Origin of the sequence: Bradyrhizobium sp. in8p8, assembly GCF_000426845.1 — a bacterium.
GTDB lineage: Bacteria > Pseudomonadota > Alphaproteobacteria > Rhizobiales > Xanthobacteraceae > Bradyrhizobium > Bradyrhizobium japonicum_C.
In genome coordinates this window covers 285168-384725 of sequence record NZ_AUGD01000006.1, presented here as the reverse complement: position 1 = coordinate 384725, position 99558 = coordinate 285168, and the positions used below count along the sequence as shown (strand labels likewise).

The 99558-nt window shown below is 64.4% G+C and carries 83 protein-coding genes and 2 pseudogenes (1 of these 85 cut by a window edge); 50 read left to right on the top strand and 35 right to left on the bottom strand.

Features of this window, described 5'->3' with window-relative positions:
• Positions 1-117: 117 nt before the first annotated feature.
• Positions 118-474 (bottom strand): hypothetical protein, encoded by a 357-nt coding sequence (locus tag K408_RS38170; protein WP_196232379.1) that lies wholly within the window; start codon positions 472-474, stop codon positions 118-120.
• Between K408_RS38170 and K408_RS0118370 the strand changes: the two genes are divergently transcribed.
• From K408_RS0118370 to K408_RS0118360, 3 genes are all read left to right on the top strand, one after another.
• A complete protein-coding gene (locus tag K408_RS0118370; protein ID WP_024339676.1) occupies positions 392-2080 on the top strand; it encodes a methyl-accepting chemotaxis protein in 1689 nt (562 codons plus the stop codon). The genes K408_RS38170 and K408_RS0118370 overlap by 83 nt on opposite strands.
• 233 nt (positions 2081-2313) lie before the next feature.
• On the top strand, positions 2314-4008 hold the full coding sequence (locus K408_RS0118365; protein ID WP_024339677.1) for a methyl-accepting chemotaxis protein: 1695 nt from the start codon (positions 2314-2316) through the stop codon (positions 4006-4008).
• A gap of 239 nt (positions 4009-4247) precedes the next feature.
• A complete protein-coding gene (locus tag K408_RS0118360) occupies positions 4248-6344 on the top strand; it encodes a methyl-accepting chemotaxis protein (protein WP_024339678.1) in 2097 nt (698 codons plus the stop codon).
• Positions 6345-6473: 129 nt separating this feature from the next.
• Here K408_RS0118360 and K408_RS0118355 read toward each other — a convergent pair whose 3' ends face one another.
• Both K408_RS0118355 and K408_RS0118350 read right to left on the bottom strand, forming a co-directional pair.
• On the bottom strand, positions 6474-7982 hold the full coding sequence (locus tag K408_RS0118355) for an acetyl-CoA acetyltransferase (RefSeq protein ID WP_024339679.1): 1509 nt from the start codon (positions 7980-7982) through the stop codon (positions 6474-6476).
• A gap of 141 nt (positions 7983-8123) precedes the next feature.
• Positions 8124-9257, bottom strand: a complete 1134-nt coding sequence (locus K408_RS0118350) for a nitronate monooxygenase (RefSeq protein WP_024339680.1) — start codon at positions 9255-9257, stop codon at positions 8124-8126.
• 372 nt (positions 9258-9629) lie between these two features.
• Between K408_RS0118350 and yghU the strand changes: the two genes are divergently transcribed.
• Positions 9630-10505, top strand: a complete 876-nt coding sequence (gene yghU / locus K408_RS0118345; RefSeq protein ID WP_024339681.1) for a glutathione-dependent disulfide-bond oxidoreductase — start codon at positions 9630-9632, stop codon at positions 10503-10505.
• 148 nt (positions 10506-10653) lie between these two features.
• Here the strand turns inward: yghU and K408_RS44110 are convergent, their stop codons facing one another.
• The 5 genes from K408_RS44110 to K408_RS0118320 all read right to left on the bottom strand — a co-directional run bounded on the left by K408_RS44110 (position 10654) and on the right by K408_RS0118320 (position 14976).
• A complete protein-coding gene (locus K408_RS44110; protein WP_024339682.1) occupies positions 10654-11379 on the bottom strand; it encodes an N-acetyltransferase in 726 nt (241 codons plus the stop codon).
• Between the two features lie 21 nt (positions 11380-11400).
• Positions 11401-12018, bottom strand: coding sequence for a flavin reductase family protein (locus K408_RS0118335; protein ID WP_024339683.1), 618 nt, complete (start codon positions 12016-12018; stop codon positions 11401-11403).
• Positions 12019-12132: 114 nt separating this feature from the next.
• The gene (locus K408_RS0118330; protein WP_024339684.1) at positions 12133-13410 is read right to left on the bottom strand and encodes an acyl-CoA dehydrogenase family protein; all 1278 of its coding nucleotides are present in this window, start codon (positions 13408-13410) and stop codon (positions 12133-12135) included.
• A gap of 297 nt (positions 13411-13707) precedes the next feature.
• On the bottom strand, positions 13708-14088 hold the full coding sequence (locus K408_RS0118325; RefSeq protein WP_024339685.1) for a VOC family protein: 381 nt from the start codon (positions 14086-14088) through the stop codon (positions 13708-13710).
• Positions 14089-14196: 108 nt separating this feature from the next.
• Positions 14197-14976, bottom strand: coding sequence for an SDR family NAD(P)-dependent oxidoreductase (locus K408_RS0118320; protein ID WP_024339686.1), 780 nt, complete (start codon positions 14974-14976; stop codon positions 14197-14199).
• A gap of 167 nt (positions 14977-15143) precedes the next feature.
• Here K408_RS0118320 and K408_RS0118315 point away from each other — a divergent pair, with 167 nt between their 5' ends.
• The 3 genes from K408_RS0118315 to K408_RS0118305 are packed head-to-tail and all read left to right on the top strand — an operon-like array spanning position 15144 to position 17296.
• Positions 15144-15932 carry an enoyl-CoA hydratase/isomerase gene (locus K408_RS0118315; RefSeq protein WP_024339687.1) on the top strand — a complete coding sequence of 263 codons (789 nt, stop codon included), beginning with the start codon at positions 15144-15146 and terminating at the stop codon, positions 15930-15932.
• The gene (locus K408_RS0118310; RefSeq protein ID WP_024339688.1) at positions 15929-16915 is read left to right on the top strand and encodes a phosphotransferase family protein; all 987 of its coding nucleotides are present in this window, start codon (positions 15929-15931) and stop codon (positions 16913-16915) included. Before K408_RS0118315 ends, K408_RS0118310 begins: the two co-directional genes overlap by 4 nt.
• Positions 16916-16918: 3 nt before the next feature.
• Complete coding sequence (locus tag K408_RS0118305) at positions 16919-17296, top strand: DUF6285 domain-containing protein (RefSeq protein ID WP_024339689.1); 378 nt, start codon at positions 16919-16921, stop codon at positions 17294-17296.
• Between the two features lie 147 nt (positions 17297-17443).
• Here K408_RS0118305 and K408_RS0118300 read toward each other — a convergent pair whose 3' ends face one another.
• Positions 17444-18223, bottom strand: a complete 780-nt coding sequence (locus K408_RS0118300; protein WP_024339690.1) for an enoyl-CoA hydratase-related protein — start codon at positions 18221-18223, stop codon at positions 17444-17446.
• Between the two features lie 211 nt (positions 18224-18434).
• Between K408_RS0118300 and K408_RS0118295 the strand changes: the two genes are divergently transcribed.
• A complete protein-coding gene (locus tag K408_RS0118295; RefSeq protein ID WP_024339691.1) occupies positions 18435-19709 on the top strand; it encodes an acyl-CoA dehydrogenase family protein in 1275 nt (424 codons plus the stop codon).
• A 168-nt stretch (positions 19710-19877) separates the two neighbouring features.
• Here the strand turns inward: K408_RS0118295 and K408_RS0118290 are convergent, their stop codons facing one another.
• Both K408_RS0118290 and K408_RS0118285 read right to left on the bottom strand, forming a co-directional pair.
• Positions 19878-21455 carry a fatty acid--CoA ligase gene (locus K408_RS0118290; RefSeq protein ID WP_024339692.1) on the bottom strand — a complete coding sequence of 526 codons (1578 nt, stop codon included), beginning with the start codon at positions 21453-21455 and terminating at the stop codon, positions 19878-19880.
• Positions 21456-21613: 158 nt separating this feature from the next.
• Positions 21614-22486: an SDR family oxidoreductase gene (locus K408_RS0118285; RefSeq protein ID WP_024339693.1), complete on the bottom strand. Its 873-nt coding sequence runs from the start codon at positions 22484-22486 to the stop codon at positions 21614-21616.
• A gap of 106 nt (positions 22487-22592) precedes the next feature.
• On the opposite strand from K408_RS0118285, the gene K408_RS0118280 reads away from it, so the two are divergent.
• The 5 genes from K408_RS0118280 (at position 22593) to ppc (ending at position 29427) form a co-directional block, all read left to right on the top strand.
• Positions 22593-23402 carry a crotonase/enoyl-CoA hydratase family protein gene (locus tag K408_RS0118280; RefSeq protein WP_024339694.1) on the top strand — a complete coding sequence of 270 codons (810 nt, stop codon included), beginning with the start codon at positions 22593-22595 and terminating at the stop codon, positions 23400-23402.
• Between the two features lie 134 nt (positions 23403-23536).
• Positions 23537-25081 (top strand): acyl-CoA synthetase, encoded by a 1545-nt coding sequence (locus tag K408_RS0118275; RefSeq protein WP_024339695.1) that lies wholly within the window; start codon positions 23537-23539, stop codon positions 25079-25081.
• A 110-nt stretch (positions 25082-25191) separates the two neighbouring features.
• Positions 25192-25986: an enoyl-CoA hydratase/isomerase family protein gene (locus K408_RS0118270; RefSeq protein WP_024339696.1), complete on the top strand. Its 795-nt coding sequence runs from the start codon at positions 25192-25194 to the stop codon at positions 25984-25986.
• 110 nt (positions 25987-26096) lie between these two features.
• Entirely contained in the window at positions 26097-26501 is a 405-nt protein-coding gene (locus K408_RS0118265; RefSeq protein WP_024339697.1) for a YccF domain-containing protein, read from the top strand.
• A gap of 127 nt (positions 26502-26628) precedes the next feature.
• Positions 26629-29427, top strand: coding sequence for a phosphoenolpyruvate carboxylase (gene ppc, locus K408_RS0118260; RefSeq protein ID WP_024339698.1), 2799 nt, complete (start codon positions 26629-26631; stop codon positions 29425-29427).
• Between the two features lie 69 nt (positions 29428-29496).
• On the opposite strand, the gene K408_RS0118255 is transcribed toward ppc, so the two are convergent.
• The 4 genes from K408_RS0118255 to K408_RS0118240 form a co-directional block, all read right to left on the bottom strand.
• Entirely contained in the window at positions 29497-30609 is a 1113-nt protein-coding gene (locus tag K408_RS0118255) for an SMP-30/gluconolactonase/LRE family protein (RefSeq protein WP_024339699.1), read from the bottom strand.
• Positions 30610-30735: 126 nt separating this feature from the next.
• Entirely contained in the window at positions 30736-31650 is a 915-nt protein-coding gene (locus tag K408_RS0118250) for an SDR family NAD(P)-dependent oxidoreductase (RefSeq protein ID WP_024339700.1), read from the bottom strand.
• Between the two features lie 136 nt (positions 31651-31786).
• Entirely contained in the window at positions 31787-32926 is a 1140-nt protein-coding gene (locus tag K408_RS0118245; RefSeq protein WP_024339701.1) for a thiolase C-terminal domain-containing protein, read from the bottom strand.
• A 3-nt stretch (positions 32927-32929) separates the two neighbouring features.
• The gene (locus K408_RS0118240; RefSeq protein WP_024339702.1) at positions 32930-33343 is read right to left on the bottom strand and encodes a Zn-ribbon domain-containing OB-fold protein; all 414 of its coding nucleotides are present in this window, start codon (positions 33341-33343) and stop codon (positions 32930-32932) included.
• Positions 33344-33521: 178 nt separating this feature from the next.
• Here K408_RS0118240 and K408_RS0118235 point away from each other — a divergent pair, with 178 nt between their 5' ends.
• The 5 genes from K408_RS0118235 to K408_RS0118215 all read left to right on the top strand — a co-directional run bounded on the left by K408_RS0118235 (position 33522) and on the right by K408_RS0118215 (position 38536).
• Complete coding sequence (locus K408_RS0118235; protein ID WP_024339703.1) at positions 33522-34871, top strand: amidase; 1350 nt, start codon at positions 33522-33524, stop codon at positions 34869-34871.
• Complete coding sequence (locus K408_RS0118230; protein ID WP_024339704.1) at positions 34864-35550, top strand: DUF2848 domain-containing protein; 687 nt, start codon at positions 34864-34866, stop codon at positions 35548-35550. Before K408_RS0118235 ends, K408_RS0118230 begins: the two co-directional genes overlap by 8 nt.
• Positions 35551-35831: 281 nt before the next feature.
• Positions 35832-36578 (top strand): 2OG-Fe(II) oxygenase, encoded by a 747-nt coding sequence (locus K408_RS0118225; protein ID WP_024339705.1) that lies wholly within the window; start codon positions 35832-35834, stop codon positions 36576-36578.
• Positions 36579-36587: 9 nt separating this feature from the next.
• On the top strand, positions 36588-37241 hold the full coding sequence (gene alkB, locus K408_RS0118220; RefSeq protein WP_024339706.1) for a DNA oxidative demethylase AlkB: 654 nt from the start codon (positions 36588-36590) through the stop codon (positions 37239-37241).
• 53 nt (positions 37242-37294) lie between these two features.
• Complete coding sequence (locus K408_RS0118215) at positions 37295-38536, top strand: MFS transporter (protein WP_024339707.1); 1242 nt, start codon at positions 37295-37297, stop codon at positions 38534-38536.
• Here the strand turns inward: K408_RS0118215 and K408_RS0118210 are convergent.
• From K408_RS0118210 to hpaH, 6 genes are all read right to left on the bottom strand, one after another.
• Positions 38514-40142 carry a thiamine pyrophosphate-dependent enzyme gene (locus K408_RS0118210; protein WP_024339708.1) on the bottom strand — a complete coding sequence of 543 codons (1629 nt, stop codon included), beginning with the start codon at positions 40140-40142 and terminating at the stop codon, positions 38514-38516. The genes K408_RS0118215 and K408_RS0118210 overlap by 23 nt on opposite strands.
• A gap of 25 nt (positions 40143-40167) precedes the next feature.
• Positions 40168-41037, bottom strand: coding sequence for a fumarylacetoacetate hydrolase family protein (locus K408_RS0118205; protein WP_024339709.1), 870 nt, complete (start codon positions 41035-41037; stop codon positions 40168-40170).
• The gene (gene hpaD / locus K408_RS0118200; RefSeq protein ID WP_024339710.1) at positions 41037-42020 is read right to left on the bottom strand and encodes a 3,4-dihydroxyphenylacetate 2,3-dioxygenase; all 984 of its coding nucleotides are present in this window, start codon (positions 42018-42020) and stop codon (positions 41037-41039) included. The genes K408_RS0118205 and hpaD overlap by 1 nt, the downstream gene beginning before the upstream one ends.
• Positions 42021-42142: 122 nt before the next feature.
• Complete coding sequence (hpaE, locus tag K408_RS0118195) at positions 42143-43681, bottom strand: 5-carboxymethyl-2-hydroxymuconate semialdehyde dehydrogenase (protein ID WP_024339711.1); 1539 nt, start codon at positions 43679-43681, stop codon at positions 42143-42145.
• Complete coding sequence (locus K408_RS0118190) at positions 43674-44072, bottom strand: 5-carboxymethyl-2-hydroxymuconate Delta-isomerase (RefSeq protein ID WP_024339712.1); 399 nt, start codon at positions 44070-44072, stop codon at positions 43674-43676. The genes hpaE and K408_RS0118190 overlap by 8 nt, the downstream gene beginning before the upstream one ends.
• 30 nt (positions 44073-44102) lie before the next feature.
• Positions 44103-44909 (bottom strand): 2-oxo-hept-4-ene-1,7-dioate hydratase, encoded by an 807-nt coding sequence (hpaH, locus tag K408_RS0118185; RefSeq protein WP_024339713.1) that lies wholly within the window; start codon positions 44907-44909, stop codon positions 44103-44105.
• Positions 44910-45019: 110 nt separating this feature from the next.
• Here hpaH and hpaR point away from each other — a divergent pair, with 110 nt between their 5' ends.
• The 12 genes from hpaR (at position 45020) to K408_RS0118125 (ending at position 59462) form a co-directional block, all read left to right on the top strand.
• Positions 45020-45538, top strand: coding sequence for a homoprotocatechuate degradation operon regulator HpaR (gene hpaR / locus K408_RS0118180; RefSeq protein WP_024339714.1), 519 nt, complete (start codon positions 45020-45022; stop codon positions 45536-45538).
• 114 nt (positions 45539-45652) lie between these two features.
• A complete protein-coding gene (locus K408_RS0118175) occupies positions 45653-46429 on the top strand; it encodes an HpcH/HpaI aldolase family protein (protein WP_024339715.1) in 777 nt (258 codons plus the stop codon).
• 92 nt (positions 46430-46521) lie between these two features.
• Complete coding sequence (locus K408_RS0118170) at positions 46522-48045, top strand: UxaA family hydrolase (protein ID WP_024339716.1); 1524 nt, start codon at positions 46522-46524, stop codon at positions 48043-48045.
• A 244-nt stretch (positions 48046-48289) separates the two neighbouring features.
• On the top strand, positions 48290-48808 hold the full coding sequence (locus K408_RS0118165; protein ID WP_024339717.1) for a PAS domain-containing protein: 519 nt from the start codon (positions 48290-48292) through the stop codon (positions 48806-48808).
• Positions 48786-50090, top strand: coding sequence for a methyl-accepting chemotaxis protein (locus tag K408_RS0118160; RefSeq protein WP_024339718.1), 1305 nt, complete (start codon positions 48786-48788; stop codon positions 50088-50090). Before K408_RS0118165 ends, K408_RS0118160 begins: the two co-directional genes overlap by 23 nt.
• Before the next feature lie 177 nt (positions 50091-50267).
• A complete protein-coding gene (locus K408_RS0118155; protein WP_024339719.1) occupies positions 50268-53537 on the top strand; it encodes a transglutaminase family protein in 3270 nt (1089 codons plus the stop codon).
• A gap of 27 nt (positions 53538-53564) precedes the next feature.
• A complete protein-coding gene (locus K408_RS0118150; protein ID WP_024339720.1) occupies positions 53565-56090 on the top strand; it encodes a circularly permuted type 2 ATP-grasp protein in 2526 nt (841 codons plus the stop codon).
• Positions 56087-56965 (top strand): transglutaminase family protein, encoded by an 879-nt coding sequence (locus K408_RS0118145; protein ID WP_024339721.1) that lies wholly within the window; start codon positions 56087-56089, stop codon positions 56963-56965. The genes K408_RS0118150 and K408_RS0118145 overlap by 4 nt, the downstream gene beginning before the upstream one ends.
• Before the next feature lie 179 nt (positions 56966-57144).
• Positions 57145-57957: a nickel-binding protein gene (locus tag K408_RS0118140; protein ID WP_024339722.1), complete on the top strand. Its 813-nt coding sequence runs from the start codon at positions 57145-57147 to the stop codon at positions 57955-57957.
• Between the two features lie 219 nt (positions 57958-58176).
• A complete protein-coding gene (locus K408_RS38165; RefSeq protein ID WP_244490948.1) occupies positions 58177-58443 on the top strand; it encodes a hypothetical protein in 267 nt (88 codons plus the stop codon).
• 422 nt (positions 58444-58865) lie between these two features.
• On the top strand, positions 58866-59198 hold the full coding sequence (locus K408_RS0118130; protein WP_024339723.1) for a hypothetical protein: 333 nt from the start codon (positions 58866-58868) through the stop codon (positions 59196-59198).
• Between the two features lie 21 nt (positions 59199-59219).
• The gene (locus K408_RS0118125; RefSeq protein ID WP_024339724.1) at positions 59220-59462 is read left to right on the top strand and encodes a hypothetical protein; all 243 of its coding nucleotides are present in this window, start codon (positions 59220-59222) and stop codon (positions 59460-59462) included.
• Positions 59463-59627: 165 nt separating this feature from the next.
• Here the strand turns inward: K408_RS0118125 and K408_RS0118120 are convergent, their stop codons facing one another.
• From K408_RS0118120 to K408_RS0118100, 5 genes are all read right to left on the bottom strand, one after another.
• Entirely contained in the window at positions 59628-60452 is an 825-nt protein-coding gene (locus K408_RS0118120; protein ID WP_024339725.1) for a phosphodiesterase, read from the bottom strand.
• Positions 60453-60519: 67 nt separating this feature from the next.
• Positions 60520-61800: an ABC transporter substrate-binding protein gene (locus K408_RS0118115; protein WP_024339726.1), complete on the bottom strand. Its 1281-nt coding sequence runs from the start codon at positions 61798-61800 to the stop codon at positions 60520-60522.
• 26 nt (positions 61801-61826) lie between these two features.
• The gene (locus tag K408_RS0118110) at positions 61827-62663 is read right to left on the bottom strand and encodes a carbohydrate ABC transporter permease (protein WP_024339727.1); all 837 of its coding nucleotides are present in this window, start codon (positions 62661-62663) and stop codon (positions 61827-61829) included.
• Complete coding sequence (locus K408_RS0118105) at positions 62660-63607, bottom strand: carbohydrate ABC transporter permease (RefSeq protein WP_024339728.1); 948 nt, start codon at positions 63605-63607, stop codon at positions 62660-62662. The genes K408_RS0118110 and K408_RS0118105 overlap by 4 nt, the downstream gene beginning before the upstream one ends.
• Positions 63600-64751 carry an ABC transporter ATP-binding protein gene (locus tag K408_RS0118100; protein WP_024339729.1) on the bottom strand — a complete coding sequence of 384 codons (1152 nt, stop codon included), beginning with the start codon at positions 64749-64751 and terminating at the stop codon, positions 63600-63602. Before K408_RS0118100 ends, K408_RS0118105 begins: the two co-directional genes overlap by 8 nt.
• A gap of 150 nt (positions 64752-64901) precedes the next feature.
• On the opposite strand from K408_RS0118100, the gene K408_RS0118095 reads away from it, so the two are divergent.
• From K408_RS0118095 to K408_RS43420, 8 genes and pseudogenes are all read left to right on the top strand, one after another.
• Positions 64902-65801 (top strand): LysR family transcriptional regulator, encoded by a 900-nt coding sequence (locus tag K408_RS0118095; RefSeq protein ID WP_024339730.1) that lies wholly within the window; start codon positions 64902-64904, stop codon positions 65799-65801.
• 210 nt (positions 65802-66011) lie between these two features.
• Positions 66012-66839 (top strand): HD domain-containing protein, encoded by an 828-nt coding sequence (locus tag K408_RS0118090; protein WP_024339731.1) that lies wholly within the window; start codon positions 66012-66014, stop codon positions 66837-66839.
• Positions 66840-66946: 107 nt separating this feature from the next.
• On the top strand, positions 66947-67837 hold the full coding sequence (locus K408_RS0118085) for an alpha/beta fold hydrolase (RefSeq protein ID WP_024339732.1): 891 nt from the start codon (positions 66947-66949) through the stop codon (positions 67835-67837).
• Between the two features lie 119 nt (positions 67838-67956).
• Positions 67957-68583: pseudogene (folE, locus tag K408_RS38160) on the top strand (GTP cyclohydrolase I FolE).
• A 188-nt stretch (positions 68584-68771) separates the two neighbouring features.
• Positions 68772-69383, top strand: coding sequence for an HdeD family acid-resistance protein (locus tag K408_RS0118075; RefSeq protein ID WP_024339733.1), 612 nt, complete (start codon positions 68772-68774; stop codon positions 69381-69383).
• 81 nt (positions 69384-69464) lie between these two features.
• Positions 69465-70676, top strand: a complete 1212-nt coding sequence (locus tag K408_RS0118070; RefSeq protein WP_024339734.1) for an ABC transporter substrate-binding protein — start codon at positions 69465-69467, stop codon at positions 70674-70676.
• A 57-nt stretch (positions 70677-70733) separates the two neighbouring features.
• Positions 70734-71948 carry an acyl-CoA dehydrogenase family protein gene (locus K408_RS0118065; protein ID WP_024339735.1) on the top strand — a complete coding sequence of 405 codons (1215 nt, stop codon included), beginning with the start codon at positions 70734-70736 and terminating at the stop codon, positions 71946-71948.
• A gap of 464 nt (positions 71949-72412) precedes the next feature.
• A pseudogene (locus K408_RS43420) lies at positions 72413-73432 on the top strand (SDR family NAD(P)-dependent oxidoreductase).
• A gap of 80 nt (positions 73433-73512) precedes the next feature.
• On the opposite strand, the gene K408_RS0118055 reads toward K408_RS43420, so the two are convergent.
• From K408_RS0118055 to K408_RS0118045, 3 genes are all read right to left on the bottom strand, one after another.
• Positions 73513-73752 (bottom strand): thioredoxin family protein, encoded by a 240-nt coding sequence (locus tag K408_RS0118055; RefSeq protein ID WP_024339736.1) that lies wholly within the window; start codon positions 73750-73752, stop codon positions 73513-73515.
• Positions 73753-73783: 31 nt separating this feature from the next.
• Positions 73784-75229 carry a permease gene (locus K408_RS0118050; RefSeq protein ID WP_024339737.1) on the bottom strand — a complete coding sequence of 482 codons (1446 nt, stop codon included), beginning with the start codon at positions 75227-75229 and terminating at the stop codon, positions 73784-73786.
• Between the two features lie 453 nt (positions 75230-75682).
• Positions 75683-77422, bottom strand: coding sequence for a methyl-accepting chemotaxis protein (locus tag K408_RS0118045; protein ID WP_024339738.1), 1740 nt, complete (start codon positions 77420-77422; stop codon positions 75683-75685).
• Positions 77423-77731: 309 nt separating this feature from the next.
• On the opposite strand from K408_RS0118045, the gene K408_RS0118035 reads away from it, so the two are divergent.
• The 4 genes from K408_RS0118035 (at position 77732) to K408_RS0118020 (ending at position 84209) form a co-directional block, all read left to right on the top strand.
• Positions 77732-79114, top strand: coding sequence for an ethanolamine ammonia-lyase subunit EutB (locus K408_RS0118035; RefSeq protein ID WP_024339739.1), 1383 nt, complete (start codon positions 77732-77734; stop codon positions 79112-79114).
• A gap of 143 nt (positions 79115-79257) precedes the next feature.
• The gene (locus tag K408_RS0118030; protein ID WP_024339740.1) at positions 79258-80844 is read left to right on the top strand and encodes a B12-binding domain-containing radical SAM protein; all 1587 of its coding nucleotides are present in this window, start codon (positions 79258-79260) and stop codon (positions 80842-80844) included.
• Between the two features lie 6 nt (positions 80845-80850).
• A complete protein-coding gene (gene eutC, locus K408_RS0118025) occupies positions 80851-81636 on the top strand; it encodes an ethanolamine ammonia-lyase subunit EutC (RefSeq protein ID WP_024339741.1) in 786 nt (261 codons plus the stop codon).
• Between the two features lie 206 nt (positions 81637-81842).
• On the top strand, positions 81843-84209 hold the full coding sequence (locus tag K408_RS0118020; protein WP_024339742.1) for an efflux RND transporter permease subunit: 2367 nt from the start codon (positions 81843-81845) through the stop codon (positions 84207-84209).
• 31 nt (positions 84210-84240) lie between these two features.
• Here the strand turns inward: K408_RS0118020 and K408_RS42780 are convergent, their stop codons facing one another.
• Both K408_RS42780 and K408_RS0118010 read right to left on the bottom strand, forming a co-directional pair.
• On the bottom strand, positions 84241-84420 hold the full coding sequence (locus tag K408_RS42780; protein WP_024339743.1) for a hypothetical protein: 180 nt from the start codon (positions 84418-84420) through the stop codon (positions 84241-84243).
• 217 nt (positions 84421-84637) lie between these two features.
• A complete protein-coding gene (locus tag K408_RS0118010) occupies positions 84638-85135 on the bottom strand; it encodes a hypothetical protein (protein ID WP_024339744.1) in 498 nt (165 codons plus the stop codon).
• Positions 85136-85593: 458 nt separating this feature from the next.
• On the opposite strand from K408_RS0118010, the gene K408_RS0118005 reads away from it, so the two are divergent.
• From K408_RS0118005 to K408_RS0117980, 6 genes are all read left to right on the top strand, one after another.
• Entirely contained in the window at positions 85594-85827 is a 234-nt protein-coding gene (locus K408_RS0118005) for a cysteine rich repeat-containing protein (RefSeq protein ID WP_024339745.1), read from the top strand.
• Between the two features lie 187 nt (positions 85828-86014).
• Positions 86015-86899, top strand: a complete 885-nt coding sequence (gene hpnC / locus K408_RS0118000) for a squalene synthase HpnC (RefSeq protein ID WP_024339746.1) — start codon at positions 86015-86017, stop codon at positions 86897-86899.
• On the top strand, positions 86889-87728 hold the full coding sequence (hpnD, locus tag K408_RS0117995; protein WP_024339747.1) for a presqualene diphosphate synthase HpnD: 840 nt from the start codon (positions 86889-86891) through the stop codon (positions 87726-87728). Before hpnC ends, hpnD begins: the two co-directional genes overlap by 11 nt.
• Complete coding sequence (gene hpnE / locus K408_RS0117990; protein WP_024339748.1) at positions 87728-88984, top strand: hydroxysqualene dehydroxylase HpnE; 1257 nt, start codon at positions 87728-87730, stop codon at positions 88982-88984. Before hpnD ends, hpnE begins: the two co-directional genes overlap by 1 nt.
• 64 nt (positions 88985-89048) lie before the next feature.
• Complete coding sequence (shc, locus tag K408_RS0117985; protein ID WP_024339749.1) at positions 89049-91031, top strand: squalene--hopene cyclase; 1983 nt, start codon at positions 89049-89051, stop codon at positions 91029-91031.
• Positions 91028-91777: a phosphorylase gene (locus tag K408_RS0117980; RefSeq protein ID WP_024339750.1), complete on the top strand. Its 750-nt coding sequence runs from the start codon at positions 91028-91030 to the stop codon at positions 91775-91777. The genes shc and K408_RS0117980 overlap by 4 nt, the downstream gene beginning before the upstream one ends.
• A gap of 102 nt (positions 91778-91879) precedes the next feature.
• Here the strand turns inward: K408_RS0117980 and hpnH are convergent, their stop codons facing one another.
• Both hpnH and ispH read right to left on the bottom strand, forming a co-directional pair.
• A complete protein-coding gene (gene hpnH, locus K408_RS0117975) occupies positions 91880-93040 on the bottom strand; it encodes an adenosyl-hopene transferase HpnH (protein WP_024339751.1) in 1161 nt (386 codons plus the stop codon).
• A gap of 35 nt (positions 93041-93075) precedes the next feature.
• Complete coding sequence (ispH, locus tag K408_RS0117970; protein WP_024339752.1) at positions 93076-94002, bottom strand: 4-hydroxy-3-methylbut-2-enyl diphosphate reductase; 927 nt, start codon at positions 94000-94002, stop codon at positions 93076-93078.
• 468 nt (positions 94003-94470) lie between these two features.
• Between ispH and hpnN the strand changes: the two genes are divergently transcribed.
• The gene (gene hpnN, locus K408_RS0117965; RefSeq protein WP_024339753.1) at positions 94471-97059 is read left to right on the top strand and encodes a hopanoid transporter HpnN; all 2589 of its coding nucleotides are present in this window, start codon (positions 94471-94473) and stop codon (positions 97057-97059) included.
• Here the strand turns inward: hpnN and K408_RS0117960 are convergent.
• Complete coding sequence (locus K408_RS0117960) at positions 97027-97683, bottom strand: DUF2147 domain-containing protein (RefSeq protein WP_024339754.1); 657 nt, start codon at positions 97681-97683, stop codon at positions 97027-97029. The genes hpnN and K408_RS0117960 overlap by 33 nt on opposite strands.
• A 141-nt stretch (positions 97684-97824) precedes the next feature.
• On the opposite strand from K408_RS0117960, the gene hpnO reads away from it, so the two are divergent.
• Positions 97825-99216: an aminobacteriohopanetriol synthase HpnO gene (gene hpnO / locus K408_RS0117955; protein WP_024339755.1), complete on the top strand. Its 1392-nt coding sequence runs from the start codon at positions 97825-97827 to the stop codon at positions 99214-99216.
• A 52-nt stretch (positions 99217-99268) separates the two neighbouring features.
• Here hpnO and K408_RS0117950 read toward each other — a convergent pair whose 3' ends face one another.
• Positions 99269-99558: the 3' portion of an alpha/beta fold hydrolase gene (locus tag K408_RS0117950; RefSeq protein WP_024339756.1), read on the bottom strand. It continues 598 nt past the right edge of the window; only the last 290 of its 888 coding nucleotides appear in the window; its start codon lies off the right edge, out of view; its stop codon occupies positions 99269-99271.

The following is a 99558-nucleotide window of genomic DNA, read 5'->3' as shown; positions in this document are numbered from 1 at the left end:
TCCTCGCAGGTGCTGTCGGCGGCGCAGATGCTGTCGAACGATTCCGGACGGTTGAAGAACGAGGTCAGCAAGTTCCTCGCCAACGTCCGCGCGGCCTAATCGGTCAGAACTCTGCGGCTACAAGAGCGGCGCCGCCTGTTCGGCGCCGCTCACGGCTTGGCACGGGCTGCATATCGGCCCGAGGCCGCGTCCGAGCGGCTCATCTTCCATTTTCCGATAGGCCGGCAAGAATGCGGCGCGCTGGTCCGCATCACCTCCGTAGGACTGCGGAGTATGGCTAATGTTTTCATCATACATCGTGCGCATAAAAACAGGGCCGAACTTCGTGCGCAACTCGGGGAATTGTGCGCTCGATGAGCAATAGGTGCGCCGGCAAGCTTGGGGGTATCTGATGTCCTGGATCAATAATTTGCGCATTTCCATCAAGGTTTCTGCGGTGTTCGTCGCGATCTGCCTGATCGTCGCCGGCAGCACCGGGGCGATCTACCATTCCCTGAGCGTAATGAATTCGACGTCGAGAATGACAGTTCATACCTACGAGGTGCTCGAGCAGCTTTCCGGCCTTGTCGCCGCTATGGTCAACCAGGAAACCGGTGTTCGCGGCTATCTCGTCTCGGGCGATGCCGGCTTTCTGGCCCCCTATGAGGCCGGGCAGAAGCAGTTTCAGGCGGCGGCGGCCAAGGTCGGCAGCCTGACCTCGGACAACGCGGCGCAACAGAAGCGGCTTGAGCAAGTCAAGGCATTCGCCAGCGACTGGGCGACCAGCATCGCGCAGCGCGAAATCGCACTGATGAAGGATCCGGCAACTCAGGCGAAGGCCCGCGAACTCGAAGCATCCGGCGCCGGCAAGAAAGCGATGGATGGCTTGCGCGCGGTGGTGCAGGAGATGGACAAGGAAGAACGATCGCTGTTGTCGGTGCGGGCCGAGGCTGCCAACGCTGCTTCCGGCAACGCAACACTGTCCATGTTGATCGGAGGCCTCGTCACGCTGCTGCTGTCGCTTGCGGGCGCCTTCGGCGTGGCCTTCGCGGTCACTCGCCCCATCCAGCACATCACGACCGAGATGGAGATTCTTGCGAGGGGCGACACGTCCGTGGTGGTGTCGGGCACAGAACGCAAGGACGAGATCGGCGCAATGGCCCAGGCCGTTCAGGTCTTCAAGACCAATGCGATCGAGGTCGAGCGGCTGAAGGCGGAACAGGCTGAAACCGAGCGTCGCAATGTCGAGCAGCGCAAACGTGACATGATCAGGCTTGCGGATGACTTTGAGAGCGCGGTCGGCGAGATCATCGGAACGGTGTCCTCTGCTTCGACACAGCTGGAGGCGTCCGCCACCACCCTCACGGGAACAGCCGAGCGCTCCCAGAAACTGGCGACCACGGTTGCCGGAGCTTCGGAGGAAGCCTCGACCAACGTGCAATCGGTAGCCTCGGCGACGGAAGAGATGGCGTCCTCGGTCGGCGAGATCAGCCGCCAGGTCCAAGAGTCCGCGCGGATGGCCGGCGATGCCGTCGGCCAGGCCCGCGCCACCACCGAGCGTGTCAGCGAGCTCTCCAAGGCCGCCGCTCGCATCGGCGACGTCGTCGAGCTGATCAACACCATCGCCGGCCAGACCAACTTGCTGGCGCTGAATGCGACCATCGAAGCCGCACGTGCCGGTGAAGCCGGTCGTGGCTTTGCAGTGGTGGCGTCCGAGGTGAAGGCGCTGGCCGAGCAGACCGCAAAGGCTACCGGTGAGATCGGCCAGCAGATCTCCGGCATCCAGGCGGCGACCAATGAATCGGTTGGAGCGATCAAGGAGATCTCCTCGACCATCGAGCGCCTGTCGGAGATCTCGTCGGCCATTGCCGCTGCGGTGGAAGAGCAGGGCGCCGCGACCCAGGAGATCGCCCGCAACGTGCAGCAGGCCGCGCAAGGCACCCAGCAGGTGTCCTCCAACATCACCGACGTGCAGCGCGGCGCGACCGAGACCGGCACGGCCTCCTCGCAGGTGCTGTCGGCGGCCCAGATGCTGTCGAACGATTCGAGCCGCTTGAAGAACGAAGTTAGCAGGTTCCTGACCAACGTCCGCGCGGCGTAGACCGCTCGAGAAATGAATTAAATGGCGAGCGGCGCACAATGCGCCGCTCGTTGCGTTTGGCGGAGGTAGAAACTCCCGGAGCGGTAGAATACCGAGTGCCCACCGTGTTGTTACGGGCGGCCGGTTTCACCGATGGTTAAATCGCATTTATGACAATGTGAGTGAGGGCGGATTCGTGCGGGAGACGATCTCGTTGGAGTTTTTCATTTTGATCCAGTTTCCGGGGTAGAACGATGCGCAAGAATTTTCCTATCACCGAGATCGAATATCCGGTCAGCGACGAGACGTTGATCGTCTCGCGGACCGACCTCAAGGGCAAGCTCACCTACTTCAACGAGGATTTCGTTGCCGCCGCCGGCTTCACGTCGGCGGAACTCATGGGCCAGCCGCACAACATCGTCCGCCACCCCGACATGCCGCCGGAGGCGTTCGACAATCTCTGGGACACGCTGAAGGCGGGCAAGCCCTGGCTTGGCGCCGTAAAGAACCGTCGCAAGAACGGCGACTTCTACTGGGTGCTGGCGACGGCCTCTCCGATCCGTGAGAACGGGCAGGTCAAGGGCTACACCTCGATCCGCACCAAGCTGCCGGCCGACCAGCGCAGGCTCGCGGAAGAGGTCTACGCCGCGATCCGCGAGAAGAAGCCGCATGGCTATCGTATCGACGCCGGCATCATCCGCCGACGCTCGTGGCTTGATCGGTTCAGCATCTTCACCGGGACGCTGAAGGCGCGGTTGGTCACGACGATGGCGCTCCAGGCGCTGTTCATGCTGGCGCTCGGCATCGGCGGCGCGCTCTCCACCGGCGGTTCGGTCAGCCTGATGCTGGCGTCTCTGGCTGTCTTCGGTGCCGCCATCGTCGGCTTTGCCGGCCTTGCAACGATGCATGCGATCCGCGGCCCGATGCAGCAGCTCAACGACACTTTGCTCAACCTCGTGCAGGACAAGCTCGACAATCGCATCGTGATCGAGCGCGACGACGAGATCGGGGAGGCGCTGCGCAACCTCCAGACCGTGCAAACCATTATCCGCTTCAGCCGCGACGAGGTGCAGGCAGTGCAGCGCCGAGCCGAAAGACAGCGCAAAGCCGACATGACGAAGCTTGCTGACGGCTTCGAGGCCGCGATCGGCGAAATCGTCGAGACCGTGTCCTCAGCCGCAACCGAGCTCGAGGCCTCGGCCTCGACGCTGTCCTCGACTGCGGGCCGGGCGCAGCAATTGGCGACGGCGGTCGCAGCCGGCTCGGAGGAAGCGTCGACCAATGTCCATTCGGTGGCTTCGGCCGCCGAGGAGATGTCCTCCTCGGTGCGCGAGATCGGCCGGCAGGTGCAGGATTCCTCCCGCATCGCCAGCGAGGCCGTCAGCCAGGCACAAGCCACCACGGACCGTGTCAGCGAATTATCTCGGGCCGCTTCGCGGATCGGCGACGTCGTCGAGCTTATCAATGCGATTGCGGGCCAGACCAACCTGCTGGCGCTCAATGCCACCATCGAGGCGGCGCGGGCGGGTGAGGCCGGTCGCGGATTCGCGGTGGTGGCGTCCGAGGTCAAGGCGCTTGCCGAGCAAACGGCCAAAGCCACCGGCGAGATCGGGCAGCAGATCGGCGGCATTCAGGCGGCGACGCAGGATTCCGTCAATGCCATCGGCGAGATCAGCGGCACCATCGCCCGCTTGTCCGAGATCGCTTCGGCAATCGCCGCGGCCGTGGAGCAGCAGGGCGCGGCTACGCAAGAGATCGCCCGCAACGTGCAGCAGGCGGCCAACGGCACCCAGCAGGTCTCGTCCAACGTCGGCGACGTACAGCGCGGCGCCTCCGAAACCGGATCGGCGTCCTCGCAGGTACTTTCCGCGGCGCAGATGCTGTCTCGCGACTCCAACCGCCTCAAGCTCGAGGTCGGCAAGTTCCTCAACTCGGTCCGTGCCGCCTAGCGGCACCTCATTCGCATCGCGCGACGGCGGTCGGAGTTGCTCCGATCGTTTCGCCCGTTGCGGGTTGCTCGGCACAGGGTGGGCAACCATTCGATAATCATACGGTCCGATACAGCGCGTGTCCCGATGAAGTTTGTGACGAACTTTGATGTGAGACAATCCAGCGTTGTCGGAAGCGGTTATTGGTTGCGCGGAATCGTCCTTGTTTCGGGACAGTGCTCACAAGAGGGAAGCGAGCCGTGCACGCGCGAATTGGAACGATCCTGCCTCTGATTGTCTCGGCGCTCGCCCTGATGGGCGTGGCCGCCACCGGTTTTGCGGCGCTTGGCGCCTATCGCGACCGACAGGAGGCGCACGCTTTTGTCGAGCTCAATGCCATCTCGCAACAACTGCTGCACAGTGCCGGACAATGGGCCCTGGAACGGGGGATGACCAACGCGGCGCTGAACGCGCCGGAGACCATCACCGCAGACCGCCGCGCCGAGATTGACAGGATCCGCGCAGATTCCGATCGCGCGTTCCGCGATGCCGCTCAGCGCCTGCGCAGCCTGCCTGTGATGAAATCCGCCGAGTCCCGCGTTGCGGAGGCAGAACGCGTACTTCAGGGCATCGACAGCCTGCGTCGCAAGGTCGATGCGGATCTGACCAGGCAAAAGGCCGAGCGTGATCCTGCCGTCCTCGGCGCGATCGTTCCGGCCATGACCGAGCTGATCGAGATCGCCGCCAATCGGCTGCGCCTCACTCTGGAGACATTGACCGATTCGCCATCGCCGGCGATGACCCGGCTCGTAGGGCTTCGCCACCTCACCGCTGAGATGGCCGAAAATGCCGGCCGGGAGCGGGCCTTTCTCGCGGGCTTGATCAGCGGCCGTACGAAGCTCACCGCAGATGGCATCGGCCAGATATCCGGCCTCCGCGGTCATGTCGATCTAGCCTGGACGACCATCTCGCCTGTCGCCCAACGCGCCGATGTTTCGGTCGGCCTCGGCCGGGCCATCAAGGACGTCGAACAGAAATACTTTGACAGCTACGGTTCGCTGCGCACGGACGTGATCCGGGACGGCAACGCGGGCGAATACAAGATCTCGAGCAACGATTACTTCGCGGGAGCGACCAGCGGCATCAACGCGATTCTGCAGCTTGGTGAGGCTATCGCCGCGGACGCTGATCGGGAAGCCGCCGGGCTTGCCTCAAGAAGCACCTCTCATCTGGTGGTCAGCGGCGGGGTTCTCCTTGCGAGCATTGCTCTTGCACTGCTCAGCTTCTGGGTCGCGTTCTCGCGGATCTTGCGGCCGCTGTCCGCATTGACCACTGCGATGGGCGAGCTTGCCGCGGGCAATTTCTCCATCGTTCTACCCGGCCTTGGTCGCAAGGACGAGATCGGCGACATGGCGCATGCCGTCGAGGCGTTCAAGGTCAAGGCTGAAGAGAAGGCGCGCCTGGAGGTCGACGAAAAGGTCAGGCAGGACCAGATTGCCGCTGAGCAGCGCAAAGCTGACATGCACAGGCTCGCCGGCGCGTTCGAGGCCGCCATCGGCGAGATCGTCGACACGGTGTCATCGGCCTCGACGGAGCTCGAAGCTTCGGCCGGCACGCTGAACACCACTGCCGAGCGCGCCCAGGAGCTGGCGGTCGTGGTTGCATCGGCATCGGACGAAGCGTCCTCCAACGTGCAATCCGTCGCATCGGCGACCGAGCAGCTTTCGTCCTCCGTCAACGAGATCAGCCGGCGAGTGCAGGATCAGGCCCGGATGGCCAACGAAGCCGTCGGACAGGCCGGCCAGACCAACGACAGGATCGGCGAGTTGTCGAAGGCCGCCGCCAGAATTGGCGATGTCATCGAACTGATCGATCAGATTGCAGGGCAGACCAACCTCCTGGCTCTGAACGCCACCATCGAGGCCGCGCGGGCGGGCGAGGCGGGCCGCGGCTTCGCGGTGGTCGCTTCCGAGGTCAAGGCGCTGGCCGAGCAGACGGCCAAAGCCACCGGCGAGATCTCCCAGCACATCACCGGCATTCAAGCGGCCACTCAGGACTCGGTCAGTGCCATCCGGGAAATCGGCGGCTCCATTGCCGGCCTGTCGGAGATTGCCTCGGCGATCGCCGCAGCCGTCGAAGAGCAGGGCGCCGCAACCCAGGAGATCGCGCGCAACGTGCAACTGGCGGCGCAGGGAACGCAGCAGGTGACCGCCAATGTCGGCGACGTCCAGCGCGGCGCCACGGAGACCGGTTCGGCGTCGTCGCAGGTGCTGTCGGCGGCGCAGACGCTGTCACGCGACTCCAACCGCCTCAAGCTCGAAGTCGGCAAGTTCCTGGAGACAGTCCGCGCCGCCTGACATGCCTGCCGCATGGCTGCGATGTCGATCCGCAGCGCGATAGCAGGGAAGTGAATGCCGGTTAGCCGCCGTCGTCAACTCGGGCCAGGCCATGTCGCGCGCGCATCGCGTCCGGGACGCGAGAGCTGGCTACGCTACCCGCCACTCCGGTACGCCGTCGGCGGCCATCGCGATATCCCCGAGCGACCCCACCGGCGTGCGCTCCATGTCGAGCAGATGCTCCAGCGTCGCACTATCGCTCGCCGGAATCCGCGCCAGCGTGCGCCGGTCGTCGGTCGTGCGCAGCATCACCACGCCGTGCTCGACATCGCCGCCGCGGCCGTAGAGCACGGTGAAGCTCTCGACCTTGCCTTTTCCCGTGGCCTCCGTCACAAACTCGGGCACGGCGTGCTTGTTGCGGTCCGCCTCCGCTTGCACGCTCGTCTCCTGAGCCAGCGCCTCGCGCGGCGGGGTTTTCGATACCACCAGCGCGTGGTGCTTGGTGACGAAGCCGCCCTGGCCGTAGAGCAGGCCGAGCTTTGCGCCGTCGCGGACACGCCGCACCATCGCGCAGGCCGCGTGCGTCATGTAGGTGTTGAGCGGCGCGCCGAAGAAGGTGAGGCCGCCGGTCACGGTCGGCTGCACGTCGGCGCCTAAGCCCAGCGTCCGCCGCGCCATCTTGGGCACGCAGGGGAAACAGCTGTAGAGCTCGATCGCATCGAACTTCCTGCCGTTTCCGCCTACGAGGTCCATCACGGCCTTCAGCACCGCGTTCTGCGGGTGGCTCTCGTAAAACTGGTCGCGCAGGAGATAGTCGCGCGGCTCCTCAGCCGAGGCGCCGCCGAGCGGGTAGACCAGCTTGTCCTCGGCAATCCCGGCTGCCCGCGCCCTGGCAAGGCTCGTGAGCAGCAGCGCGCCGCCCATGTTGACGCTGGGGTTTGCCACCATGAGCTTGTTGTAGGGCCAGGCGATCAGGCGGTTTTCGGCGGTCGGCGTCGTGATCTCTTCAGGTGCATAACGCCGTTTGAGCCAGGCATTCGGATTCTGTGCGGCCGCTTCGGAATAGCGCGACCACAGCGTCCCCGACTCCGTCATCGCCTCGCGCGGCGTCTGGCCCCAATGTGCAGAGGAGGCCGCCTCATAGAACGGATAGACCGTCACGGGCCGGAACACGCCGAGTTCCACCGCGAGCGGTTTCTGGAACGCCGCGCCGCGCTTGGGCTCCTCGACGTCGTGCGCAAACGGGGTCCATGGCAGTTTGACGCCCGCGCGCTCCGCCTTGGTGGCAGTTGACTGCGCTTCCGCGCCGCAGACCGCCGCCACTGTGCACTCCCCGCGCGCGATGCGCTTTGCCGCCTCGTGGATGTAGCGGATCGGGCTCTCTCCGCCGACGGGGCCGTAATAGCAATGCGCGGGCGAGATGCCGAGCCGCTGCGCCAGAAGTTTTTCCGGATCGCGATAGCGCCAGCTCAGGAAGTTCACCACGTCGAGCGACTGGACGTCGCCGAGCAGGCTTGCGCCGGCGTCCTGCTCGGCGCGCCGCAGGGCCTGCTCGAGCAGATCGAGTGGCTCGAGGCCGTCGGCGATCTCCTTGGGACGGTCGACGATCTCGCCGACGCCGACGATGACGGGTATACGGTCAGGGGAAACAGTCGTCATTGTTTTTGCTTCTTCACTCTCTCAGACATCTCCGACCTCATCCTGAGGAGCCTGCGAAGCAGGCGCCTCGAAGGATCGGCCGCGGGTTCTCATGGTTCGAGACAGCGCCTGCGCGCCTCGTCATCATGAGGGTCTACACCATTACTCCGCCACCAGCGCATTCATGTGCTCGACGGCTTCGGCGAACTCTTCCTTGAACTCCTGCACCACCGCGCCCGCCGATTTCACGCTGTCGATCAGACCGACGCCCTGGCCGACGAAATAGCTGACGAGATCGCGCGCTTTGGCGTTGCCACTGGCGGCAGCTCGGTCGATCGAACTGAAAGCGTCGCGGCTGATGATGCTTTGCAACGGCATCGGCAGCGCCCCGGGGCTGTCGGGAGCGCGGTCCCAGGCATCGGTCCAGACCGAGCGGAGCTGCCGAGCCGGCTTGCCGGTGCGGCCCTTCGAGCGCACCGCATCGCGCGACGACGCGGTGATCATCTTTTCGCGAAAGATTTCCGTGGTCTCGGCCTCGACGGTCGCAAGCCAAACCGAGCCGGTCCAGGCGCCGGCCGCGCCCATCGCCATGCAGGCCGCCATCTGCCGCCCCGTCATGATGCCGCCGGCGGCGAGCACCGGCACGTCGCGGATGGGCTTGATCGCTTTGATCACCTCGGGCACCAGCACCATGGTCGAGACTTCGCCGCAATGGCCGCCGGCCTCGGTGCCCTGCACCACGAGAATATCGACACCGGCCGCAACCTGACGCAGTGCGTGCTCCTTGGCACCGACCAGCGCCGCAACGGGGACGCCGTGCTTCTTGCCCATCTCGATCATCGCCTTCGGCGGCACGCCCAGCGCATTGGCAATCAGGCGGATCGGGTGATTGAAGGAGACCTCGAGCAGCCGAAGCGCAGTTTTCGCATCAAACGGCTGCGGCTGGTCGGCTGCGACCTCCGTGGTGGTGAGCTCGATGTCGTATTTCTTCAGGAGATCGCGCGTGTAGTTGCGATGCTCCTGCGGCACGCGCGTTTCCAGGCTCTTCCAGGTGACGTCCTTCTCGCCCGCAGTCGAGATGTTCTCGGGAATCAGGACATCGATGCCATAGGGCTTGCCATCGACGTGATCGTCGATCCACTTCAACTCGCGTTCGAGCGTGTCAGGCGTGTGCACGGTCGCGCCGAGCACGCCGAAGCCGCCGGCGCGACTGACGGCCGCGACGACATCGCGGCAATGGCTGAAGGCGAGCAGCGGGAATTCAATGCCCAGCATGTCGCAGATCGGCGATTTCATGACTCTCTCCCGGCGCCTTCGCGTCTCGTACTCTCGCTCGCGAAGCAAAGCGACGCTAGCCGATCGTCACTCACGATGACATGCCGAATTGGGCAAGGCATCTTGTGTGTAGGCGTCGCGCTCTTCCCGCAGGGCCGCTGCGACCCGCCACTCCGGGGCTCGCGTCAGCGAGAACCCGGAATCGATTTTGCAGAGCATTCTGGCGGCGCGATGGATTCCGGGCTCGCCCTGCGGGGGCCCCGGAATGACGGGGAGCGAGCTTGCCATGACGAAACGGTGAGATGCCACGGCCGGCAATGCGTCTCGGAGGGCTTGCCATCGGCCAATCGCGGTCTAATTAATGCAGGCGCATCTTTCCGCCGGAGCCCCCGCATGACCGACGCCCCTGCCTACGTGCCGCCCAAAGTCTGGACCTGGAACAAGGAGAACGGCGGGCAGTTCGCCAGCATCAACCGCCCGATCGCCGGCCCAACCCACGAGAGGGAGCTGCCGGTCGGCAGGCATCCGCTTCAGCTCTATTCGCTGGCGACCCCGAACGGGGTGAAGGTCACGGTGATGTTGGAGGAGCTCCTGGCGCTTGGTCACGAGGGAGCCGAATACGATGCCTGGCTGATCAAGATCGGCAATGGTGACCAGTTCGGCAGCGGCTTCGTCGACATCAATCCGAACTCGAAAATCCCGGCACTGATGGATCGGTCCGGTCGGGAGCCGATCCGGGTGTTCGAGTCCGGCTCGATCCTGCTCTACCTCGCCGAGAAGTTCGGCGCCTTCCTGCCGAAAGACATCAACGCCCGCACCGAGACCATGTCCTGGCTGTTCTGGCAGATGGGCAGCGCTCCCTATCTCGGCGGCGGCTTCGGCCACTTCTACGCCTACGCACCGTTCAAGATAGAATACGCCATCGATCGCTTCGCGATGGAGGTCAAGCGCCAGCTCGACGTGCTCGACCGGCGCCTCGCCGATAACGAGTATCTCGCGGGCAAGGAGTACACAATCGCGGACATGGCGGTGTGGCCGTGGTATGGCGCACTCGCCAAGGGACTGGTCTATGGCGCCGGGGAATTCCTGTCGGTCCAGGACTACAAGAACGTGCAGCGCTGGACCGACGAGATCGCCAAGCGCCCAGCCGTGAAGCGCGGCCGCATGGTCAACCGCGTCTCCGGCGATCCCGCCAGCCAGCTCCACGAACGTCATGATGCCAGCGATTTCGAGACGAAGACGCAGGATAAGATCGCGCCGGCGACCTAGGAGACTTTCGACGTCATGGCCGGGCTGAACACTTGTGCCGGCCATCCATGTCCTTTGTGGCCGCTACGAAGAGCGTGGACGGCCCCGACAACCCCGGGCATGACGATCCTTGTCAGGCGACGCTGAGCCCGAAGCATGGCCTCGCGCCTCAATCCGGCAGCATCTCTCCGGACCCGCCGAGCTCCGCCGGCAGGTCGGCATATTTCGGCAAGCCGTCCCTGACCGACACCATCTTGCTCGCGTAGTTCGCGTGCAGGGTCGGCCGGTGCTGGTATCCCTTGAGCAGGTTGGCGTAGACGTCGATCAGCCGCATCCGCGGATGCTCGGTCATGACATGGCCGCCGCAGCGTTTGCAGAACTTTCGATAGGAATGCTCGGTCTTGTTGAACGTTCCGAGCTCTGCCTCGCCCTTGGTGATGCGCACATCGTCCGACTTCCACAGGCTGAAAGCATTGATTGGAGCGGCCGACCACGCTTGGCAGTCGGCGCAATGGCAATAGCCTGCAAATATCGGTTTGCCGGTGGCCTCGACCTCGACGGCTCCACAGAAGCAGCCGGCGCGATAGCTCGCCTGCGGTTCGGCCTGCGCATCGCCGTCATCCGCCAGGAGGTCGTTATAGCCGGGATCCTTGCGCATGAAATTGCGGATGAAATCGCATTCGACCGAAAGCTTACGCCCTTGCGCTCGCACCGCGTCCAGTGTGGCGCGGCCGAGCTTTGAGCCGATGCCGCGGCCGCCGAGCTCCGGCGGCACTTCGGTGTGCACGAGGGTGATCGCACCGTCGCTCTTCCGGTAAGTCACGAAGGCGACAGGCCCGTCGACGTCGAGCTCGAACCGGTTGCGTTCTTCGTTGTCTCGAAAGGCTTCCGGCATCGTCTCGCTCCTTTTCTGCGGCTATTTGCTCTTCACGCCCTCCGCCGCCGGAAACGCCACGCGGTCGTCCGTGCGGCAGTAGCGGTCGGCGAACATGCGGCCGATCGGATGATAGCGGTCCATATGCACCCGCATCGCCTCGGGATCCCAGAGTTCGTCGCGGATGTGAAAGTGGATGCCTTCACCCATGATCAGGCGACGATCGTCGTTCACGTCGATCAGCTTCCAGAGCTTGCACTCCATGGCCCAGGGTGTGTCGGCCAGCCGGGGCACGGCAATTTTCGTCGAGGGCGCGAGCTTCAGGCCGAGATAGTCCGGCTCGCCGATCTCAGGCGGAAAGTCGCCGCTGGACTCGTGCATCGCCCGCGCCAGCGGCTCGTCGGCAATGTTGACCACGAATTGGCCGGTTCGCTGGATGTTGAGAAACGTATCCTTGTCCTCGCCGTTCGGCTTGCGGTTGGCCGCGAACATGCAGAGCGGCGGATCTTCGCAGAAGGCGTTGAAGAAGCTGAATGGTGCAGCGTTGACGACGCCGGTCGGTCCGAGTGTGGTCACCCACGCGATCGGACGCGGCAGAATGAAGGAGGTCAGCACCTTGTAACGCTCGCGTGGCGTCAGGTCGCTGGCGGCGTATTCCATGCTAGCTCCGGGGCAAGCCGTCATTGCCGGGTTTGGGCCCGGCAATCCATCAATCCTGAAGCAATGTTCCATTCGATGGATGCGCGGGTCAAGCCCGCGCATCACGCGTTGAGATCAAGCCATGCTCAGCTCGTGCCGGCCGACCACCATCCAGTGCACCTCGTCCGGACCGTCGGCGAAGCGCAGGTGACGCACATCCTGGTACATCTCCGCTAGCGGGGTCCAGTGCGAGATGCCCGTGGCACCGTGCATCTGGATCGCCTGGTCGATGATCTTGCAGGCGCGCTCCGGCACCATGGCTTTTACCATCGAGACCCAGACGCGGGCCTCCTTGTTGCCGAGCACGTCCATGGCCTTGGCGGCCTTCAGCACCATCAGCCGCATCGCTTCGATCTCGCAGCGCGCCTGCGCGATGATCTGCATGTTGCCGCCCAGATGAGCGATCTTCTTGCCGAAGGCCTCGCGGGTGAGGCCACGCTGCACCATCAGGTCTAGCGCCTTTTCGGCCTTGCCGATGGTGCGCATGCAGTGATGGATACGGCCGGGTCCGAGGCGCAGCTGCGAGATCTCGAAGCCGCGGCCTTCGCCGAGCAGGATATTCTCCTTGGGCACGCGCACATTGTTGAAGCGCATATGCATGTGGCCCCGCGGCGCGTGATCCTGGCCGAACACGTACATCGGTCCGAGCACCTCGACGCCGGGCGTGTCGCGCGGCACCAGGATCTGCGACTGCTGCTTGCTCGGCGCCGCGTCCGGATTGGTCTTCACCATCACGATGAGGATTTTGCAGCGGGGATCGCCGACGCCGGAGATGTAATACTTCTCGCCGTTGATGACCCATTCGTCGCCGACGAGCTTGGCCGTGGTCGAGATGTTCTTGGCGTCGGAGGAGGCGACATTCGGCTCGGTCATGACGTAGGCCGAGCGGATCTCGCCGTTGAGCAGTGGCTTCAGCCACTTCTCCTTCTGCTCTTTGGTGCCGACGCGCTCCAGCACCTCCATGTTGCCGGTGTCGGGCGCCGAGCAGTTCATCGTCTCGGACGCCAGCGGGCTCTTGCCGAGCTCGGCGGCGATATAGGCGTAGTCGAGATTCTTCAGGCCCTGACCGGTCTCGTCGTCGGGCAGGAAGAAGTTCCAGAGGCCTTCCTGCTTGGCCTTGTTCTTCGCCTTCTCCAGCACCTCGAGCTGCTTTGGCGTGAAGCTCCAGCGATCCTCCTTGCCTTCGCCGGCCTTGGCAAACTCGATCGACATCGGCTCGACGGTGTCGCGGATGAACTTCTTGACGTGGTCATAGAGCGGCCTGACCTGATCCGACATGCGGAGGTCGTTGAGGTCGTCGCCGGGATTGAGGGTGTAGTTGGTGGTGCGGGGAATGTAGGTGTGTTTTGTCATTGTTCCTCCCGTATCGCTGAGATCATGCTGGACGCGAGAATAGTCGCAGCGCGGCCAAAGCGCGAGCGCGCATTTTCACGCGCAGGCATGCCATGCGATGGAATTCGCGAATGCGTTTGAAATGTTGTTTGAACGCCGACTGAGGGAGGCGGCAGGCGCCCGCCTCCCACGTCGCTGTCATCGCCCGATTCAATCGGGCGATACAGTATCCCAGAGGCGACAGTGATGAACGAGAGGGCCGCGGCGCACTGTATGCTCCGGTCCAGGCCGGGGCATACAGCTGTGGGTGTGGCTAGATCAAGCAGGCATCCGGTGCATCGCGCAGATCTTGTTGCCGTCGAGGTCGCGCAGGTAAGCCAGATAGAGCTTGCCGCCAGGGCCCTGGCGCACGCCGGGCGGATCTTCGATCGATGTCCCACCTGCTGCGACACCGGCTGCGTGCCATTGGTCGACCTGCTCCGGCGAGTTGCAGGCAAAGCCGATCGTGCCGCCGTTCGCGCAGGTCGCCGGCTCGCCGTTGATCGGCTTCGACACCGAGAAAACGCCGGTCTTGGTGATGTAGAAGATGCGATGGCCGTCCACTTTCGCCGGTCGCACCTCGAGCGTGCCGAGCAGCTTGTCGTAGAACGCCTTTGCCTTGTCGAGGTCGTTGGTGCCGATCATGACGTGCGAGAACATTTGCCCATTCCCTTTGTAGCCCGGATGGAGCGAAGCGAAATCCGGGTCTGTTTGTTCTTGGCAGTCCCGGACTACGCTTCGCTCCATCCGGGTTACGAACGCGAGAGATCAAAAAGCCGTGTAGCCGCCGTCGATCACGAACGTATCCGCCGTGTGATAGGACGACGCCTTGCTCATCAGATACACGGCGATGCCGCCGAAATCGGATGCTTCGCCGAAGCGGCGCATCGGAATCCGCGGCATGACGTTGGCGACAAACTTGTCGTTGGCCATGAGTCCCGCGGTCATGTCACTCTTGATCCAGCCCGGCAGGATCGCATTTGCGGTGACACCGTAGCGCGCCAGCTCGACGCCGAGCGCGCGCACCAGGGCGTTGATGGCGGCCTTGGTCGCGGCATAATGCTCGTTGCGCGCGGTGCCGAAGATCGAGGCAAGGCTGGAGGTCGCGACGAGCCGGCCGAAGGGATCGCCGGCATTGGCGCGATCCGTCATGTGCTTGGCCGCAGCCTGGAAGGCATGGAACACGCCGTCGAGATTGGTCGCGAACATCGTGCGCCATTCTTCCTCGGTTCGCTCGATGAATGAGCGCCGGCCGCCGCCGCCGATGCCGGCATTGGCGAAGCAGCCGTCGATCCGGTCGAACGTGTCGAGCGTCGCCTTCATCGCGGCATTGACCGAGGCCGGGTCGGTGACGTCGCAAACGCGGGTGTCGACCTTGCCGGGAAGACCGGCCAGGCTCGCGGCCGCAGCCTTGTTCTTGTCCGCATTGCGGCCCCAGATCGACACGTTGCAGCCTTGGGCCGCGAGCGCCTGCGCGATGCCGAGGCCGATGCCGCCATTGCCGCCGGTGATCACGGCGACGCGGCCGGAGAGGTCGAAAAGGTTCATGGCGCGTTTCCTGTAGTTCGTGTGGCGCGTATCAGCCGCTGCGCACAAGATTGCTTGCTATGCTGCGATCACCATGGACAAGACCGCGCCAAAAATCAAATATGCGCCCCAGCAAAAGTAATTCCGGTCTGCGAAACTGTCGCAGGCCGCAACTGACGAGGGAAGCCATGCAGTTCAAACACGTCACGCTCGATTTCGATGGCGCCGTCGCGATCCTCAAGCTCGACCATCAGGAGGTGATGAACGCGGTTTCCGTCGACATGTTGAGCGGTCTTTCCGAGGCGCTCGATGCGATCGAGGAGAAGAAGGACGAGGTGCGCTGCGTGGTGCTGACCGGCGCGGGGCGGGCGTTCTGCACGGGAGCGAACCTCCAGGGCCGCAACAACCAGTCGAAGAAGACCAAGGCCGGCCTGACGCTGGAGACCGGCTTCCACCCCTTCCTGCGCCGTATTCGCAACCTGCACTGCCCGATCGTCACCGCGGTGAACGGCCCGGCGGCCGGCGCCGGCATGAGCTTCGCGTTGCTCGGCGACATGATCCTGTGCGCGCGCTCGTCGTATTTCCTGCAGGCGTTCCGCCGCATCGGTCTCGTGCCGGACTGCGGCTCGACCTGGCTCCTGCCGCGCCTCATCGGTCGAGCGCGCTCGATCGAGCTGTCGCTGATGGGCGAGCGCCTCCCGGCCGAGAAGGCCCTGGAATGGGGCCTGGTCAACCGCGTCTATGACGACGGCGTGCTGATGGAAGAGGCGATGAAGCTGGCGCGCGAACTCGCCAGCGGCCCGACGGTCGCGCTCTCTCTGATCCGCAAGCTGTATTGGGACAGCCCGGAAAATTCCTTCGAGGATCAGCTCAATCTCGAGTTCCAGTGCCAGCTCCGAGCCGGCGATACCCAGGACTTCCGTGAAGGCGTCGGCGCATTCCTGGAGAAGCGGCCCGCGCAGTTCAAAGGCAAATGATCGAAGCGGAGCTCTCGCGCAGCGTTAGGCGCTGGTGCCCGGGCGCGACTGGCGTCACCGGCGCAGCAAAGCTGTCGGGCGGCGCCAGCCAGGAGACTTGGCGCTTTGACATCCTGCACCCCAATGGGCCGATCGGTGCCATCCTGCGTCGTTCGCCCAAAGGCTACGGAGCGGCTCCAACGCGCGCGGCCGGTCTGGGTGCCGAAGCACAGCTGATGCAGCTGGCCTATGAGGGCGGCGTGCCGTCGCCGCGCGTGATGCACGTGCTCACGCCGGAGGACGATCTCGGCACCGGCTTCATCATGCAGCGGGTCGAGGGCGAGACCATCGCGCGCAAGATCCTGCGCGACGACGAATACGCGGCGGCGCGCCCGATTCTGGCGCGGCAGATCGGCGGTATTCTCGCTGGTCTCCATCGACTGCCGAAGGACAAGCTGCCCGAGCTGCGCAGCCGTGGCGCGACCCAGGAAATCTCCGAATTCGAGCGCGACTACCGCAGCCTGGACTGGCCCAAGCCGGTGTTCGAGCTGGCGCTGCGTTGGCTGCGTGACCACGACCCGGGCCCATCAGCCGAGACCACGCTGGTGCACGGCGATTTCCGCAACGGCAATCTGATCATCGGCGCCGACGGCGTCCGTGCCGTGCTCGACTGGGAGCTCGCCCATCTCGGCGATCCCATGGAGGATCTCGGCTGGGTCTGCGTCAATTCCTGGCGTTTCGGCGAGATCGACAAGCCCGTCGGCGGCTTTGGCTCGCGCGAGGAACTGTTCGCCGGCTACGAGGCCGCCGGCCGCAAAGTCGATGTAGCGCGCGTCAAATTCTGGGAAGTGATGGGCACGCTGCGCTGGGGCATCATGTGCGGCGGCATGATGCAGCGCTTTCGCGAGGGGCCGGATCATTCCATGGAGCGCGCCATGATCGGCCGCCGCGCCTCCGAGACCGAGATCGATCTGTTGCGGCTCTTGGCGCCGCGCGGGAGCTGACACATGCAGGACGAGCCGACCCCGATCGAGCTGACCAAGGCGGTCGCTGATTTCCTCCGCAATGACATCACGCCGCTGATCTCCGGCCACCAGGCCTTCAAGCTGCGCGTGGCCATCAACATCCTCGATCTCGTGACGCGGCAGCTGATCCGGGAGGACGAGGGCGATGCCAGGGAGGTCGAGCGCCTCCGCGTGCTGCTCGGCATCGAAGGCTCGGTCACCGAACTCAACCGCGCACTCGCCGGGCGCATCGCCAAAGGCGAGGTGGATCTCGCGACTCCAGGTCTCGCCGAGCATCTGTGGGCGACCACGATGGACAAGCTTGCGGTCGATCAGCCGAATTACGCCTCGTACAAGCGGGAGCTGTCGCGCGACAGCTAGGCCTCTTCCCGTCATTGCGAGCCGACGGGTCCGCGCAGAGCGCGGCCCGATGACAGGCTCCGCGAAGCAATCCAGGGTCTTTCGGCACGGGCAGTCTGGATTGCTTCGTCGCAAGAGCTCCGCGCAATGGCGAGCGAAAGGACCTGTCTACTTCCCCACCCATTTCGGCGGCCGCTTCTCCGAGAACGCCTTCGGGCCCTCGATATAATCCTGCGAGGCCACCATCGCCTTGACCGCCGGATACTCGCGCTGCTCCTCGATCGCCTGTTCCAGCGAGACGGCGAGCCCCTTCTGGATCGCCTGCTTCGAGGCGCGGATCGACATCGGCGAATTCTTGGCGATCATGTCGGCCCAGCGCAGCGCGGCGTTGAGGGCCTCGCCCTGCGGCACCACCTCGTTAACGAAGCCGAGCTCGAGCCCCTCCTTGGCGCTGACATGGCGTGCGGTGAGGATCATGCCCATGGCGCGCTTCAGACCGATCTGCCGCGGCAGCCGGTGCAGGCCACCGGCAAGCGCGGCAAGGCCGACGCGCGGCTCGGGCAGGGCGAAGGTGGCGTTCTCCGAGGCGATGATGAGGTCGCAGGCCAGCGCGATCTCGAAGCCACCGCCCATCGCGACGCCGTTCACGGCTGCGATGATCGGCTTGTCGCAGTCGAAGCGCGAGGTGAGACCGGCAAAGCCGCCCTTGTCCCAGCCGCGCTTGCCGCCGGCAGCTTGCCACTTCAGATCGTTGCCGGCGCAGAACGCCTTGTCGCCGGCGCCGGTGACGATCGCGATCCACTGCTCGGGATCCCCCGAGAAATCGTCGAACACCTTCTGCAGTTCGAAGTGCGCATCGGTGTGCAGCGCGTTGTAGACCTCGGGCCGCGACAGCGTGACGATTGTGATCGGCCCCTTGCGTTCCACTCTGGAAAACTTCAGCTCCATGGTCGCTCCCGCATTTTCTCCTGAAGGAATATTGATGCCATAGTAGCGCGCGTTGGCGACGGAGCACCACCGAATTACGCAATGCGCTTTGCGCAGCTGTCACGCCTCGGCTTGCTTGACTTGCGCGAGCTCTTCTCCGCTTAATCATGCGAAGCAAGAATGCGCCTAGCGCCTTAACGCAAAACGACAAATCATTCTCGGGAGAGAACCCTTGGATTTCTCACTGCCTGCCGATCTCGTCGCCTATCTCGGAGAGCTCGACCGTTTCATCGAACGCGAGATCAAGCCGTTGGAACAGGCCGACGACAACATCCGCTTCTTCGATCACCGCCGCGAATGGGCGCGCACCGATTTCGAGAATGGCGGCCTCCCGCGGCATGAATGGGAGGCGCTGCTGCGCAAGGCGAAGGATCTTGCCGATGCCGCCGGGCATCTCCGCTTTCCGGTGCCGAAGCAATATGGCGGGAAGGACGGCTCCAACCTCTGGATGGCGGTGATCCGCGAGCACTTCGCCGCAAAGGGTCTCGGCCTGCACAACGATCTCCAGAACGAGCATTCCGTCGTCGGCAACTTCCCCGTCGTCACCACGCTCGACCGCTACGGTCGCGACGACCAGAAGGCGATGATCGACGGTTCGATCAGGGGCAAGTACCGCATCACCTTTGGCCTGACCGAGCCGCATCACGGCTCGGACGCCACCCACATGGAGACGCGCGCGGTGCCGGCCACCCGCGATAACGTCAAGGGGTGGATCATCAACGGCGAGAAGATGTGGACCACCGGGATGCACGTCGCAACGCATTGCGCGCTGTTCGCGCGCACCAGCGGCAATGACGGCGATGCCCGCGGCATCACCTGCTTCCTGGTCCCGGCCAAGAGCCCCGGTGTTAAGGTCGAGGAATACATGTGGACCTTCAACATGCCGACCGATCATCCGCGCGTCAGCTTCACGGACGTGTTCGTGCCTGAGGATGCGCTATTCGGCGAGGTGGGCCGCGGCCTCTCGCTGGCGCAGTGCTTCGTGCACCAGAACCGCATCCGCCAGGCGGCGAGTTCGCTCGGCGCGGCCGTGTACTGCATCAACGAGAGCGTGAAATACGCGCGCGAGCGCAAGCCGTTCGGCAAGGCCCTCGCCGAGAACCAGGCGATCCAGTTCCCGCTGGTCGAGCTCGCCACGCAAGCGGAAATGCTGCGCCTTCTGATCCGCAAGACCGCCTGGGAGATGGACCAGCTCACCGAGGAGCAGATCGAGCGTACGCTGTCCGACCGGGTCTCTATGTGCAATTACTGGGCGAACCGCCTCTGCTGCGAATCCGCCGACCGCGCCATGCAGGTCCACGGCGGCATGGGCTATTCACGCCACAAGCCGTTCGAGCACATCTATCGCCATCACCGCCGCTACCGCATCACCGAAGGCAGCGAGGAGATCCAGATGCGCAAGGTGGCGGGGTTCCTGTTCGGGTATATGGGACCGGGGAAGCATTGACTGGGCAACAATCCAAATCGTCGTATGGAGGCAATCTGGATTGTCTCGTCGCAACGGCTCCTCGCAACGACGCGCGGAGAGCAACGCCTCTCTCCTCCGTCATCGCGAGATCAGCGAAGCAATCCGGCATCTCTCAAGGAAGGTAGTCTCGATGGCTGCGCCTCGAGGCTAGTTCACCCGCCGATCCTTCCCCGCCCAGTACGGCTCACGCAGCTGCCTTCTCAGGATCTTTCCTGAAGGATTCCGCGGCAGCGCCGGCAAGAACTCGACGCTCTTCGGCGTCTTGTAGCCGGCGATGCGCTCGCGGGTGAAGTTGATGATGTCGGTGGCCGTCGCTTGCTTGCCCGGCTTCATCACCACGACGGCCTTCACCGCCTCGCCCCATTTGTCGTCGGGCACGCCGATGACGGCGGCCTCGGCGACATCAGGATGGTCGCACAGCGCGCTCTCGACCTCCGCAGGATAGATGTTCTCGCCGCCCGAGATGATCATGTCCTTGATGCGGTCGTGGATGTAGAGATAGCCGTCCTCGTCCATGTAGCCGGCATCGCCCGTGCGCAGCCAGCCGTCGCCGCGCAGCGTCGCGGCAGTTGCCTCCGGCAGGTTCCAATAGCCCGCCATGTTGGAGCCAGAGCGCGTCGCGATCTCGCCGACCTGCCGCGGCGGCAGCGGTTTGCCGTCGACATCCAGAATCGCGATCTCGACGCCCGGAAGCGCCTTGCCGGCCGAGCGCATCCGCTCCAGCCCCTCGACGTGATCCTCCGGCGGCAGCGCGACGATCGTGCCCGTGGTCTCGGTCATGCCGTACATCTGCACAAAGCCGCATTTGAAGACCTCGATGCACTCCTTCAGCAGCGCCGCGGGGATCGGCGAGGCGCCGTAGAGCATGTACTTCAGCCGCGAGAAATCGACCGTCTTCGCGCGCGGCTGCCGCACCACGAACTGCATCGCCGCCGGCACCATGAACAGTTTCGTGATGCCCGACTGCTCGAAGAAATCCAGCACCTTGGTCGGATCGAACTCGCGCGCGATGACGCCGCGGGCGCCGTGATAGAGGCCCATCACGCCCCAGCCGGAGCCGCCGATGTGGAAGATCGGCATCGCGACCAGCGAGACGTCGCCGGTCGACCACCGGTTCCACTCCGGTTTGTCTTCGGCGTTGCCCGTCTGCACCAGGTTGAGGAAGTTCGCGTGGCTCAGCATCGCGCCCTTCGGCTTGCCTGTCGTGCCGGAGGTGTAGAGCTGGATCGCGATGTCCCTGGTGTCGATCGGCACCTTCGGGTCGTCACCGCTCTGCGCATCGCGCCAGGCCGTGAAATCCTGCCATTCCGGCGCGCCGCCTTCCGTGGTGATGATGGTGTGAACGCCGGGGAGCTGGTCCTTGATCTGGCGGACGAGCGTGATGAACTCCGGCCCGACGAACAACACAGGCGCCCTGCAGTCCGAAACGATGAAGGCGACCTCCGGCCCGGCGAGCCGCCAGTTCACCGGCGCCATCACGACGCCAGCCTTCATTGCGCCCATCAGGAGCTCGAAATAGGTGTCGCTGTTCTTGCCGAGATAGGCGATGCGATCGCCCTTCTTCACGCCCATCGCAAGCAGCGCGTTGGCGACCTTGTTGGTCTTGATATCGAATTCGGCAAAGCTGGTGGTGCGGCCTTCGAACTCGTAGGCGATTGCGTTGCCGCGGCTCTTCGCGCGCTCGCGCACCATATCGGCTAGATTCGCCAATGGCTGTATGGACATGTTTCTCCCGTGACGACTTGTTTTTATGCTTGGGAGTGTGGCGTCATCCGCGGGTGAAGACAAGACGGGAGGGCGATGCCGTGGCTTTGTGGCCCGGATGCGGCGCACCACGCCGCAAGTGCGGCGCGCTGCACTCCGTCCGGGGCACGCGGCAGCAATTATCCCCGCTTCGCCCGGTCCTTCTCGTTCTGCGCCATGATGCTGTCGCGCGCGGTCTTCCAGTCGTCGTCGCTCCAGTCGCGGAGCTGGTAGAAATTTCCGCCCATGGCGAGCGCTTGGGCGCCGTCCATGGCAACGGTCTCGCCGTTGATCCAGTCGCAGCCGCCGGAGATCAGGAACACTGCGAGGTTCTGCAGTTCCTCCATCGTGCCGACCCGGCCCATCGGATTCATCGCCTTGGTGCGCGCGCCAGCTTCGTCTCCCGGCTTGATGCGCTTGCTCATGCCTTCTGTCGGGATCTCGCCCGGCGCGATAGTGTTGAGGCGGATGCCGTAGCGGCCCCATTCGGTCGCGAGCGACATCGTCATCGCGTGGATCGCCGACTTGCTCATCGCCGACGGCACCACGTAAGGCGAGCCGTTGCGCACCCAGGTCACCGTGATCGAAACGACATTGCCAGGCTGCTTCAAGGCGATCCACCGCTTGCCGATCGCGTGCGTCACGTAGAACGTGCCGTGCATGACGATGTTGGCGACCGCATCGAAGCCGCGCGGCGACAGCTCTTCGGTGCGAGAGATGAAATTGCCGGCCGCATTGTTGATGAGATCGGTGAGGGGACCCTCGCGAAAGATGTTCTCGACCATCTCCTCGACCGCGAGCGCGTTGCGGATGTCGACGCCGTGGCTGGTAACGCGGCCGCCGTAGAGGTCCATCAGCTCGATCGCGGTCTCGTCGCAGACGACCTTGCGCCGGCCGCAGATGTGCACCTCGGCGCCGAGCTGGAGAAAGCGCGCCGCCATCGACTTGCCGAGCCCGGTGCCGCCGCCGGTCACGAGAATGCGCCGGCCGGCGAGAAGATTTTCCTTGAACATGGCTGTTTCCCCCGTAGGGATTGTCAGTTAATTGGTCGATTGACTAAATCCGGCTGTCAGCGTCCTGTAAAGCGGCAACTGGTCAAGAACAGGGGAGAATTCGTCCATGGAAGATCGCGTCTCGATCTCGATCTCGGAAGGCGTCGCCGACGTGCGCCTGATGCGCGCGGACAAGATGAACGCGCTGGATCAGGCCATGTTCGAAGCCCTCGTCGCTGCAACGGACCGGCTTTCGAAGGAAAAAGGCGTGCGCGCCGTCGTCCTGTCGGGCGAGGGCCGCGCCTTCTGTGCCGGGCTCGACATGGGGCGTTTTGCCGCCATGAAGGAGAAGGGCGGCAACGGAATTCCGGGCGGCGAAAATCGCGATCTCACCAAGCGCACGCACGGCCAGGCCAACTTCCCGCAACAGGCGGTATGGGGCTGGCGCCAGCTCCCGGTGCCGGTCATCGCGGCCGTGCACGGCGTCGCCTTCGGCGGCGGCTTCCAGCTCTCGCTCGGCGCCGACATGCGCTTCCTCAGTTCAGATGCGCGGATGTCGATCATGGAGATCAAATGGGGCCTAGTCCCTGATATGGCGGGCACGCCAATCCTTGCCTCGCTCGTGCGCGACGACATCCTGCGCGATCTGACCTACACAGGGCGCATCTTTTCCGCGCAGGAGGCGATGACGTACGGCCTCGCCACCCGCATCTGCGACGACCCGCGCGCTGCGGCGCTGGAAGTCGCGCGCGAGATCGCCGGCAAGAGCCCCGATGCGATCCGCGCGGTCAAGCGGATGCTGAACAACCTCTCGGTCGATCCGGGGCCGGCGTTGCTCGCCGAGTCCGTCGAGCAGCAGAAACTGATCGGCAGCCCGAACCAGACCGAAGCGGTGCGCGCCAACCTGGAGAAGCGCGCGCCGAATTTTGCGGATTAGCAGCTGCCGTCGTTCCGGGGCGATGCGAAGCATCGAACCCGGAACCTCGATATTCCCCGGTGCGCAATTGCGCACCTGAGGTCTGGTCCTTCGGCCATCCGGAATGACGAACACAACAACAAAGAAAAACAACAATGAGCGAAACGTCCCCCTTCCTCGGCATCGTCTCCGGCGACCGCCGCCGCAGCCATTCAGAGGTCGCCGACCGCGCTGACCGCATCGCCGCCGGCCTCGCCAAGCTCGGCGTCAAGCCGGGCGGTTGCGTCTGTATGCTGATGCGCAACGACATCGCGTTCCTGGAAGCCGCCTACGCCGCAATGCGGCTCGGGGCCTATGGCGTTCCGATCAACTGGCACTTCAAGCCTGAGGAGATCAGCTACATCCTCGGCGATACCGGCACGTCCGTGCTGATCGGACACGCCGACATGCTGCATGCCCTGCGTGATGCGATTCCCAACGGCGTCACCGTGCTCAGCGTTCCGACGCCGCCGGAGATCCTGGCCAACTACAAGATCGATCCCGGTCATTTGGCGACGCCGGACTTTGCGATCGACCTCGAATCCTGGCTTGCGCAGCACCAGCCCTATGACGGTCCGGTCGTGCCGCAGCCGATGAACATGATCTACACCTCGGGCACGACTGGGCATCCCAAGGGCGTTCGCCGCAACGCGCCGACGCCGGAGCAGCAGGCCGCCGGCGAGCGCATGCGCGCGATGATCTATGGGCTAAAGCCCGGCGCCCGCGCGCTGCTGCCGGGTCCGCTCTATCACTCCGCGCCGAACTCCTTCGGCATCCGCGCCGGCAAGCTCGGCGGCGCGCTGGTGCTGATGCCGCGCTTCGAGGCCGAGGAATTTCTGCAAGCGATCGAGCGTTACAGGATCGACACCATCTTCATGGTGCCGACCATGTTCATCCGCCTGATGAAGCTGCCGGAAGCGGTCCGCAAGAAATACGACGTCTCTTCGCTGCGCCACGTCATCCATGCCGCCGCGCCATGCCCGGCCGACGTCAAGCGCGCCATGATCGAATGGTGGGGGCCGGTGATCTACGAGTTCTACGGCTCGACCGAATCCAGCGCCGTCACCTTCGCCACCTCAGAGGACGCGCTGAAGAAGCCCGGCACCGTCGGCAAGATTTCGCCGGGCGCCGAGCTGCGGTTCATCGGCGAGGATGGCCGCGTGCTGGGGGTCGGCGAGATCGGCGAGATCTATTCCCGCATGGGCGAGCTTGCCGATTTCACCTACCACAACAAGCCGGAGAAACGCGCCGAGATCGAGCGCGACGGCTTCATCACCTCCGGTGATGTCGGCTATATCGACGAAGACGGCTACGTCTTCATCTGCGACCGCAAGCGCGACATGGTGATATCAGGCGGCGTCAACATTTATCCGGCGGAGATCGAATCCGTGCTGCATGCGGTGCCCGGCGTGCATGATTGCGCGGTGTTCGGCATCCCCGATGCCGAGTTCGGCGAGGCGCTGATGGCCGTGGTGGAGCCGCAAGTGGGTGTCACGCTCGACGCCGCCGGCGTCCGTGCCGCGCTCAAGGCGCATCTGGCGGATTACAAGATACCCAAGCACATCGAGATCCGCTCAGGACTGCCCCGCGAGGATTCCGGCAAGATCTTCAAGCGTCGCCTGCGCGATCCCTATTGGGAGCAGGCGGGGCGGAAGATTTGACGGCCTTGTAGCCTGGATGGAGCGAAGCGAAATCCGGGGCGGTGCTTGCGGTGAGAACCCCGGATTGCGCTTCGCTCCATCCGGGCTACGTGCACAGGGATGGAATGATCATGACCGACGCCGCCAACGAAGTCCTCTACACCGTCGCCGACCACATCGCGACCATCACGCTCAATGCGCCGGAGCGGATGAATACTATTTCCGGCCCGATGCTGAACGATCTGGCGCGGTTACTCACTGAAGCCAATGAGGACCAGAACGTTCGCGTCGTGATCCTCACCGGCAAGGGCAGGGCGTTTTGCGCCGGGCTCGATCTGCGCAAGGAGCGCGACGGCAACGGCCTCAGCGCGGCGTCTTCGTCGACCACGATCAACCTCCGGAACACGCCGCCGACGGTGTTGCAGGCCATGGACAAGCCGACCATCTGCGCCGTCAACGGCGGCGCCGCCGGCTATGGAATGGATACCGCGCTCGGCTGCGACATCCGCATCATGGCGGAATCCGCCAAGCTCGCCGCCGCCTTCGTCAAGCGCGGCGTGGTGCCGGAATCCGGCGGCACCTGGCTGCTGCCGCGCATGCTCGGCTGGGCCAAGGCCTCCGAGCTGATCTTCACCGGGCGCACGCTGAGCGCCCGCGAGTGCCTCGACTGGGGCCTCGCCAACGAGGTCGTGCCGGATGCCGAGCTGATGAGCCGCACCACTGCGATCGCCCGCGAAATCGCTGCGAACGCGCCGCTCGCGGTGCAGGCCTCCAAGCGCATGATGCGCATGGGCCTCAATGAGAATTTCCACGACCATGTCCACCACGTCTATCTCCAGCTCCTGCCGCTGTTCAAAACCCAGGACATGGCCGAAGGCATGAAGGCCTTCATGGAGAAGCGTGAGCCGAAGTTCGAGGGGCGGTAATCGTGACCGTCGCTCGGAAGAGCGAACGCGAAATCCAGGCTACCTTGCCATCTTAGCAGAGACAGATTTCGTGCCTATATGAGCGGCGTCACTGACTTCCGGATCATCCCATGGCTCCCGTCTCCATCCTGCTCAACCTGCTCTGGATCCTCTTCGGCGGCGCCTGGATGGCGTTCGGCTGGGTGATCGCCGCGGTCATCATGGCCATCACCATCATCGGCCTGCCCTGGGCCCGGGCGGCGTTCAACATCGCCGTCTACACGCTGCTGCCGTTCGGCTCGCGGGCGGTCAACCGCTACGAGGTGACCGGCGTCGAGGATATCGGCACCGGCCCGCTGGGGGTGATCGGCAACATCATCTGGTTCGTGCTGGCAGGCTGGTGGCTGGCGCTCGGTCATGTCCTGACGGCGCTGGCGCTTGCCGTGACCATCATCGGCATTCCTTTCGCTTGGGCCCATCTGAAGCTCGCGGGCATCGCGCTCTGGCCGATCGGAAAGGTGATCGTGCCGGCTTGACGACGAGTGCTCCGGCGAGAGCCCACACCCACTGTGCGCCGCCACCAAGTTCATCTTGCACTGCGGTAGAAAAATATCGCACACTCCTTCGGGCCGGGCCGCAAGGGCGCTACCAGGGGAGCGAGCCATGTCCCTCCAGACCATACCTTCCGACACCGCCGAGCCTCGCCCTAACCGCCCCGAAGATGTTCAGGCGATGGAGGCCGATGCGCGGCTGCGGGACGACATCCGCCTGCTCGGGCGCATCCTCGGCGACACCGTGCGCGACCAGGAGGGTGCGGACGTGTTCGATCTCGTCGAGCGCATCCGCCAGACCTCGATTCGGTTCCACCGCGACGAGGATCGACTTGCCCGCCGCGAGCTCGAGCAGATCCTGGACAGCATGTCGATCTCCGAGACGGTGCGCATCGTCCGTGCCTTCAGTTACTTTTCCCACCTCGCCAACATTGCCGAGGACCAGAACAACATCCGCCAGATGCGCGCCCGCGGTGCCGGCAAGAACGGCGGCTCCGGCGTGCTCGCGGAAACGCTGGCCCACGCCAGGGACGCCGGCATCGGCGCGGATGCGCTGCGCAGCTTCTTCAAGTCCGCGCTGGTCAGCCCGGTCCTGACTGCGCACCCGACCGAAGTCCGCCGCAAGAGCACCATGGATCGCGAAATGGAGGTCGCCCGCCTGCTCGACCGCCGCGAGCGCGTGGCGCTGACCGCGGAGGAGCTTGATGCCAGCGATGAGCAGCTTCGCCGCGAGGTGCTGACGCTGTGGCAGACCAACCTGCTCCGCCGGACCAAGCTCACCGTGCTCGACGAGGTCGCCAACGGCCTGTCGTTCTACGACTACACTTTCCTGCGCGAGGTGCCGCGGCTCATCAATACGCTGGAGGACCGTCTGGAGGAGGGCGGCGAGCAGGCGGCCGGTGAGCTCGCCTCGTTCCTGCGCATGGGCAGCTGGATCGGCGGCGACCGCGACGGCAATCCCTTCGTCACCGCCGACGTCATGCGCGGCACGCTGCGGCTGCAGTCGAGCCGGGTGATGCAGTTCTACCTGGAAGAGCTTCACGTGCTCGGCTCGGAACTGTCGATTGCGGCCCATCTCGCCGATGTCTCCGAAGAGCTGCGCACGCTGGCGGAGCGCTCGCCGGACACCTCGCCGCACCGGAGCGGCGAGCCCTATCGTCTCGCCGTGTCGGGCATCTATGCGCGCCTGACCGCGACGGCCGAAAAGCTGGAGGTCGAGATCACGCGCCGGCCGGTCGGCAAGGCCAAGCCCTATGAAAGCGTCAAGGAGTTGCAGGCTGATCTCGATGTGCTGCACCGTTCGCTGATTTCCAACAACGCACGCGTCATCGCTCGGGGCCGGCTGCGGCTGCTGCGGCGCGCGGTGGACTGCTTCGGCTTCCATCTGGCGCGGCTCGACATCCGCCAGAATTCGGCGGTGCACGAACGCACCATCGCCGAGCTGATGGACGCCGCCAATCCCGGCATGTCCTATCTCGCGCTCGGCGAGGACGCGCGCATTTCGCTGCTCACCAACGAGCTGCGCTCGACCCGCGCGCTGGTGTCGCCTTTCGTCAAATACAGCGACGAGACCATGGGCGAGCTCAATGTGTTCCATGCCGCCGCGGAAGCGCATGCGAAGTTCGGCTCGGACGCCATTCCCCAATGCATCATCTCGATGTGCAAGGGCATGTCGGACATGCTCGAGGTGGCCGTGCTCTTGAAGGAGGTCGGCCTCGTCCATCCCTCCGGGCGTAGCGCCATCAACATCGTGCCGCTGTTTGAGACCATCGAGGATCTGCAGGCGTCCAGTGGCATCATGGACCGCATGCTGTCGCTGCACGATTACCGCCGCCTCGTGGACAGCCGCGGCAGCGTGCAGGAGGTCATGCTCGGCTATTCCGACTCGAACAAGGACGGCGGCTTCGTCACCTCGGGCTGGGAGCTGTACAAGGCCGAGATCAACCTCGTCGAAGTGTTCGAGCGCCATCACGTGCGGCTGCGCCTGTTCCATGGCCGTGGCGGCTCGGTCGGACGCGGCGGCGGGCCCAGCTATGACGCTATCATCGCGCAGCCCGGCGGCGCGGTGAACGGCCAGATCCGCATCACCGAACAGGGCGAGATCATCTCGTCGAAATATTCCAACGCCGAGGTCGGGCGCAACAATCTGGAGATCCTCGCGGCTGCCACGTTGGAGGCAAGTTTGCTGCATCCGCGCCAAAGCGCGCCGCGCAGCGAATATCTGACCGCCATGGACGAGTTGTCGAACCTTGCTTTCAAGGCCTATCGAAGTCTCGTCTACGAGACAGACGGCTTCGTCGATTATTTCTGGTCATCGACCGTCATCAACGAAATCGCGACGCTCAACATCGGCAGCCGTCCGGCCTCGCGCAAGAAGACCCGCGCGATCGAGGATCTGCGCGCGATTCCCTGGGTGTTCTCCTGGGCGCAATGCCGATTGATGCTGCCGGGCTGGTATGGCTTCGGCAGCGCGGTCGAGCAGTGGATCGCGGAACATCCGCAACAGGGCATGCCGTTCCTCAAGGAACTCTACAGGGAGTGGCCGTTCTTCCGCATGCTGCTGTCGAACATGGACATGGTGCTGGCCAAAAGCTCGATCGCGATCGCCTCGCGCTATGCCGAGCTGGTGCCCGACGAGGCGTTGCGCGAAAAGATCTTCGGCCGCATCCGCCGCGAATGGCACGCCTCGATCGAGAGCCTGCTCGACATCATGGGGCAGGACCGCCTGCTTCAGAGCAACCCGCTGCTGGAGCGCTCGGTGCGCCACCGCTTCCCTTATCTCGACCCGCTCAACCACGTTCAGGTCGAGCTCTTGAAAGAGCATCGCGCCCAGAACCCGGACGAGCAGGTGCTGCGCGGGATCCAGCTGACGATCAACGGCATTTCGGCGGGGCTCAGGAATACGGGTTAGGAGCGAGTTGCAAATAGTGAGTAGCGAATAGAGCTCTGTTCGCCATTCGCCACCCACTATTCGCTTGTCTCAACAGAAATGCGCGCCCTGCGTCTCCACATAGACCGCGTAGAGCGACTGGCTCGCGGTCATGAACAGGCGGTTGCGCTTCTTGCCGCCGAAGCAGACATTGGCGCAGGTCTCCGGCAACAGGATCTGCCCGATCCGCGCTCCGTCGGTCGGCGCGAACACCTGCACGCCGTCGTAGCCGGGTCCGACCCAACCGGCGCCGACCCAGATATTGCCCTCCGTGTCGACGCGAAGGCCGTCCGGAAAGCCTGATTTGCCGTCGAGCTTCATGTCGATCAACTTCTTCGCGTTCGACAGCTTCGGGCCGTCGACGTCATAGGACCACACCACGTTCTCCGCTTGCGGATAATGCGTGACGCCGGTGTCACAGACATAGAGCTTCCTGTAATCGTGGCTGAAGGCGATGCCATTCGGCTTGAATGGCTCGTCCGCGACCTTCGCGACCTGCCCGGTCTGCGTGTCCAGGCGATAGACGGCTTCCTTCTGATGGGGCTGGGGCGAGCCGGTCTTGGCGAGCTTGCCTTCATAGATGCTGATCGCTCCATATCCAGGATCGGTGAACCAGATCGCCTTGTCGTTGGGATGCACCACCATGTCGTTCGGCCCGTTGAGCGGCTTGCCGTTCGCCTGCTCGGCGAGCGGGGTCACCGAGCCGTCATGCTCGAAGCGGACGAGGCGGGTGCGCTCGGCGGTGAGCTGACGGCCCTCGGTATCGAACGAGTTGCCGTTGGACTCATTCGACGGTTTACGGAACTGCTCGGAGATGTGGCCGTCGTCGTCGAGATAGCGGAGTTGCCGGTTGGCGGGGATGTCGCTCCAGACGAGATATTGTCCCTGCGCGTTCCACGCCGGCCCTTCCGCCCAAAGGCAGCCGGTGTAGAGCCGCTTGATCGCGGTGTTGCCGACCTTGGCCTTGAAGCGTTTGGGGTCGATGACGACGATGTCGGGGTCGGGATAGCGTTGCGGCTCGGCATGGGCGCCGAAGTCGCGGGCATTGGCCTGTGATGCCAGGACAGAGGAGGCGGCGAGTGTTGCCGCGCCCTTGAGGAGGTCGCGACGGCCGAGGCCGCCGGTCGCACGGATGTCCTTGGGGTTGGTCAGTATTCTTGTCATGGTTTCCTCCCATTTCGTTGGGAGGCCACCATCCGCCCGCAATCGGGCATAAAGCGGAGCAATCTCCGGTGAAGACAACCGGAGATCGCAAGGCAGGAATGTCTGAAATGCGGCTGGACGAGATCCTTACACGGGATCCCAGGTGAAGATGTCGGCCGAACGATCCAGCTTGTAGAACGAACCCTTCAGCGCCGGCATGCCGTGTTCCGCGATCGATTGCGGCGTCCAGCCTTCGCTCCGCTGCACCGAGCGGATCGGGCGGTTCTGGCTGAACAGGAAGATCTCGTTCATGCGCACGCCGAAGATCTGGCCGGTGACGTCCTTGGCGGAATCGCCGAGCAGATAGCCGCAGAGCGGAGCGATCTTCTCCGGCCCCATCTGCTTGATCTTCTCGACGCGGGCCTTCTCCGCTTCCGTCTCGGTCGGGATGGTGCCGATCATGCGCGTCCAGGCGAAGGGCGAGACGCAGTTGGAGCGGACGTTGAAGCGGCCCATGTCAAGCGCGATCGACTTGGAGAGACCGACAATACCGAGCTTGGCGGCGGCGTAGTTGGCCTGGCCGAAATTGCCGATCAGGCCCGAGGTCGAGGTGAAGTGCACGAACGAGCCCGACTCCTGCTCCCGGAAGATACGTGCCGCGGCATGGCTGACATAGAACGAGCCCATCAGGTGCACCTTGATGACCGCTTCGAACGCCTCCACGCTCATCTTGTGGAAAATCATGTCGCGCAGGATGCCGGCATTGTTGACGACTCCGTCGAGCCGGCCGAAATGATCGGTGGCGGTCTTCACGATCTTGCTCGCAGGAACCGCTTCCGCCACCGACTCGAAGTTGGCGACGGCCATGCCGCCGCGCTTCCTGATCTCCTCGACCACCTCTTCGGCGGGCGCTGCGTTCGCGCCGGCACCGTCGGCCGCGCCGCCGGGATCGTTGACCACGACCTTGGCGCCTTCGCCTGCGCAAAGCAGCGCGATCTCGCGCCCGATGCCGCGGCCCGCGCCGGTGACGATGATGACCTTGTCTTGCAGTGATTTCGACATGCTAGCCTCTCAATGTTGTCTTCGCGGCCGCGGCCAACCCAGTCCGTCACGCGCGGGCTTGACCCGCGTATCCATCTTCAGAAGATGGATTGCCGGGTCAAGCCCGGCAATGACAAGCATGTGTTGTTGGCGCCGCTTACCTCTCGTTCGTAAACACGATCGTGCCACTCGCGGCGAACATGCCGCCTACGCCGTGGCACACCGAAATCTTCGCATTCGGCACCTGCGCGGGCGCGATGCCGCGCATCTGGCGCACGCTCTCCTGCAGCGCGTACATGCCGTACATGCCCGAATGCATGTAGCTCAAGCCCCCGCCATTGGTGTTGAGCGGCAGCTTAGCCCCGGGCCGCGTATTGCCGTCGGCGATGAACTGGCCGGTCTCTTCATACGGCATGAAGCCGAGATCCCCGAGGCCGAACAGCGGCAGATGCGCAAACGCATCGTAGATCATGAGATGATCGACGTCCTTGTGCGCGATGCCGGCCTCCTTGAATGCCAAAGGCCCTGCGACCTTGAACGCGCGCGAGGAATTGAAGGTCTCCATCTGGCTGACCATCGGCGTCTCCACGCTCTCGCCGGTGCCCATGATGTAGACGGGCTTGCGCGGAAAGTCCTTGGCGCGGTCGGCCGAGGTCAGGATCAGCGCGCCGCCGCCGTCAGTGACGAGGCAGCACTGCAGGAGCCGGAATGGATAGGCGATCATGCGCGAGTTGAGCACGTCGGCGACCGTGATCGGGTCCTTCATCATCGCGCGCGGATTTTTCGCGGCCCATTCCCGCTGCACCACCGCCACTGACGCCAGCTGCTCGTGCGTAATCCCGTAGGTCTTCATGAAGCGCAGCACGGGAATCGGGAACATGCTGGGCGGGCCGTAGACGCCGTAGGGCGCCTCGAACTGACCTTGCAGGCTGTCGGCAGGGATCGAGCGCGGCGCCTTGCCGATCATCGACTTGCCACTCTCGGCATGGGTGATCAGCACGGTCTTGCACAGGCCCGCCTCGATTGCCGCTGCGGCATGGCGGACGTGCAGCATGAACGAGCAGCCGCCGACCGAGGTGCCGTCCACCCAGGTCGGCTTGATGCCGAGATAGTGGCAGACCTGCTGCGGCGTCTCGACCGCAGTGGCAAAGCCGTCGATGTCGGACAGTTTCAGCCCGGCGTCGGCAATGGCGTTGAGCGCGGCGTCCGCATGGAGCTGGAGCTGCGAGGCGTTCGGAATGACGCCGAGCTCGGTGGTCTCGGCCGCGCCGACGACGGCAACCTGGTTCTTGCGCATGGCTTATCCCTTGGCCGGACGGAAGACGGGCAGGGTGATCTTGTCGTCGAGCTCCTGGAACGCGACCTCGAGCTTCATGTCGAGCTCGAGCGCCTCCGGCGTCTGCGGACAGTCGATGATGTTGCTCATCATTCGCGGACCCTCCTCGAGCTCGACCACCGCGATCGCGTAAGGCGGCGTGAAGCCGGGCGCGGCGGGGCGGTGGTTGATCACGTAACTGTAGAGAAAACCCTTGCCGCTCGCCTTGAAGACCGAGACCTTGCGCGAGGCGCAGGATGGGCAGAACGGACGCGGCGGGAAGTACACATGCGCGCAGGCGTCGCAGCGCTGCAGGCGCAATTCGCCAGCTTTCGTGCCATCCCAGAAATGCTGGGTCTCCGGCGTCGGTTTCGGTCGCGCGCGCTGCGGTTCGGCCATATTGGCGTCTCCTCCCAAAGGACAGGCCTCGCGCCCGCCTGTTTCGAACTTGATGCGACAATCGACCATCGCGCGTCAACGGTCCAGCAATGCGCATGCATGCCATCATGCGCACAATGCTTGTGTCGAACTGAGGCAGCGCTATAGATTGCGCGCGCCAATATTCCGTGAGACAGACATGCCCGATTTTCCGACACTGGCGAAGCTCGCCGAAGACCTCGAAAGCGGCCGCACGACCGCACGCAAGCTGGTCGAGGCGTGCATCGCCAGGATCGCCGACCCCGCCGGCGAAGGGCAGCGCACCTTCATCCATGTCGACAACGACGCCGCCCTTGCGGCCGCCGACGCGATGGACGCCTTGCGGAGGGCCAAGGCGGCGCCGTCGCCCTATGCCGGGATTCCGATCTCGATCAAGGATCTCTTCGACATCAAGGGGCAGGTGACACGCGCGGGGTCCCGCGCCCTCGACGATTCCCCGCCGGCCGAGCAGGATGCCGCGACGGTGGCGCGGCTGCGCCGGGCCGGCTTCGTCGTGATCGGCCGCACCAACATGACCGAGTTCGCCTATTCCGGCATCGGCATCAACCCGCATTATGGCACGCCGAAGGGGGTCTGGAACCGGGCCGAGGGCCATGTGCCCGGCGGCTCGTCCTCGGGCGCGGCGGTGTCCGTGCTCGACGGCATGGCGCATGCTGCGCTCGGCACCGATACCGGCGGCTCCTGCCGGATTCCCGCCGCCTTCAACGGGATTGTCGGCTACAAGCCGACGCAGCGCCGCGTGCCGCTCGATGGCTCCGTGCCGCTCTCGTTTTCGCTCGACAGCATCGGGCCGCTGGCGCGATCGGTCAGCTGCTGTGCCATTTTGGATGCCGTCCTCGCGAACGAGCCGATCAGCGCGCTCAGGCCGCGGCCGGTGAAAGGCATGCGGCTTGCGGTCCCGACCACGATCGCGCTCGACGACCTCGATACTGAGGTCGCCGCGACCTTCGAACGCGCGCTGAAATCGCTCGCCGATCACGGTGCGATCATCGAGCGCATCGAGATGGCCGAATTCCACGACATCGGCCCGATGAACGCCAAGGGCGGCTTCGCGGCGTCCGAGAGCTATGCCTGGCATCGCTATCTCATCACGTCTAAGGGCGACGTCTACGATCCCAGGGTCTCGGTGCGGATCATGCGCGGCGAGGCACAGAGCGCCGCCGACTACATTGATCTCCTCAATGAGCGCCGTTCTCTGATCGCCCGCGTCAACGCGCGCGTCGCGCCCTATGACGCGCTGGTGCTGCCGACCACACCCAACACGCCGCCGAAAATCGCCGACCTCGCCGACGATCAGGCATTCACCCGCGAAAATATCCGCGCCTTGCGCAATTGCAGCCTGATCAATCTGATCGACGGCTGCGCCATCTCGCTGCCCTGTCATCGCGACGGCGATGTTCCCGTCGGACTGATGCTGGCCGGCGCCGGCGGCTCCGACCGCCGCATCTTCGAACTTGCTGCCGGCATGGAGACCGTCATCCGTGTTTGATCTCACCTTCACCATCGACGCGCAGGGCACCACCACGCCGCTGACGCTGGCGATCGACCAGGCCGTCATAGCGGGTTGGACCGGACGCGATCCCGTGGCCCGCGACAAGCACATCGCTGAACTCGAAGCCGTCGGCATCGCACGTCCGGCCTCGACGCCGATCTACTACCGCTGCTCGGCGCGGCGGCTAACCCAGGAGGACGTCATCGAGGTCTGCGGCGGCGATTCCTCCGGCGAGGTCGAGTTCGTGCTGATCGGCTGGCAGGGCCGCATTTTCGTCGGTTGCGGCTCCGATCACACCGACCGCAAGGTCGAGGCCTACAACGTCACGGTCTCCAAGCAGATGTGCGACAAGCCGATCGCCTCGACGCTGTGGGAGATCGAAGACGTCATCACCCATTGGGACAAGATGATCCTGCGGTCCTACGCCACAATCAATGGCGAGCGCGTGCTCTACCAGGAGGGCACGCTGGACGCGATGCTGCCGGTCGACGATCTCATCGCGCGCGGCTTTGACGGCGGCAAGCTGCCCGATGGCTGCGCCATGTTCGGCGGCACCTTCGCGGCGAAAGGCGGCATCCGTCCCGCCGACCGATTCGACTTCGAGCTGGAAGACCCCGTGCTGAGGCGCACGATCAGGCACGGCTACGACGTGGTGACGCTCCCGGTGCGGGGCTGAGCCGTTTCACCCGTCATTGCGAGGAGCGCAGCGACCAAGCAATCCGGACCGGTGGCGCAGCGGATACTGGGTTGCTTCGCTGCGCTCGCTATGACGGCGAGGGGCATCGGAAATCGGGTGGTTGTTGCCCTCGGTATCTGCCACACCCCCATCCGTCATTCCGGGGCGCGCCCCTTGGGCGCGGACCCGGACTCCATCGAACGCACACTCGGTGGATGAATGGATTTCGTGTTCGCGCATCGTCGCGTCGCGGAATGACGGAAGTGGAGAAGGTCGTCGCCATGGCAATTGCGAAACGTGTTCCCGCTGCCGATGCGGCGACTGACATCACCGCCCACGTCGACACCCTCGACTGGTCCCGGATCACCGGCGAACTCGACGTCCAAGGCTGCGCGGTCTTGAAGGGCTTGCTCACGCCGGACCAGTGCCGCGCCGTCGCCGCACTTTACCCGCAGGACACGCACTTCCGCAGCCGTATCGTCATGGGCCGCCATGGTTTTGGCCGCGGCGAGTACAAGTACTTCTCCTATCCGCTGCCCGAGCTGATCGCGCAGCTCCGCCCGGCGCTCTATGCGCATCTGCAAGGCGTCGCTAATCGCTGGAACGAGGCGATGGGGATCGACATCCGCTATCCCGTCACGCCCGCCGCATTCCTGAAGCGCTGCCACGACGCCGGGCAGGCGCGGCCGACGCCGCTGCTGTTGCAATATGAGGCCGGCGACTACAATTGCCTGCATCAGGACCTCTATGGCGAGCACGTGTTCCCGCTCCAGGTCGCGATCCTGCTGTCCGAACCCGGGCGCGATTTCACGGGCGGCGAGTTCGTGCTGACCGAGCAGCGGCCCCGCATGCAATCGCGTGCGGAGGTCGTGCCGCTGGGGCAGGGCGATGCGGTCGCCTTCGCCGTGCATCACCGCCCGGTGCAGGGGACACGCGGCACCTACCGCGTTAATCTGCGCCATGGCGTCAGCCGTATCAGGTCCGGCCAGCGCCATACGCTGGGGATGATCTTTCACGATGCGAAATGAGCGCTGCGATTGACAGGTGATCTGTTCGACAGTGTTGCCGAGGCGCAGCCGTCGCGCGAGGAGATCGCCGACGGCGCCGTGCTGCTGCGCGGCTTCGTCACGCCGATCGAGAGCGAGCTGATCGAAGCGGTGCGCGCCATCGTGGCGCAGTCTCCGTTCCGGCGCATGACCACGCCCGGCGGCCACCAGATGTCGGTGGCGATGACCAATTGCGGCGAGCGCGGCTGGATCACCGATCACACCGGCTATCGTTACGACCCGGTCGATCCGCGCACCGGCGCGCCATGGCCGGCGATGCCGCCTTTGTTCCGCGATCTCGCCCGCCGCGCCGCGGAGCAGGGCGGTTTCGCCGACTTTGCGCCCGATGCCTGCCTCGTCAACCGCTACGAGCCCGGCGCGCGGCTGTCCTTGCATCAGGACAAGGACGAGCTGGATTATTCGGCGCCGATCGTCTCGGTCTCGCTCGGCCTGCCCGCGACCTTCCTGTTCGGCGGCCCGGCGCGCAGCGACAAGCCGCGCCGCTTTCGCCTGGTGCATGGCGACGTGGTGGTCTGGGGCGGCGCCAGCAGGCTCTCCTATCACGGCGTGGCCCCTCTTGCCGATGGCGAGCATTCGCTGCTGGGGCGGAAGCGGCTTAATCTGACCTTCCGCAGGACGCGCTGATCCGTTTCCTCGCAGCCCTTGCTCGTCTAAGCTGGAGACGGGGAGGCGGCGACATGACAACCACACAGCTCTCGGCCGGCACGGGCGCGGCGAATCGGACAGGCCTCTATCTCGCTGCGCTGCAACTGATGTTCACGCTGGGGTGGACGACCTATGTCGTTTATCTGCCGAGACTCGCGGCCGAGGTTGGCATCGCTCCGAGCGCCGTCATCCTCATCCTCATGCTGGACCAAGGCATCTTCACCATTGCCGACACGGCGATGGGTATCGCGGCGGACAAGCTGACGCCCCATGTCGGGCGACTCGGCCTGTTCGTCGGGCTCATGGCTGCGATCTCCTGCGGCGCCTTCGTCGCGCTCCCCTTCGTTGCCGGCGCCGGTCCGGCCGCGCAAGTCTGGTTCATTGCACTGATCGTGATCTGGTCGATCACGTCCTCTGCGCTGCGCGCGCCGCCGCTCACTCTTCTCGGAAAATACCGCGCCAAGCCCCAGGTGCCGTTCCTCGCGGCGCTGGCGATGCTGGGCTACGGCGTCGCCGGCGCGGTCTCGCCCTATCTCGGCGTGGTGCTGCGCGAGCACGACGCAAGGTTGCCCTTCGTCATCTCCAGCTTCGTGCTGCTGCTCACCGCGCTGGCGCTGTCACGGATCGAGTCCGATGTCGCGCAGGATACGCCGCCGCCGACGCCGGCCGAGGCGGCCAAGCCGCTTGGCTTGGTGCCGATCGCCTTCATCGTCGCGATGGTGGCCCTGGCGTTCGGGTATCAACTGCACTTTGCCATGAACAGCGGACCGTCCTATCTGCGCTTTGCCAAGCCCGACGAGCTGCAATGGCTGATGCCGGTATTCTGGATAGGCTTCAACATCGCGATGTTTCCGGCGAGCCTCGTGGTCAAGCATCGCGGCGGCCTTATCGTGATGGGTGCTGCCGGCCTGTTCGGCGCCGCGGCGATCGCAGCGGCCGAATTCGCCGGCAGCCTCAATGTTCTGATCGCCGCACAATTCCTCGCCGGCGCCGCGTGGGGCTGCATGCTGATAAGCGCGGTCTCGGCGGCGCTCGCCATCGGCTCCACCGGCGCAGAAGGCAAGGTGACGGGCCTCGTCTTCTCTGCGCTCGCGCTCGGAACCTTCGCGCGGATGGCAGCGGTTGCCGGCGGCCTGCAGAAGATGCCGGAATACGCGCCGCTGCTGCATTGGGCGCCGATCGCCTGCTGGTCAGTCGCAGGCGCCGGCTTGCTGGTGATTGCAGCCGCGCGCTTGCAGGGCGCTGCTCATATCAAGGCTTCGGCGGGTGGATGAACGCCCAGGGGCTCACTTCCGAATCCCTGGGCACCTCGACCGCAATCAGAGACGGCCCATTGTGGTTGAGGGCCTTCTCTAGCACGGCCTTGAACTGATCCGGCGCGGTGACGCGCGCAGCGGCGACGCCAAAGGACTCCGCGAGCTTGACGAAATCCGGATTGACGAGGTCCGATGCCACCACGCGGCCGTCGAAACGTTCGCGCTGGTCGCGGCGAACATTGCCATAGGCGTTGTTGTTGAACACCAGGGTGACCACGCCGATGTTGAACTGCACCGCGGTCGAAAGCTCCTGCACGCCGAACATGAACCCGCCGTCGCCGGTGATCGCCACCACCGGCTTGTCGGGGTTCGCAACCTTGGCGCCAAGCGCGGTCGGAAAGCCCGAGCCGAGCGTACCCTGATAGCCCGACGTGATGAAGGTGCGCGGCTGGTAAACCGGGAAGCCGTACCAGGAGGCGAAGCCGACCTGCGACAGCTCATCGGTGACGATCGCATTCGCGGGCAACACATCGCGAAGGATTTTGAGGTACGCCATCTGCGGCTGGATGCGCTGGATTTCGGCTTGCGCTGACGCCGTCGCCTCCCGGATTTTCTCCCGTCGGTCGCTGCTCCTCACATAGCCCGCCTTCTTCACGGCCGTCACGAGATCGGCCGTGCCTGCCTTGGCGTCGGCCACAATAGCGGCATCGGAGATAATCCGGCGCATCTCGGCCGGATCAATGTCGATCCGAATGGATTTCAGTCCCGTGGGCTGATACGGCCAGCGGAAGCCAGATGCCGGCAATTCTGCTCGGGTACCGATGGCGATCATCAGGTCAGTCGTGGGCCAGAGCTTGTAGGCGGCGGCCATGGTGAGTCCGAGCTCATGCGCGTTGGAGACGATGCCGCGGCCGCTGCGGAAGGCGACGACAGGCGCATCGATCATCTCGGCAAGCTCGAGGATCTCCTCGCCTGCTTCGATCGCACCGCTGCCGACGAAGATCATCGGCGCCTTGCTGTTCTTGATGAGCGTGGCCGCCTGCTTGATCAAGTCCGGGTCTGGCTGCGGCGCGGGCAGCGGCTCCAGCATTTGGGCTGCCGCCGTATCGGCGCGCTGTGTGAAGACGTCCCAGGGCATCTCGACCGAGGCGGGTCCGCGCCGGCCAGACATCATCTCCTGGAAGGCGCGCGCGACGATCGTCGGCGCATTGCCGGGATATTCGATCCGCTCGGCCCATTTGACATAGGTGCGCAAAGTCGCGAGCTGGTCCGGCATCTCGTGCAGATGGCCGCGGCCCTTGCCGAGGAACTGCGTCGGTACCTGGCCGGTGACGCAGAGCACCGGTTCGTTGCAGCCGAACGCGGTGAGCAGCGCCGCGCTGGCATTGAGCACGCCGGGGCCGGGCACGACACTGAACACGCCGGGCCGGCCGCTGGAACGCGCATAGCCGAATGCCATGTAGCCGCAGGCCTGCTCGTGCCGCGCGCCGATCACCTTGAGCTCGGCCTGGTGGAAAGCGTCGAACAGGCCGTAGACCTGCGCGCCGGGCAGGCCGAATACGGTGTCGACGCCGTGAGCAACAAGCCCGCTTACGATCGCTTCGCCGCCGGTGAGGGTGGTCATTGCATCATTCCACTTCGATGGTTGGTCAGGCTTCGTCGACGACACCGTTGCGCAAGAGTCCGATGCCCTCGGCCTCGACCTCGACGACGTCGCCGGGCTTCAGGTAGCGCGGCGGATCGAACCGGGCACCCGCGCCGGTCGGCGTGCCCGTGACGATGATATCGCCGGGAACGAGCGTCGCGAAGGTCGAGATATAGTTCAGGAGATAGCGGACCGGAAACATCAACCGGCTGGTGCGGTCGTCCTGCCGCAGCTCGCCGTTGACACGCGTGGTGAGCCTGACGTCCGCAATCTGCGATTCCTGAGTGTAGGGCACGAGCCACGGACCCAAGCTGCCGCTGGAATCGAAATTCTTGCCCTGGGTCACATTGAACTTGGCGTGGCGCAGCCAGTCGCGTACCGAGCCTTCGTTGCAGAGCGTGAGCGCAGCGACGTGGTCGAGCGCGGCGCTTTCCGGAATGTGCCGGCCTTGCTTGCCGATCACGAGCACGATCTCGCCCTCATAGTCGAGCTGCGCGGACGCGCGCGGGCGCACCAGCGGCGTGTCGTGGCCGACGAACGAGCGGGGCGAGCGCATGAACATGCTCGGATATCTCGGCGCGTCTTGGCCATCCTTGTACTCGGCATTGCGGTCGGGATAGTTGACGCCGATGCAGATGATCTTCTCCGGCGCGGGCACCGGCGGCAGCCAGGCGATGTCGGCGAACGCATGATCCGGCGCGCGGCCGCCGGCTTCCTCCGCAAGGCTCACGAGCTTGCCGGCCGCGATCACCTCGCGCAGTGTGGGATAGTCCTTGGCGTGACGCGCAGAGAGATCGACGAGGCCGCCGTCCACGACGGCGCCATACCTGGTTGCACCATTGACGGAATAGGTCGCGAAGCGAGGCAGCATCATCAATCCGCCACCAGCACGTCGGCGACGAATTTCGGCTCGCGCACCGCCTGGCCCGTGAACGGCGAGCCCTGCTCGAACCAGGAGCGCGGGGCAGGGGCGCCCCACAGCGTCTGGCGGCGCGGATCGCGCAGCGACCAGCGCAGCGGCTCGTGATCGTGATCGCCCGTGAAGTAGTCGCTGGTGTAGAGTTCGAGGCGGTGCCCGTCGGGGTCGCGCACATAGAGGAAGAACGCATTCGAGATGCCGTGGCGTCCTGGCCCTCGCTCGATGTTCTTCACGAAGCCTTGCGAGGCCATGACGTCACAGAGATGGATGATGTTCATCGCGGTCGGCGTCCAATAGGCGAAATGGTGCAGGCGTGGGCCCCTGCCGTTGGTCATGGCGAAGTCGTGAACGTTGCCCTTGCGATGCATCCAGGCTGCGGCGATGCGCCCGCTGGGTCCATCCTCCTCGGCGTACTCGGTGAGACGGAAGCCGAGTTTGGCGTAGAATTCCATCGTGTCCTGCACTTCGGCAGCGAACACGTTGAAATGATCGAGCCGCTGGGGGTGGCAGCCCCGGTAGAGATCGTAGCGACGCAAGAGATGCGGCCGCCGGTCCATCGACGCGTAGAGCTCGATCTGGAAGCCGAACGGATCGGTAAACTGCAGCGTGCGGCCCTGGAAGGGCTGGTCGGCGAACGAATAGGAGAGGCCGTTCTCGGAGAGGAACTTGGCGGCCTTGTCGAGATCGCCATCATTGCCCACCTTGAAGCCAAGTCGCGCGCAGGCCGGAGCGGCGGCTTTGCGCAACACCAGCGAATGATGCTGATGCTCCTCGGCGGCGCGCAGATAGACGACCTGATCGTCCGCATCTTCGACATGCAGCCCGACCGTGGTCTCGTAGAACGCGCGGCTCAACTGCAGGTCGGTCACGTCGAGTACGACGTGACTGGAACGGATGATGTTGAACGGCGGCTCGAAGATGTGCTGCGGTACCGGCATCGGCGTTTCCCCAATTTTGTCATTCCGGGCGGCTCGTAGAGCCGAACCCGGAAATCCATCGTGCAACAGAGTCGGTCGACGAATGGATTCCGGCCCACGACTACGTCGCACCCCGGAATGACTCAGATCCCCAGTTTCTGAATCTTGTGCGTGCCCCGCGCCAGCGAGACGTGCTTGGTTTCCATGTAGAAGTCGAACGAATAGTCGCCGCCGTCGCGGCCGATACCGCTGGCCTTCATGCCGCCGAACGGCGTCGGCAGATGGCGGACGTTCTCCGAATTCAGCCAGATCATGCCGGCCTCCAGCGCGTCGGCGACGCGCAGCGCCCGGCCCATGTCGTTGGTCCAGACATAGCCGGTGAGGCCGTAGCGGATGTCGTTGGCGATCTCGATCGCGTCTGCTTCTTCCTTGAACGGCAGCACGGTGAGGAAGGGACCGAACACCTCCTCCTGCGCAACCCGCATCTTGCCGTGCGCGCCGGTCACCAGCGTCGGCTCGACATAGTGCCCGCCGCCCGGGCCGTCATGGGTTTTGCCGCCGACGGCGATCACAGCACCGTCCTGCCGCGCGACGTCGAAGTAGGAGCAGACCTTGGCGAGGTGCCGCTCGTGGATCAGCGGCCCGATCTCGGTTGCGGGATCGAGGGGATGGCCGACCTTCAGCGCCTTCACGCGCGAGGTCAGCCTCTCCACGAATTTATCCGCGATGGTTTGCTGGATCAGCAGGCGGCTCGACGACGTGCAGCGCTCGCCGTTGAGCGAGTAGATCATGAACACGACGGCATCGAGCGCGCGGTCGAGATCGGCGTCGTCGAACACGATCACGGGGTTCTTGCCGCCGAGCTCGAAATGCACGCGTTTGAGGGTCGGCGCGCCCTGCATCATGATTGCAGAACCGGTCGCGCTCTCGCCGACGAAGCCGATCGCCTTGATGGCGGGATGCTCGGTCAGCGCCTTGCCGGCCTCTTCGCCGAAACCGTGCACGGTGTTGAGCACGCCGTCGGGGACGCCGGCCTCCTTGACGAGCTCAGCCAGGATGGACGCCGTCACCGGCGACCATTCCGCTGGCTTGTGCACGACGGTGCAGCCCGCGGCCAGCGCCGGTGCGATCTTCCAGGTCGAGAGCATGAACGGCGTGTTCCACGGCGTGATCACGCCCACCGGGCCGATCGGCACGCGGGTCGAGACGTTCCAGTGCTCGTCGCTCGGCGTGTTGAGCCCGTCGCGCGCCTCCGCGCATTTGTCGGCGAAGAAGCGGAAATTCTCCGCGGCGCGGATCGCCGCCTTGGCCATGAAGCGATAGGCCTGGCCGGTATCGATGCATTCGAGCACCGCGATGTCCTCGGCATTGTCCTCGATGGCATCTGCAACGCGGTGCAGCAGCTTCTTCCGCATCGCCGGGCCCATGTCGCGCCAGGATCTGAAGGCCAGCGCGGCGGCCGTTGCGGCGCGATCGACGTCTTCGGCGGTGCCGCGCGCGACGCTCGCCAGTGTCGTGCCATCGACGGGCGATTTGGTCTCGAACGTCTCGCCTGAGATGGAGGCAACGGTCTTGCCGTCGATCATGTGGCCGATGCCGTCGGCACGCAGCTTCTTCATCAACGGCGCGACGCGGTCGCGGTTGGCCTGGAACACATCGGTTTTCGGAGCGGGCTTATCCATGGGCGGCCTCCGCTTTCAGGGCGTCGTGGATGTTGTTGCGTTTCCAGCTGGTGTCCTTGTCGTTGATCTGCATGTCGAACGATAGAGCGAACTTGCTGGCGGCAAAGACAGGATCGAGGTGTTTCGAGAGCGCCTGAAAGACATGCCTGCCGGCCTTCTGACGCGTCTCGAGATCGCGGCCCTCGCCGATGCGCAGCACCATATCGAGAAAGCCGTAATCGTGCCTTGCGTCGGCAATCGCATAGTGCTCGCAGCGGATGGCGCGAACGCGGATGCCGCCGATCGGGAAGATGCCGGTTTCGACCGCGGCCTTGCGCACGACCTCGCACACCGCCGCGATGTCGAGACGGCCGTCGAGATTGGCTGAATATTCGATCGTGAAATGCGGCATCGCGGTTTCACTCCCTGCCTTCTTGTTCGCCTAAGCGAAGTAGCAGCTCACCGAGCCGTAGGCGCCATAATCGGCCTGGATTGTGTCGCCCTTGCGGGTCTCGATCGGACGGATGAAAGAGCCGGCCAGTACGACCTGGCCTGGCTCCAGCGCGAGCCCAAGCGGCGCGATCTTGTTGGCGAGCCAGGCCACGGCCGTGGCGGGATGATTGAGCACGCCGGCGGCAAGACCGGTCTCCTCGAGCTGGCCGTTCTTGAAGCACAGAGCGCCGATCCAGCGCAGGTCCGTGTCGAGCGGACGGATCGGCCGTCCCCCGAGCACGATGCCGGCATTCGCCGCATTGTCGGCGATGGTGTCATAGATCTTTCGCGTCGTTTTGGTCCTGGGATCGACGCGCTCGATACGCGTGTCCAAAATCTCCAGCGCCGGCACGACGAAATCGGTGGCATTGAGCACGTCGAACATCGTGCAACTAGGCCCGGAGAGTCGCTTGGTCATGACGAAAGCGAGCTCGGCCTCGACGCGCGTCGCGATGAAGCGTTCGGTCGGGATGATCCCGCCGTCGGTAAAGAACATGTCGTCGAGCAACACGCCGGAATCCGGCTCGTCGATGTCGAGCGCGCTCTGCATCGCCTTCGAGGTCAGGCCGATCTTGTGGCCCTTCACCACGCGGCCCTCGGCGATCTTGACGTCGACCCAGGCCTTCTGAATCGCGTAGGCGTCAGCGATGGTGATGTCGGGAAAGTCCTGCGAGAGCTGCCGGATCTGCGTGCGGGTCTTCTCCGCCTGGTGCAGACGCCTCGCGCAAGCTTGGATATCGTCGCTGGAAAGCGCCATTTGTGATCTTACAAATCGTGGTGCTGAACGATACTTAACATGTTAAGTGAATGCGTCAACACGATTTCGACTTGCTGCACTGCAAACGTTTTGCGGCTTGAAAGGGCGTCATGACGAAGAAACTTGCTGATCCCGCCGACGGAAACGCGCCTGCCGCCCGGCACGTGCCGATGCGCGACTTCTCGCGTTCGTTGCCCATGTCGTTGCTGCGGGCCCGGGAGGCGGTGATGCGGCAGTTTCGTCCCTCGCTGCGCGAGCACGGTCTGACCGAGCAGCAATGGCGCATCCTGCGGGCGCTTGCGGCCATCGAGGCGGTGGAGGTCACGGAACTTGCCCGCACCGCATTCCTGCTCGGACCGAGCCTGTCGCGCATTTTGCGCGACCTTGAGGCCCGCAATCTGATCGAACGGAAGACAGCGAAAGCGGACCAGCGCCGCAGCATGGTCTCGATCTCGAAAGAGGGCGTGAAGCTGATGGCCGCCGTGGCGCCGACGTCGGAGGCAATCTATGCCGAGATCACGCGCCGCTTTGGGGCGCGCAAGCTCGTCGAATTGCAGGAGATGCTCGGCGAACTCGAACAGAGTCTGGCGGGGCGCGGAAGCGCGGATGAGACAATAGCCGAGGGGTGAACCCAGATATGCGTGCGTGCGCGGCAAGAGCCATGGACATTCACGCTTTTTTTCGCTCAAAGTGCGGCCCAACGCGATCCGCGGCGAGTGCGAGCAACAGGGAAGGAAGGCAACGTGGCGAACAAGGTCAAGGAAATCTGGAAGTCGGGCAAGGCGGTCGTCAACGCTTGGCTGGCAATCCCCTCCGGCTTCTCGGCCGAGATGATCGCGCAATGCGGCTTTGACAGTGTCACCGTCGACATGCAGCACGGCGTGCAGGACTATCTGTCCATGGTGCAGTGCTTCCAGGCCATGGACAAGCATCCGGTCACGCCGATGGTCCGCGTGCCCTGGAACGAGCCGGGGATCATCGGCAAGGTGCTCGATGGCGGCGCCTATGGCGTGATCTGCCCAATGGTCAACACGCCGCAGGAAGCCCGGAACCTGGTCTCTTATTCGAAGTACCCCCCGAAGGGCGTCCGCTCCAACGGTCCAATCCGCGCCGGCATGTACGGCAGCGCGGGCTCATACCAGAAGACGGCCAACGATGAGATCGTGCTGCTGCCGATGATGGAGACCAGGACGGCAGTCGAGAACATGGAAGCGATCCTCGACGTCGAAGGCATCGACGGCGTTTATATCGGTCCGTCCGATCTCGGCTTCTCCTACGGCCTCGAGCCCAAGCTTGACCGGACCGAGCCCGAGATCCTCGCCATCTATGAGAAGATCATCAAGGAGTGCGGCAAGCGCGGCCTCAATCCGGGCATCCACTGCAGCGGCGCCGAAGGCGCGGCGCGCGCCATCAACATGGGCTTCAAGCTGGTGACGTTGTCGAACGAAGTCGGCCTGATGACGACCTACGCCAGGATGCAGGTCAACGCGACCCGCAAGGATTCCGGCGGCAAGGCTTAAGAAACGCGCGAATGGCGCATGGGGAGTAGCGAATAGTGCTACTCCCCATTTTCCATTCGCCACTCACCATTCGCCTCCGAAGGAGACTCGCCATGGCCATCAGCCCCGTCATCCGCCTGCATCCAGATGATGGTGTGGTGATCGCACGCGCGAGCCTGCCGCCGGGAACGGTGGTCGCCGACGGCGTGACCACGGTCGATCGCATTCCCTCCGGCCACAAGGTCGCGATCAAGCCGATCGCATTGGGCGAACCGATCAAGCGCTATGGCCAGATCATCGGCTTTGCGACCCAGGCCATTACGCCGGGCCAGCACGTGCACGTGCAGAATTGCGGCATGGGCGACTTCGCCAAGGACTACGCCTATTGCGCGGACGTCAAGCCGACGCCGAACTTCGACCTGCCGGCGACGTTCGAAGGCATCCGCCGCCCGGACGGCCGCGTCGCCACCCGCAACTATATCGGCATCCTCACCTCGGTGAATTGCAGCGCGCATGTCGCAAGCCTCGTCGCCGACGTCTTCAAGAAGAACCCCTTCAGCGGCGACAATCCGTTGGCCGACTTCCCTAATGTCGACGGCGTGGTCGCGCTGACCCACAAGACCGGTTGCGGCATGACGCAGAACGAGCCGCTGGCGCTGCTCCGTCGCACGCTCGGAGGCTATGCGCGGCACGTCAATTTCTCGCATGTCATCGTGCTCGGCCTCGGCTGCGAGGTGAACCAGATCGGCGGCCTGATGGAAGAGCAGAAGCTCGCCGGCCGCCTGCGCGCAATGGACATCCAGGAGGTCGGCGGCACCCGCAAGACCGTGGAGGCGGGCATCGCCTTCGTCCGCGAGGCGCTCGCCGATGCCAACACAGTGAAGCGTGAGACGGTGCCGGCGAGCGAGCTTACCGTAGCGCTGCAATGCGGCGGCTCGGACGGCTATTCCGGGGTGTCAGCCAATCCGGCGCTCGGCGCCGCGAGCGATCTCGTCGTCCGCCACGGCGGCACCGTGATCCTGTCGGAGACGCCGGAGACCTACGGGGCGGAGCACCTGCTGACGCGCCGCGCCGTCAGCCGTGAGGTCGGCGAGAAGCTGGTCGACCTCATGCGCTGGTGGGACGAATACACGACGCGCGAAGGCGCCGAGATGAACGCCAATCCGAGTCCCGGCAACAAGGCCGGCGGGCTCACCACCATCCTGGAAAAATCGCTCGGCGCGATGGCGAAGGCCGGCACAACCAACCTCGTCGAAGTGCTGCGCTATGCCGAGCCCGTCACCAAGAAGGGCTTTGTGTTCATGGACACACCTGGCTACGACCCCGTTGCAGCCACCGGTCAGGTCGCCGGCGGCGCCAATCTCGTGTGCTTCACCACCGGTCGCGGCAGCGTGTTCGGCTGCAAGCCGGCGCCTTCGATCAAGCTCGCCACCAACACGCCGATGTACAAGCGCATGGAAGAGGACATGGACGTCAATTGCGGCACCATCCTCGAAGGCGAGGAGAGCGTCGAGCAGTGCGGACAGCGCATCTTCGATCTCATCCTCAAGACCGCCTCGGGAAAGCCGACCAAGAGCGAGAGCTTCGACTTCGGCGGTGCCGAGTTCGCGCCCTGGGTGCTGGGCGCGACGATGTAGTCGCGTTGCGCGAGCGCCGTCGCGGGACCCACGCAGTCACACCGGCAGTCGTTGCTCCACGCCGATCCCCGCACTCGCGTGTGGTTCAACGAGATGCAACGACGGCTCGCTACGTAGTGCTACGGAGTCGGGCGCCGCTTGCAAGATTCCCGAGCTTACATTCGGTTAACATTGTTGTCGTAGACGAGGGTATGATGCGGCTCCACAGCGTTGTGGGGCCGGCCTTTGCGTGAGGGTCCAACAGATGCAAGCGATACGTCCCACTGGGGTGGAGAATCTCCTCGGTGAGGAGGAGTTGATCGTATCGAAGACCGATCTGAAGGGGCGCATCACCTATGCCAATGATGTCTTCATCCGGATGGCGAAGTACTCGTGGAAGGAACTGATGGGCGCGCCCCACAGCCTGATCCGCCATCCCGACATGCCGCGTGCCGTGTTCAAGCTGTTGTGGGACACGCTCCAGTCCAAGCAGGAAATCTTCGCCTACGTGGTCAATCTGGCGAAGGACGGCAGCCATTACTGGGTGTTGGCCCACGTCACGCCGACATTCGACGAGCGTGGTAATGTCGTCGGCTATCACTCCAACCGTCGCAAGCCCGACCCCGCGCAGATCGATCGCATCAAGCCGATCTACAAGACGCTATGCGCGGAGGAAGCGCGGCATGCCAATGCCAAGGAAGGCATGCATGCGAGCTTCGAGGCGATGGTCGGGCTGCTCAAGCAACAGGGTGTCGGTTACGATGAATTTGTGCTCTCTCTCTAAGGCGCAGGGAGCGACCGCGCTCGCGTGTGTTCTTGCCCTCGTTGCATTCCTTCTTTCATTTCTCGGTGTGACCGGAATCGCCAGTGCCGCTCTGCCTGGCGCGACGTTCGTTCTGCTTGGCTATGCCGTCTGGTGCCAGCATCGCACGGCGGTAGACGTCGATGAGGTCGCCGACGTGTGCCGCAAGGCGGCGCGCGGCGATCTCGAGGCCCGGATCATGACCGAGCGCCAGGCCGGGCGGATCGGTGCGATCCAGAAGTCCGTCAACGACATGCTCGACATCACCGACGCCTTCGTCCGCGAGGCTTCGGCGTCGATGGACTATGCAAGCCGCGGCAGGTATTTCCGCAAGATCCTCGCGCGCGGATTGCCCGGCTCGTTCCGTCGCTCGGCGGTCGTCATCAATGCCGGCACCGACAGCCTCGGCCGCCGCGTTGTGGAGATCGCCGGCCTCGCGCGAGAGTTCGGTACGCATCTCGACGCAGTCGCGGGCGGCCTCATGTGCGCCGCGACCGATCTCGAATCCGACGCCGGTCAGATGGCCGCGGCGGCGGAGAAGACCAGCCGGCAGACCTCCGGCGTGCTCAGTGCGTCCGACCAGGCCTCGCGCAACGTCGCCACCGTCGCCAGCGCCGCGGAGCAGCTCGCATCATCGATCGCCGAGATCAACCGCCAGGTGGCCGGCTCGACCGCGAGCACGGGGCGGGCGGTGAACGAGGCCAATCGGGCCGGCAGCGAGATCCGCACGCTTGCGGATGCCGCGATGCAGATCGGCGACGTCGTCAAGCTGATCAGCGAGATCGCCTCGCAGACCAACCTCCTCGCGCTCAACGCCACGATCGAGGCGGCCCGCGCTGGCGAGGCCGGCCGCGGCTTCGCGGTGGTGGCCTCCGAAGTCAAGAGCCTCGCCAACCAGACCGCGAAGGCGACCGAGGAGATCAGCGCCAAGGTCGGCGAGATGCAGCATTCGACGACCAATTCGGTCGCGGCCGTCGAGGCGATCGCGCAGACCATCTCCGAGATCAACGGCATCACGGCCAGCATTGCAGCATCGATCGAGCAGCAGGGCGCCGCGACGCGCGAAATTGCCCGCAACGTCCAAGAAGCCTCGGTCGGCACGTCGCAAGTTTCCTCCAACGTGACGGGCATCAGCGAAGCTGCCGCCGATACCGGCCGCGTCGCCGGCCGCGTCAACAGCGCCTCCGAGCGCGTCTATGGCGAAGTCGAGACGCTCCGGCGCGAGGTGACGCAGTTCCTGCAGCGGCTGACGTCGGCGGCGTAGGCTGCCCGGCGTCTCCTTGTCGCGACGTTTGCAGCGAGCGAACAGGAGATAGCGAATGGCGAATGGCATCATTGCCGCCATTCGCCCGTGCCATAGGCACGCTCTGCCCGTTGTTAGTGCTTGATCGCACCCACCTCAGGTGTTCTGCTCAAAAAAGCTGCTGGAGCACCGCACCCCGTGTCGATCTACGTCGCGCTACACCACGTCACGCACTACAAATACGACCGTCCGATCGATCTTGGCCCGCAGACTATCCGGCTGCGGCCGGCTCCGCACACGCGTACCCCGATTTTGAGCTATTCGCTCAAGGTCACGCCCTCCAATCATTTCGTGAACTGGCAGCAGGATCCTCAAGGCAACTGGGTCGCGCGTTATGTCTTTCCCGAGAAGGCCACCGAGCTGAAGTTCGAGGTCGATTTCACGGCGCGGATGACCGTGGTCAACCCGTTCGACTTTTTCGTCGAGCCTTACGCCGACAGCTTTCCGTTCGAATATCCCGATGATCTCAAGACCGAGCTTGCGCCTTATCTCGAGACCATCAAGCCCGATCGCCTGTTCGCCAGGTTTCTCGACTCGATCCCGCACGAGGCCCCGAACACCGTCAACTTCCTGGTCGAGCTCAATCGCGAGCTTCAGAAGAAAGTCCGCTACATCATCCGGATGGAACCGGGCGTGCAGACGCCGGAGGAGACGCTTGCCTCCGGCGCAGGATCATGCCGCGACTCCGCCTGGCTTCTGATCCAGACGCTGCGCCATCTCGGGCTGGCCGCGCGCTTCGTCTCCGGCTATCTGATCCAGATCCGTCCCGACATCGATCCGATCGAGGGACCGCCGGAAGTCGAGAACGATTTCACGGATCTGCACGCCTGGGCCGAAGTCTATCTGCCGGGCGCAGGCTGGATCGGATTCGACGCGACCTCGGGCATGCTTGCCGGCGAGGGGCATATTCCCGTCGCTGCCACGCCGCACTATCGCTCGGCGGCGCCGATCTCCGGCGGGGCCGGCTTTGCCGAGGTCGAATTCAGCTTCGACATGAGCGTGAAGCGTATCCGCGAGGCGCCGCGCATCACAAAGCCGTTCTCGGACGAATCCTGGGCCCGCCTCGACGATCTCGGCGAGCAGGTCGATGGCGATCTCGCCAGCGCGGACGTGCGTCTCACCATGGGCGGCGAGCCGACCTTCGTCTCGGTCGACGATCCCGAAGCTGGGGAGTGGAATACGGAAGCCGTCGGCCCGACCAAGCGCGCGCTCGGCGACGATCTGATCCGCCGGCTGCGCACGCGCTTTGCGCCCGGCGGCCTCCTGCACTACGGCCAGGGCAAGTGGTATCCGGGCGAGAGCCTGCCGCGCTGGGCCTTCGGCCTGTACTGGCGCAAGGACGGCGTGCCGATCTGGAGGAACGCCGACCTCATCGCGAAGATCGAGAATCCACGGCGTCCCGAGGTCCGGGATGCCGAGGCCTTCATGGAAGGCACAGCGGCGCGGCTCGGCCTCGATCTCGGCTACATCATGCCGGCCTATGAGGATCCCGCCTATTGGCTGCAGAAGGAGGCCGAGCTCCCGGTCAACGTCGACCCCACCGATTCCAAACTGTCGGATCCGGAGGCGCGCGCACGCATGGCGCGCGTGTTTGACCAGGGCCTGACCACGCCGCGCGGCTTCGTGTTGCCGGTCCAACGCTGGAATGCGCCGCCGCGCTGGCGCAGCGAGCGCTGGTCGCTGCGGCGCAATCATCTATTCCTGACGCCGGGTGATTCTCCGCTCGGCCTGCGCCTGCCGATCGGTTCGCTCGCTCACGTCCCGCCCAACCAGTATCCCTACATCGTCGAGCAGGACCCGATGGAGCCCCGGGGCAAGCTGCCCGTCTTCACGCGCATGGCCCGGCCGCCAGCGCCGCCGCGTACGGCTCCCGAGCATCTCAACACGGCAATTCCTGTGCGCACCGCGTTGGCGATCGAGATTCGCGACGGCGTGATCTGCGCCTTCATGCCGCCGGTCGAGCGCATCGAGGATTATCTCGAGCTGGTCTCGGCGCTGGAAGATACCGCCGAAGAGATGCAGCTTCCCGTCCATGTCGAGGGCTACCCGCCGCCGTTCGACCCGCGCATCGAGGTGATTAAGGTGACGCCCGACCCAGGTGTCATCGAGATCAACATCCAGCCGGCGAGGAGCTGGCGCGACGCGGTGGAGATCACCTCCGGACTCTATGAGGACGCGGCGAAGGTGCGCCTCGGCGCCAACCGCTTCCTGGTCGACGGCCGCCACACCGGCACCGGCGGCGGCAATCACGTCGTGGTCGGCGGCTCGAGCCCGCAGGATTCGCCTTTCCTGCGCCGGCCGGATCTCTTGAAGAGCCTCGTGCTGTACTGGCAGCGGCATCCATCGCTGTCCTACTTCTTCTCCGGCCTCTTCATCGGCCCGACCAGCCAGGCGCCGCGCATCGACGAAGCCCGCCATGACAGCATCTACGAGCTCGAGATCGCGCTCTCGCACGTGCCGCCGCCGGGCACCCAGACGCCGCTGTGGCTGGTCGACCGGCTGTTCCGGCATCTGCTCGTCGACATCACCGGCAACACCCACCGCGCCGAGATTTGCATCGACAAGCTCTATTCGCCGGAGGGCCCGACCGGCCGGCTCGGCCTCGTCGAATTCCGCGCTCTCGAAATGCCGCCCGATCCGCGTATGTCGCTGGCGCAGCAGCTCCTGATCCGCGCGCTGATCGCGAAGTTCTGGCGCGAGCCGCTGGCGGGCAAGTTCGTGCGCTGGGGCACCGCGCTGCACGACCGCTACATGCTGCCGCATTTCATCTGGGAAGATTTCCTCGACGTACTCACCGAGCTGAAGCAGTTCGGCTATCCGTTCGAGCCGGAATGGTACCTGGCCCAGCTCGAATTCCGCTTTCCCGCCTTCGGCCGCGTGCATCATGGCGGAGTGACCCTGGAACTGCGCCAGGCGCTGGAGCCCTGGCATGTGCTCGGCGAGGAGGGCTCGGCCGGCGGCACCGTGCGTTATGTCGATTCATCCGTCGAGCGGCTCCAGGTCAAGGCCGAGGGCTTCGTCGAAGGCCGCCACATCGTGACCTGCAATGGACGCCGCCTGCCGATGACCTCAACCGGCCGCTCGACGGAAGCTGTGGCCGGGGTCCGCTTCAAGGCCTGGCAGCCGGCCTCCGGTCTGCACCCGACCATCCCCGTTCATGCGCCCCTGACGTTCGATCTGATCGATACCTGGAACGGACGCTCGCTTGGCGGCTGCGTCTACCACGTCGCCCATCCCGGCGGGCGCAATTACGACACCAAGCCGGTCAATACCTATGAGGCCGAGGCGCGGCGGCTGGCGCGCTTCCAGGACCATGGCCACACCCCCGGTCCGGTGCAGCCGCCGCCGGAGGAACGCACAAATGAGTTTCCGCTGACCCTCGACTTGCGGACCCCGCTCCTGCAATGAGTATGATGCGGGGGCATGGAGACGCGCATGGGCGAGGGCGCAGCCGAACAGGACGACAAGGCGGGCAGGGCGCAGAGCCAGCGCGAGGGCCAGCGCCGGCTCGCACAATGGGTGCGCGACTATAGCCGGCTCCCCGGTATTCCCGACGAGTTCTTGGGCCCGAACGGCACGCCGCGCGCCGTGTGGAGCCGCTTCTTTGACGCATTTGGTGCGCTCGCGCCCGACGAGATCGAGCGGCGCTTCGGCATGGCCGACCGTCACTTGCGCGAGGCCGGCGTCACCTATCGCGCGCCGGGCGATAGCGCCGACCGGCCCTGGTCGATCAGCCATCTGCCGCTTTTGATCGACGAGGCCGACTGGCAGCAGCTCTGCGCCGGCATCACCCAGCGCGCCGAGCTGCTCGAGCGCGTGCTGCGCGATATCTATGGCGAAGGCCGGCTCGTGGCCGAAGGCGCGCTGCCGGCGGCCGCGATCGCCGGCAGCCCCGAATATCTTCGTCCCGTGTGCGGTGTGCCGCCGCCGGGCGGACGCTATCTCTCGCTCTATGCCGCCGATGTCGGACGCGGGCCCGACGGTCGCTGGTGGGTGCTCGGCGACCGCACCCAGGCGCCGTCGGGCGCGGGCTACGCGCTGGAGAATCGTCTCGTGCTCTCGCGCGCCTTCTCCGATCTTTACAAGTCGATGAACGTGCCGCGGGTTGCGCCGTTCTTCGAGGCCTTCCGCGATTCCTTGCGCGCGCGCGCCGACCGCGACGAGCCCAGGATCGGCGTGCTCACTCCCGGCAGCTTCAGCGAGACCTATTTCGAGCATGCGACGCTGGCGCGCTATCTCGGTTTCCTTCTGGTCGAGGGCGAAGATCTCGCGGTCAGCGACAACCGCGTCCACATCCGCACTGTCGCCGGCCTCAAGCGGCTGGACGTGCTGCTTCGCCGCGTCGATTCGAATTCGCTCGATCCGCTCGAGCTCGATGCCTCCTCGCGGCTCGGTGTACCCGGCCTGATCGACGTGCTGCGCAAGGATGGCGTCGTCGTCGCCAACATGCCGGGCTCGGGTGTCCTCGAGGCGCGGGCGCTGCTCGGCTTCCTGCCGGCGCTCAGCCGCCGCTTGCTCGGCGAAGACCTGAAGATGCCGCATATCGCGACGTGGTGGTGCGGCCAGCGCGCGGCGCGCGACGAGGTGCTGGCGCGGCTCGACGAGGTCGCGATCGAAGGTGCCTACCGGCGCGACGTTCCCGGTTTCGACAGCAATGGTCCCGTGCTCGCGAGCGAGCTCGATGCCGCCGACCGCCAGCGCCTCATCGACGCCATCACCGCGCGCGGCATGGACTATGTCGGCCAGGAGGTGGTGCGGCTCTCGACCATGCCGGTCTGGGAGAAGGGGCAACTCACGCCGCGCCCCTTCGTGCTGCGCGTGTTCGCGGCCGCCACGCCCGACGGCTGGGCGATCATGCCCGGCGGCTTCTGCCGGATCGCCGAGCAGCCGGACGCCCGCGCGGTGTCGATGGGTGACGGCGCCCGCGCCGCCGACGTCTGGGTGGTCTCGGACAAGCAGGTCTCGACCGCGACGCTGCTGCCCGCGACCGACAAGGTGCGCATCCGCCGCATCGCCGGCGTGCTGCCGAGCCGTGCCGCCGACAATCTGTTCTGGCTCGGCCGCTACCTCGAACGCGCCGAGGCGACGCTGCGGCTGGTGCGCGCTTTGGGCTCGCCGAGCGGGCCCAACAAGGGCACCGCGGCCTCGGTGCAATCGGCTGAACGCATCCAGCGCCTGCTGGTGGCCTGGGGCGCGATCTCGCAGACATCGCGCACCGCCTCGGGCCGCATCACGGCAGAAGCGCTGCAGAGTGCGGAGCGTTTCGGCTCGGCACTGTCGCTGGTGCGCGCGGCCCAGCGCACGGCGACCTCGCTGCGCGAGCGGCTGTCGCCCGATGCCTGGCAGGTCATCACCGAGATGGTCGAGCGTCTCGCCCTGGAGGTCGAGGACGACGACAGCGTGTTAAGCGCCGCCGAGCTCACGTTGCAGGAGCTGGCGAGCTTTGCGGGGCTTGCGCAGGAGAACATGAACCGCGCCGCCGGCTGGCGTTTCCTGGACATCGGACGCCGCATCGAGCGCGCCATCAACACCACCCGCTTCACGCGCCAGTTCGCCTATGATGAGGCCGGCGACGAGGATCTCGACATCCTGCTGACGCTGGTGGACTGCCAGATCACCTACCGCTCCCGTTATCTGCTGGCGCCGATCCTGGCCCCGGTGCGCGACCTCGCCGTGCTCGACGGCTACAATCCACGGTCGGTGGCGTTCCAGGTGACGACGTTGAACGAGCACATCGCCGCGCTGCCGAGCCTGAGGGAGCACGGCCTGATCGAGAAGCCGCAGCGGCTCGCGGTGGCGATGCAGGCGATGCTTGCGACGGCGGAGGCCGAGAAGCTCGAGGTCAAGACGCTGTTCGCGCTGGAGCAGGATCTGCTCAGCCTCGCGGACGCGATCGGGCAGCACTATTTCCCACACGGTCCCAACGCCAGCCGGCCGGAAAAGCTGACGGGGCTGGCGTGATCTACGACATCCGTCACGTCACCACCTACGAGTACGAAAATCCGGTCAGCTTCGCTCGCTGCACGCTGCGGCTCGAGCCGAGAAGCGGAGGCGGCCAGGAACTGATCTCGCACGATGTCGAGATCCATCCACGGCCGGCCGAGCGCAACCAGCGGCGCGATTTCTTCGGCACACTGACGGAAAGCGTCACGATCGAAGCCGCCCATCGCAGTCTGCGCATCGACTCGCGCTCGCGTGTCTCGGTGTCACGCCAGCCTCCCGCCCGTAGTGCGGCCGGCCCGTCCTGGGAGAGCATTCGGGACATCGCCTTCGAGGCGACGAGCCTCGGGCCGTCCTCGCCCGTCGGCTATGTCTTCGCGAGTCCGCTGGTACCGGTGCTGCGCCCGGTCAGCGCCTACGCCGCGGAAAGCTTTGCATCCGGCACCGGCATTCTCGAGGGCGCGGTCGACCTGATGCACCGCATCCGCAGCGAATTTCGCTACGACCCGAAGGCGACGGTGATCACGACGCCGCTCGAGGAGGTCTTCGACAAACGCCATGGCGTCTGCCAGGACTTTGCCCATGTGATGATCGCGGGGCTGCGTGGGCTAGGCCTGCCCGCAGCCTATGTCAGCGGCTACCTGCGCACCATTCCGCCGCCGGGCCAGCGGCGTCTGCAGGGCGCCGACGCCACCCATGCCTGGGTGTCGCTGTGGTGCGGGGCGGAGCTTGGCTGGGTCGATCTCGATCCGACCAACGATCTCCTGATCGGCAACGATCACATCGTGCTTGCCGTGGGGCGCGATTTTTCCGACGTCTCGCCGGTCGACGGCATCATCGTCGGCTCGCCCAGGCAGAAGCTCAATGTCGCCGTCGACGTGCTGCTTGTGGAGTAGGGCGTGTACTCATAAGCGTTCGGCTTACCAACGCGAAGCGGAAGTCTGCCATCTAGAATGTCATTGGCAGCTTTGTGACCCGGAACTGACATCAGGACGCAGGGATCGGCCCTTTCGCGAACTTCAAGCTTGGTGCAAACTTCAGGTCATATTTCGAAGGATTGGATAGGGTGCTGCCGATGCCAATTTTCCTTGACCGGCACGATCTCTCGGGGCTGACCGCCGCCGATATCGCCGAGGCGCATCGCAAAGATCTGGAAGTGCAAGATCGATACGGCGTTCGTTTTCTAACGTACTGGTTTGATGAATCCCGCGGTACGGGCTTCTGTCTCATTGACGCACCGGATATCCGAACGGCGATGAGGGTTCATGACGAAGCTCACGGCGACGTAGCGAAGGATGTCATCGAAGTGGACCTCTCGGCGGTCCAGGCGTTTCTGGGGAGGGTGTCCGACCCGGCACCTGGCGGCGCGGCAGACGACATCAAATTCGATTCTGCGCTGCGAGCTATCATGTTCACCGACATCGTTGGCTCTACCAGCATGACGGAGCGTCTTGGCGATGCCCGTTCAGTGGAGATGGTTCGGGCTCATGACGCGCTGGTGCGCCGGGCGTTGAAGGACGAGGGCGGACATGTGGTGAAGCACACCGGCGATGGTATCATGGCATCCTTTGCCGACGCCTCTGCCTCCGTGCAATGCGCCCGCGCCATCCAGCGCGCATTTGAAGCCTTCAATCTGGCGAGCAAGGAGAAGCTTCAGGTGCGGATTGGCATCGATGTCGGCGAGCCGATTGCTGACAGCAACGACCTCTTCGGTGCGACCGTTCAACTGGCCGCTCGTTTGTGTCAGTTGGCCGACCCCGATGCCATTCTGGTGTCAAAGGCTGTACAGGATTGCATCCGGGATCGCGTGCAAGTGTCAAGCTTGGGTGCCCACCATCTCAAAGGCTTTCAGCAGCCCATTGATGCATACCGAATCGAATGGCGTTAACTGTCGCGCCTTCCTGGCGCCCGGCGATCTTCTCACTGACTTTCTCAGCGGCCCAGTGGGGGCCAAGACGGAACTCCTCACGCATAAATTCGATCGCGGCAGACTGTGCCGCTGGCAGAGGCAGTGCAGCGCCAGCGGCGTTGAGGTGGATGCATGGGACATCAACCATAGGTCTCATCTCCTTCTCACCTTGCACAAGTATGGTGCAAAACCCATGCGATGCTAACCTGCGAATACATCAGCCCAGATGATCAGCTGAAATTTCTTGTGACCTGGGCGGACGGCGATTGGACGCTGGGCTTCGACGGATGTCCCGCCCACACGTATGGGAGCATCCTTGCTGATCTGTCTGGTCTCGATGAGCTCACCGCAGTCGAACGCTATCTCGCTGACGTCATCGGCAACGTCAGCGTTATTGCTCTCAGGCGATTTTCTGGTGTTCCAAGCGATGGTTGGTTAACTGATGTCCTGCCGAAGAAGTGGTGAGCTGGCAGAACTACGCGCTCCGGACGAGACGGTTGAATTTCGGCGATCGGATGGGAGCGTCGTACGGCCCTGAGTTGCCGCGTCCTACATATATGACCAACCGTGCTCCGTCGCCTCTTGGCCCGTTGCGGCCCTGCGTGACGAGCGCGCAGACGTCCGGTTGGCGGGGTGGAGACTAGCGCGTGATGGACTGCCGAGGCCGCGTGTCGACCCGAAGCGGACTGTGAGCATACGAGCCTCGGGCCGAACGGCTCTCGCTCCGCGCACCGATCAAACATTTCGGAACCATAGAGTTGTTGCCACGTTTTCCCGGGCGCGGCTGACCGCGTTTCGGTGGAGAGGCGCCAGCTCGCATCCCATTGCCCGCGAACTGGCGCCTTTTTGGTGCTAGGTGGAGCGAACTTCATGTTTCGTAGGCAGCTATGAAATGGATGCTCGTGGTCTTGGTTGGCGGCATCACACCCGTGAACACTGACCTGGTGTTCGACAAGTTCGCGGATTGCCTTTCGGCCGAAGAGCAGATGCGCAAGCACTATTCCGACGCGTTCGAGGCCTGGGACCGTTGGGCGGCGGCCAACATTGAGCGCCGGCGCGAATACTCGAAAGCGCGAGAACTGCAGGCCAAGAGACTTCTCAGCAATATCGGGACCTGTGTGCCCCATGGGGCCGATGATCAGAAGCCCGTCGCGTCTCCCAATCCCTCTGCTCCCGCGACGTCACCCTCGCCAGCCCCTCAACCAAATCCGCGGCCCTAAATCTCTGACCGGAGGCATTCCATGAGATTCATTCTGACAATCGTCAGCCTCCTGGGAGTGCTCACGTCGCCCGCGCTTGCCGATCACTGGAAAGATGAAAGCGGTAAGGGGCGCTGGGGCTACGACCGTGGTCATTACCGCGCTTACAACTACGACCGCGAATACAAGCAAGAGTACCGCCGAGGCCCCTGCAAGATCGAGCGCAAGTGGGGCAAGCACGGCGAGTACAAGGAGGCGACGAAGTGCAAAGGTTATCGCAACTAGGGCTCCGCGGCCCGAGGAGTGCGGGCCGCTACTGAATGTTACTTGTGGCCCATCTCCGACCTACCGTGAGGCAGGCCAAGGCCGCCATAGAGGTAGAGCGGACTCTCCAAAAGTGCAGCGCAGGCTTACGGGTACTCGCCGATGGCAAAGGTCGGCGCTTGCCGGTCACCGAACCATGGTCTCGCGATCCCAGGCCTTGTAATCAGGCGAACCCTGGATGCGGATGGGACCGTCGTAGCCGTACTCCACCATGTGCACGGTCACATAATCTTCCCCAAGAAATGCGACGCCATAGGATTGCGGCAGATCGCAAGCGCTCAGCAGGCTCGTCTCGGAGAACAGCGGAAAGCTCGCATGGTTGGTACCGCGCAGCGACGAGACCGGGACGCCCGCAATCGAGCCGGCAAGAGGCAAGTGACAATGCCCGAAGAACACGTGGCGGATCTTCGCCCGATGGCGGCTGATGAGATGCCGGAATGGAGCATCGTCGAGCAGGCCGATCTGGTCGAACGGGACGAGATGCACCGGCATCGGGTTATGGTGCATGAAGAGCAGGAACGGCCCGTCATGCTCGGAAAGCCGCGCCTCGAGCCAGCCGAGACGATCGCTGCAATAGCGGCCGGCGTGCGTTTCCGGATGGGCGGTGTCGAGGAACAGGCAGCGGCCGGCGACGGTGTCGTGGATGCCTTGAACGAAGCCGTTGTCGTCGGCGAGGTCGGGGAACACGCTCAGGAAGGCGGTGCGCCGGTCGTGGTTGCCGATGCACAGCCGCACCGGCAGCGGATATGCGTCGAGGCGCTGCTTGAGCCATTGATAGTCGGCGAGGTCGCCCCAGTCCGAGAGATCGCCGGTGATCACCATCAATTCGGCGTCGTGATGATCATTCAGCGCATGCGCGAGCGCCCGTTCGAAATTGATGCGCGGGTCGCGGCCCCCGATGGTCGAGCCAGGCGCCGTCAGGTGAATGTCGCTCAGATGCAGCAGCTTCATCGCAATCTCCGGTCATTGGGGCGGCACGGGGCGCCGAGGGCGTCCCGTGCCGGTGATGTGAGGATGGTCAGCGCGCCGCGCCGGTGGTCTTCGGCAGCAGCTTCTGCACGTCCGCGGTCATGTCGGCGAGGACGGCCTCAGGCTCCTTGGTGCGGGCGCCCGAGATGATCGAGTTGAGATGATCCTTGATGACGTCCGTGATCTTCAGGCCGTTGTCGCCGGGGAAGGCGTACCACTTGGTGAGCAGCGCGAGCTGGCTGACCGCGGTGTAATTGTTGGGGTTCTTGACGTAGAAGTCCTTCAGATAGACGTCGTTGGCTACCTTGTTCGGAGGCATGTAACCGGTGGTCTCCGCCATGATCGCGGCGCCCTTCGGGCCAGTCCAGAACTTCACAGCTTCCCAGGCGGCGTCGCGCTTGGCCTTGTCCTTGGCGAGGATCAGCACGACATTGCCGCCGGCCGGGAGCCTGCCGTTCGGGGACGCGACGTCCGGGAACGGAATCGTCTTCAGCGCGAACTTGCCGCCGGTCATCTGCGTGACCTTGTTGAGGTCGGAGGTCGAAGTGATGTGGAAACCGGTCTTGCCGGCAGCGAACGTCGCGCGCATCGACGGCTGGTCGAGATTGGGCATGCCGGCCTCGTTGACGAGCCGCGCAATCGTGTTGATGGCGAACTTGCCTTCCGCTCCGTCGAACGCGACCTTGGTCTCGTCGGCGTTGAGCATGGTGCCGCCGCGCGCGAAGACCGGCGCCTGCCACAGCCAGTTGCCGGTGATGTCCCAGGCGTAGGTGACGCCGTTGGTGTCGTTGCCGAGCGCCTTGATCTTCTTGGCGAGCGCGATCAGGTCGTCCCAGGTCTTGGGCAGGTTGTTCACGTCGCCGCCGGCCTGCTTCACCAGATCGAGATTGACGTAGACGATTGGCAGGGAGATCGCGAAGGGCAGGGCGTAGACCTTGCCGCTCGCGGTGCCGATGTCGAACATCGCCTGATGAAAGCCCTGCTTGTCGAAATCCTTCTCGGCGGCGATGTAACCGTCGAGCGCGGCCGGGATGTTCTTGTCGACCAGGACGCGGATGCGGTTCAGGCCCTGGAAGGACACGTCCGGCATCTGGTTGGTCACGGCCTCGCGCAGCACCTTCTGGGTGCCGTCCTCGTAGGATTCGTAAGGCGCCCGCATCGTGACCTTGATCTCCGGGTGTATCTTGGCGAATTCCTCGGCGATGCGCTTGTGGGTCTCGGTGAACAGCTCCGGATAGGGATACTGCATCACGATCTCGGTCTGGGTCTGCGCGAGCGCAGATCCGGCCACGAGCGACAGAGCCGCTGCGGCGATGATGGTCTTCAGCATGGATAGACTCCTGTTGGGTTGGTCGGTTACTTGATGCCGGTGAGGGTGATGCCCTCGATGAAGCGGCGCTGGGCGAAAAGGAAAGCGATGACGAGCGGTGCGATGATCACCATCGCCGCGGCCATCAGCGGGCCGTAGCTCGTGCCGGCCTCGTTGTTGCGGAAATGGGCGACCGCAAGCGGCGGCGTGCGCAAGTGCTCGCTGTTGAGGACGATCAGCGGCCAGAAATAATCGTTCCAATGCGCGACCACCGAGAAGATGCCGAAGGCGGTGACGGCCGGGATCGCGGCCGGCAGCATCACCCGCCAGACGATGCCGAATTCCGAGATGCCGTCCATGCGCGCGGCGTCGACGAGATCGTCGGGCACGGTCTTGAAGAACTGGCGCATCAGGAAGATGCCGAACACCGAGATCGTGAAGGGAAGGACGAGCGCGGCATAGCTGTCGAGCAGCCCCGCCTTGTGCAGCAGCAGGAAGACGGGGACCGCGGTCGCCTGCGGCGGGATCAGTATCCCGAACAGCACCAGCGCGAACATCGTCTCCCGGCCGAGGAAGCGAAGCTTTGCCAGCGCATAGGCCGCCGGCAGCGCCACCATGACCTGCAGCAGGAAGATCGAGACCGTGACGATGACGCCGTTGAGCAGGAAGCGCAGCAGATTGGCCTTGGCGAATGCCTCGCGCAGATTCTCCGCCAGCGCGAACTGGTGTGGGATCAGGTGCAGTTCGCTTGAGAAGATCTCGGTTTGCGGCTTGGACGCGGTCGAGATCATCCAGATGAAGGGCGCCAGCATGATTGCCGCGCCGGCGATCAGCAGCACGTGGCGGAGGATCGCCCGGAATGGGATGGGATGTGCATTGCTCATGTGTAGTGCACCCCGCGATCGGCGAGTCTCGATTTGATCAGCGTGAGCAGCAGAACGAAGACCAGGAAAACAACGGTGATCGCCGCGGCGTAGCCCGAGCGGAAGAACTCGAATCCTTCCGTGTACATGGTGTGGATCAGGACCTCGGTTGATTTCGACGGGCCGCCCTTGGTCAACACGTGGACGGTGTCGAACACCTGGAAGGAGCGAATGCCGGAGATCACGACGACGAAGGTCGTGACCGGTCCCAGCATCGGCCAGGTCACGAGCCGGAACCGCGCCCAGCCGCTCGACGCACCGTCGATTTCAGCCGCCTCGTAGAGCTGCTTGGGAATGGAGACGAGGCCGGCGAGAAACAGCACCATGTTGAAGCCGACCGCCTGCCAGATGCCGATCGCGCACAGCGCATAGAGCGCGGTGTTGCGGTCCTGCAGCCAGGCAAATGCCGGCAGGCCCGCGCCGCGCAACATCCCGTTCACCAGGCCGAATTGCGGATGCAGCATGAACTCCCAGACCACGGCCATGGCGATCAGGGTCGCCATCACGGGCAGGAAATAGATCGTCCGGTAGAGGCTGCGCAGGCTGGTGCCGCTCTGGATCAGGAGCGCGATCGCAAGGCCGGCGATCACGGCGCCGGGCACCACGATCACGACGTAGGTCAGCGTATTGCGCAGCGCAGTCCAGAACACCTTGTCGGCGAACAGGTCCTGGTAGTTGGCGAGACCGATCCAGGAGAAATGCGGCGCGCCGAGCTGGTAATCTGTGAAGGAGAGGGCGATCACGCCGGCAAGCGGACCGAGCAGCATGATCAGCATCAGCGCCGCCGCCGGCGTCACCAAGGCGTAGGCGGAATACGTGCGTCGGCTGCCGTGGACCGGCACCGCGCGCCTTGCCGCGCTGGCAGGCGCGATCGCGGCGTCCATTGTCATCGAGCCGTCAGACATGGGCGGGCTCACGAACGCGCTCGGGCTGCTCCACCTTGAGCTCGATCCGCTTCCCGGCCGGATCGAAAATCCGTACCGCGTCGGGGGCGAAACCGAAGGTGACGGAGCTGGCCATCCCGGGCAGATGCCGGACGTCCGCCAGCCGCGCGATCAGGCGCAACCCGGAGCCTTCGATCGCAAGGTGCACGAATGCCTCGGCGCCGAGATTCTCGAGATGGACGACCGTTCCGGAGAACGGCCCGGCGCCGAGGTCGATCCGCTCCGGGCGGACGCCGACCCGACAGTCGCCGGCCGCAGCCCGGCAGGATAATTTCAGGGCAGTCCCCAGCACATCGACGCCGCCGTCCTTCCGGATCCGGCCTGGAAGGATGTTGATCTTGGGGCTGCCGATGAATTCGGCAACACGGATGTCCTCGGGATCGTTGTAGATCTCCGCAGGCGTGCCGGCCTGGATCAATTCGCCGTCCATCATGACGGCGATCCGGCTCGACATGGTCATCGCCTCGGCCTGGTCGTGCGTGACATAGACGAACGTTGCCTTGAGGCGGCGGTGCAGCTCGGCGAGCTCCGCGCGCATGTGGACGCGCAGCTTTGCGTCGAGATTGGAGAGCGGTTCGTCGAACAGGAAGGCCCGCGGCTCGCGCACCATGGCACGTCCGACCGCGACGCGTTGCCGCTGTCCGCCGGACAATTGCCCCGGCTTGCGCCGCAGCAACGGAGCAATGTCGAGCTGCTCGGCGATGGCTTCGACGTCATTGCGAATGTGCCGTTCCTTGGCGCGCCGGCCCGGCAGCACCGCACCTAGGAGCGGCAGGCGCTCGATCGCCGAGAGGCGACGCATCCGCAGCGGCACCGCAATGTTGTCGAAGGTATTTAGGTGCGGATAGAGCGCGTAGGATTGAAAAACCATCGCAAGATTGCGCGCGCTCGGGCGAATGCCGTCCACCGGGCGGCCGTCGATGCGGACCTCGCCGGAATTCTGCGGCTCCAGCCCGGCAATGACCCGGAGCAGGGTCGACTTGCCGCAGCCGGAGGGACCGACCAGCGAGATGAACTCGCCGTCCTCGATCCGGAAATCGATGCCCTTCAGGACGTCGGTACCGTCAAAGGATTTGCGGATTGCGGAAAGTTCGATCTGCGCCATGCGCGCTGGTCCCCTGCTGGCCGGTTGCGGCGCACGAGGAGTAGGGAGCGCGTCTGACATTCACATAACGGTCAATGGCCATGCTTATGGTCATCCCAGGTTTTGCTTTCGGTCCGGCAGACGGGGAATCTCGATCGTGAGAGTGTTGTCGTGGCGTTGACGTCCTCGCGTGTCCGGGCGGTCAATGCGGTGTTCGAGACCGGCAGCTTCGCGGCCGCAGCAAGGCGGCTCGGGGTATCACAGCCGGCCGTTGCGCAGCTCGTGCGCGACCTCGAGGCCGAGTTCGCAGTGGCGCTGTTCGACCGGCACGGACAGACTCTGATCCCGACGCCGCTGTGCCGGCGGCTCTACGCTGCAACGAACCGCATGCAAGCCATCGAGGCGGATGCGCTGGCGATCCTGCAGCAGCGCGATGAGCTCACGGGGGGCGAGCTGCGCATCGGGCTTGGCAATGCCATGCCGGGCATGGCGCTGATTGCGGCGTTCCGCAATCTGTATCCGAAGATCCAGATCAACATCGAGATCGGCAGCTGGTCGGCGATCATGGCCGCGGTGGTCGACCAGCGTGTTGACGTCGCAGTATTGCCCGAGGTGCCGCAGGACAATCGCTTCCGGCGCGAGTCCTGCGTCCAGCAGCGCGTCGTTGCGATCTGCCATCCCGTTCACGAGCTCAGTCGCCAATCGCGCGTGTCCATCGCCGACCTCGTGCGATATCCGCTGGTGTTTCGCACCCGGGATTCCGCGACCCAACGCGCCGTGGACAGGGCGTTTCGCGCCGTCAACCTGCGCGCCAGTCCGGCGATCATCGTCAATACGCGCGAGGGGATGCTGGAGGCGGTTGCCAATCGGCTTGGTGTCGGCTTTGTGTGGGAGCACGGCTCGAGCCGCATCGATCGGATCGCGAAGGTGGCGATCGCCGAAATCGAGGCGGACTCGCCCGAGTACATTTTCTCGCTGGCCGGCAAACGCGGCAAGCTGGTCGAGCTGTTCTATCTGGCCAGAAGCCTGTCGCGCTCGGCTGAAGGCGCCGCCATCCTGTCCGCTCCTTGAAGCGCCGGGCGTCCCTCGGCTATTCGCCCCAGCGGTTGTAGTGAAGTGTGACGGCAACCGTGATGCTGCGCAGCGGAACGGCAGGATATTTGCGTATTTTTCCTCCCGCGTTTGGTTACCCGGCCCAAGATGGGCTATGCTCCCCGATGCGTCGACAACAAGAATGAGACGACGGGAGATGGCACACCAGCGGCGGACGGGGCTGCATCCATGATGACCTTACCGAGACTGGCGGCTGAATCCCTGGAGGAATTCCTCGGCAGGTTCATGCGCCGCCGGTACGATGAGACTTCTGCAAGTATCGTCGAGAGCGCGACCCGCACCGCGATGGAATGCATCGGCAACAGCGATGCGCTCTACCACAACATCGAGCATACGATGCTGGTGACGCTGGCGGCCCAGGCGATCCTCCGCGGCCGAAGTCTTCATACGCATCTGTCGGCCGAGGACTACGTCCATGTCCTGATCGCCTGCCTCGCCCACGACATCGGCTATGTCCGCGGCCTGTTCGAGGAGGACGACGCCGAAGGCTTCATCATCGATGCGGCCGACACCAAGATCTCGTTGCCGCGCGGTGCCTCGGATGCGAGCCTGATGATGTATCACGTCGACAGGTCGAAGCTCTACGTGACGCGGCGGCTCCGGCATATTCCCGGCCTGGATCCGGACCGCATTGCCAGCGCCATCGAAGGCACGCGCTTTCCCGCCCGTGAAGGGCAGGAATACGACGAGGAAGCCTCGATCCTGCGCGCGGCAGACTTCATCGGCCAGCTCGGCGATCCCAACTATCTGCGCAAGGCCAACGCGCTCTACTACGAGTTCGAGGAGGTCGGCATCAACCGCCAGCTCGGCTACGACTCGCCGGCCGACATCGTGAACCGCTATCCGCAGTTCTATTGGAACAGCGTCGCCCCGCACATCCAGACCGAGATCGGTTATCTCAACAAGACGGAGATCGGCCGGCAGTGGATCGCCAATCTCTACAGCAACGTGTTCCGCGCCGAGCGCGACATTTCGCTGTCCGGCCCGCAGAGATAGGTCGGGCCCTTGTAGCCCGGATGAGCGAAGCGATGCCCGGGACCGGTGGCGCAACGTCCGGATGCTTCGGTTATCCAAGCCACGATACCATTCCCAGTGAGCCAGCCATGCAACAAAAAACAGTCAGCACGGACATCCTCGATATTGCCTATCGCGAATACGGCGCGGCGGATGGCTGGCCCTGCATCCTTGGCCACGGCTTTCCCTATGATGTGAACGCCTATGCCGAGACCGCGCCGATCATTGCCGAAGCGGGCGCGCGGGTGCTGGTGCCCTGGCTGCGCGGTTATGGGCCGACGCGGTTTCGCTCCGCCGGGACGCTGCGCTCCGGCGAGCAGGCAGCGCTTGGCGCCGATCTGCTGGCCTTCATGGATGCGCTCGGCATCGAGCGGGCACTCGTCGGCGGTTATGATTGGGGCGGGCGCGCGGCCTGTGTCGTCTCGGCGCTCTATCCGGAGCGCGTGATCGCCCTTGTGTCCGGCAATTCCTACAACATCCAGAACATCGCCCGCGCCATGGAGCCGGCTTCGCCGCCGGAGGAGGCAGCTCTCTGGTATCAATATCTCTTTCACAACGAGCGCGGCCGCCGCGCGCTCGAGCGCAACCGCCGCGGCTTTGCCCGCCAGCTCTGGGCGATGTGGTCGCCCAAATGGGCGTTCGATGACGCGACCTTCGAGGCGAGCGCCGAAGCCTTCGACAATCCCGATTTCGTCGACGTCGTGATCCACTCCTATCGCCATCGCTATGCGCTGGTTGATGGCGACCCCGCCTACGCCGCGATCGAGGCCCGGCTCGCCGCGCAGCCGCCGATCCGTGTCCCGACAATTGCGATCGACGGCGACAGCGACGGCGTCAATCCCGGCACCGCCCACCACGCGCACAAGTTCGCGGGGTTTTTCGAGCGGCGCGTCTTCACCAATGCCGGTCACAACCTGCCTCAGGAGCGGCCGGCCGAATGGGCGCGGGCGGTGCTCGATGTGCGCAACGCGGTGGCTTAGGCCCGGTCTGGCGTGCTGCCGATCCGCCTATTTTCCCGGACCTCGGGAACCTTTTCCGATTGGCGCCGTCCAAGCTGAGGGCCGCTTGTTCATGTGGCCGCCGGAAGGGGAGACCATTGATGACGTCACGAGCGCGCAAGTTGGAGCGGGTCGCGGTTGCGCAGGCGCCAAGCGAGCGGCCCGATCGGGCGGAGGTCGAGCAGGCGATCCGGACCATGATCCGCTGGGCCGGTGATGATCCCGCGCGCGACGGCCTGCGCGACACGCCTGATCGTGTTGCTCGTGCCTTCGAGGAGTATTTTTCCGGCTATGCCCAGGACCCGACGGAGATCCTGCAGAAGACCTTCGAGGAGATTGAAGGTTAAGACGAGATGATCGTATTGCGCGGAGTTCGCTTCGAGAGCCATTGCGAACACCACATGGCGCCGATCGTCGGCCGCGCCTGGGTCGCCTATATTCCGCAAGGGCGCGTGGTCGGCATCAGCAAGCTTGCGCGGCTCGTGGACGTCTATGCCAAGCGCCTTCAGATCCAGGAGAAGATGACGGCCCAGATCGCCAACACGATCAACGACGTGCTGGAGCCTCAAGGCGTCGGCGTCATCATCAAGGCGACGCATCACTGCATGACCACGCGCGGCGCGCACAAGCCGGGGACGGATCTCGTCACCAGCCGCATGCTCGGCGTGTTCCGCGACAATGCGGTGACGCGGCAGGAGCTGTTAGGGCTCGCCAACTCGGACAGCTGATCCGCGCCTGTAAAGCGACGTGCAATGACCGAGGGCAGGAAGTTGCGCCTTCGCGATCCGACGACGCATTCGATGTTGATTTGCGTCAATGTTGCTGCAGGTGAGGGCTGCTCCGCTGGCTATCGTCCCGTTGCGATGCGTGCTATCGTCGCGTGTGCCCGCGGGCCTTGCATGCAGGAGTGGCCGCCATGACAACTGCTTCAGACGCGTCTCATCATTCCAGTCTCGGCTCAAGTATCTCTGCGCTACATGCCAAATGGGGGTGGATCGTCGCGCTCGGCGTCGTCTACCTCATTGCCGGCTTCGTCGCGCTCGGCAGCATGGTGATGGCAACGGTGGCGAGCGTGATCGTGGTCGGCGCGATGATGATCGTCGCCGGCGTGACCGAGGTGATCGGCGCATTCCAGCTGAAGAGCTGGGGGAAGTTCTTGATCTGGGCCTTGCTCGGGGTGCTCTACATCATTGCCGGCTTCCTCACCTTCCAGAACCCGTTATTGGCCGCAGTTGTGCTGACGCTCTTTCTCGGCGCGGCGCTGCTCGCGTCCGGCGCGGTGAGGCTATATCTCGCCTTCAGCATGAAGCGCGAAAGTCCGTGGGGCTGGGTGGCGCTGTCGGGCGCAATCACGCTGCTGCTCGGCCTCCTCATCGTGGCGCGCTGGCCGGTGAACAGCGTCTACATCCTCGGCCTGTTCCTCGGGATCGACCTGATCATGGCCGGCGCCGGCTGGATCAGCTTGGGCTTTGCCTTGAAGCGGCGCGGCCAGGCGAGCCATCAGCAACTCGACGCAAGACCATCTTGATGAACTCCGCTGATCTGACGCGCTGACGAGAAGCAGCGCGCCGCGCGACCGACTCGCGGCGATGATCATCGGGGAGAAACCATGAAAGCCGCTTTGGCCCTGGCTGCAGCGCTCGCTGCCGCTTGTCTGTCCACGCCCGTCGCTGCGCAAAAATCCTACGGCCCTGGAGTCACCGACACCGAGATCAAGATCGGCAATACCATGCCCTATAGCGGCCCGGCATCGCCGCTCAGTATCACGGGCAGGGTGATCTCCGCTTATTTCGACGAGATCAACGAGAAGGGCGGCGTCAATGGTCGCAAGCTCAATCTGATCTCGCTGGACGACGCCTTCTCGCCTCCGAAGACCATGGAGGCCGCGCGGCGGCTGGTCGAAGGCGAGGGCGTCGCCTTCATCTTCGCGACGATGGGCACCGCGCCGAGCTCGGCGATCGCAAAGTATCTCAATAGCAACAAGGTGCCGCAGATCTTCCTGATCAGCTCGGCTTCGAAATGGAACGATCCCGCCAACATGCCCTGGTCGATCGCGTTGCCCTGGGCGCCGAACTACACCAGCGAGGCCGCGATCGACGTCGCTTACGCGCGCGCCAAGAATCCGAATGCACGTTTTGCGGTGCTCTATCAGAACGACGACGCCGGCAAGGAATATCTGCGCGGCGTCAAGGAAGCCCTCGGCGCCGACGCCGACAAGGCGATCGCGATGGCCTCGAGCTTCGAGGTCGCGGACCCCACCGTGGATTCCCAGGTGCTGACGCTGGCCAACACCAAGGCCGACGTCTTCCTGATCTATTCGGTGACGCCGCGCGCCTGCGCGCAGGCGATCCGGAAAGCGCATGAGGTCGGCTGGCAGCCGATGCGCTTTATCGCGAGCGGTTGCGCCAACAAGGCGACCGTGATGGTGCCGGCGGGGCTCGATGCCGGCAAGGGCGTGCTCTCGCTCGGCTCGCTCAAGCCCTTTGTGGCCGAGCCCAAGAGCGACCCGGCGATGACGGCCTATATCGATTTCATGAAGAAGCGGCTGCCGAACGCCGACGTCAACAACGTCGCGGGACTCTATGGCTACACCGTCGCCGAGGCACTCGTGGTCCTGCTGAAGCAGTGCAAGGACAATCTGACGCGCGAAAACATCATGGCGCAGGCGGCAAACCTGAAGAACGTGCCGCTGTCGCTCTTGATGCCCGGCATTACCCTCAACACGACGCCGCAGGATTTCCGCCCGATCAAGGACGGCTACATGCTCCAGTTCGACGGCAACGACTGGGTTGTCGCTAGCGAGCTGTTGCGCGGGACGTGAGGGGCGTCTCGAAGGGCGAGGCGTGCGCTCCACGCTCGGCATGAACAGGAGACCGCCATGGATTTTCACCACTCCGCCCGTTCGCTGGAGCTGCAGGACCGCGTCCGCCGGTTCATGCGCACGCACGTCGAGCCGGTCGAGGATCTCTATTACGAGCAGGTCAAGCCGGAGGCGGTGCGCTACAGGACGCCGCCTGTGCTTCAGGACCTGAAGAAGCTGGCGCGGGAGCAGGGGCTCTGGAACCTGTTTCTGTCCGGCGAGCACGGACCGGGGCTCACCAATCTCGAATACGCGCCGGTGAAGGAGATCATGGGCCGCATCCTCTGGGCGCCCGAAGTGTTCAATTGCTCCGCTCCTGATGTCGGCAACATGGAGGTGCTCGCCAATTACGGCACCAGCGCGCAGCAGGAGCGCTGGCTGAAGCCGTTATTGGATGGGCGCATCCGCTCCGGTTTCTCGATGACGGAACCCCAGGTCGCCTCCAGCGACGCCACCAACATCCAGTGCGAGATCAGGCGCGACGGCGACGACTACGTCATCAACGGCCGCAAGTGGTTCACCTCGGGCGCGATGAACGAGGATTGCGAGATCCTGATCGTGATGGGCAAGACGGCGCCCGATGATCCCGACCGCCACCGCCAGCAATCCATGATCCTGGTGCCCAGGAACACGCCCGGCGTCCGCATCGTCCGCGACATGCTCACCTACGGCTATGACGACGCCCCGGTCGGCCACCCCGAAATCGTCTACGACAACGTTCGCCTGCCTGCCGAAAACATCCTGCTCGGCGAAGGCCGCGGCTTCGAGATCGCGCAAGGCCGGCTCGGCCCCGGCCGTATCCATCATTGCATGCGCCTGATCGGCTGCGCCCAGCGCGCGCTGGAGTTGATGTGCCAGCGTGCGGTGTCGCGTATAGCCTTCGGCAAGCCGCTGGCCGAGCAGGGCTCGGTGCGAGAGGATATCGCGCACTCCTTCTGCGAGATCGCGCAGGCGCGTCTGCTGACATTGCAGGCCGCCGACAAGATGGACCGCGAAGGAAACAAGGCCGCGCGCGACCTGATCGCCGCCGCGAAAATCGTGGTGCCCAGCATGGCCGCCCGTGTCATCGACCGCGCCATCCAGATCCACGGCGCCGCTGGCGTCTCCCAGGACACGTTCCTCGCGCGCGCCTACGTTTACGCCCGCTTCATCCGCATCGGCGACGGCCCGGACCAGGTGCACCTGGCGGCGGTCGGGAAGGAATTGATCAAGCGGGGCGGGGTGATGCTGTAGGGCTGTAGGGCGGTTCGCCGAAGCGCGCGGGCAGACGGCTATGAGATCCTCACCGACGACGAACGCGCCGTCGTAGTCCTGCTGGGCCGGGCCGATGAGCTCTCGTATGGCCGGAGGCCGTTGACGCCATCGTCGATCAGCATGAGGTGATTGTAGACGGCAAGTTGGGCGCACACCGTCCGAAGATCCCCGCTGCGTCTTTCGGTGCCGAGTGAGGTCCCATCATCCGGCGGATTCGTTCGATCCTCATCGACGCGGACCTGGCCATGGCGACAGGAACGTCGATCGCTGCGCGCCGGAGGTCGCAGGAGGAACAAGCATAGCTCCCGCTGGTTGCCCTCGCGACGTTCAATTCGGGCGAGGCTGATGATGGCTCACACCAATCTCACCAGGCGCGCGGCGGCCGCCCAAGCCCGAACCACGAGAACCAGCCGCAACGGCTGTACGGCGAGCGGTCGCCGACTGTGTCCGCGTGTAGCGGTGCGGCCGTGAACCGTTGGCCCGGCACGCGCGCAATCGTCATTGCAGGAGCATCCAGCGGAATCGGCCAGGCGACCGCGCTCGCTTTCGCCGCACGACGGGCGAGCCTTGTTCTTGTGGGTCGGGACACCGGAGCATTGGAGGTGGTGGTTCGCGCGTGCCATGAGCACGGTGCCGAAGCGGTCGCATGCGCGGCCGATCTGACCGACCCAGCTGCAGTCGAGCGCATCCGTGACGCGGCGGTCGCGGCGTATGGCCGGATCGATGTTTGGGTGAACTGCGCGGCGGTTCTCATGGTTGGTCGATTCGAAGACATGCCGATCGAGGCCTTCCGGCGCGTGATCGACGTCAATCTCATGGGATGTGTCAACGGCTCCCGGGTGGCACTGTCACAGTTTCGGACGTAAGGTGATCGCGGTGTTCTCATAAACACCAGCTCTCTTCTGGGTATGACGGGAGAGCCTCTGCTCAGCCCTTATGTTGCGACCAAGTTCGCCGTTCGAGGCTTCACGGCCTGCCTGCGGCAGGAATTTGAGCGGGCGGCCGACATCCATGTCTGCCTGGTCATGCCATGGGCAGTGGACACACCCGTCTACAGCAAAATGGGCAACGTATTCGGGCGGCAGGCGCGCTCGATCTTCCCGGTGATTGCGGCCGGGCGCGTGGCACGGGCCATAGTAGGTCTCTCGGAGCGGCCTCGTCGCGAGGTCATCGTCGGGATCTCAGGTTACATGCTGGGCATCGCGCTGAAGCTTGCACCCATGCTGGTGGAGCGCATTGTTGCGCGCGTGGCGCCGGTGCTCCAGTTCAAGCCAGATCCGCAGCCGCCCACGATGGGAAACCTCTTCACTCCGATAGGGCCATACAGCGTGGGTGGTGGATGGAAAAGCTACTGGGCCGAGCGCGCAACGCGCCTCTTCCGTCCGGCCTCCGCGAACGTCCAGACGCAGGATACTCCGCCGAAGCGCCCTTCACGCCCGGAAGGTCGCGCGGAGGCAGACTAGGCGAGGCGGGCTCCAGCTGCTGGCACTCGGACCTTCCGATCGGATCCGGGGGCCTCTCTCGCGCAAGCGGACTCTCGCTCTCAAGCCGTCGCCAGCAGCTTCTGCACTTCGGCGACTGTCGGAATGCGTCCGCTGCTGACCAGCTTCTCGTTGATCACGAGACCCGGCGTGGACAACAGGTCATAGGCCATGATGTCCTTGAAATCGGTGATCTTGACGAATTCGGCTGGAACGTTGGCGCGGCCGGCAGCTTCGCGCGCAACAGTTTCCAGCTTCTTGCAGTTGGCGCAGCCGGAGCCGAGGATCTTGATGGTCACCATGGTCGTCGTCTCCTTCAATTGTGTGAACGGACTAGGCGGTAGCGGCCGCGCGCTGGCGCTGCCGCAGCCAGGCCAGGGAGCCGGATATTGCAGCCATGATGGAGACCAGCGTGAGAGCCAGCGATGCCCAGCTCATGCCATCCACCCAGGCGCCGTAAATCAGGCCGGCGCTGATGCTGAACAAGGCCACCGCTCCCACATAGGCTGCGGTCTTCGCACGGCCGATCACGACGGCCACCATCAACACGCTTTGAAGACTCAGCTCCGGGTCCGCCATGAGGTAGGCCAGCAGCGGACCGCGATGCATGCCGAGATCGAGGAACATGCGTGCCACCGGTACTTCCACAAGAGTAGGAAAGTACATGAAGATGCCAAAGCCGACCCCCAGTGCATTGGCGAGCAGAGTGTTGCTGCCGGCGAGGCTCTCAATCCATTCGGGCCGAATGACCTGACGGACCATGCCCACCACGAATACGCCCACTAGAAGCAGTACGAAGATTTGCGTCACGAAGCGCCAGGACTCCCATAGCCATGACCGCCAGTCATCTTGAGCGAGCATGCTCGCGAAGTACCATACCGCCCACATGGCGAGCGCTACGGCCAGGACTCGGCCAGTCAGGGCCACTTCCAATCCGCCGGGCTGCGGGGTCAGACGCGCGGCGGCCACCAACAAGGTGGTGGCCGAGAGGCCGAGTGCGAGCCAGGTCCAGACGTTTGCGCCTTCGATGATGTTCTCCAGCCCCCTCCAGGCGGTTGCAGCAATGAGCAACAGCAGGGCAATCAGAACCGATCCGTGAAAGCCGATGCCCTCCTCGCCTTTGGCGACATCGAATGGCATCCACTCGAACAGCGCGGCCTGCCACGCAGCGGCCCATGGCAAGGGCAGGTGGACGGTGGCCATGATAGCCGTGAACGGCCACAACTTTATGGTGCCAGCAATCAGCACCGCTATCAGCGACAGCAGAACGCCCAAGGCTGCGGGTGAAATGTCGGCCTGCTCGCTGAAGAGGGCGTCAGTTTGGGTGTCATGGCCGATGTCATCGCGCCAGAACAGCAGCGCCATCAGAAGGCCAATGCCAATGCCAAACAGCAAGCACATCACCACCCTGGCGACGGCAAATTCCAGTCCCAGGATGCTGCCGGTGTAGGTGAGTGCCATAATGTTGCCGGCAGGCGCGAAGAACAGGAAGGCGATAGCCGGTCCGATGCCTGCCCCTTTCCGGTAGATGCCTGCAAACAATGGCACGACGGTGCATGAGCACACGGCGAGCACGGAGCCGGCTGCGGCTGCCGCGGGGTAAGACACATAGGCCGGGGTGTTGCGTCCAAGCCAGCGTGTAATGCTGGCCTTGGGGATCAGTGCCACCATTGCCCCGGCAATGAAGAAGGCCGGCAGCAAGCACAGCAGGACATGCGCCGCCAGATAGGAGGCGAGGCTGCCCGTGCCGCCGATGAGCAATTTGATCGCGAGTTCCATGGTGATGCCATCAGACCGGAACGCGAAATTGCAGCATTGACCTGGGTCAACACAAACCGTCCCCCGGTGAATGCCGAGTTCATGCCAATGAATTGCTCAGGTGACTGCTGTGATCCCATTGCGGATGGCCGGATCCGGAGCCGCTGTGCGCTCGGAAGCTTCTGCTTCGTCGCCATTGAGGACGAAGGTCTGCAAAGCTCACCGCCAGAGGTCGGCATCTCTCGATTCCAGCAAAGGCTCCAGGCCTTGGCCAGACCTCGTCCCGGCTCGGGCCGCCGGTCGCCATCGTTGCATCATGTCGATGTTTTGCCCGACGTGTCAAATAGATTTCGCCAAATCAGAAATTGCCCGCCAGGCATTGAAGATGCTGGCGATTGCTACTGTGCATGGGGTTGTTTTCTGGTTTTTGTTGAGCGACTCGATCGCCGAGTGCGGGGCGGGCGAAACCCACAATCATCCCGCCTTGGCGATCCGGCTGTCCGCCGATCCTCCGCGCAAGTTCTGGAAGAACTTCTCCACCTCCCGCGACAGCGTCTGCGCCGTCTCCGTCACGCTGCTCGCCGCCGTCAGCACCGAGGCAGCCGCCGTGTCCGTCTCGCCGATGGCATCGCGCAGCGAGGTGATGTTTGCCACAAGCGTCTCGTTGCCTTGGGCTGCGCTTTGCGCGTTCGAGGAGATCTCGCGGGTGGCGGCGTCCTGTTGACTGACGGCGCCCGCGATCGCCGAGGTGACCTCGTTGATCTCGCGCACCGCCCCGCCGATCTCGCGGACAGCGTCGACCGCGTTGCGCGTCGAGGCCTGGATCATCGAGACGTTCTCGCTGATCTCGGCGGTGGCCTTGGCGGTCTGTCCTGCCAGCGCCTTCACCTCGTGAGCGACCACGGCAAAGCCGCGGCCGGCATCGCCGGCGCGCGCGGCCTCGATTGTTGCGTTCAGCGCAAGCAGGTTGGTCTGCTCGGCGATCGCCTGGATCAGGTTGAGCACGCCGTCGATGCGCTGGGTGGCCGCGGCGAGGCTCTCGATCTCGGAGATCGATTTCTCTGTGCGCTGGCCGGTCTGCTCGACCGCCCCGGCACTCTGCCGCACCTGGCGGCCGATCTCCACCACCGAGGCAGACAGTTCCTCTGCCGCGCCCGCGACCGCCGTGACGTTGTGCGAGGCCTGTTCGGTGGCGTTCGCCGCGGTGCCGGCACGGCTGCTCGCGTCCGCGGTGACACGCGTGATGGTCTGTGCGGTCTCGCGCATGGTGGAGGCGTTGTCGCTGAGGCCGCGCATGACCGCGCCGATCGCCTCGCGGAACGTTTCGACGGATCGTTCGATATGGCGGGCACGCTCCTCGCGCGCAGCCGAGTCCTGCGAGACCTGCGAGGCGAGGTCGCGATTGCGGCCCATCGCCTCCTGAAAGACCTGGATCGCGCGGGCCAGTGCGCCGATCTCGTCGGCGCGTTCGGAGTACGGCACCGCGACGTTTTCGGCGCCGTCGGCGACCTGCTTGATGGTGCCGGTGATCGCGGCGAGCGGCCGGGCGATCGAGCGGGCGATGATGACGATGCCGAGCACGACCAGGGCCAGCGCCACGCCGCCGAGACAGGTCAGCACGAAAGACAGCTCGCGACTGGTCTCGGTCTGCTGCGCGATCTGTTTGGCCCGCTCGGCATAGACCTTGGACAGCGCCTCGAGATCCTTGTTCAGCGCGGAACGCACGGCGCGGTTGGCGTCGTTGTCGCCCCATTCGCGGCCTGCGGCTGCATTGATCTCGACGCCGCGGCGCACCAGTTCCTTGCGGAACTCGACGAACTGCTCGATGCGCTTCCTGAAGGTGGCGAACTGTTCGGCATCGTCGGCTTTGACGATGGTCTCCCAGCGCTTCACGACGTCGAGGATCTGGGCGTTGAACTTGAGCAGCCCGTCTCCGTATTTCTTCACCACCGCCGGCTCGGTCGACATGTAGACGCCGCGCGATTCCATCACGACGGCATAAACGAGCGAGTTGACGCGTTCGACGTTCAGCGCGGCGGCGTTCGCCGTCTCGATCGCGTTGGCGAGGTCGGCGCTGCGGCGGCTGTTGTAGTCGGACAGCAGTGCGATCGCCGCCGTGAGCAGCGCGAACAGCCCAAAGATCGCGTACAGCTTGGTGGCAAGCGTGAATCGGCCTGCCAGCTTCGTGGCATTCCCAGATCGGTCGGATGTCATGGTGTTCAGCGGCCCGGAATGGCCTGAAATGGCCGGTGAGCGGGGTTGGTTGGAACTGATGCAGAACTTTGCAGGAGGAAGGTGGACGTGACGTTAACGCCGTTGGTCCGGCAGGCGAGCGCCCCGCGCTAGGAAGTCGAGGTATTTCAGTGCGTTGACGGAGCATCGTCGGTTTCGGCCGGCTGCAGCAGCGGGATGCCGCGAACATCGGCGTGCACACCGGCCGCCAAGGGCGTATTCCCTGCGGCCGGGATCGCCTTCAAGATCGATCTGCCCTCGGCCATTGGCCGACGAACTCCGGAGAGGCCCTTGGTCTACCGCCACACCATCGACGCCACGAGCTACACGTTCCCGGACCTGCGCGATCTCCTGGCCAAGGCGACGCCGCCGCGCTCCGGCGACCGGCTGGCCGCGGTCGCCGCCGAGACTGCGGCGCAGATGATCGCGGCGCGGATGGCGCTTGCAGACGTCCCGCTCGGGCAGTTCCTTCAGGAAGCGGTCATCCCCTACGAGGCCGATGAGGTCACCCGCCTCGTCATCGACAGCCATGATGCCAAGGCCTTCGCGCCGGTCGCCTCCTTGACGGTCGGAGCTTTTCGCGACTGGCTGCTGTCGGACTCCGCAACGCCGGAGGTGTTGAAGACGCTCGCGCCCGGCATCACCCCGGAGATGGCGGCGGCGGTCTCGAAACTGATGCGGAACCAGGATCTGATCCTGGCGGCGCGGAAATGCGAGGTCACAACCGCCTTCCGCAACACCATCGGATTGAAGGGGCGGATGAGCACGCGGCTGCAGCCGAACCATCCGTTCGACGATGCCAAAGGCATCACTGCCTCAATCCTGGACGGCATCTTGTTGGGTGCCGGCGATGCCTGCATCGGCATCAATCCCGCGAGCGACGATCCCGCCGTCATCGGGCAATTGCTACGGCTGCTCGACGAGATCATCGCGCGGCTGCAGATCCCGACGCAAGGCTGCGTCCTCACCCATGTCACGACGACGCTGTCGCTGATCGGGAAGGGCGTGCCGGTCGATCTGGTTTTCCAGTCGGTCGCCGGCACGGAGGCCGCCAACCGTAGTTTCGGCATCGATCTCGCGCTTCTGAAGGAGGTGCAGCAGGCCGGGCTGTCGCTCAGGCGCGGCACGGTCGGACAGAACGTGATGTATTTCGAGACCGGCCAGGGCTCGGCGCTGTCGGCCGGCGCCCATCACGGCGTCGACCAGCAGACCTGCGAGGCGCGGGCCTATGCGGTCGCCCGCGCCTTTGCGCCGCTGCTGGTCAATAGCGTGGTTGGCTTCATCGGCCCGGAATATCTCTATGACGGCAAGGAGATCATCCGGGCCGGGCTGGAAGATCATTTCTGCGGCAAGTTGCTTGGCCTGCCGCTCGGGGTCGACATCTGCTACACCAACCACGCCGAAGCGGACCAGGACGACATGGACAATCTGCTGACGCTGCTCGCCGCCGCCGGCGTCACCTTCATCATGGGCGTCCCGGGTGCCGACGACGTCATGCTGAACTACCAGTCGACGTCTTTTCACGACGCGCTCTATGTCCGCGACGTCTTCGGCTTGCGCCGCGCACCGGAATTCGACGCTTGGCTGGCACGCTCGGGCATCGCGGGAGCCGATTCCCGACTTGCAAGCGATGCAGGCCTGCTGCCGGATTTTGCCGCGCGGCTGATCGCCTGAGGCGGAGCGCGAGCTCGCTCAGGAAACCATTGGTCCCTCTGGGGATTATGCTTCCGCCACAATATTGAGAAATTCCGGCCGCAGCATTACGCTATGTGTCTGGCTGGCAATTTCCGCAACCAGGTCGTGGCGGGGGAGCTTTGATGCGAGCTGAAAGTAACGGAACGTCCCGGCGGATCCTCTGTGTGTTTCCGCGCTACACTTCATCATTCGGCACGTTCGAGCATTCCTATCCGCTGACCGATGGCGTCCGCGCCTTCATGCCGCCGCAGGGGCTGCTGCTGATTTCCGCCTACCTTCCGCAGGAGTGGCAGGTCAAATTCGTCGACGAGAATCTGCGCCGCACGACGAAGGAGGAGTTCGAATGGGCCGAAGCGGTCTTCGTCAGCGGCATGCATATCCAACGCCAGCAGATGAACGACATCTGCCGCCGCGCCCATGATTTCGACCTGCCGGTCGCGCTCGGCGGGCCCTCGGTCAGCGCCTGCCCGGACTATTATCCGTCCTTCGACTATCTGCATGTCGGCGAGCTCGGTGATGCCACCAACCAGCTGATCGAGATCCTGTCGCGCGACACCTCGCGCCCGGAGCAGCAGGTCGTGCTCACGACCAAAGACCGCGTGCCCATGACGGAATTTCCGATTCCGGCCTATGAGCTGGCCGACGTGAAGAAATATTTCCTCGGCAGCATCCAGTATTCCAGCGGCTGTCCGTATCAGTGCGAGTTCTGCGACATCCCCGGTCTCTATGGCCGCAATCCGCGCATCAAGGCGCCGCAGCAGATCATCGCCGAGCTCGACCGCCTGCGCGAATGCGGCATGACCGACACGGTCTATTTCGTCGACGACAATTTCATCGGCAATCGCAAAGCGGCGCTCGACCTGTTGCCGCATTTGATCGAATGGCAGAAGAGGACGGGCTATGTGGTGCGGCTCGCCTGCGAGGCGACGCTCAACATCGCCAAGCGGCCCGAGATCCTCGAGAAGATGCGCGAGGCCTACTTCGTCACCATCTTCTGCGGCATCGAGACGCCCGATCCTGATGCGCTGAAAGCGATGCAGAAGGACCACAACATGATGGTCCCGATCCTGGAGGGGGTGCGTACCATCAACTCCTACGGCATGGAGGTCGTCTCCGGCATTATCATGGGGCTCGACACCGACAAGCCGAACACCTCGGAAGCGCTGCTCGCTTTCGTCGAGGAGTCCCGGATTCCGCTGCTCACCATCAACCTGCTCCAGGCCTTGCCGAAGACTCCGCTGTGGGATCGCCTGGAGCGCGAGGGACGCCTGGTCCACGACGACGGCCGGGACTCCAATGTCGATTTCCTGTTGCCCTATGATGAGGTCGTCGCGTCCTGGAAGCACGCGATGGCGGCCGCTTATGCGCCCGAAAAGGTCTACGCGCGCTACCAATATCAGTGCGACAATGTCTACGCCCGCCGCCTCAAGATGCCGGTGCCGGACGAGATGAAGACCTGGCGCAACATCAGGCGCGGTCTCGTCATGCTGCGCAATATCTTCTGGAAGGTCGGTGTGCTCGGCGACTACAGGCGCGTGTTCTGGAAATTCGCACTGGGACGCATCAAGCGCGGCGATATCGAAGGCCTTATCGGCTGCACGCTGATCGCGCACCATCTCATCACCTTTGCGCGTGCCGCCTCCAGTGGCGAGCAGAACGCCTCGAACTATTCGATCCGCCTGCGCGAGGCGGCCGTTCCCGCCGAATGATGCGACATGTCTGATCCGGCTGTCCCGCGCCGTTCGACGCTTGACTTGCGGACCTTCACGCCCGCGCGGGTGGCGCTCGGGCGCAGCGGTGCGAGCCTGCCGACCAAGGCGCTGCTCGATTTCACGCTGGACCATGCCCGCGCCCGGGATGCCGTGCATGCCGACTTCGATGCGGCGCGCTTGATCGCCGACCTCGGCCCGCTTGGACTTGCCGTGACCGAAGTCAGGAGCCAGGCGCTCGACCGCAGCGACTATCTGCGGCGGCCGGATCTGGGACGCCGGCTCGAACCCGGCTCGGCGCAGCTTCTGGCACGAAGCGCCTCGGCGCCATGCCAGCTGGCGGTCGTGGTCGCAGACGGCCTGTCCGCGGCGGCGGTCCACAGTCATGCGGCCGACGTCGTGAGGCGCCTGTTGCCTTCGCTTGCCGAGGACGAGGCTGTCGCAATCGACCATGTCGTCGTCGCGTCGGGCGCGCGCGTCGCGCTCGGCGACGAGATCGGTGCCATTCTCGGCGCGCGCATGGTCGTCATGCTGATCGGCGAACGGCCTGGTCTCTCCGCGCCCGACAGCCTCGGCGCCTATCTGACCTTCGCGCCCCAGCCCGGTCGCACCGATGCCGAGCGCAATTGCGTGTCGAACATCCATCATGCCGGGTTGAGCCATGACGAGGCCGCCTTCAAGATCGCCTGGCTGATCCGCGAGGGACTCGCCCGGGAGGTGACCGGGGTGGCACTGAAGGATGAGAGCGCGGAGCGCGCGCCGCGTCGAATCGGCACATTCTCGTCCGGCTGACCGGCATCTGCGGCCCGGATCGCCGCTTCTTGATCGATTCGGACACGCTCGGCCTGCTTGCGAGAAGACCTGTTGACCTGCTAAACCCCTCGCGGCGATTTTCCGCGCATTTTCAAAGGGCAAGCCTCCCATTGGTATGGCGTTTTCAAGCCGTTCGCGGAGCGCGATAAGCTCTCAAGACCGATGATTTAGGAACTGGACAAGGCATGCTCGAAAAGCACAGCGAGAATGAGGTTCATGTCGACAAGGTCGAGCAGGGACCTACGTCCTCGATCGCCTTCGGGCTGGAGCGGCTCGGGCTGATCGCCGTCCGCGCCCCGATTGTGTCCTGCATCGTCCTGCTTGCCCTGATGGTCGGCGCCGTTTTCGGCATCTACCGCATCAAGATCGACGATTCGCTGTCGCAGCTCTTCCGCTCCGACACCCGCGAATTCCGCCAGTACGAAGAGGTCACGAAGAAGTTCCCTGCGGAGGAGTTCGACGTTCTCGTCGTGGTCGAGGGCAAGACCCTTCTGGAACGGAGCAACCTGGAGAAGCTGCGCGATTTCGTCACTGACCTGCAACTGGTCGAAGGCACGCGTGGACTGGTCTCGCTGTTCTCGGCGCGTCAGGCGCCGGCCCCGGGTAAGCTGCCGGCGGCGCTGTTCCCGGCTGAGTTGCCAGAGGGCGACGCGTACAACAAGTTCATCGAGACCGTAAAGAACAACGAGATCATCCGCGGCAAGCTGCTGTCGGAAGACGGCACCCTGGCGCTGGTCGTGCTCTCGCTCGATCCGAAGGTGGTCGCTTCCAACAAGCTGACCAAGACCGTTGCCGACATCCGCGACCTGGTGAAGGAGGACCTCGGCGACACCGGGCTCAACGTGCAGCTCTCCGGCGTGCCGGTGATGCAGCTTGAGATCCGCAACGCGGTCGAGCGGGATGGGCTCACCTACAATGTTCTTGGCATCCTCGCCGGCTGTATCATCGCCATCATCTTCTTCCGCAAGATATCGTTCATGATCGCGGCGGCATTCCCGCCGATGATTGCGATCCTGCTGGCTCTCGGTGCGCTCGGCTGGGCCAACTTCAATCTCAACATGTTCCTGAACGTGATGACGCCGCTCATCATGGTCATCAGCTTCTCGGACTCGATGCAGCTCACCTTCGCCGCGCGCGACCGGCTGATCGCAGGCCAGGACAAGTTCACCGCGTTCAAGAATGCGGTGCTGGTGGTGGGCCCGGCCTGCGTGTTGACGCACGGCACCGCCGGCATTTCCTTCATCGCGCTGCAATTCTCAGACTCCGACCTGATCCGCAAATTCGGCGAGGCGGGCCTTGCCGCCACCATCATCGCGCTGTTCGCGGTGCTCTCGCTCGTACCGGTGTTCGGCGTGCTGCTCGTGCGCAACGAGAAGGTCTTCGCGGTCAAGTTCCAGGGCGCCGATGCCGGCGTCCAGGCCCTGCGAAATTTCTGCTACTGGATCGCGGTGCGCATGGTCGGCCGGCCCGGCCTGTTCAGCCTGATCGCGGTGCTCTTCGTCGGCGGCCTCGGCGTCATCTACGCCAATCTGGAGCCGCGCTACCGGCTCGCCGACCAGGTGCCGGACAAGCGCCAGGCGGTTGCCGCAAGCGACCGGCTCGACGCCAAGCTCACCGGCGCCAATCCCGTCAACGTGCTGATCGCATTTCCCAAGGGCGAGTCGCTCTACTCCCCGGAGACCCTTCAGACCATCGCCGACGTGCATTCGACCGTGGAGAAGACGGCTGGTGTCGGCAACGTCTGGTCACTTGAGACGCTGCGTCGCTGGCTGGCGGAGAAGGCGGGGAGCGCCGATGTCGCGACACTGAAGGAATATGTCAACGTCATTCCAGAGCATCTGGTTCGACGCTTCATCGACGCCGAGCAGGACGCCGTCGTTGTGGCCGGCCGAGTGCCGGACAAGGACTCCAGCCAATTGCTGCCGATTGTCGACAAGCTCGATTCCGAGCTCGACGCCGTGCGCAAGAAGCATCCGGGCTACGAGATCGCGGTGACGGGTCTTGCCGCCATCGCTGCGCGTAACTCGGCGAACATGATCGAGAAGCTGAATCACGGCCTCACGATCGAGTTCGCACTGGTCGCGATCTTCATTGGTCTCGCGTTCCGCTCCTGGGTGGTGACGCTCGCCTGCATCCTGCCGGGCATCTTCCCGGTGGTGATGTCGGGAGCGGTGCTGTGGGCTATGGGCGAGGGGCTGCAATTCGCCAGCGTCGTCGCGCTCACCGTCTCGTTCGGCCTCGGATTGAGTGCCACCATCCACTTCCTCAACCGGCTGAGGCTGGAGAACAAGCCGGGCGTCGGCTCGGCGCTGGCGGTCGAGCGCGCCACCGTGCTGGTTGGCCCGGCGCTGATCCTGACCACGGTGGTGCTGGCCTGCGGCCTCGTCGTCACCGTGTTCTCCGACCTGCCGTCGCTGCGGCTGTTCGGCTGGCTGAGCGCTTTCTCGATGGTCATGGCGCTCGTTGCCGACCTCTTCATCCTCAGGCCGACGGCAATGTGGTTGATCAATCTGCACGACAAGCTTCAAGGCCCCAACAAGCCGGCGATTTGAGCGGCGGGTCGGCCGACGCTGCCCAGCGCGCTCACGCCTCGATCCGAATGATGCCGCAACGATCGAACTTGAAGTCGCCCGGGGCGTAGTCCTGCTCCCGCAGGCTCAGCAGGTAGAGCACGCCCGTGTGGTTGAACAGGGCCATTTTGTCCGCTTCGGACTGGGCTTTCTGAAACACGCCGTCCCAGCACACACCGAACGAGCGTCCCATGTGCGGATCGGGTTTGGCTTGCGGGTAGGTGCGTCGATCTCGAAGTTGAAGTCGCTATAGTCTGGGTCACTGCCTCCGGCAGATGCAGCAGGCTTTCGTCCTTGCATGAGAGGCAAAGCACGAGACACGGCTTCACGGACGAAGGCTGCCTGTTCGCCAGCAAAAAGCCCCCGGCTCGTGAGAACCGGAGGCTCATTCCCTCGACGTCAGAAGGAGGTCAGCCCTTCGTCATCGTGATGTTGACGCCGCGGATCTCGCCCTTGGAGGAGATCTGCACCGTCTGCTTGGTGCCGTTGGTGCGCAGCGACAGGTTGGCGGCAAAACCGTTGGCTTCGACGAACACGTCGATCTGGCCACCACCGGCGGTGCCCTGGAGATTGCCGAAGATGTTGCGGCTCGACTCGCTCCAATTGCCGGAAATGCGTTCGCCCTGGCTGGTCACGTCACTGGTTAGATTGAACTTGTAGCTGTCCGATGCGCAATTCAGCGCCTGCTTCAGGTTGAGGCCGCTGCCGGCGACCTTGTAGTCCGCCTTGCAGCGGATGCGCTCGGTGGAGCCGTCGGACAATGAAACCGTGCCGGTGCCGGTCCACGCGCCGTCGAAACCGGCAAACGGTCCGGACGACTGAGCATGGCTCGCCGAAACTGAGAAGAGCAGCGCCGCCCCGATGCCGGCCGTCCTGAGTGCCAGTCCAGATCGCCCAAAGAATGTCATCGCAAATATCCCATTTTGGAACGACGTTCGCCTACCAGTGAGAACGTCTCGCCACATCGAAAGTTTAGTGCTCCGAGCCATTGTCAGGTTCAAAGCCGGACTGCCAGAGATGGTGGTTCACGGCGCCTCGCGCCATGCCTGGGCCTGGCGATATACCGTGTTTCGACGTGTTTCCGCCGGGACGGGGGCGCCGAGAGATGCAGCTCTGCAACAGCCGTGCAGTAAAATGCGATGTCTCTGAATTACGACGTAGTATCAATCGCTTACATCTGCCAAGGAGGGCGCGGGGAAGACTTGATTCGGTGGGCGCGGCACCAATTTGGCCGCATTTGCCAGTGCTTGTGACTTCTCTGGGCCGCACCTCCCGCGGCGACTCGCCATCAGAACAATCCGTTCCGGCCCTCCGCCCTGTGCAGCCCGGGATTGGTGCGATTCTGCCGTCAGAATGAAGGAATACTATGCGTAAGCTTCTCGTCGCTCTCACCCTGCTGTCGGCCTCCCTTCCGACGGCGGCATTCGCCCAGGCAGGACGCGGCACGGACGCCGAGCAGAAGGCCTGCACGCGCGACGTGCAGAAGTTCTGCCGCCCGGTCATTGATCAGGGCGATTTCACCGTCCTGGCCTGCCTCAAGGAGAACCGGAGCAAGATCTCGCAGGCCTGCGACCAAGTCCTGAAGAACCACAACCAGTAAGTCGGCCACTGGCCCACAAGGGCGGTCCCCGGGGCCGCCTTTCCGGGCACGATCCGCAAGGGCGGCCATCGAGCGACAGGATTGGTTTTGCGGCCGTATTCCCCTATATGGGGGCCGCGGCGGCATCGCCGGCATGAGCCCGCGCGAGCGAAAAGCCTTCCTGTCCACGATTGTAAACCAGCCCTCGATGACCTCTGCGAGCGAATTGCGATCCGGTAAGGGTGACCGCGACGAGAATTTTCCCGTCGCGTCCTGGATCATTCATCCGCGTCATCGTGCTCTGATCCTCGCGTATTACAATTTCGTTCGCACTGCCGACGACATCGCCGATCACGCGACGCTGCCCCCTGACCAGAAGCTCGCTTATCTCGATCTGCTTGAGGCGGAACTGCTCGGCAAGGGTGACACCCAGGCCGAGGCCGTCATCCTGCGCCGCGCGCTGGCCGAGCGCGGCATGGCGCCGCGCCATGCGCTCGACGTGCTCATCGCCTTCCGCATGGACGTGACCAAGCTGCGTTACGAGACGTGGGACGAGGTCATCCATTATTGCCGCTATTCGGCGATGCCGGTCGGCCGCTTCATGCTCGACGTCCATGGCGAGAGCACCTCGACCTGGGCGGCATCGGACGCGCTCTGTGCAGGCTTGCAGATCAACAACCACCTCCAGGATTGCGGCAAGGATTTCCGCGAGCTCAACCGCGTCTACCTGCCGCGCGATGCGCTGGCCGCGAGCGGAGCCTCGGTCGAGCAGCTCGGGCTTGCGCAGTCGCCGCCGGCGATGCTGGCGTGCCTTCAGGGGCTTGCCGCGCGCAACGAGGCGTTGCTCAAGCAGAGCAAGTCGCTGAGCACGGAGATCCGAGATTTTCGCCTCGGCATCGACGTCGCGGTGATCCAGGCCTATGCCGATCGTATCGTGCGCCTCTTGAAAGTGCGCGATCCCCTGCGCGAGCGCGTGCATTTGAACAAGTTCGAGCTTCTCACCTTCAGCCTCGCCGGCATGATCGGCGAAGTCGGCCGCCGCGCGATCGGACGCAAGGCCATTTCCAGACCGGGGACTGCACATGACGCTTGAGGCGACCACGCCCGGCGCCAATTACGGCTCGACTGCATCCGGCAGCTCGTTTTATGCCGCGATGCGAATCCTGCCGCGTGATCAGCGCGAAGCGATGTTCCAGATCTACAGCTTCTGCCGGCAGGTCGACGACATCGCCGATTCCGACGGCCCGCGTGAGGAGCGGCTTGCCGCGCTTCAGGAGTGGCGCAACGACATCGATGCTCTCTATCGGGGCAATCCGCCGCCGCGGCTGAAGGATTACGTCGCCTCGGTGAAGACCTTCGGCCTCAAGCGCGATGATTTCCTCGCGATCGTCGACGGCATGGAGATGGACGTGCCGCAGGACATCCGCGCGCCCGACATGGCGACGCTGGATCTGTACTGCGACCGCGTCGCCAGCGCCGTGGGGCGGCTGTCTGTGCGGGTTTTTGGCCTGCCGGAGGAGGAGGGCATCCAGCTCGCCTACCATCTGGGCCGTGCGCTTCAGCTCACCAACATCTTGCGCGACATCGACGAGGATGCCGGCCTTGGCCGGCTCTATCTGCCGCGCGAGGCGCTGCTGCATGCCGGCATCACCTCGAGCGATCCGAACCGCGTCATCGCCGAGCGCGCGCTGCCGAAGGTCTGCATGCCGCTGACGCAGCGGGCCAAGGCGCATTTCGAGAAGGCGGACGAGATCATGAACCGCAACAAGCGCCGCGTCGTGCGCGCCCCGCGGATTATGTCGAAATATTATCATTCCATCCTGGACCTGCTGATCGCGCGCGGTTTCACCGCGCCGCGCGAGCCGGTGCGTGTGTCGAAGGTCACACGGGTCCTGATCCTGCTTCGTTACGCTTTCATCTGATGCAAAACACAGCGCACATCATCGGTGCCGGAATTTCCGGCCTCTCCGCCGCCGTGCGGCTCGCCAATGCCGGCTTCAAGGTCGCCGTGCACGAGGCGACGCACCAGGCCGGCGGCCGTTGCCGTTCCTATTTCGACGGCGCCACCAACCTCACCATCGACAACGGCAATCATCTGCTGCTGTCGGGCAACAACCATGCCCGCGCCTATGCGCGTGCGATCGGCACCGAGGCGGGCCTTGTCGGTCCTGAGCGTGCGCAGTTTCCCTTCGTTGACATCAAGACCGGACAGCGCTGGCAGATCGATCTCGGCGATGGCCGGCTGCCGACCTGGGTGCTCGACGAGAGTCGCCGCGTTCCCGATACCGGCCTCACCGACTACCTCAAGCTGGCGCCGCTGGTCTGGGCATCGGAGGAGACGCTGGTCGGCAAATGCATTCCGACAGAAGGCGTGCTCTATCAGCGCCTGGTGCAGCCGCTGCTGCTGGCGGCGCTCAACGTCGACCCACCCGAGGGCTCGGCCGGGCTCGCTGGCGCGATCGTGCGCGAGACGCTGCTTGCGGGTGGGCAGGCCTGCCGTCCGCTGATTGCGCGCGATGGCCTCAGCGCGGTGCTGATCGAGCCCGCGGTGAAGTTCCTGGCTGAGCGCGGCCACACTGTTCAACTCGGCCATGAGCTGCGCTCGTTTGCCACCGGCGACGGCAAGGCCAGTGCGCTGAATTTCGGTGGCGACGATGTGATCCAGCTCGATGACGGCGATGTCGTCGTGATGGCGGTGCCGCCGCGCGCCGCCTCCAGCCTGCTGCCCGGCGTGAAGACGCCGACCGAATTCCGCGCCATCGTCAACGCGCACTTCCGTTTTGAGCCGCCGCCGGGCGCGCCGCCCATCCTCGGCGTGATCGGCGGCGTCGTGGAATGGCTGTTCGCGTTCCCGAACCGGCTCTCCGTCACCATCAGCAACGGCGACCGTCTGGTCGACAGACCCCGCGAGGAACTCGCGCAGGCGATCTGGGATGATGTCTGCAAGGCGGGCGGTGTATCCGGCGAACTGCCTCCCTGGCAGATCGTCCGCGAGCGCCGTGCCACATTTGCGGCGACGCCGGCGCAGAACGCCCTGCGTCCGGGACCGGTCACCGCGCTGAAAAACCTGTTTCTTGCCGGCGACTGGACTGCTACGGGATTGCCTGCAACCATCGAGGGATCGGTGCGGTCGGGCGATCGCGCCGCCGATCTGGTTCTGGCCGCCAAAGGATCCTGAGTAGCGGCCCTGACGGGTGAATGTCCCGGTCAATTTCAATGGACTATCGGAGCAATCGAGCGACATGGATTCCGTGAACGCGACCAGCCGCGAGGCATTGAACTCGAAGGGTTTGGATTCGAAGGTATTGGAATCGAGCATTGCATCGGCGGCCGAAGGCGTCCTCGGCTTCCAGCAGCCCGACGGCCATTGGGTGTTCGAGCTCGAGGCCGATGCCACGATTCCCGCAGAATACGTTCTGTTGCGGCATCATCTCGCCGAGCCGGTCGATCCCGTGCTCGAGGCCAGGATCGGCAATTATCTCCGCCGCATCCAGGGCGCCCATGGCGGCTGGCCGCTGGTGCATGACGGCGAGTTCGACATGAGCGCCAGCGTGAAGGCGTATTTCGCGCTGAAGATGATCGGCGATTCCATTGACAGCCCGCACATGGTGCGCGCGCGCGAGGCGATCCGCGCGCGCGGCGGCGCGATCCACAGCAACGTCTTCACCCGCTTCACGCTGGCGATGTACGGCGTCGTGAGCTGGCGCGCGGTGCCGGTGCTGCCGGTAGAGATCGTGCTGCTGCCGTTCTGGTCGCCGTTCCATCTGAACAAGATCTCTTATTGGGCGCGCACCACCATGGTGCCGCTGATGGTGATCGCGGCGCTCAAGCCGCGCGCGAGGAATCCGAAGGGTGTCGGCATCGACGAGCTGTTTCTCCAGGACCCGCGCTCGATCGGCATGACCGCGAAGGCACCGCACCAGAGCATGGCCTGGTTCCTGTTGTTCCGCTCGCTCGACGCGATCCTGCGTGTTGTCGAGCCGATGTTTCCGAAGAGCCTGCGCAAGCGCGCCATCGACGCAGCGCTCGCATTCACCGAAGAGCGCCTCAACGGCGAGGACGGCATGGGCGCGATCTATCCGCCGATGGCCAACATCGTGATGATGTACGACGCGCTCGGCAAGGACGAGAACTATCCACCGCGCGCAATCACGCGCCGGGGCATCGACAAGCTGCTCGTCATCAACGGCGAGGAGGCCTATTGCCAGCCCTGCGTCTCGCCGGTGTGGGACACCACGCTGACCGCTCATGCGCTGCTGGAAGCCGGTGGCGACAAGGCGGTGCCGGCGGCCAAGCAGGGCCTCGACTGGCTGCTCCCGAAACAGGAACTCGAGGTGAAGGGCGACTGGGCGGTGAAGCGGCCCAACGTCCGCCCTGGCGGCTGGGCCTTCCAGTACAACAACGCGCATTATCCCGATCTCGACGACACCGCCGTCGTGGTGATGTCGATGGACCGCATGCGCCGGGAGCACGGCGCGACCGGCTATGACGCCGCGATCGCCCGCGGCCGGGAGTGGATCGAGGGCATGCAGAGCGACGACGGCGGCTGGGCCGCCTTCGACGTCAACAACCTCGAATATTACCTCAACAACATCCCGTTCTCGGACCACGGCGCGCTGCTCGACCCGCCGACCGAGGACGTCACCGCGCGCTGCATCTCGATGCTGGCCCAGCTCGGCGAGACCGAGAAGACCAGCAAGCACGTGGCTGACGGGATCGCCTACCTGCGGAAGACCCAGCACCCGGAGGGATCCTGGTACGGCCGCTGGGGCATGAACTTCATTTACGGAACCTGGTCGGTGCTGTGCGCGCTCAACATGGCCGGGGTCGATCACAAGGACCCCATGATCCGCAAAGCCGCCAATTGGCTGGCCTCGATCCAGAACGAGGACGGCGGCTGGGGCGAGGATGCGGTCAGCTACCGGCTGGACTACAACGGCTGGGAGCCCGCCCCCTCAACCGCCTCGCAAACGGCATGGGCCTTGCTTGCCTTGATGGCGGCCGGCGAGGTTGATCACCCGGCCGTCGCCCGCGGGGTGGAGTACCTGATTGCAACACAAAACAAAAAAGGACTGTGGGACGAGCAGCGGTACACCGCCACAGGCTTCCCCCGCGTGTTCTATCTACGGTATCATGGTTACCCAAAGTTCTTTCCGCTGTGGGCGTTGGCGCGGTATCGGAACTTGCGGAACACCAACAGCAGGGTGGTAGGGGTCGGAATGTGACTTTGGGGACGGGGGACTATTTTACCGCGGGTAATTCCATCGATCCGCGGCCAATATTGATTGTGACTGGACTGGTTCAGGAGGCCCGCATCGCGGCGGGGCCTGGAATGGCCGTCATCTGCTCATCCAGCAGCCCGGCCCAATTGCGGGCGCTGCTGACGGTGGTGGACCCTGAAACGATTCGCGGCGTGATCTCGTTCGGCGTGGCCGGCGGCCTCGACCCGAGCTTGCGCTCCGGCGACGTCGTGCTGGCGACCGAAGTGCTCTCCGGCGACACCCGCTGGGCGGCCGGGCTCTCGCTCGGCGACGACCTCATCGAGCGCCTGACGTCGGGACGCCGCCGCGTCGTGCGCGGCAGCCTCGCCGGCGCCGAGGAGGTGGTCACGGGCCGGTCCTGCAAGGCGGCGCTCCATTCGGAGACGGGTGCCTTCGCCGTCGACATGGAAAGCCACATCGCGGCCGCCTACGCCGCCGAGGCCGGGCTGCCTTTCGCCGCGGTCCGCGTCATCAGCGACCCCGCCCATCGCGCGCTGCCCGCGCTCGCCCGCGCCGCCATCAAGCCGAACGGCAAGATCGACCTCGCGGCCGTGCTGCGCGGCGTCGTCCGCAATCCGGCAACGCTGCATGCGCTGGTCTCGACCGGCATCGACTTCAATCGCGCGCTGCGGTCTTTGCGCGGCTGCCGCGACCATCTGATCGGCACTGAGCTGGTCGAGAGCGAAGTACTGGTCTCCAAGGCCGCCTGAACGGCGCTTTCAAGCTCACAAAGAAGAGGCCCGGTCGCCGTTGGCGATCGGGCCTTCTCTTTTGGTGTCCGCAGCCCGGGGTGGCTAGATGCCATCCCGCGCTCAGGCCGCAGTCGAAGCCTTCTGCGCCGTCTTCGCCTGCGCCGCGGCCGCTTCGTCCTTGCGGATCTCGGAGAGCTTCTTCTGCACCTGCTCCGAGAAGATGTACTGCGCCGGGCGCTGCTTGGAGAGGTCGATCTCCGGCGCCATCGGGCCGGTCGTCCTGACGCCGCGCAGCGCCACCCACATTGCCTTCAGCGGGTTGTTGAGCGCTGCGGTCGCCGCCGTCGGCTCGTAGCCGCAATGGGCCATGCAGTCGGCGCACTTCTCGTAACGGCCGGTGCCGTAGGAGTCCCAGTCGGTGGTCTCCATCAGCTCCTTGAAGGTCTTGGCGTAGCCTTCACCGAGCAGGTAGCAGGGCTTCTGCCAGCCGAAGATGTTGCGCGCGGGCATGCCCCACGGCGTGCACTCGTACTCCTGGTTGCCGGCGAGGAAGTCCAGGAACAGCCCGGAATGCATGAAGTTCCACTTCTTGCCCTTGCCCATGGCGAAGACGTCGCGGAACAGCTTCTTGGTCTTGGTGCGGTTGAGGAAGTGCTCCTGGTCCGGCGCGCGCTCGTAGGCGTAGCCCGGCGACATGGAGACGCCGACGCCGAGCTCGACCGTGAGGTCGAGGAACTTGGCGATCTCCTCGGCCGGATGGCCGTCGAAGATGGTGGCGTTGACGTTGACGGTGAAGCCGCGCGCCTTGGCCGCCTTGATCGCCGAGACGGCGCGGTCGAACACGCCCTTCTGCGACACCGCCTTGTCGTGGTGGTCGCGCAGGCCGTCGAGATGCACCGAGAAGAACAGGTAAGGGGAGGGCTCGAACAGATCGAGCTTCTTCTCCAGCAGCAGCGCGTTGGTGCAGAGTGAGACGAACTTCTTGCGCGCGACGAGGCCGCGCACGATCTCGCCGATCTCCTTGTGGATCAGCGGCTCGCCACCGGGAATGGCGACCATCGGCGCGCCGCACTCGTCGGCCGCGTCCCAGCACTCCTGCGCCGTCATGCGGCGGTTGAGGATCGCATCCGGATAATCGATCTTGCCGCAGCCGACGCAGGCAAGGTTGCAGCGAAACAGCGGCTCCAACATCAGCACGAGCGGATAGCGTTTGCGGCCAAGCAGTCTCTGCTTGAGCAAATAGCCGCCGATACGCATTTCCTTGAAGAACGGGATAGCCATTACAGGTTTCTTTCTGGGCTTTGAATTCGGGTGGGTCAGCTCGCGGCCAGCTGGGCCGGAAGCCGGAATTCGATGTTTTCCTCGCGGCCCGGCAGTACCGAGACCTTCACTGGTCCAATCCGCCGCATCGCTTCGATCACGTCATCCACGAGTACCTCGGGCGCCGAAGCGCCGGCGGTGACGCCGACGGTCCTGGCATTTTTCAACCACTCCGGATTGAGCTCACTGCCATCGGCAATCAAATAACTCGCGACGCCGGCCTCGGTGCCGATTTCGCGAAGCCGGTTCGAATTCGAGCTGTTGGCAGCGCCTACCACCAAGATCACGTCGACCAGCTTGCTCAAGTCCCTTACCGCAGATTGGCGGTTCTGTGTCGCATAGCAGATATCCCGGATATCCGGACCTTGAATGTCTGTAAAGCGGACGTGAAGGGCCGCGATGATGTCTTTGGTATCGTCGACCGACAGGGTGGTCTGAGTGATGTAGGCCACTGGCGTATCCGCTGGCAGCGTCAGCGCCTCAACCTCTTCAACGCTCTGGACAAGCTGCACTGGCCCCGGGACTTGGCCCATCGTGCCCTCGACCTCGGGATGACCGGTATGGCCGATCAGGATCAGGGTACGGCCCTTGGCGACGTAGCGCTTCCCTTGATTGTGAACTTTCGTGACCAGGGGGCAGGTGGCATTGAGCACCGGAAGATCCCGCGCGGTCGCCTCTTCCTCGACGCTGCGGGCCACACCATGGGCGCTGAAGACCGTCACGGCCTTCGGTGGAACCTCAGAGAGTTCCTCGACGAAGATCGCGCCTTTGTTCTTCAGGTTCTCGACGACGTATTTGTTGTGCACGATCTCATGGCGCACGTAGACGGGCGGGCCATACTTCTCCAGCGCCCGCTCCACGATTTCGATCGCACGCACGACGCCCGCGCAGAAGCCGCGCGGTTGCGCCAGATAAACCTCCATTGGACGCCCATTACGCAAGTTGCACCAATTGCTTTCCTAAAGTCCCGGCGGCACCCCAATACTAACCAATGACCAGCAATATCCGCACCATCGGTTCGCGCAGGCGGTAGCGTTTCACCTCATTTGGGGCGCCGGCGCATGGAGGCGCAATACTTTGTGTCAAAAAATCGGCAATGAGGAAAGGTCGGATAACCCCGAGAACCGTGGCTGGATTGCATTTGCGGTATTATAGTAAGGAGAGGGGCTCGCTTGAGCGCGTGGCGTTTCGTGCGGAATGTTTCGTCACTTTCCCGCCTCAAGTGCCGGGCTATACCGACCGCCCCCGCATGATTTTTTGCCACGGTCTCCCGCCGTTTACCTCGAACCTCCCGACGGCGAGACCCACTCAAAACAGCAATAGGTTTCGCCCGGGAACTCCGATAAACAGCGGGCGTTTCCGGCAAGCTATTAACCGCAGAAAGAAAAGAAGTGCTGCAAAGCGTCGTCGTCGCCATCGTCAGGGCTTGCACCCGGTTTGCCTCCCTCGTCGTCGTTCTCGGGCTCCTGCTGTCGGTCGGAGCGGGCTATTACGCCGCGCGCCACTTCGCCATCAACACCGACATCAATTCGCTGATTTCTCAGAATCTCGACTGGCGCAAGCGCGACCAGCAATTCGACAAAGCGTTCGATCAGAACGAAACGATCCTCGCTGTGGTCGAGGCCCGGACGCCGGAAATGGCGAGCGCGGCAACAGACGCGCTCTATGCCAGGCTGAAGGACGACAAGACCAACTTCCAGTCGATGCAGCAACTCGGCGGCGGCGAGTTCTTCGAGAAAAATGGGTTGTTGTTCCTGCCGACGGAAGAAGTCGCCAAGATCACCGGCCAATTCGAAGCCGCCGCGCCGCTGATCGAGATCATGGCCGGCGATCCCTCCATCCGCGGCCTGACCGGCGCGCTGGAAACAGGACTTGCTGGCGTCAAGCGCGGCCAGGTCAAGCTCGACAACACCGCGCGGCCCTTCAATCTGATCGCGCAGACGGTCGAGACCGTGCTCAACAAGGGCAATGCCAGCTTCTCCTGGCGCGAACTCGTCAGCGACGAGCCGTTGAAGGATTCGGACAAGCGCACCTTCATCGAGTTCAAGCCGATCCTCGACTACAACGCACTGGAGCCCGGCAAGGATGCGACCGAGGCGATCCGGAAAGCGGCGGCCGACCTCGATTTTCCAAACAAGTATCAGGCGCGAGTGCGGCTGACCGGCCCGGTCCCGATCGCCAACGAGGAATACGCCACCGTACAGGAAGGCGCCGTCGTCAACGGCATTGGCACGATCCTCGTCGTGCTGCTCATCCTCTGGCTGGCGCTGCACTCGGCGAAGATCATCTTCGCCGTCTTCGTCAACCTCTTCGTCGGACTTGCGATCACGACCGCTGCGGGCCTGATGATGGTCGGCTCCCTCAATCTGCTGTCGATCGCGTTCGCGGTGCTGTTCGTAGGCCTCGGCGTCGATTTCGGCATTCAGTACAGCGTGCGCTATCGCTCCGAGCGCTACAAGCACGATGATCTCACGGGGGCGCTGGTGCTGGCGGCCAAGCGTTCGGCGGTGCCGCTGTCGCTGGCGGCGATGGCTACCGCAGCGGGCTTCCTCTGCTTCATGCCTACCGACTACAAGGGCATTTCGGAACTCGGCCAGATCGCCGGTGTCGGCATGCTGGTCGCGTTCATCTCCTCGATCACCGTGCTGCCGGCGCTCTTGAAGCTGTTGAACCCGCCCGGCGAGCCGGAGCCCGTCGGCTACGCCTTCCTGGCGCCGCTCGATCACTTCCTGGAGAAGCACCGCGTGCTGATCGTCGGGGGCACGCTGCTGCTGGCGCTTGGCGGCATGCCGCTGCTCTATTTCATGAAGTTCGACTTCAATCCGATGAATCTGCGTAACCCGCACGCCGAGTCGATTGCGACCTTCCTCGACCTGCGCAAGGATCCCAACACCGGCGCGAATGCCATCAATGTGATGGTCACGTCTGAGGAGCAGGCAAAGCAAGTCGAGGCGAGGCTGGAGAAGGTGCCCGAGGTGCTCAGGGTGATGTCGCTCAACAGCTTCGTGCCGCAGGACCAGGGCCCGAAGCTGAAGCTGCTCGCGCAGGGCGCCAAGGTGCTGAACCCCGCGCTCAACCCCGAGCAGATCGACGCGCCACCGACGGACCAGGAAAACGTCGAGTCGTTGAAATCTTCGGTCGACACTCTGCGCCGAACAGCAGGCGACGCGAAGGGACCGGGGGCAGTTGCCTCGCGCCGATTGGCGGACGCGCTCGAGAAGCTCGCCAATAGCGACGAGACTACGCGCAACAGGGCGCAGGATGTATTCGTCACGCCGATGAAGATCGTGTTCAACCAACTCAGGAACGCGATGCAGGCCGAGCCGGTCACCCTGCAATCCTTGCCGCCCGGTCTCGTCAGCGGGTGGAAGAGCAAGGATGGCATCATCCGCGTCGAAGCGTTGCCCAAGGGAGATCCCAACGACAACGAAACGCTGCGCAAATTCGCGGCGGCGGTGCTCGCGGCCGAGCCGACCGCGATCGGCGGACCTGTGTCGATCCTGAAATCAGGCGACACCGTGGTGAAGGCGTTCATCCACGCCGGCATCTACGCGCTGCTGGTGATCGGGCTCCTGCTGTGGATCACGCTGGGACGCTTCGTCGACGTGCTGATGACGCTGGTGCCGCTGCTGGTCGCCGGTGCGGTGACACTCGAGATTTGCGTGTTGATTGGGCTGCCGCTCAACTTCGCCAACATCGTCGCGCTTCCGCTGCTGCTCGGCGTCGGCGTCGCCTTCAAGATCTATTATGTCGTGGCTTGGCGCTCTGGCAGGACAAACCTGCTCCAGACCAGCCTGACGCGCGCGATCTTTTTCAGCGCGCTGACGACGGCGACTGCGTTTGGCAGCCTGTGGCTGTCGAGCCATCCCGGCACGTCCAGCATGGGCAAGCTACTGGCACTCTCGCTGGTTACGACGCTCGCCGCTGTCCTGCTGTTCCAGCCGGCCCTAATGGGCAAACCGCGCGATCTCCGGGAGTAGGCAGATGTCGCCGACCGGGTCGGCGGCGTTCTTCTGACCGGACTTGGCTGTACCGGCGGCCTTCGGAGTTGCAGGCGCAGGCGCGGTGGCGCCTGTCGTGGCTTGGGCTGCTTGCGCTCCTTGTTGGGCCCCTTGGGCCCTCGGTGCAGCGCCGCTGGATTTCGGCGCGCCCTTGGCCATGGCGTTAGCCGGACTGGCGGGGATTGGCGGGCTCACTCGGGTCCAGGTCTCGCCGCCGCACAAGAAGCCCATCACGCAGCCCTTGATTTCGAGTTGATCGGGACCAGCCGGCGTGATGGTCGCGCTGTAGAGCTGGCCGTCCTTGGCGTTGTAGACTTGGCCTTCCCACTGATCGATGCCGGGCTTCTTCTTCATGTCGATCAGGGTTGCCATGCCCAGCGTCGGCCTGTTCTTTTTCGAGGCATCCGGATTGTTCTCGTCGCGCCCACCGGGCTGCTTTTCCCAGGAAACCGCGCCCCACATGCTGCCATAGCATTGGGCGACCCGAATGTTGGCAACGCCATCGGCGACCCGCCAGTCCCCGGTCGGGTCAGCAGCGAGCGCGGGTGTCAGGCAGGTGTAACCGCCAGCCAGTATTAGTCCGGTGCAAAGGGCTAAACGCATGATGGTTCCTTGGCAGTGCAACATGATTTAAAAGCTGTGCTTGCGAAGATGGTCCGAAAAAGGGCAAAAGGCCGCACAGACCGTTTCTGTAGCGGTCCGTTTTCAGTTGACGAAACGGCCCTCAATCGAAGTATGTAGCGGATGCACAGCCCAAATCCAGACATGTCTCAGCTTTTCGCGGACCGTCAGGCCCAGCGCAGCACCCTGCATAACCGGTATCTGAACGAACAGTTCGTTCGGGTGCTCAAGACCATCGGCTACGATGTCGGCTTCCAGAAGGGGCAGGGGCAGTACCTCTACGATCGCGAGGGCGCTCGCTATCTCGACCTGTTGTCCGGCTTTGGCGTGTTCGCCATCGGGCGCAATCATCCCGTCATGCGAGAGGCGCTCAAGAGCGTGCTCGATGCCGATCTGCCCAATCTGGTCCAGTTCGACGTCTCGACGCTGGCCGGCGTGCTGGCCGAACGGCTGCTGAAATACGTGCCCTATCTCGACAAGGCGTTCTTCGCCAATTCCGGCGCCGAATGCGTCGAGGCCGCGATCAAATTTGCGCGCGGTGCCACTGGCCGCCCCGGCATCGTCTATTGTGCCCACGGTTATCACGGCCTGACTTATGGCGCGCTGTCGCTGACCGGCGATTCGAATTTTCGGACCGGCTTCGAGCCGCTGCTGCCGGGCTGCACCCCGATCCCCTTCAACGATCTGGCCGCGCTGGAAAAGGCTTTGGCCTCCCGTGAGGTCGCGGCTTTCGTGGTCGAGCCGATCCAGGGCAAGGGCGTGAACATGCCGACGGACGAGTTCCTGCCCGGCGCCGCCGCGCTCTGCAAGAAATATGGCACGCTGTTCGTTGCAGACGAGATCCAGACCGGCATGGGTCGCACCGGCCGCTTTCTCGCGGTCGAGCACTGGAACGTCGAGCCCGACATGGTGCTGCTGTCGAAGTCGCTGTCGGGTGGCCACGTGCCGGTCGGCGCCGTGCTGACGCGCAAGGCCATCTTCGACAAGATCTTCAACCAGATGGACCGCGCGGTGGTGCACGGCTCCACCTTCTCCAAGAACGACCTCGCCATGGCCGCGGGCATCGCCACGCTGGACGTCATGGAGTCCGAGAAGCTGATCGAATCAGCGGCAAAGCGCGGTGCCGAGTTGCGCCTCGCGCTGACGCGCATGGTGCCCGGCTACGAGCTGATGAAGGAAGTGCGCGGCAAGGGCCTCATGATCGGCGTTGAGTTCGGCCCGCCGAAATCGTTGCGCCTGCGCGCCTCCTGGAACGTGCTTGAGACCGCCAATAAGGGCCTGTTCTGCCAGCTCATCACCGTGCCGCTGTTCAAGGACCACAAGATCCTGACGCAGGTGGCCGGTCACGGCAGCCACACCATCAAGCTACTGCCCCCGCTCACCATCACCGAGGAAGACTGCAGCTGGATCGAGCGCGCCTTCGATGACGTGATCGCCGGCAGCCACAAGGTCCCGGGTGCGATCTGGTCGCTCGGCAAGACGCTGGTGGACAACGCCGTGCGAAGGTCGGCGTAAGGTCGAGCCGAGGCTGAACTCAGCAGGCTTGGATTGCGGGCCGCCAGCAAAATCAGGTGCCGGCTTTCGCGTAGTCCCGCACGGCTTCCACCACACGTTCTGGCATTTCCTGCGCGACGCAATGTCCCGCGCCATCAAAGACCTGCGTGCTGACGCGGGGAATCAGCGACACGGCGCGTTGCGCCATCTCCTTGTAGATCGCATCCGACTTTGCGGCGGTCGTGACGCGCACAGGACATTCGATCTCCGTCAGCCAGGCGAACGGGTTGCCGCGAGCGTCCCCAATATACACCTGCTCCATCGCCTCAAAGATCGGACGCAGGATCGCGGATTCGATCTCGG

Excerpts from the sequence above, each read along its gene's own strand:
- K408_RS0118365 (WP_024339677.1), top strand. The coding sequence starts at position 2,314 with ATGCGCAAGAATTTTCCTATCACCGAGATCGAATATCCGGTCAGCGAC.
- K408_RS0118315 (WP_024339687.1), top strand. The coding sequence starts at position 15,144 with ATGCAGTTCAAACACGTCACGCTCGATTTCGATGGCGCCGTCGCGATC.
- hpnC (WP_024339746.1), top strand. The coding sequence starts at position 86,015 with ATGACCTCTGCGAGCGAATTGCGATCCGGTAAGGGTGACCGCGACGAG.
- K408_RS38165 (WP_244490948.1), top strand. The coding sequence starts at position 58,177 with ATGCTAACCTGCGAATACATCAGCCCAGATGATCAGCTGAAATTTCTT.
- K408_RS0118005 (WP_024339745.1), top strand. The coding sequence starts at position 85,594 with ATGCGTAAGCTTCTCGTCGCTCTCACCCTGCTGTCGGCCTCCCTTCCG.
- K408_RS0118370 (WP_024339676.1), top strand. The coding sequence starts at position 392 with ATGTCCTGGATCAATAATTTGCGCATTTCCATCAAGGTTTCTGCGGTG.
- K408_RS0118335 (WP_024339683.1), bottom strand. The coding sequence starts at position 12,018 with ATGGAATACGCCGCCAGCGACCTGACGCCACGCGAGCGTTACAAGGTG.
- K408_RS0118355 (WP_024339679.1), bottom strand. The coding sequence starts at position 7,982 with ATGACGACTGTTTCCCCTGACCGTATACCCGTCATCGTCGGCGTCGGC.
- K408_RS0118070 (WP_024339734.1), top strand. The coding sequence starts at position 69,465 with ATGAAAGCCGCTTTGGCCCTGGCTGCAGCGCTCGCTGCCGCTTGTCTG.
- K408_RS42780 (WP_024339743.1), bottom strand. The coding sequence starts at position 84,420 with ATGGGACGCTCGTTCGGTGTGTGCTGGGACGGCGTGTTTCAGAAAGCC.
- ppc (WP_024339698.1), top strand. The coding sequence starts at position 26,629 with ATGTCCCTCCAGACCATACCTTCCGACACCGCCGAGCCTCGCCCTAAC.
- ispH (WP_024339752.1), bottom strand. The coding sequence starts at position 94,002 with ATGGAGGTTTATCTGGCGCAACCGCGCGGCTTCTGCGCGGGCGTCGTG.
- hpaH (WP_024339713.1), bottom strand. The coding sequence starts at position 44,909 with ATGGCGCTTTCCAGCGACGATATCCAAGCTTGCGCGAGGCGTCTGCAC.
- K408_RS0118130 (WP_024339723.1), top strand. The coding sequence starts at position 58,866 with ATGAAATGGATGCTCGTGGTCTTGGTTGGCGGCATCACACCCGTGAAC.
- K408_RS0118305 (WP_024339689.1), top strand. The coding sequence starts at position 16,919 with ATGCAGGACGAGCCGACCCCGATCGAGCTGACCAAGGCGGTCGCTGAT.
- K408_RS0118270 (WP_024339696.1), top strand. The coding sequence starts at position 25,192 with ATGACCGACGCCGCCAACGAAGTCCTCTACACCGTCGCCGACCACATC.
- K408_RS0118030 (WP_024339740.1), top strand. The coding sequence starts at position 79,258 with ATGCGAGCTGAAAGTAACGGAACGTCCCGGCGGATCCTCTGTGTGTTT.
- hpaE (WP_024339711.1), bottom strand. The coding sequence starts at position 43,681 with ATGGATAAGCCCGCTCCGAAAACCGATGTGTTCCAGGCCAACCGCGAC.
- hpnD (WP_024339747.1), top strand. The coding sequence starts at position 86,889 with ATGACGCTTGAGGCGACCACGCCCGGCGCCAATTACGGCTCGACTGCA.
- K408_RS0118205 (WP_024339709.1), bottom strand. The coding sequence starts at position 41,037 with ATGATGCTGCCTCGCTTCGCGACCTATTCCGTCAATGGTGCAACCAGG.
- K408_RS0118190 (WP_024339712.1), bottom strand. The coding sequence starts at position 44,072 with ATGCCGCATTTCACGATCGAATATTCAGCCAATCTCGACGGCCGTCTC.
- K408_RS0118225 (WP_024339705.1), top strand. The coding sequence starts at position 35,832 with ATGGCAATTGCGAAACGTGTTCCCGCTGCCGATGCGGCGACTGACATC.
- K408_RS0118100 (WP_024339729.1), bottom strand. The coding sequence starts at position 64,751 with ATGGCGCAGATCGAACTTTCCGCAATCCGCAAATCCTTTGACGGTACC.
- K408_RS0118265 (WP_024339697.1), top strand. The coding sequence starts at position 26,097 with ATGGCTCCCGTCTCCATCCTGCTCAACCTGCTCTGGATCCTCTTCGGC.
- K408_RS0118140 (WP_024339722.1), top strand. The coding sequence starts at position 57,145 with ATGCCAATTTTCCTTGACCGGCACGATCTCTCGGGGCTGACCGCCGCC.
- K408_RS0118010 (WP_024339744.1), bottom strand. The coding sequence starts at position 85,135 with ATGACATTCTTTGGGCGATCTGGACTGGCACTCAGGACGGCCGGCATC.
- K408_RS0118165 (WP_024339717.1), top strand. The coding sequence starts at position 48,290 with ATGCAAGCGATACGTCCCACTGGGGTGGAGAATCTCCTCGGTGAGGAG.
- K408_RS0118325 (WP_024339685.1), bottom strand. The coding sequence starts at position 14,088 with ATGTTCTCGCACGTCATGATCGGCACCAACGACCTCGACAAGGCAAAG.
- K408_RS44110 (WP_024339682.1), bottom strand. The coding sequence starts at position 11,379 with ATGCCGGAAGCCTTTCGAGACAACGAAGAACGCAACCGGTTCGAGCTC.
- K408_RS0118160 (WP_024339718.1), top strand. The coding sequence starts at position 48,786 with ATGAATTTGTGCTCTCTCTCTAAGGCGCAGGGAGCGACCGCGCTCGCG.
- K408_RS0117960 (WP_024339754.1), bottom strand. The coding sequence starts at position 97,683 with ATGCGTTTAGCCCTTTGCACCGGACTAATACTGGCTGGCGGTTACACC.
- K408_RS0118240 (WP_024339702.1), bottom strand. The coding sequence starts at position 33,343 with ATGGCCGAACCGCAGCGCGCGCGACCGAAACCGACGCCGGAGACCCAG.
- K408_RS0118120 (WP_024339725.1), bottom strand. The coding sequence starts at position 60,452 with ATGAAGCTGCTGCATCTGAGCGACATTCACCTGACGGCGCCTGGCTCG.
- K408_RS0118085 (WP_024339732.1), top strand. The coding sequence starts at position 66,947 with ATGCAACAAAAAACAGTCAGCACGGACATCCTCGATATTGCCTATCGC.
- yghU (WP_024339681.1), top strand. The coding sequence starts at position 9,630 with ATGACCGACGCCCCTGCCTACGTGCCGCCCAAAGTCTGGACCTGGAAC.
- K408_RS0118280 (WP_024339694.1), top strand. The coding sequence starts at position 22,593 with ATGGAAGATCGCGTCTCGATCTCGATCTCGGAAGGCGTCGCCGACGTG.
- shc (WP_024339749.1), top strand. The coding sequence starts at position 89,049 with ATGGATTCCGTGAACGCGACCAGCCGCGAGGCATTGAACTCGAAGGGT.
- eutC (WP_024339741.1), top strand. The coding sequence starts at position 80,851 with ATGTCTGATCCGGCTGTCCCGCGCCGTTCGACGCTTGACTTGCGGACC.
- hpaD (WP_024339710.1), bottom strand. The coding sequence starts at position 42,020 with ATGCCGGTACCGCAGCACATCTTCGAGCCGCCGTTCAACATCATCCGT.
- K408_RS0118255 (WP_024339699.1), bottom strand. The coding sequence starts at position 30,609 with ATGACAAGAATACTGACCAACCCCAAGGACATCCGTGCGACCGGCGGC.
- K408_RS0118105 (WP_024339728.1), bottom strand. The coding sequence starts at position 63,607 with ATGTCTGACGGCTCGATGACAATGGACGCCGCGATCGCGCCTGCCAGC.
- K408_RS0118350 (WP_024339680.1), bottom strand. The coding sequence starts at position 9,257 with ATGAAATCGCCGATCTGCGACATGCTGGGCATTGAATTCCCGCTGCTC.
- K408_RS0118090 (WP_024339731.1), top strand. The coding sequence starts at position 66,012 with ATGATGACCTTACCGAGACTGGCGGCTGAATCCCTGGAGGAATTCCTC.
- K408_RS0118150 (WP_024339720.1), top strand. The coding sequence starts at position 53,565 with ATGGGCGAGGGCGCAGCCGAACAGGACGACAAGGCGGGCAGGGCGCAG.
- K408_RS0118245 (WP_024339701.1), bottom strand. The coding sequence starts at position 32,926 with ATGCGCAAGAACCAGGTTGCCGTCGTCGGCGCGGCCGAGACCACCGAG.
- K408_RS0118075 (WP_024339733.1), top strand. The coding sequence starts at position 68,772 with ATGACAACTGCTTCAGACGCGTCTCATCATTCCAGTCTCGGCTCAAGT.
- K408_RS0118275 (WP_024339695.1), top strand. The coding sequence starts at position 23,537 with ATGAGCGAAACGTCCCCCTTCCTCGGCATCGTCTCCGGCGACCGCCGC.
- hpaR (WP_024339714.1), top strand. The coding sequence starts at position 45,020 with ATGACGAAGAAACTTGCTGATCCCGCCGACGGAAACGCGCCTGCCGCC.
- K408_RS0118065 (WP_024339735.1), top strand. The coding sequence starts at position 70,734 with ATGGATTTTCACCACTCCGCCCGTTCGCTGGAGCTGCAGGACCGCGTC.
- K408_RS0118115 (WP_024339726.1), bottom strand. The coding sequence starts at position 61,800 with ATGCTGAAGACCATCATCGCCGCAGCGGCTCTGTCGCTCGTGGCCGGA.
- hpnO (WP_024339755.1), top strand. The coding sequence starts at position 97,825 with ATGCACAGCCCAAATCCAGACATGTCTCAGCTTTTCGCGGACCGTCAG.
- K408_RS0118045 (WP_024339738.1), bottom strand. The coding sequence starts at position 77,422 with ATGACATCCGACCGATCTGGGAATGCCACGAAGCTGGCAGGCCGATTC.
- hpnE (WP_024339748.1), top strand. The coding sequence starts at position 87,728 with ATGCAAAACACAGCGCACATCATCGGTGCCGGAATTTCCGGCCTCTCC.
- K408_RS0118170 (WP_024339716.1), top strand. The coding sequence starts at position 46,522 with ATGGCCATCAGCCCCGTCATCCGCCTGCATCCAGATGATGGTGTGGTG.
- K408_RS0118330 (WP_024339684.1), bottom strand. The coding sequence starts at position 13,410 with ATGACAAAACACACCTACATTCCCCGCACCACCAACTACACCCTCAAT.
- K408_RS0118310 (WP_024339688.1), top strand. The coding sequence starts at position 15,929 with ATGATCGAAGCGGAGCTCTCGCGCAGCGTTAGGCGCTGGTGCCCGGGC.
- K408_RS0118320 (WP_024339686.1), bottom strand. The coding sequence starts at position 14,976 with ATGAACCTTTTCGACCTCTCCGGCCGCGTCGCCGTGATCACCGGCGGC.
- K408_RS0118020 (WP_024339742.1), top strand. The coding sequence starts at position 81,843 with ATGCTCGAAAAGCACAGCGAGAATGAGGTTCATGTCGACAAGGTCGAG.
- K408_RS0118055 (WP_024339736.1), bottom strand. The coding sequence starts at position 73,752 with ATGGTGACCATCAAGATCCTCGGCTCCGGCTGCGCCAACTGCAAGAAG.
- hpnH (WP_024339751.1), bottom strand. The coding sequence starts at position 93,040 with ATGGCTATCCCGTTCTTCAAGGAAATGCGTATCGGCGGCTATTTGCTC.
- K408_RS0118290 (WP_024339692.1), bottom strand. The coding sequence starts at position 21,455 with ATGTCCATACAGCCATTGGCGAATCTAGCCGATATGGTGCGCGAGCGC.
- K408_RS0118050 (WP_024339737.1), bottom strand. The coding sequence starts at position 75,229 with ATGGAACTCGCGATCAAATTGCTCATCGGCGGCACGGGCAGCCTCGCC.
- K408_RS0118235 (WP_024339703.1), top strand. The coding sequence starts at position 33,522 with ATGCCCGATTTTCCGACACTGGCGAAGCTCGCCGAAGACCTCGAAAGC.
- K408_RS0118125 (WP_024339724.1), top strand. The coding sequence starts at position 59,220 with ATGAGATTCATTCTGACAATCGTCAGCCTCCTGGGAGTGCTCACGTCG.
- K408_RS0118210 (WP_024339708.1), bottom strand. The coding sequence starts at position 40,142 with ATGACCACCCTCACCGGCGGCGAAGCGATCGTAAGCGGGCTTGTTGCT.
- K408_RS0118110 (WP_024339727.1), bottom strand. The coding sequence starts at position 62,663 with ATGAGCAATGCACATCCCATCCCATTCCGGGCGATCCTCCGCCACGTG.
- K408_RS0118250 (WP_024339700.1), bottom strand. The coding sequence starts at position 31,650 with ATGTCGAAATCACTGCAAGACAAGGTCATCATCGTCACCGGCGCGGGC.
- K408_RS0118300 (WP_024339690.1), bottom strand. The coding sequence starts at position 18,223 with ATGGAGCTGAAGTTTTCCAGAGTGGAACGCAAGGGGCCGATCACAATC.
- K408_RS0118215 (WP_024339707.1), top strand. The coding sequence starts at position 37,295 with ATGACAACCACACAGCTCTCGGCCGGCACGGGCGCGGCGAATCGGACA.
- K408_RS0118285 (WP_024339693.1), bottom strand. The coding sequence starts at position 22,486 with ATGTTCAAGGAAAATCTTCTCGCCGGCCGGCGCATTCTCGTGACCGGC.